Genomic DNA, 109,435 nt, shown 5'->3' with positions numbered 1-109,435 from the left:
AATCGCAATGATTTTAATGATTAGGCCAATGGGATTGGCCATCATGGCTAATCCAACCGCTTTTATCGCTGGAATAAATGCTATTAATGCAGACCCAGCTGCCAATACGGCACCGACTAATTTCACACCAACTAATGCACCCACAACAGCCACAATATTTTTCCAACCAATGGCTTCCTCAATAAAATGGCTTACTTTACTAGCCACAGTAACGACGGTTTTGCCCAGATTCCACATAAACCGACCCACACTCACTAATGAATCAGCTACCTGGATTAACACTTGATTAAAGCGAGCGCCGTATTTTTCATGGAAAGTTTTAAACTTAATCATGAGCTTGGTCACCAAGGGCATAAACTTGGCACCCACTGATTTACTGACACTGCCAATGATTTGTTTAAAGTCTAAAAAGGCGTCCTGAAAATCCTCTGCATTTTTGGCATCTTCTTTTGAAATTATATTACCGGTGGCCCTGGCGTCTTTTCTTAACGCCTCAAGGCCGGCTTTTCCGCCATTCAGCATATTGACCAGCCCAACGCCTTCCGTATCGAATAGCTTCATCGCCAGTCGCACACGATCGGCTTTATTGGGGATATGCTTCATCGCTTCCGAGATATGCTCAAACTGCTGTTCAGGTTTCAGCGAGTTTAGCCACTTAGCATCCAACCCTAATTCTTTGAGTGCTTTACCCGTTTTACCAATCCCAGCAGCCGCTTCCGATACCCGTCGTACCATCCGTTGGGAAGCCGTATTAAATTGCGCGGTAGATACTCCGGAGCGCTCAGCCGCATACTGATATTCTTGGAGCCCTTCAACACTAAACCCCAGTTTAGCCGCATGCTTGGCAATGGGGTCTCCTCGATCAGCCGTGGATTTCACCATCGCCAACAAACCACCCGCTGCCCCGGCTAACCCACCTGCAGCCCATTTACCGGCGGTTTTTAACTGTCCAAGTCGTTGCATGCCCGCTTGCTGAAGTCCTTGAAAACGAGCTGTACGCTGCAACCGTCGTTGTGCTTGAGCGGTGTTATTAATATCTACTCCATAGCGTCTGGCAGCACGGGAGGCGCGAGTCAGATTTGCTTCTGCCCGTCGAATAGATTCGGCTAACCGTTCGCTGCTGCCACCCGCTTGTTGTTGCTGTCTGCGTAGTCTGGCTAGTCGTTGGCGATACTGATCCACCTGTCGTACAGCAGCCAGTTTTTTATTAGTCTCTCGGTAAGCTTTGCCTAATTTACTGGCAACAGATTCAGTTTTTTTAAAGCTTTTCGCCAGTGACTTATCAATATAAGCGCCAATGGCAATATTGAGTTTATTAGCCATGATTATTGTTGCTTAGGAAGGGATTTGTACCAATCAAGGAGGTCTTCGAGGTCCATGTCTAACAGCTCTGACAGTGGGGTGCCTCGCAGGTAGTAGGATAAGGTTAAGCAAATTTGCTTTACTGATCGCCAGTCAAGCCTAAAAAACCTTCCACCTTTTTACTGATTAACTGAAAGTCTTCTCCATCTAATTCTTCTACAGTAGCAATATCCAAGCTGGTTAAATCAGCCACCATATGAATACTTTGGGTAATTTCCCCACCACCCCGTTTTTCCATATTTTTTAAATCTTTGGCTTTAGGGCGACGTAAAGTGACTTCGTTAATGACTTCACCATTACGTTCTATAGGATAGTTTAAGGTAATTAATTCGCTCATGATGTACCTATTGTGTTGTATGTTGGTTTAGAGTTTATAAGCCTAAAAATTCACGGACGCTTTGCATGTGATCAGTGCCTTCTATTTTGCGCACATGGTTAACCACATCGATCTCGTAAATGAGTTTGTTATTGATGGTGAGTTTGTAGTAATCCAGTTTGACCGTGGTCGTTAAGCTGGATAGCTCGGCTTGTTTCCATTCACCAAAATCTATTTCACTGACTAGACCACGGCAAACCGCATCAATTCCTTGATCGCCCTGACCAGGGTTGCGCAATACGCCTTTGATATTAAACGGCACTTGCTTACCTTGCTGGAAACCAAACTCTTTCAGTACATTGATATTACAGTCATCAATGGTAAAGCTCAGCTCCATGGCTTCCATCCCCATATCCAGGTGGGTCACGCCATCCATGCCACCACCTCTAAACTCTTCGGTTTTAACCGTGAGTTTGGGTAGTGTAATAGACTGCACTCGTCCTGCCTGGCTTACCCCATCAATAAACAGGGTGGCATAAGTGACATTATTGGCGTGCACTGAGTACCTCCTTAAAATAATCGTCGGTTAACGTGGCATTAAAGGTGATATGTTCAGCTGGGGTGGGCGGGGTAAAATCAAAGTTAAAATACACCTTGCCATCCGCTAAGGCGTCTGGGGTATTTAAGTCTGGATCAGCCCAGCAAGTGCCGCCTAAAATAGCACCGATATTTTTTAATCGGCGCAGATAATTATTCACACCTTCTGTTACATCAGCGATGTAGTTTTTAGTGATATTTCTGTCAACGGCCCACATGTGAGCGCGCTGCAGTGAGTCATAAATAATTGCGGCTGTACGTACCACGTTAATAAATGTCCATTTAGGATCACTACTACAGGTACGGTTGCCCCAGAGCCTATAACCATTTTCTTGAATAATGGTAGTGACATCATGGCTATTTAAGTAATTGGCTCGGCAGTTTTTATCACCCAGTTTAAAATCAATCGGTCTTGCGGTACCTAGCACGCCGTTCATTAATTTATTCGAGGGTGAATGCCAAAACCCGTTGTCGTTATCAATTTTAGCCATGAGTCCCGCGACTCTGGATGAAGGTGGTTCAATGACAATGCCGCCTTTACCTTCATTTGCATCGCTATTCCAGACTTTAACCCAAGGATCGACTAGGTAGGCATAACGTTTACCAAATGTTTTACGGTAGTTAACGGCCTCTTCACCGGTTGTATTTGGACCATCAATGATAGCCACTCCACCTAATCGCTCAGCGCCTATGATCAAGGCATCAGCTGCGGCTTTGATATGTGAAAACTCTGGTGCAATTAAAATACGTGGTTCAACATGTACGGTACTTTTCGCATCAAGCAGTGCATAAATACCGGTATTAGGCTCGCCTTCCTGACCAATAATGGCACTCAGTGCAGTATTTTCATTATCTGTTGTTTCAGGAGCTGCAGGCGGTTTATCGTTAACCCGAATGACAACGACCATTGCCCCAATCTGGTTAAAAATACCTTGTAATGCAGCTGGCAGTGTGCCTTGCTTACCCAGCTTTTCCGCTTTTTTTAAACTGCCGGCCATTAACACCGGCGTATCATAGGGAAACACTTTCTCGTCAGCTTCGGGTGCTGTCCCCACTAAACCAATGACACTGCTTTTGACGGTACGGATCGGGCGTGGGCCACTGTCAATTTCAACGACCTCGACGCCATGGAGAAATTCTTCAGGCATAAGGGTTCCTTTTTGAATTAATTTATAGGGGAGTAAAGTGCTAACTATGATCGTTCGATTGAGCGCCGGCTCTCACGATCAAGGTCAGGCAAAGGGTCTGTATCAAAAGGATTTTCGCCGTGCATTGAAGGATAATAGCCCCATAGCGGCTTATCCCTATCAATGGGCACATAACCCGTCACAATCGCAGGCCAGAAAAATAACACTTCACCTGCCGGAGAATACACATAAGGGTGAGCATGAAAATATGAGCCAGGCTGGCTTTCATAGTTTGCACCGCATACCCCCCATTCATGATTAACACCGTTAAGCCAGGTATAACGAATATCACCAGAGATTAATTTTGCATAGCAGCCTACAGTGAGTGGTACTGAACGGTTGGCAGGAACTGTGGGGTAAATAGAGTAGGCATTATGTGTATCTCGATCATAACCGCTCCACTTCAGTCTCAGTACACGAATGGTCGGCTGTAAATACTTATGCCCTTTAAGCCCCATACACGTCAGAATTTCTTTTTCTTCGCTATCTCGCTGCTCCCAATCTATACCAGTTTTAATTTCTCGATATAATGAGACTTCAATAGAAAATGCTTCGCTTTTATCAAATCCATCTAACATCTTATCCACTAAATTTCCAAACTGATTTTTGGATTGTCGGTAAAAGGGGCTTTCCTTATGGGCCTCTAACATAAAAGCATTAAAACGATCTTCAGCGGCTTTCAGTTGCTGATTAATATCATTGATTTTATTTTGTACTACTTCTGTTAATTGATTACTGGCCTGTACCGCATCTGCTAACCGTTGTTCGATAGTCATCATTTCCTCGCTGTTTTTTCGTATTGATTAAATGAAAATAACAATTCCAGGTGGCGACGCATTTGGTCAATTTGCGCCTGACTTAACATAGCGAACTGCTCTAAAAATAAGGCAATGGCAATATCCGCCCCTTGGTCATTGACGGTAATGGCGTCGGCAGGCATGCCACTGAGTATGAAGTCAGTCGAGAAAAAACAAGGCGCGCTTGCAGCCTTATACTGCAAGGCTTTCTCTAATGATGACCAAACCGCTAATAAAGTGCCATCCTCTAAAAATATGCCAAACTCTCTAATCCAAAACTCTGACTCACCATCGGCTATGGCGCTTAAAATGATATGTGTTTTACCGGCACGTTCACTTTTTGAAATAGGCAACCTGAGTTGCTCACTTTTTAATTGAGTCTGTTTCGCGTTAGGCAGGTAACGACCATCACCCAGCGCAATTTCAGCAATGGTGGCTTGTAAACCATCATTACTGGCATTAAATACCGCCTGCAATCCTGCATCGGTAATAATAGGATTAATTTGCATGGTTATTCCTATACACGAATAATTGTCAGTGGACGGACTACAGCCGTCGCACAAATACCCAGCGTGTTTTGCTGCTCAATGCGACCAACACTGGTGACTCTGATGCTATTGATATTTCGAGTAACACAACTTGCTGTAATGCCTGTATTAAATTTGGCACCCAGCTGAAAACTAAAATGGCTGCGTACATTTTTAGTACGTTGAATAGTTTCTTGGATTTGCTCAATTAATTCTTTATTTAAAATATCACCTGATGTATTTAAATTATCATTGGCATAGGCAGTAACCTGAAAAGTAAAGGGCTTGCCATTGTATTCAAACCACTCTTTAATTTCGGTTTGCACATGTAATGCGTCTAGTGCTTTTTTAAGCGCACCTCTTGTGCCTTTAATCCGATGCACCGCCACACTATTCGCAATGGTTTGTCGTTTAACATACTCAGGCCAATCTGGATTCCATACATCCACCGATAAGGCCCAAGCCAACCAGGGCAAACAATTCGCTGGGCAAGTATCAGGATTCCAGACGTGATTAGGATAAGCGGGTATGTCACTCATACGACCAGTGCTATCAGCCAATCCTTCCTCTAAAGGGCTTGCATTGTTGGGTAATAAACTCATGAGAAAAAATGGATTATTTAAGCGAGGTTTATAGCAATTGATTTGGCTTTAGGTGCTTGAAAGACTTTGGCTTGAATATCTGCTGTCGGTGACAGCAATTCCACACGGGTAACGCCCCCCATATGGAGCGCATCATAAATACCCGAAAGCGCCACAGTTTTACCCAGTTTATAACACTGCTCGACATACTCATTCAGTGCTGTTGTAGCTGTATCGATAATGGCTTTAGAAGACGGCCCTTGTTGTACATGCAGTTTGGCATCAATGGAATAGTCGATAATTGCAGCGGCTTGCACGGTAATATGATCGGTTAACGGCCTGACATCTTCATCATTTAACGCGGTTAACAACGCCTGTTTTATTTCATCATCCGGTGCCATATCGGCTTCATTAGCTAAAGGTCGCCGCAAAAAAGTAATCATCACCTCGCCAGGCTCATCAGAATACACAGAGACATCCGCAATTTGATCATGGGCATTATGCGCATGAGCTAAATAGGCACCCACTGGGCCAGCGGTTGAATAACCTTCAGGCCCTAATTGAATACGACGCCTAAAGTCTTCGTCAGTCTCCATAATCGGTGGTTCTGGTGGTATTTGGCTATCATCACCTGAATCAATCACTTTACGCTTAACGCCGTAATTAGCGCCTAAATGATCTAAATCATTACCCACTGCATATGCTAGCATGACGGCTTTAGCCCGTTCATTAAACTGCTGTCGAATCAGCATTTCACGATAAGCACAGACCTCTAAAATCTTCATCGCAGGATCAGATTCGACCAGCGCCGTAAAACTGCTATCGCGCTTTTTTAGGTCATCCAGCATTGATGCTAGGACCATTTCATAATCGATTTGCTCAATAACATCTGGTGCAGGTAACTGTGATAAATCAATGGCGGTAAATTCGCTCATATAATGATGCCATCCAACGTAATGGGTTTGCCTTCGGGTAAATAAATCCCTTCTAACGCAATCAATAACTCGCCTGGCTCGCCGCGATAAGCCTTAACCTTGTTGACTTTTATGCGTGGTTCCCAACGGATTAAGGCTTCAGCAGTCGCCGCGTAGATTTCCACTAACCACTGACCATTCATGGGGCGGTCCACTAATTCAGGCAAACGGCTGCCATAATCACGCCGCATCAGTCGGGTTCCAATGCGGGTGGTTAATATGTCAGTGATGGATTGGCGGAGGTGATCGAGGTTAGAAAGGGGTTTACCAGTTTGTCGGTGAGTGCCTTTCATACTTTTAATATTTGCTAATTATTTTTATATAAAACAATACTTTTATCTGTTTTGCCAAGATAATAATTATAAATTTGCTTTCTAATAAACTTACCAACTCCATAATCCAATTCTTCATCTTCAGGGTCAATTTCAGGGAATTCAGTAATCTCGAACCAATTGCGTCTATCAAGCTCAATAAGAATTTTTCCGCTCTCAACAAGTTTGCCATTCTTAACCGTGTGCACATCATAATGTGTTTGAGTATGGTCTTCTTCGTATTCTATTGATAATTCATTTTCAACTTGGATATAGCTATCTTCTTCTACATAGGGAGCGATATCATTCAATACTTCAAAAATAGTATCTGATCTAGAACCAAATTTAACTTCATTAACAAAGCCATATAGTTCACCATCATCAGATATATCAATGCCTATCCTATCCAATAAATCACGCAATGTTCTTGGAAAAGAATAGCCCTTAAATTCATATGACTCTTTCTTTAGCTTTTTTATAAGCAAGTCATATATCTCACTATGTTTTTCTTTTGGAATATTAAACCTACATGCGTCCACCCAACAAGCAATTCCCATAAATACTCCTATATGGTTAACTGTTATCCAATTCTTTAATACAAAATTATACGATAACTACTGTTTAATTAACCAGTATTGTATTTATTTTCTGATTTAAGAGTTATTGCTTGTTACCCGTAGGTATCGCTGTACCATGCCCTGGCACATCATGACCATGGCCGTTATAAATATCCCGGTCGCCTTGCATACTACGCGTGTGGTCTGTTATTTCTTGGGTGGCTTTAATATTTCCATCCACAAACAAGTCACCCACAAAATGAATACCTTTAGGGCTAATTAACTTAGTATTGCCTTCACCGGTTAGCTCAATAATTAATTCATCATTACCTCGGTGATAGCTAAACCGAGCATGATTTTTAAATTGCCACACCGATTCATCAGGATCATAGCTAGGAGCTGGATGCTTGTTTTGATAGACAGCCGGTAACACAAACCCATTGGCTAGCTCACCACTGGGTGATAACACAATCACTTGTTCACCCACTTCCGGTGCCCACCAACTTTGGTCATGACCGGCTCTTGTCGTTAACCAAGGTAACCAGCCAGAGGTTAATTGATCGATTTGCACTCTTACCCGTGTGCGTTGGTGGTCCACTTGGTGAATCGTGCCAGGGCGAATTAAATTAACCAGTAGCCGGTAAAGCTCATTTACTCGAAACAACTCGGTAGTCATCTTCGTGAGGGATTCCTATCTCTGGGGCATCACTGCATAAAACAGTGGTTGGCGGGGTTCCGCTGTCTTGCCAGATTGACGCTTCAGTTCTTATAACTTGCTGCCATTTGATTTGCCAACGTTCATAAGGCTCGCCACCTAATGTCATGACTTGCTGATCGGCACTAATATCCGTTGGATAGTCCAGTGCCTCACCCAAATCCCATTGATTAGCATTGATCTTAAGCGATACCTGAGCCGCCAAGTCTTCAGCGTAACCCACTTGGTGGTAACAATGGGCTGCCATAAAACACTTAACGGCCCCTGGCCCATTCCAATCATCAGCAGGTTTAATCTGTTGGAGTTTAACGACAATGGTAGGTAATACCGGCTGAATCAGCTGGTAATCGCTGAGGCTTGTTTCTGAAATACCTGACAACTGTTGCCTTACGCTGTGCAAAAACTGTTTTATTGGGCTTTTAGTCGGTGTGCTTTGGCGATCAGCCGTTAACGCTAAATCGCCCCAGCACTCAAACTCCATAATCACTGAGTGCAGCATTTTTTCTGGTTCAAAGCCATCAGCACTGGAGTTTAGTTGCAGTCCTAATCCTGCAAATTCAGTAATACACTTCTTTTGTAGCAAATGAGCCTGGCCGTAGTTTTTACTCCAGATTACCACCTGAAATACGCTGTTTTGCCCAGTAATATCCGTGGTATTAATACGACCACTGCCTTGGGCTGCATTCACCCGATGGTAAGTAATGGCAGGATATTTGGCCTGTTCCGGTAATATTGTGGGATAAGCCCGATCATCGACTAATGCAGATAATGTTTGTTGGATTTTAATTTCAATCATTTAGCAATTCATCAAGCCTTTTTTCAATCAGCTCGATAACCTCCTGCTTAGCATTGGAAAAATTGGATTGATCAACAGCGGGTTGAATAAAGGGCTTTTTAGCTTTTTGCCGTTCATTGCCATATTCCATGGCTAATGCTTTTTGTACGACGGATGGCTGGTGTTTTTTTTGTGAAATTCCCGAATAAACCACCGCAAAATGGTCTTTAGCAAAGGATTTATGATTAATCGCTTTTTTAAGCTCACCGGTATCAACTGGCGCGTTTTGCTTCATCTGCTTTTTAACCGGCTTAATGATTTCTAATAAGCCTTGCCGTACCGCCCGATTAATCAGTTTTTCTTCTACATCTCGAAGTTGTTCAGTTAACTCTTCAACATCCCGTAAATTAATATCAAGTTTCATATTCTTCACACATGAGTAGCAGCTCGCGGTTGGCTTCTCTTGGGTTAAGTGGCGCATGAATTTCAAAAGTACGGTCTTTATACTTAACCCGAAACTGCGACTTAATCCCAGGCCGATAACGAATCGTTACTTTGTAATTAATCGAATTATTAATTTGCTGGGCGGCAAAAAACTCTTTACCTGATATGGGATCAATCGCCGCTCTTGCGCTGCATACGGTTACCCAGGTTTTTATAGTGGGCTGGCCGAAATCATCTTTAATCAACTCAGGTTTTTCAATGGTGATTCGGTGTTTTAAGCGGCCGGCTCTCATAGGGATTTAAAACGGTATTTATTCCAAATGGTTTGGGTCGATAAGGGTAATTCACTAACAACGCCACCAATCACCACTGATTCCCGGTTGTTATACCAATGACCAATCAGCATGAGTAAGCCAATTTCAATTTCACGGGTGATAACCACTGCTATATCAGTGGGGTTATCTTGCACTAGCGGACGTTGTGTCGTGCTTTCAAAGTTAGCGATAGCCGCCTCAATCAATACCTGCACATAGGCGTCATCTTCGGTTATTTCTTCATCAATATTCAGGTGCTTTTTAACAAGATTGAGTTCTAGCATAGTGGTTACCTAATATATAACCGCGCAACAATAAACAAAAAAAACCTTTCTGCACATAATTTGCAACTTTAGTGCACACCAATTACGTCAATAACCAGTAGTATATTGAGATGGATAATTTAAACGTCTGGTGAGGCTCTTTGTACTGTGAGTAAAAACATCAAAAAGAAGTTGTTAATTATTATTGCCGTTTTGGCTGGCATGGCTATTCTCTTTTGGCTGACCGCGACAGGTATTATTTATGCGCTCCATGATTTTGATCCCAACGCATTACAAATTGATGCCTGTTTAGATGCTGGTGGTGCATGGGATTATGAGGGAAGTACATGCAAATACTAACCGTATGCACTGGGCAATTAAAAAGGCGGGAATTCCCGCCTCTAATTACCCTCCTTTAATTTGTAATACCTTAACAGCATTACTATCCAACAACATATTACCCACCCGCTTGGTGGTATAAAATGACACAAAGGGCTTATTGGTGTAAGGATCGCGCAACACTCGGGTACCAATCCGATCTAAGATCAAATAAGCCCGCTTAAAGTTACCAAAGGATATCGGCGCTTTTTTCGCGGCAATGTCATCGACTTGCTCATTTTCCGTCAACGAATAGCCTAACAGCCGCGAAGGCTCACCGGCTTGTAAGCCAGGGCTCCATAAATAATTACCGTCGTTATCCTTCATCAGCCGTACTTGCCCAACACTGGTGCTGTTCATCATCCAGCGGGCACCTGTGCGGTATTTACGTTTTAAAGCGTACAATAGCTTTAACAGGTCATCTGCTTCGAGCTTAGCGGTGGCGGTATCCAAATACTGTAATTTGCCGAACTCCCTCACATCATCGCTTTGTGTAGTACGAGGATAAGCAAACAAGCCCACAGGCTTTAGGTTTCCATCACCATTAGTAAAAGCAGCTTCTTCCTGTTCGCTAAATTCCTCACCAATATCATTAAGCAAAAACTGTTGTACATTAAAAAACGCATCATCCAGCATGGTTTGAGTAGCCTCTGGATTGGCGTAAATCTCGCCCCAGTGCGTGGTAATTGGCTTCAGCTGTGAAGTATCAGTGTTCGGCCTTGGCGATGTTTCACCCACCCAGCCCGATGTAGCTCGCCCGTCTTTCCGTAGTTTTTTAAGGTCCGGTGTGGATAAGGTTTGACTGGAGCAAACCGAACGCATGACCACTTGATCACGGCCAAAGTCGATAATTTGCCGGTCTAATTGTTCTGGTACCGCATAACCGCCATCCTCATCATTGCTGGTTTGCATGGTTTTGGTTTTTAAATCATCGATCTGGTCGGTTTTGCCTTTTCTGACAAATTGATCAAAGGCTTTTTCATATTCGGCGTTTTGTTGTTTACCACCAAACGTGCTGCCAGGGCGATTTGCCTTGGTTTCCAGCTCTTCAAACTGGCCTTTTAGCTTTTCCAGCTCCGAGAGTTTGTCATTGATCGCCTTCAATTTACCTTCAACCAATCCATCCAGCGCGTCACCTTTTTCCAAGGTAGTTAAGCGATCATCATTGGTTTTTTTAAACTCATTAAAGGCACCACCTAATTCCTCAATTGTCTTATTAATATCTTCAGCGTAAGCCATTGATTTATCCTTTTAAGGTGTGAATAAGGGATTGCAATTGATTCACGGTACTTGATAACTCAGCGTCTCGCTGATTCAAGGCGTGATAACCATCAGCCATTAAGCCTTTGGCTTGGGCTCGCGATAAACCGGCCTCGCGCAGGAATCGCTCAAACGTTTTTGGGCCACCATCAATGGCCGATTTAACGCCATCAACCGTGGCCGATTCATTGGCAGGAAATGTCACCAAGGACACTTCCCATAATTTCACTTGCTTCAGACGATAGGTGTCGGTGTCTTCATCCCATTCACCACCACCCTTGGGAAGAGTAAAGCCAATTGATAACCCAGTGACGGAACCGGCTTTTAAATGGGCATAAGCCCGCTTTGCCAAGGGATCATCGTCAATTAATAATTTCCCCTCCACATACAGGCCGTGGTTATCTTCCACCATTTTGGTATAGACGCCGATAGGCTCGTCATAACGATGCTGCCACAATAAAGCCGGTAATTTATTTTTCTGTTGCCACTGATTCAGTGATTGTAAAAAAGCCCCTTTTTCAACCACGTCACCATAACTGTCTTCTACTTCAAACACTGAGCCATAGCCTGCAAATACCCCTGACTCGTCTACCGATTTAATTTCAAACGGTTTCGCAATCTTAGTTAATTTCATTTTTCTCTGGCTCTTTACCATTAATCAGCATATTCATCGGCGTTAAATAAATATCGCCGCCCTCCCTTGGGTCTAAATCTTCCAGCGCCCGAATTTCATTGGGCGATAGTGAGCCGGTTTGTTGCAGCTTGGTGTAAAACTCAGCTCGGGATTTCATGTCCCCACGCAACAGGCTATTTACATTAAACTTGGCAAAGTGGCTGGCACGCTTGGCTTCAGGAATTAAACTCACCTGAATGCGCTGCTCAATCCGGGTTAAATACGGCACCAGTGCATTAACCACAAATTCTTGTGCTTGATGCTCAATATTGGAAAACGTGGCTTTTTCTAAATCACCCACCATATGGGGAGGCACGCGAAATAATCCACAGATTTCCGAACGTTGGTATTTGCGGGTTTCCAAAAACTGGGCATCATCGGATGTCATGCCCACGCTCACCCATTGTAAGCCAGCCTCTAAAATCGCCACTTTATGGGCATTATCTAAGCCTTGATATTGATCGTCCCAGCTTTGTTTGACCCGCTTAACCACATCATCATTTAAGGTTTGGTCCGTGCTTAAAATGCCCCCTGGACGAGCCCCATTACTGAACAATTTAGCGCCGTGTTTTTCAGTGGCTAACCCCAAGCCAATGGCATTGCGGGCATAACTAATGGGTGACACGCCTTTGATGCCATCAACGGAAAAACCCTTTACATGGAAGACTTGATCAGCAGTAAGAATATCACGGCTACCATTGGCAAAGGTGACATCATAAACCAGGGTGTAATCATCCAATAATTTGGGTTCTACATTATCCGGGTTTAAGGGTAATAATTCCCGTAGCTCACCCTTTACCGTATTTTTATAGGCGTAAAAGTTACCCCGCAAACATAAATGAGTAATGCACAACTCCCATAACTCTTGAGAAGTCATGTAACTGTTCGGCGACAGTTTAAGTAGGTGATAAAGACGGCTCCCAGTGGCTTTTACTCGCTTTTCACCTTGCTGCACAAAATAATTCAGTGGCAATTGCCCAACCGATTCAGCCAATACCCGGATACAGGAAAACACCGTACAGCAACGCATGGCGCTCTCAGGCGTAACAGTGATATTAGTATCGGTTTCATAGCCAACTCCCAGTGCTTGCAATAGTGCATGGGAATCAAACGGGGCTGCCTGACTCTTGGTAAACAATTTTTTAAAAAAACTCATAGAAAACGAATGCCGTGGTTTTCGTAGGCTTTATTTAATGAGGGGCTGTCGTCGTCGAGCATGGAACGGCCAATTCCCATAATTAATGCAACAGCACCATCAATTTTGTTATGGGGCTTTTCTTTGCGCGGAAAGATGTTCTCATTAGCGTCTTCTTTTACCGTTACGTTTGACATCATCCAAGTTAATATCGGATTACCATCATGGTGAAAGCGTTGGGCTTTTATGGCTGCCTCTAACTCTTTCATCGCGGGTGAAAAGTTGGACGTGGTTTGGGGAAATTTAACCGGACTTAAATTGTACTGATCCAGTTCTTGTGCCAGTTGTACCGCTCCCCAAGGGTCATGGGGAATTTCTCTTACTTGATGTTGCTCGGAAAGCTCTAATATCTCTTGCCTGACTTGGCTGTAATCAATTTCAGCCCCATCAGTTTTCGTTAAATACCCTTCATTTAACCACTGCTGATACGCGGAGTGGTTTTTATTATTCTCGTCATAGATTGTGTCTTCCGGTAAATAGTGACGAGAAAAGGCATAATAATGCTGTTTATCCGCGACTTGACGGGTAAATACCTGCACAAAAGAACAAATATCAATGTGTGATGAAAGGTCAATCGCAAATACAGCCTCATCGCCTTTAAAATCGTCAAGGGATAACCCTTTGTCACAACAGCGATGCCAATCGACTAAATTAATCCAGGCTTCACGGGCATTAACCCAAACATTCAGGTGCTTAGTTTTAAATGGATTTTGGCGGCTAGCATTGGCAACGGCACTGGCTTGCTGGGATAATAAAAAGTCCTCCAATACCGACACATTGTAATTAGGATTCGCTTTAATTAACGCTTCCGGTTGTGTCCAGTCGTCGTCTTCATCAATGGTATAAATGAGTCCCCACAGTTCATCATTCGGCACTGAACCGTTAAGGATATTAATCACCTCTTGTCGTTTGTCATAACAAGGCCCAGCAATGTTAAAGCCTGCCGTGGTAATCACAAATAATAACGGTTGTTCTCTGGCGCCCATGCCTGAACGCATGGTGTCATATAAGTCACTGGTTTGATGCTCGTGATACTCATCAATTAACGCGCAGCTAGGAGAAGAACCATCACCCGGGTTACCAATCAACGGCTCAAAGCGGGCATGATCTAATACAATATGCATGTTTTTGGCATTGACTTGAATGCCTGCATGTTTCTGTAACTTTGGCCTTTTCTCCACCATGATCTTGGCCGGTCGAAACACCTCCCAAGCTTGTTTTTCAGTGGTTGCCCCCGAGTAAACTTCTGCACCGAATTCATCATCCATAGCAAAGCAATATAAACCAACACCTGCTGCTAAAATGGACTTGCCGTTTTTACGAGGGACTTCGTAATACACCTCACGATAACGGCGGGTGTGGTCTTTTTTTCTGCACCAACCAAATGGCACACCAAACGCAAAACACTGCCAGGGCTCTAACTGAATATTTTGCTTTTTAGAGGCCCACTTGCCTTTGGTATGCGGCAGTAGCTGAACAAATTTACAAATGCGCTCGGCTTTTTCCTCATCAAAATAATAAGGAAAATCAGGTTCATCAACTTGGGTTAAATCGGTTAAATGGCGCTGACACGCTTGAATAACATATTGGCAAGCCGGTATGTCACCAGCGACCACCGCTTTCGCGTAATGTTCAGCGCGCTCGTAATTCGTCATAGATTAAATTCGTTGGTTTCTTCCGCTGGCTGGCCACCAACAGCTAATCGAGCACGACTGGCAGGATCAAGGCCCAACTTCGCACCGTAGCTATCCACTTGCTTAATGGATTCGTTCGCCACCGTACACGCTGGGTTTTTCTTTAAGTTACCGTTGTTATCCGTAACCATAATGCCGTGTTGCTCTATCGCTTCTTCAGCGGCCCGCCAACGCGCGTAAGCCGTACAAAAGATTTCCAGGTTATGAAAGTCAACTTCAGTTAACACACCACTCTTGATTAACTTGGGGGCTAAGTAGCTCCACAATTCTGTAGCAGTGGCGTCCAACCAGGCGGGTGGATCAACATTGGTAAGTGCACCATAACTCGGTTCATCATGATTTAAAGCCCGCTTGCCGGGATTCCCCGCGAGTAACTTCTGCTGGGTGGGCTTTGGTTTTCGACCTCTAGCCATCGCATGTTGTAATTTTTAATTTCGCGGGAATAAAAAAATTCTTGAAGCGCTCGATACCTAGCTACAAGCCCCAGAGATTAACCCCGCCCCCCTATGGCATTATTATTAATACCTTGCCATTAATTGTGGGCGGCATTGCTTAGAAAGGCTCTCAGGCAGTCTCAACGCCGATGATTTTTTTCTTGATCGGTTTTTTTCTGGTGACAAGGACGGCAAATGGTTTGTAAATTGTCAAGCGCATCATCACCGCCTTGGCTCTTGGGTTTAATGTGATCAACAATATTGGCTGGCGTTAATTTATTAATTATTAAGCACACTTGGCATAGATAAGTATCACGCTCTAATACCAATTTACGTAACCGCTCCCACTGCTTACCGTAGCCACGTTGATGGCGGTTACCTTTGTTCTTTTGCCATTGGGTCCAGCCTGAAGCCTGTTGTTTATGCTGCTCACAATAGCCGTGTCTTTCACGAGTTAATCCACTACAGCCTAATGAACGACAGGGGCGTGGTGTGCGTTTAGGCATGATGCTCTTGAGTGCTGGAGTCTACGTCAGTAGTAGCCAGTGAATAATTAAATATTGAATAAACTAAGACAACTAATAATATCAATCGCATAATGATTTCTCACAAATAAAAAAGCCCACCGAAGTAGGCAAGGGTTATGAATATCAGGTGTGAAATTATTTAAGCAACTTCAAACGGGTTAAGTCGCTCAGCTAATAAAGCCAAACCTTTAGGGGTCACCCTCACTTGTTCAGTGGTTTTCTCTGCCCCATCTGAACGACTAACGACAGTGACTTTATGTTCTAAAACACCTTGCTGTATTTTATTTTGATAGGCCGTCCAGCTGGCATGACCGGCCCTACGATATATCCACTTATTCTCGGATAACCAACTAAATAAATCCTTTGGCCTAACCTGCAAATCTTTAGCTGCATTGGTAATACACATACCACCATCAGATTTAGCGATACGCTCAAGGGCTTCAACTTTAGGCTTCATAGCGCCTATTTGTTGGCTTTGTTCTTGGATTTTTTCCATTGACTGCGCCAATATCCCAGCCACTTGCTGTGTATTAGTCCAATCAATTTGAGTTGTACCATAGCTGCCAGTTTTTCGAATAGTTGGAAGCACTTCATTGGTAACCCATTTTTTAAAGATTCTGGCTTCGGGCCGGCGGCTTTTGAGGATAGCTGAATAAAGACCTGACTCATTGATGATACTGAATTCACGGGGTCCAGCATTCGTCCCCACAATGTGGGGGGCAATCTCATCATCATCTAGATTGCGTGTCATCTTATAAGCCTCGGCATACCCAAGCACTTCTGCTATATCTTTAGCAATAAACCAAGGTTCACCATCTTTATTGATAACACGTACTGCAGAGTTATTAAATTCAAACGGAATAATATTCATAACTTACCTATCTTCTTTATTGTTTTAAAAAAAAGCCCACAGGGCGTGGGCAAAGGTTGGGATTAACTATTTACTCTTTTTCAGGAGGTTTACCGCCATACATTTCTCGATAAAATAATTCTGTCTCGCGCTTATCTTGTTTGTGCTTATACACCCAGTTAACCACAACGGTAATCGTGGTAAGAATAATACCGATAATGACACCCCAGTCTTTGAGAGTTAGACCAGCAATCACAGTGACTACACTGGCGACATAAGGGGCGTTTGATATGATTTTTTCAGTTACCATCAGGCTAACCGTGTTGTCAGTTATTTACCAAATTTATTCGTTAAATACTGAACTAACACACTACGCAGTATTCGTCTAAATCCAAAGGTATCAATAAAAACGAGGGCTAAGGCGTATAAATACCATTCAGGTACGCTGGCTTTTAATGCGCCAAAGCCGTCCTGAATATAAATACTCATGCCAGGTATAAAGCAAACAACTAGAGGTAAAACAGTAATAATCAGCAAAAAGTCATCTTTCCAGCCTCGCGACTGAATACTAATTGAATCCAGTTCTGAGGCACTGATATTGCCTTGCTGAATTTCGTCTAGTTGCTTTTTGTGGATGGCTTGCTTGAGTTCGGCTTTGTGTTGTTTGTTGGTTAAATAGGATTGAAATAAACTACTAACGGCTGTGACGATAGTGGCTATCATGTTTAGTTAAACTTCGTGAGTTCCTTCAACACCGCGCTTTTCACGGTCCGCAGTGCGTAAGTTTAATACAGCAATAGCTGACTCTAAGTGCTTTATTGCTTCAGCATTATAGTCACAACAAAACTTTGATTCTTGATAAAACTCTAAGCGATCTTTGGCAGCATTTATAATATCTTCTACAAAAGCACCATTTGGCGGCAACCTTTCACCATTAGCATCCAAAGGACCATTTTGCCAACTAATAGCAAAGCCTCTACCAGAAGTAGTTCCACCAGCAGGGTTGCCATTGCTATCAATAAAGTGTGTTTTATTCATGTGATTCCTTATTAGTGTTTCTGTTTTCTTTTTAAGTAATCCTGAAAGTACTTTTGACGCTGGTTTTGAGCGTAAATTAATAGCCCGAGAGCAGGCAGTACAATGGTAATAAAAGCAGCTGAAAGAATAATGAAAAAGTTAGTTACTATATCCATTCTGACTGTAGCTCCTTATGTCTTTAACTATGCTCCACCAGTCTTGCACATCAAAGTTAGGGCAGGTTTTACCAGGGTCTAAATCACAATGACCAACTATTTCAGCTTCAGGGTATTTTAATAGCCAGTCGTCAATGACTTTTTCCAGGCTAACTAACTGACCGGAAGTAATGCAATCACGGCCAATTAAGCAAACGCCCAGGCTACAATGATTATGGCCTTTAACATGTGCACCCGGCCAGAACTCAGGGCGTCCATTTTCAACTGTACCATCACGCTTAATGACTTTGTGATAACCGATGCCATCCCACCCCCGTTCTTTATGCCAGCGATGGATATCCTCAGCTGATATATCCCTATCGTCGGGTGTATCAGAACAATGCACAACGAGTTTAGTGATTTTCATGGTTAAAAAGAATTAACTTGCTCTAAAGCAGATTTTGGGAATACAGCTTTATGTGGAGTAGCACCATCAAACCAACGGCATTCGACAGTTAAAGCGTTTACATTAATAACGGTCATCACCGGTCCGCCCGACTTTAATCTGACAAGCGAGCCAGTAAACAGGTTAGTAGTGTCCATAGTAATTTCTATTAGGGGAGTGGTTTTCTGCAGGCATAAAAAAAGCCCCATCAGATGATGAGGCTTTTTCCCAAAACTTTCTATACTTGAATGTATTTTAGTTTAGGCACAGAAATACATTCTGAATTTAATATATAACTATGTTTCTACCATGTCAATAAAGATAAGCAAAAAATTATGCTGCTTGTGATTTTATATTTTCGCTTTCTATACTAACTTTTCCATTTTCGTAACTAAAGTCAAAGCGCCAACCAAGCTTAAAGAGAAGGAACATTAGTTTTTCGACAGTGTAAACAGATATTTTTCCGTTAATAATATCACTTACTCGTGGTTGAGTAATTCCTAAAACTTCTGCAGCATCAGTTTGTGTCAATCCTTGCTCAACAATTAATTTACGTAAAACGACAAGTAACTGTGCCCTCATGTGCTTATCAACTGCTTCTTCTTCTGTCTTAGAAGATGAGAGGTAAGGGTTTCGAACTGTTACAAATTCCATATGATGATCCTCATCGATATTACTAGCATCCAGCTAGTTAAACAATCAAACTACAAACTAGTAGTTAATCTGCTTACTATTAAGCATACATAATATGCAGAATTATGCATAGCCTTGTTTTATATTAGAATGGCTAGGCTTAATAGCTATTCACTATAGAGACTTACGGTGCTGCTCAAGGTTTTTGTAACGTTGATGGGCGGTGTTGTATTCTTTCGGACTCACCCCCTCAGTTTTCTTTTTGAAGAAATGTAAAACATAAATCGCTTCCTTGTGCACAGAGACATAAATAATTCTGTATGAATCCTGACTCTTTATCGTAAACTGCCTTGCATGTTTACCAATTGTCTCCTTCATATTCTTATGTACTACAGGAGGGTATTTGCTATCATCTTCTGGGTCATTATAAGTGTGGTACTCAAAAGAAGAAGGCTGCCCTTCTTGTAGTGCCACTAGCTCAAAGTTTATTCTGTCTCTTACATCTTCAGGGCTTTGATCAATTTCTTTTTGAATTTTTCTTCCTAAGTATATTATGGGCTTACTCATCACCAATTCCCTTTGGTTATGAAGTTGTAATATTTTTCTTAGCTCCTCAATTTAGGTAAGTGAAGTTGATGTATTTTTCCTTGTAAAGAACTTAGCTAAATATGGTTAATAAGATGAAAAATTACACTAGCATGCCATACATGAATTTGTTTAAGGCAGTGGCTGTATCTCTCATACCACCTTTCATTCCATGCTTGATGGTTGATATTACAGAACTTTGCTTGTTTAAGTTTAGATAAAGCTTTTTTACCGTTAGTACAATTACATTTTCGAATCAGTTTTGAATGACTGAAAATGCCAGTTCCGTTACAGGATTTACAAATGTTTTCGTCAACGATTTCGTTAATCATTAACCGGGCGAATTGCTTAAAGAACATTAAGGAACGCTTTTTCTCCTTTGGCCATGGTTCGCGCCAACCTTCCTTCACCCCCACACCTATTACATATTCCTGCACCAACCTATCCAACTCATGCAGTACAGTTTTATCTTCAGCATACTTTAACAGCCCTAATAAGTACGCCTCTCGTGGTAAGCTGCCCATACCTAAAGCACCAGCCACATCTTCAGCGGTTAATTGGGGAGTACCACCAGGTACACCTTCGTAATTGATACTGCCATGGGCTAATAATGCCATTACGTTTGCATTTACCATACTTCACTCCTTCAAGGGTTTATTCGTTCTTACTAATACGGTCTTAGCCTCTCTAGCACGATAAGTAGGAGGCTTTTATTGTTGTATTTGGTTACCAATCTAGCTTTTTGGCTTTTTCTAATAATGCTTTAAATGCTTCTTGATACTTCGGGTCTTCAAGTAGTGAACCATTCTTATTAATTGGCTCTGATGGAATAAAGCTATTGTCTTCTTGCTGTTGTCTGGGTTGTAGTTTTCTGGGGTTATTGAAAGGGATTATTTTTGCCATGCCATCCTCGTGAGTTATTACCAGCCCAGTTTTTTTGCGTCTTCTAATATGCTTTTTACTGCCTCCTTATATTTCGGGTTGGTGAAGGGTGAGCCGTCTTTAGTGATGTATATGTTGCTATCACGGCTCTGACATTTTTGTCTTGGTTGCTGCTTGGGTTTGTTAAAGGGAATTATCTTTACCATGCTGTCTCCTTTAAATCTGGTCTCACCCCCTCTAGCACGCCTACTAGCGGCAAATGAGTATATTGAGCTTGTCGTATTTCTTGTCTTTAAATTCAGTCTTAGCTGCTCTAACTCAAGTATTAGCGGCCTTTTTCTGTGTCCTGTCGTGTCCTCTATTTGTCGTGTGTATGTCCTCCTAATCGGTCTCAGGCTGTCTAGCACGCCTAGTAGCAACTAGCAGACAACAGCTTTTGTATCAGTTCTACCGCTCGGCCACTGTGGATTAGCTCACTGTTGCAACGGTATATGTTCCAGCCCAGGTCCATTGCTTCGTGGTATTTCTCCATGTCGTTGGCAAAGCCCTGGCCTCGGTTGTGCCTTCCGTTTACCCATCCTCCGCCTTCTACCTCTACTGCTAACTTTTTATCAGGCCAGGCGAAGTCAAAGCGCCATCTTCTTTTGGGATGGAATTTATATTCAGTCTTTGGTGCTGGTAGCTTTAGGGCTTTGATATGTAGTTCTAAAGTAGCTTCGAGCTTGCTCATTTTCTTGGTTGTAGTGATGCTTTTTCTCCGGGATCATTGGCAACAACTGCAGGATCAACAGTACACCTGCTGTCGGATTCGCTAGGTCTATTCGCGTTCTCACCCCCAATATCTTTACTGTCAGGTAGTTGCCAGTTATCCAGATTAAAATAGGTTGTGCAAAGGGCATCAGATTTTGGGTTTGAATTGACGTACCGCTTGAACTCATCCAATAGCAAAAAGGCGAATTCAACTGAGCAGTTTTCAGGTATTATTTCTCGGTATTGATCTATTTCCAGCCCTAAATCACAAGCGCCACAATCAAGTAGGTCACATACACCATCTGCAAATAGACCAAGTAATTGATTGGCTTTATGTAGCTGTACTACTGTTTTAGCAATAGTTTCTTCTAAGGCTGCTTCTACGTTAGTTGTTGTCATTGGTTTACCTTTCCGTTGAATATTTCATTTAATAGGGATACTGCCTCATTAATCGCTTTTCTTTTTTGGGGAAGTTCAGCACTAATTTTTTCCACAATATTGAAATGAATGTCTTCTGCTTGCTCTTGTAGTCCTTCTAGGGAATCGTTGAGTACGCTAAAGTCAATAAGCTTTTTATCAATGCCTTGTTCGGTTATGTGGTTTTCGACTTTTGGGGTGTTGTTTCTGACTACTTCTATGATTACACCCCCACGGTTTTTAATGTATTCAGCTTCGCGGTTTAGTCTTACGTCGGTGATTATGGTGTTTTGCGTTTGGTTTAATGGCTTTAACCAGAAGTCTTGGTCGAAGTGGCGACAGACTTCAGTGCCGAATAACTGGTAGGCTTTTCTTGGAGAAACTTGGTAAATTACAGAGTCGTAATGCAATCCCTCTTTGATGCTTCTCCTTTCTTGTTCATCTACTTCGTAGGCACCGAATGCATTGATGAAGTGTAAAACCATATCCCTAAGCTTCATATCTATATTGAGTGCTTTAAGAATTGGTTCTAAAAAATCTTCTAGCACCAGAAAATGAATAGGCAGGCTTAGTATTTCCAGCTCTTTTAATGGCTCGGTATTTAACCCTTTCCAGAATAAATCATTAATAAACTGTTTTATTGGATCAGCTATAGCGTATTTGTTGTACTCGGGCAGTTGTTCTTGCAGGTAGTTAGCAAAGGTGTCTTTGCCTGCTCGGGCTTTGCCGGTTATTCCTATTAGCATCTCTACACCTCATATCCGTGTAATTGGCTTAGTCTTAAATACACTTGGTACATCACGTCATCGCGGTATTCATAGTTGAATGGGCTGTCATTAGCGTGCCATTCGACTATGCCATCTAGGCTGTACGTATTACCTTGTCCGTCTTCCCATACCCATTGGCCAGGCTTTACGTTTATTGCAGTTTGGCTGACGGTGGGTCTGGCTAACTGTTTGAACATTGAGCCGGGGAATACTTGCTTGATGAGTTGTTTGTTGATTTCTATCATTTTGTTTCCCTTATCCAAGTTTTAAGTTCTTCTGGTAAGCGATAGTTATGTCTAGCAAGTAGGTGTAAGCATTCGATGTACAGCTGGTGTTGGGTGCCGTAGCGTTTTTCAAATCGTGCCTTGTATGGGTGGATTGCCCAGCCTTTTAATTGCTTGTTTCCAGTTCCATCCTGGTGGTGGCCAGCGCATAGGGGTAATACGTACCAATGGGCATGGCTTTTTGTTCTGCCGTCTATGTGGTGGATTGATACCCAGTTGTTGTGGCTGCCTGCTTTTCTACAAGCAATGCAGCCGACGTGTTCCGCCAGGGCATCATGAAATTGTTTTTGTGGTTTGGTTACGCTACGGCCTAGCATTTAAAATACCTGCCTGTTATTTACGTCAGCGTGGTGTCTTAGGCGGCCTTCGTGTTGAATAATGGCGTTTAATGCTTCGTGACCACCTTTTACTCTTTTATGGTTTTTCTCGCTTAGCTTGGCTAAAAAACTAAGTGATTTTTTTAGTTCATAGACAGCTTTTGAAAAACTGGTATCAGCTAATTTATTCCAGCTTGATATTTGTTCTTTTAACAAGGTAATTTCGTCACATACTTCTGAGGTTTCTAACAGTTGACCTACTACCTTGGTACCGCATGCATAGGTAATTGCCATAACGCCTGTATGAACACTGGCAATTTCATTGTGTATTTTTCTCATACCGCAGTTAATGCATTTGTCTTCTTTTGGTGATTCTATTGTGTTGTTATTCATGCAATTCACCTACCTTGGTAAAAAAGTGTGTGGTTTTAGCTGCCATATCGCACTTTGGGTCACCATAAAAATAAACTGTGGTTTTCTTTTTATTTGAGTTGACTAAGGTGCAAGGCGCCATATTGTCTTCTTTAAAGCGATGACCAATCTTATATAAAACCTGATCTCCCGCTTTAGCATTTGAAATAGGTTTATATTGCAGTTTCATACAGTTCTCAGCTTTTGTTGTATGTCGTTAGAGGTGAACTTCATTAAACTCAACTAATGGCTGATCAGCTTTTACATATAACGGGTGACGTGGTGCTCCTGTTTTGGTAGCACCTAAACACCAGAGCCTGATATCTGCGTTGGTCATCATTTTTATAAATTGATTAACACGCTCCGGTTTAGCATTTGCACCCCAGGCACAAACTACTTCAGTGTGTTCAACAGCTAATTTTTTAAGCCAATAATCATTGTCACTGCCCACAGGGTCAGTGTGTTGCCACAAGTGCTTAGGGCTTGTGGAGCGAAGCGCATATAGGTTTGCAACGGTTAAGCCTTTAAAATTCCATTTCTTTGCAAAACCTTTACATCTTCTTATTGTTGGGTCGTCAACCTCAGCATCTGCAGTGGATGGGTTAAGCATGACAAATAAAACAGATGACTTTTCTGGATGAACTGTGTCGCATGTTCTTGTTAGCCAGTATCGATATTGCTGACAATCACTGATTAATGCTCCCATTAGCTTATCTCCCTGTACGCTTAATGATTTATTTGTAAAGACGTCGTTAGCGGTGAACTTCTTTAATTGGCTAGGGTCATACTGATTGCACGGTAGCCCCCGTGTGCATTGCTTCGTTTTACTCACTACCCCTAAACAGCGTTGACGAAGCAGTGCTTTTTTTAATAAAACTTCCTGGTTACATGACGAATTCTGTCGTAGACCTCAAAAGCAAATAATCTTTCTGGGCCTACATCACAAGCAACTGCGTAAGCATGAGCAGCTTTTTCAGTTTCATTACGAAGACGGTGAAATATACTTTTGAGCTTTTGTACTTCTGATTTGGCTGTCTCTCTGGCTTCAATTAGCGACCATACAATTTCGTATTCAGGCCAGTCGCTTTCAACAACTACACACTCTAAGTCTTGCTTGCCATGTTGCTGGCGGAATTGATCGGCTTTTACTCCAATACTTAGAAGCTTTGCGTGATCATCTCTACTTAAATGCTGAATGTCAGATAATTTCAGTACGTAGTATCGTTTTTCGCGTTTAAAGTCAGCCATTATTGAACTCCTCTGTTTAACATTCCTTTGATAGCAGCCATCGCATCAGTTTTATTACTTAAATGGCTTAAGCCTGCTTGTTGTATTTGCTGTTGTTGCTGTTCATCGTGGTAAGCTTTGTTACGTTCAGCAAGGGTTTGTTGTACTTGGCCAGGTAGGGCTTTGGGTATATCGCTGATGGGCTCACCCTTCAGTATTTTTTTAGTGATAATGTCGTAGTTTCTGGTGAATACCGGCAGTATGTGTTTTTCTGCCATTGACTTTAATTCAAAGAAACCGGTTTGCTTTGCTGCTTCGTATACGGCTTGGTGAGACCATTTGGCTTTGCTTGGGGTTAATTCATGGGCGTGTTTGCAAGCTTCGTGATACGCGGTTGCAGGCTCAGGCAGTCCCAAGTCTTCAAGTTGAGGTGTACACCACTTGATGAATGTGCCAGGGTCAGGAAAATATTTATCATCAATTGATCTGGCTTTATCAAAACCCAGGCGTAGCTGTTCAAAACTTAAAATACCGTTTTTGATGAATGCCTTGGTCCACTCTTTTTTGGCCATGGCCTCTGCTCGCCCGTCTGGTAACGATAGTTTCCAAGCAGGTCTGATCGCTTGCAGTTGTTCAAACACTCGGTTAATAATTTTCTCAGTTTGTTGTTGGTTGAGTGCTTGATTTTGGTTATTGTGAATATCTTGCTGACCTGGATTAAAACTTAATTTTGATACGATTTGAGTTGCTTGTTCCATGCTAAAAATCCCCTAAATCACCTGACCAGCCTTCGCTTGGCTGCATGTTTTCGCACTGCTTCTGGATTTGTTTTACTTGCTGCTCGGTTTTTTGATCCAAAGCCTGATTTAACTCTTGTCGCCTACGCTGTTTGGTTTGATAAATGGGCCACTGTGATTTAACACTCTGAAAAAACTTGGCTTGCCAGGATGGATGATGTTCACCAGAGTCAATCCAGTACAGCCTGAATTCATCAAGGCTTTGCTTTGCAAACTCTGGTGGAATCCCTGCTCGAATGAGCATGCCGGTTATTATTTTCCAGTCCGGTTCCCAATCGGGTGTCATTGGAGTGCCAGAATTTTTTCTTGTTGCCGGTGGTTTTTGATTAAACACTGGATGATCGGATGATGAATTCATTTTGCACGACCCCGAGCTACTACTCGTAGTAGTTATATTGTTTTTTGTATTAGTGTCTTTTGTGGTGACCGTTTTCGGTTTGTTTTGAAACCGTTTTCGGTCACTAGACAAACCGTTTTCGGTTTCTTTTGTGACCGTTTTTGGTTTGTTTTCCTCTTCTGGTAGTGACCGTTTTCGGTTTGTTTTGGAACCGTTTTCGGTCACTTTTGGTTTTCTTGATACCCATTCATGAAGAGATAAATTAGGGCCAATTTGTTTGCCTTGTTGGACAATTATTTTGCGCTCTTTTAGCTCACGGATATCGCTGTGAATATGAGTAATACTGCCTTTGTAATGTATGGCTTCTTTAATTTGCTCAGCAGCAACCCAGTCTAGCTCTTTGTGAAAGCCTATCGTTTTACGAATAATCACAAGCAAAACTCTATTCTGGCGTCGTGTAATGTCCGCTGTATAAAGCTGCTCGTACAACGAGTTGTCTATTGAAATAAATCCTTTTACTTTTTTTGGTGGCTCTGACTGTTGAGACTCTAATTTTTCAGTGTCTTTTGTGCCTGGAAAGGTAATAATTTTGCTTTCTTCGGCATTTACATGCATAATATCTACATCCTTTGGTTGTTAAAAAAACTGCTTCGCTTTGACCGGTAAAGCAGTTTTTTTATGCCCGAAATAAACCTTTGCTAAACTACTGCTAGAAAATTCAGCACGTAAAAATACCCTGCCAGCAAAAACCAATTAATTGCTAGCTACTAAATTAGGATTTAATAAATTTTATTGAGCCTAAGCCCAGTTAATTAATTACGGCTAAATTACCCAGATTGAGATTTTGGATAGATACACTGTGGATTCATTTTCACTACTTCCATATCAGCTCTCCTTTTGTATTAGATACTGTACACTCGTACAGCAACACAAAGTCTAATGACAAAACTGCATGGTTTAGGTATATTTTCCCCATACAACAAGGCGTTAGGATTGAGTGCTTTTACTCCTTTTGCCCTCATTCCAGGCTGCATGTCATAAGGCATCACCCCCCTAGTGCTTTGTTGATTCGGGTTTATTAGTTGGCCGGGACTCCTTTGGAGTTCCGGTCTTTTATTGTCGTATTTTTATGCATTCATGACATAATGTCATATATTTAAAATACGTTAGTCAGGTTAGCAGCCTAATAATTACAAAGCAAGACTTTAATGTAAGATATGAGTGAACTCTGGGAAAGAATACGAGCGGCAAGAGCCAGTGCCAGCTTGACTCAAGAAGAGATGGCAGAAAAGCTAGGCGTTGCTCGACCTACTATAGGCGTATGGGAAACACCAGACCCAAGTAAGCGTTCAAAACCTAGAGAAAAAATGTTAAGAAGAATAGCTGAAGTCACTGGTGCACCCTATAAGTGGCTAGTTTCAGACAACTCAGAAATTGACCCAGAGTTTATTCTTCAAAACCCTGACCTGCAAAGTAAAAATTTAGAACATCGACTTAAAACTCAAAGACAAAGCAATAGAAAGGACCTAGAAAGAGCCTTACTTGAACTCCACACTATGGTGATTGAAGATACTATCAGTTACGATGATGCTGAAGTCATTATTGCATTAGTTAGTGCAATTAAGGGTAGAGTGCACAAGCAGTAACCTACTTTGAATTAGTCTCGACCTAATCTGACATTTACTTCTTGCATAAGAGAGAGTTACCCGCTTTTCTTAAAGGCATCATCATCTTTAAATCAAAGCACAAAGGTAACTCTCAATGATCCATACTAGCAACCCCATCATTAAACACAAAGTTGGTTTATTAAATCTTGCAGAAGAGCTTGGTAACGTTTCTAGAGCCTGTAAAATTATGGGTGTATCGCGTGATACGTTTTATCGTTATCAAGAGCTTGCTGAGGAAGGAGGGGTAGAAGCGCTTGCTAACCAAAGCAGAAGAACACCGAACCTCAAGAACCGTGTTGATGATTCCACTGAGAATGCAGTTGTTGCACATGCTGTTGAGTACCCTGCTCATGGGCAAGCAAGAACAAGTAATGAGCTTAGAAAACAAGGTGTATTCGTTTCAGGAAGTGGTGTTCGATCTATTTGGCTAAGGCATAATCTAGAAAATTTTAAAAAGCGATTAAAAGCCTTGGAAGAGAAGGTGGCGCGTGAAGGTATCATTCTTTCGGAGTCGCAAGTCATTGCTCTTGAAAGAAAAAAACAGGATGACGAAGCCTGTGGTGAAATAGAAACCATGCATCCTGGTTACCTTGGCTCTCAAGATACGTATTATGTCGGCAATTTAAAAGGCGTAGGACGTATTTATCAGCAAACGTTTATTGATACTTACAGTAAAGTGGCTTTTGCTAAGCTCTATACCACTAAGACAGCGATCACTGCTGCTGATATGTTAAATGACAGAGTATTACCCTTCTTTGAGGAGCAGCAATTACCGATGTTACGAATATTAACCGATAGGGGGACAGAGTACTGTGGGCGTGTTGAAGACCATGATTATCAGCTCTATCTGGCAGTAAGCGATATTGATCACACTAAGACAAAAGCGAGGTCACCACAAACCAATGGTATTTGTGAGCGATTCCATAAAACGATTTTAACTGAGTTTTATCAAGTTGTTTTTAGGAAAAAGCTCTACACGACTCTTGATGAACTGCAAAAAGATTTAGACGATTGGACAAATTACTATAATATTAAACGAACCCATCAAGGTAAAAAATGCTGTGGACGAACTCCAATGCAAACATTACTGGATGGTAAGTCGGTTTGGGCGGAAAAGAATTTGGCTCAAATCTAAACTGACAGATGCCTGTAGAAAAGTGGGTAACTGTACGATCAGGTCTGAGCCACTACACCTACTTGTTACCCAGGACTCTTGCTAAAACGACAATTGCACTTATTTCATCAGAATTGAGTTCATCATTCACAACCATTGCATATAGATCTTGCACTGCCTTTTTAGCCTTTTCTTTCTGCTCTTGACGCAAGCTTAATACTTCCTTTTCTAACTCACTCTCTATATCCAAGTAGCGATTATCATGTACTTGTTCAGATCTTGACTTTAACCAATTTAAAGAAACGCCTGTTGCTTGACTGATTTTGTGTAAGTTTGCTTTTCTTGGCTTTAACCTCTTGGTTGGATCTTTCGATTCCCACTGGCATACAGTAGCCCTATTAACACCACACATTTCAGCCAGCTCTTCTTGAGTTAGCTCAGCCCTAACTCTAGCCTCTTTGATCTTTTCAAATAAGTTAATCATTACTCGCTTGCCCAAGGTATTAGGAAAAATATTCTAACATCACCTCAAATCCTATTGTAACAGCAACTTATAGCTCCCCACACTAAAACCTTTCATATTTCCATATTATAATCTTGCAATTTTCCATATTTATATATATCTTGATAGTTAGCTTCTTGAGGACATTGCTATGGACGGCAACACTATCACAGACGGAACTTGGAATGCTCACTTAGAAAATCCGTATCTAGCTCCACGCGAAACATTGTACTGCTTAGGGCTTCTATCCGGTAAGACTGATAAGACAATTGCTCGTGATCATGATATTGAACCTCAGTCAGTGAGCAGCAGAATAAAAAACGTACATTACAAGCTTAAAACTGCTAATCGAGCGCACCTGGTAGCCGAGTTAATACGGCTAAAAATCGTCACACTTAATGTTTCACCGATGGTGATGATGTTATTGGCTGTATTTGTTGTGAATAGCGTGCCTTTGCTAGTGAATGATAACCCTGATAAACCCCGGCAAGTCCGCATAGTACAACGGACTGGAAGACGGCCAGAGTATTTGCCGTTAGATAATAATATAAAAGGAGACGAGCTATGTATGAAGACGCAACTGTATATCAGTTAAAAACCAATGCTGATTATGTCGTAGAAATGTTATTAGGTGGGTTTGGAGAAGCTGCGTTTAAACCCTGTGGTAAATATGAAGAATTAAGCTACGGATTTGTACCAGTTAAAAAAGGCGATTATTTAATTACTCGTAAGAAGCAAGCATTGTTCAGAGTTAAATTAGAGAAAAAAATATTATCACCTGCTGTTTTAAGGAAGCATGTGGTTGAAGCAGTTGAAGATCATAAAGACCTGACTGGCGAACGGCTGTCAAAGCAGCAAGTTGAAGACTTGAAGCAGGAAATTAGAACCGGGCTACTTCCTCGGACACCAACGATAACTACAGTGGTTGAAGCGTACATTGATACTGAACGAGGCTGTTTAGTAGTTAACAATCATGATAAAGATGCCAATAAGATTTTGATACAGTTATTTATGCAAGCGCTGGGTAGTAGTTCAAGAGCTATTACGTTAGATACGGTGGCGGCATGACTATGGCTACCCGATTACCTCAGAACGAAATAATTAATAATCAGCAACTAAGGAGAAGAAAAACAGAAGCCGATTTGATGTGGGATAAAATAACAGAGGAGTATCAAACTAAATTAGCAGTCCATAATAGTTTACGTTGTCGTATGAGATACTTACTTGATAAAACTCTACATAAGTTATTTGTAGAACCAGCAACTTTTTAAGCTAATTAATAAATATTTTCTAATGCTCAATTTTGAGTCACGGCATCTTATTGCCTGGAGAAAGGAGATAATTAATGAATACCCAAACCATCATCAATCAACTTAAAGAGAAGGCTAGAGGTAGCTGGGAAGGAGAAGTCGGAGAAGACAGAGCAGTTAAACTTGAGTCCTTTTTGAATAAAATGCTTACCGAGTACTCAGAAAAACTTGGCTACTCCAAGTACGAAATTATCTCTGCTACCGAAAAGACCAGAAATTATTCAGCCATTAACTATTATCAAGAGGCAAACTTTCCCAGTCTAGAGGGTGTTGATGTATATGAAACACTAGAGGACTTGAAAGCTGCAATAAAAACAGTCGCTTTCAAGTGTCCCGCATGCAATGGTATTTCAACTAATCCTTATGAGTGTAATTCTGGTGTGAAGTCAAAAGAAGGGGAAGTATGTGATTGGAAGTCTTATGGTTTGTTTAGAACATTAGGGGAAGGCTACCGATTTACTATCAAAGAAAGCTTTTTAGAAAAACCAAGAATTGACGAAATATTTATGCCAATTGACCTCATTAAGTAGCTAATACTATCTATCATGGAGAAATTGACATGGAAATCAACCAAATGGAGCTAACCAAAAAGAATCTGAAATTATACGAAAAAGCAAAGCAATATATTGAGTATTACACTCTAGCCAAAAATAAAAAACCGACGCAGCTGCATATTACTAAAGAACAGTTAGAAGCCTTTAAAACAAACTTAATTAAATATAATTGCAAGCCGCCGTATACTATTAATGGTGTGCGGCTTATACCCTTAAACCAAGGAAGAAGCCAATAACAACCATGATCAATAACGAACTAGACCTACAACCATGGAAACCGCGAACCAGGGTATTTAACTATCGTCGTATTGGTGCTGATAAGAAGGAAAAAAGAGTCACTGAGTTTATTCTTGATCAATCGGCAGGCATTGCTAACCAAGCAATCATTAAAATGGCTACTTCAAATAAATTTGATGTTGAAAAATTGAGTGATGAAAATCGAAAGCTAGTTAATAAAATTTACCAATATATTGAAGTTTTTGAGGCGAATAAAGGTCGTAAGCCTCACTTTATTTGGCTTACGTACGATCAAATAAGAAGAATTAAAAGTGATTGCAAAAAAGCAGGAATGCCACCCCCTAAAAATTTTCGCGGAGTAATGTACACGCACTACTTAGGAGCTGTTTAACTATGTTGACTGTAACACGACGAGTCGGTGAGTCGATAAAGATCGGTGACTATCGACTTATATTGAGAGCGAGGACAGTAGGTGGTGTTACGCTCACCACTATTCACCGTGGGCATATTAGTATCAAAGAGGTTGAGTTTGGACACCCCCTTAAACTTGATCATGAAATCACTGTTTACCCTTACCCTCCTAACAAGGAGGGAATATCGAAACTTTTTCGCCAAGCAAAAATAAGCGTGAGTGCACCAGAGCATATAAAGATAGTCCGTGATGAGACAGAAACTGGCTTTTGTAGGAGGAATAGTAATATTTCAAGACAGTCGTTCATCGGGGTAATGAGTTAAGGAGGGTACCGTGCTTAAGTGGATAAGAGCTACCAAATATCGGCAATTATTCAACATAAGCGTTAATGAGTTTAATCAACGTAGAAGCAAAGGAGAATGGTTAGCAGAACGGGAATATCGGAAAGCTGCAGATGGTAATTTTTGGGTAAACCTTGCCTACCTTTATGAGTTTACTGACCACAAAATACAGGGGCTAGATCAAGATATGTTACAGTGGGTTAAGCTAAACAAATATTATGACTTATCTGGTGATACTGCTAATGCCTTCTATCACAAAAAGAGTAAAGGCATTTGGAAAGAAGGTTGCGAATATCGCAAAGCTGCTGATGGCGTTATTTGGATAAACCTTAAAGAAGTCAATAATTTTGCAGCTAAAAGTATTTACAAATATAGATAATTTACTATGAATGACATCGAAGAAATCATCAAAAATATCGAAGTTCCATCAGGACTGGAGCTTCGAGTTCTTAAATCTACCGTCAGTTGCAGGATTTATTTTTCATACAAAGGAGTCAAATGCCGCGAAACTATTTCCTGTAGAAAAATTCCTAAGATTGAAACACCAACTCATAAGAAACATTTTGCCAGCGATATCAAGAAAGATATTGCCTATGCTGACAGTAAGCGAGGGTCAATAATATACGAAATTCAGCGTCGAACATTTAAATACTCCAACCACTTTCCTGACTCAAAGCGATGCACCCTATTCGGTGAAACATACCATGACAGTGTTACTGTAGGAGACTTGCTGGAAGAGTACTTGCAAAAAGTTGATAAGCTTAAGGAGAGAAGTACAGCTCGAAATTACAAGAAAGCTATTACAGGTCAACTTATGCCCTACTTCCGTGATACGCCAGTTCAGGAGCTAAAGCCAAAACACATAAGGGAATGGATGTATAACAAAAGCTTGTCATGTAAACGCAAAACAATTGTTAACAACCTAATCCCCCTTAAGCAAATACTTAAGCAGGCAGTAGCAGATAAAGTCATTCTCCGAAGTCCCCTAGATGACATCGATATTGACCAGGAGATAGTCAAGGAGGCCAGAGAGAGTGAGTATGAATGCGACCCATTCAATATTCAGGAAATTGAGCAAATCTTATCCCATATGGATGGCCAGGTTAGAAATATTTTTACAACAGCCTTCTTTACTGGCATGCGTACGAGCGAACTGATTGGGCTTACTTGGGAAAAAGTACACTTTAGAGAAGGCTATATTCTGGTAGACCAGGCTAAAGTTGATGGTGTTATGAAAGGCACCAAAACTGGCAAGAAAGGCATCCGCAAGGTGATCATGTTAGAACCTGTGGTCAAAGCTCTGGAGGACCAGGCTAACTACACTCTTAACCAAGATGCCTTTGTATTCCACCACCCTACCCAAAATAAGCCATGGGCAAATGATAAGCAGTTAAGGATGACAGGCTGGATGCCAGCTATTAAAAGGTCAGGTGTGCGATATAGAAACCCTTACCAAACCAGGCATAGCTATGCTTGTCTTATGATTGCTCAAAATGAAAACCTATTCTGGCTTGCTGGACAGCTTGGTCACCGGGGTATAGAAATGCTCAACAGGCACTATGGCGCATTTATTGAGCAAAGTGGAGAAAGGTATCGGCCAAAGCAGGGGTTCGCAGGTGTTACAGCAAAATTATTTTAACACTTTAGATATTAATAAATAAAAACCCAGCCATAATTAGCTGGGTTTAGAAAAGTTTGCTTTAAGACTACTGGCTATCATCGATTACTTGGTTAATTTTATATTGCAGATAAATAGAGGTGAAAAAGAAGGTTAATATTCCACCTATCCAGTATTTACTACCTTTAGCTATATTTCCAACTTCATGCAATCTATTCCTTATTGCATATATCCACACTAACCCCAATATGGTTGCAGCAACAGTCATTACGAGAGACACCAGGTCCACAGCAGGATCAACTGTCTCTCCAACAGCACCCACATAAAAACTAAGCAAGGTATTTACTATAAATAAGGAAATTACTGTATTTGACAACCATGGCGCTATTTTTCTGTCGCAAATTCTATTTATAACTACTGTACGTTTATACATCCAAATATAATAGTAAATACCAAATGTAATAACGGATAACAAAAACACCCACCAAGCACTAAACCTTGGTAACTGAGAGAAGTCACCAATTTTGGTAGAACTGGTTTCTAAATCTGCATTTGGAACTGCGTATGGGGTTTGATCAACACTCATAAAAGAACTCCAGGTTATAACTAGCCAGATTGAAAGAACTATCGTGCTAAGTAAGATGGAGCGAAATACTAACAACTGTTTAAAATTTAATCAACGCGTAACACAAAATTTAACCGACCTTTTTGCCCTATAGTTGTTATTATAATGGGTAGGGATTGATATAAACTTTAATGAATTCAATAGGTCAGTACAGGTCTGAATGCTATAAGAAGGAGAAATTGCCTGCCCCAGATTTCACCCAAATGTTACAGTCATGCTCTAAATAACTTTATAGAATAACAACTTGCATTTTTATTGCATCAGGTTCAATTCCCGCCGCCTCCACCACTTTTACACTTCTCAAAATCTCATAAAGTCTTTAAATATCAAGCACTTACCATCTCACCCAAAAGTCTTACCGGGTGAGATTTTGTGTGTGCTTGGGGACCAAATTCACACGAAATTCACACGAGAAATACACTCAACCAATAACTAGCTAGAGTAAAAGCTTGGATTTATATGCAAGAAAAGAATAGAGCTATCTCCGAAAGCAAAAAGCTTAAAGCTTTTCACTCCCAGGGGATTACGTTAAAAGGTATTAATACCTTCTACGTTGAGGACGACTATTAGTTTTAGGCTGCGCTTGATTAACTTTGATATTACGACCTTGCAAAGAACTTCCGTTCATTCCTTTGATGGCTGCATCCGCTTCAGAGTTATTCTCCATTTCAACAAAACCAAACCCTTTAGACTGACCTGAGTCACGATCAGTAATAAGGTCCACAGTCGCTACAGTACCATAAGCTGAAAAAGCTTCTTTCAAATCATCGGCTGTTACACTATAAGACAGGTTGCCAACGTACATTTTCATAGATGTCTCTCTTTTTAACGTGTGTTGATAGAAAGTACTCTACCAGCAACCAACCACACAAATTGCTTGATAGAGAATATCTATTGTAGACTGGTTCATGGAACAACAAAGTATTGCAGCTGAATGACTTTGGATAAGAGAAGCTAGCGGTATGTTCGCTAGTTCGTATCAAGACAGGAGTCGCAAATGAACATAGTCAAAGGCCAAGAGTAACAGGTTTTAGCCAGAATAGCTTTCTTCTAATTTTTTCGTCATCTCCCTCCTCTAACAAACTGACCAAACACTAGACTAAGTTTATGTACACACAAAAAAAAGATCAAATAAAAGCCAACCTTACAAAAACTTGTTGATAGTATGAAGTTCAGTTATTTTTACAATATACAGTCAATGTAGTGCAACTCAGTGCTAAGATATGTACAAAGTACCGATGTTAGATGCTTCCAGTACACATCGGTATAAATTTTGATTACAAAAGCAAGGATGCCTATTCCTTCAGGCGGTAAGTGAGGGCTATGAAATGATTATTGACTTCGTTAAATACAAAAATAAAAAAGTCGCAAAGGAAGTTGAAAGTCAAAAACAAAATTCTGATACCTTTATCCCTTCAGAACCCATAACTAAAAATGGGTCACTCCTAGAAGACCCAAACTATGCTGAGTCTTTTCAAACGTTACTGAATAAAGCAAACAAGTTAGACTGGTAAAAACTTATTTAGCCATAAGCCATGGATGGTTTATAAATGGAACAAGCTAAAATAAGCTCAGAAATCGTAACAGAGAAAAAGTCAAAAACACCATACGAACAAATAGGTGAACGATTTTCTAAGGAAATTATTATTGCACTCTGTGGTGCAATAGGCTCAGGAGTTAAAGAGGCTGATGAGACTTTAGAGCGTACTTTACAAAAAAATCATGAGTATGAAACCCAAAGGATAAAGCTGAGCGATCTTATTCGCCAGTACGCCCCAAGTAAAGCTAACCTTGAAAAATTAGATGGTTTTGAGTATTACGATAAACTACAAGATGCTGGTGACCAACTTCGAAAAACTAAAGGAAATCACTTTTTAGCAGAGCTAGCAATCGGTAATATTGCAATAATCAGGCAAGATAACAATAAAAATCCAAATGAACATAGGGTTGCTTACATTATCAACCAAATTAAAAATCCTGATGAAATTGATCTCTTAAGACTTGTATACCCTAACAATTTTTATTTGATCGGTATCATAAGAACAGAGGCTGATAGAAAAAGAGCTTTAGAAGATTCTGGAATTAAAGACTCAAATGATATTAACAAATTAATCAACAAAGACAAACTACAAAAGGAATCATATAGCCAACGAATTGTTGACTGTATTTATAAGTCCGACTTTATAATTGATAATACAAACAATAATACTGTCGTAGAAAATCTTATTCACCGTTTTTTAGCCTTAGTTCATGGAAAAAATAATATAACTCCTACTTTAGATGAAGTTGGAATGCATGAAGCCTACAGCGCATCATTAAACTCATCATGCTTATCTAGGCAAGTTGGAGCAGCAATTATGGATAGTGATGGTAATATAGTATCACATGGGTTTAACGATGTTCCAAAATTCAATGGAGGATTATATTCATCATATTTTCATGACCAACAAGAAGACAATCGATGCTTTAACTACCGAAACAAAATTTGTCACAATGACCAACACAAACAAAATATAAAAAAAGATATCAGCAAAATAATTAAGAAAGAATTTGAGTTAGATGATGACAGATCGAATTCAATTGCAGAAAAAATATATAAAGAATCAAAACTGAAAGATTTAACTGAGTTTTCAAGAGCAGTACATGCTGAAATGGCTGCAATAGTCCATATTTCTCGAAGCTTAAATAAAACAGCACAAAACTCATCTCTATACTGCACAACTTATCCTTGTCATTCTTGTGCAAGACATATTGTATGTGCAGGTATTAAAGAGGTAATTTATCTGGAGCCTTATGAAAAAAGCTTAGCCTCCAAACTTCATGCAGACTCTATAATTTGCTCTTCTGAGAGCCATAGTAATAAAGTTATTTTTCGGTCTTTTAGTGGTGTATCCCCAAGAAGATATTTTGCTTTTTTTTCTATGAAAGGAAATAGGAAAGATGAAGTAACTGGAAAATTTAAAGAAATTGACCTACGAAATGCTTCTCAAGTTGAAAAGCAATTCTTAGATGGTTATACAGACTATGAGAATAAAGTTTTGAAACACCTGGAAGACGTACACAATATAAAGCCTAAAATCAAAAATTAGCAAAACTCTCTCCAATCATGATTAGGCTCATAAGAACTTTGCGCTCCAGCTTCCTCAATAAACTTGCCATAATGTCTATTGATCATCTCAATACCCTGATGCCCCATTTGGCTAGCAATCCAGAATAGATTTTCATTCCTGGCAATCATCAAGCAAGCAAAGGTGTGTCTAGTCTGATAGGGATTGCGATACCGTAGCCTTGTACTTTTAATTGCAGGCATCCACGCCCGCTTTCTTATTTGCTGATCATCATCCCATGATTGATTAGTCCTTGGGTTATGGAAAACGTATTCACCCTCCCCTGTATACGTCAGTTGATCTGTAAGAGCTTGCAATGCTGGAGGAAATAAAACTATCTCCCTCTCCCCTTTTTCACCTGTTTTGGTGCCCTTCATCTGCCTTTCTACTTTAGCTTGATCAATCAGCACTTTTCCTCTAGGCAAATCCACCTTATTCCAAGTTAAACCAATTAGCTCGCTAGTACGAACACCTGTAAAAAAGGCAAATTTATATGCATTGTGTACCTGCCCTTCCATGGCCTTTAACAGTATTTCAATTTCAGTCGGTGTAAATGGATCAATTTTATAGTCACTTCTCCTAGCCTCTTTATGAACCACATCATCAAGCGAGATAGAATCCATAGGTGACTTAGCGATAATCCCATCTACAACAGCCAGCCGAAGCACTTTAACCAAAGGAATAAGATGGTTAGCAATTGTCTTGCGTTTACAGTCCTTTGACTTAATCCACTGACGAATACGCTTAGGCGTTAGCTCAGTAGCTAATATATCACCAAACTCCGGCAGTAGTTGCCCTTCTATCGAGCGACGGTAACGAAGCTCAGTTGAGGGTTCAACTGTACGGGATAAATCAGCCGTATACTCATTAAGCAATTCAGCTACAGTGATATTTTCACGAGTGTGTTCACCAAATAATTTACATTTAGGTGACTCTGGAAAATATTCACTGTACTTAAATAAACCTCTATTTATTTTGCTAACGATTTCTGACCTCAGCGATTCAGCATACTTAATATTGGCCTTATTTGGCTTAAGCCTAAGCGTCTCACGACACTGAACACCACGATAAGAAAAGGCAACTTGAATAGACTCTGTTCGGTTATTTTGCCGAATACTGATACCCACAGGCAATTTACTACTCACTAGTGCCTCCTAGGTTCACTTTTTTGAGCCCACTTTTCTACTGCCTCAAGGTTTACCCAAACTCGCCCATCACTACAGGTTCGATACTCACGATCACGTAAAAAAACACCTTTCTTTTGTTTATTGGCGAATGCATCCCGTGTATCACCAGATAATTCTAAATATCTATTTAGCTTAACCCACTTAAGTTGCATTTCATTCTCCTTAAGCAACATTTAATGAATTTTTAGGCTTAACTTTTTTCTTCCTTGCTTCCAGCTCACTTCGTAATATTTTAATCTCTCTCGGTGCATCAAAATAGAAACGCACCTGACCACCAATAAGACGAATAAAAAACGTAATGTCATCATCTAATTTTTGATAAAGCTCGTAAGGTACCTCTTTGATAGCTAATTGTTTATACATTACGACACCGATCCGAGCCGATTTTCGATTAAACCCACCCAGTGAAATTCTGATATCGTTACCAATATTTATGGATTGTCCGTATTTTCGCGTGAGTGCTAGCATAGTGATTCCTTAATGGTTAACCGGTACAACAGGTATATTGTTGAGGGTGTAGGGTGGTTTACATTTGCCGTTAGTCTTGGTTAGTAAATTTTTCCTCAGCTTTTCATATTGTTTAACGTCTAATTGTATTCTCTCAGGCTTTCGTCCATCTGCCTTGGCTAGCTTGTAATAGTTAATATACTTCCTCATTCTCTCAACAACCTTTCTATTTTCTCTGGATAAATGCATCTGGTTAATTTCCATAAGCCATCTCCTTTATTGTCTCGGGTAGAAACTCATAATTAATTATTTTTTTATATTTGCCTTCCGGTTTAACCTGAATAGCCGAAGGGGTTTTGACTTTATTATTATTTAAATACTCTAAGGCACTATCACAATTATTCGGGCAGGGTGGTTGATACCCGACCCGTTGTACCCACCAGGTTAATGCCCGATGTTTCGGAAAACCGGTATGCTCAAAGCAAACCCATTCATCAAAAAACTCTGTACCACATTGATAAGTGACTTTGACCGAATTATTTGAAAACGCCTTGCTATGCAGTTGATAAAACACGGCTTCCACTGGATACCATTCGGCCTGCTGCATGGCAGATAAGACGGCTTTATTGCTGGCTGTCGCTTTGTGAGGGGCTTGAGGTGGAAAAATATACCCACAATCAGGGCACTCTGATGCAAAACATGGAATAAATAACTGACATTTAGGGCATTCCTTAACAGGCATTTCGCCCGGCTCTTTTTTCTTGCCTGCATTCCTAACTTTGATTTGATCAATTGGCCCATGGCGTTCAACATTGCCACCATAATCCAATACCAGGCAGTTAGCCTTGCCGGTTTCGGGGGATATTCTCAGACCTCGACCCAGTACCTGGACATAAAGCCCAGCGGACTTAGTGGAGCGCAATAACGCAATTAGGTCGGTTCTGGGTGCATCAAAGCCGGTGGTAAGCACACCCTGACTAATTAAGCAGCGTATACTGCCTTCTTGAAAACACCTGATCAAACTAGAACGATGCTTAATCGGGGTTTTACCGTGTACTAGACCCACGGTAATTCCTCGTTTTTTTAACTTGTCTTCTATTTCCAAGCAGTGATTAACCGATACCCCAAAGATCAACCAGCTTTTTCGGTCTGCGCCTAACTCAATAATTTCAGCCAAGGCTTTATCAGTTAAGTCATCTTTATTAACCGCCTTTTCCATATCCTTAGTGGCATAGTCGCCATTCTGGGTCCGTACGCCTGTAAGGTCTATCTTCTGTCGTCCGCCTTTGGTAACCAAGGGAGATAAATAGCCATCATCAATTAATTGCTGAATATCAGTTTCATAGACAATCTCATCGAATAAGGCATTGTCACCTTGAGTCAGCAAGCCAGATTTCATTCGATACGGTGTCGCTGAGAACCCAATGACTTTAATATTGGGATTCATCTTTGTTGCATCGGCAAAAAACTGGCTGTACATGGTGGTGTCTTTGGCGGCATTAATTAAGTGGCATTCATCGACAATAATTAAATTGAATGGTCCTAAATCAAATGCTTTGGAATACACCGATTGAATACCAGCAAATAACACACTGGTATCAGTATCTTTACGTTTTAAACTGGCTGAGTAGACTCCCATATCAACTTCAGGGGCCAGGGTTTTTAGTTTGCTGTAATTCTGCTCCAGGATTTCTTTTACATGACTAAGAATTAAAATTCGCTGGTTAGGAAATTGGTTTAACACCAACTGACACCAAGCCGCTATCACCACCGACTTACCACCACCAGTGGAGATACAAATTAATGGGTTCCCAGTGGCACGATGAAAGTATTCAATTAATGCCTGAATCGCTTCCTGCTGATAAGGTCGAAGTTTCATGCCACCACCTTGGCATCAAAGTATTCTCGAATAGCCTCAACGTTTTTATCTTTTAATAGTGATAAGTCAGAAACGGCTCTTAATTCACTACTCTTGTAGTGTTGAGGTGCTTCACCCGTGGTAATAATTTCGCCAGTGGCTTTGATGACAAACTGATACCAGTAATCGCCACTGTCCAACACCTCTGCCCAGGGATACAACAGGTGAGGGTTAAACATATGACTCTGGCAGCCCCAGCGTTGTTGGTCATCAGTGGGGTTAAGTTGGTAACGTTCACATAGCCATTGACCATTTTCCACTGGGGTAGAATGCATACAGGTACGGCAGTTAACAGGCGGTAATTTCCCTTGATGGCAAACGGCTTGGTGATCACAAAACTTGCACTTAAAAAAGCTTGGGTCTTCGGTAAGCTTGTTTGGTGGTGCCGTTGAAAAAATTACATGACAGGCTTTATCAATAGCTTCTCTGGCATGGGGTTTATCATACTCAACCCGTTCACCATAAAGCTCGTCAGTGTTTTTATTGACGGCAATATAAAAGGCTCGCTCAAACCCGCCAAGATGCATATACACTTGCATTTGGGTGTAATGCTGGGGTTTGGATTCTTTTACTTTTTTCTTTTCTAACTCCTTAAAAGACTTCTCGCTATGGGTTTTCATCTCTACGACATGCGGTGTCTTTGGTGCTTCTGGAAAACCTTGACCAATCCCATCCATACTGCCACCAAAGTGGCCATCGCAAGCAACCACTCTAAATTGGTGGCCGGTCTTTGGGTCGACGGTATGAATTTGTACGCCAATAGCTCTAAGATTTTCAGCAAAGCGTGCTTCGGCTAATTGACCAGTTTCAAATAACCGGAGTACTTGGCCTGAATGATTACTAGGGGTACACCAATGGAAGTCATACCACAGCGCCCGTTGGCATTCTTTACCAATGATGGAAGCGCCTAAGTGCGCCCGAAAACCACTATCGGCATTTTGTTCATAATGTTTGTAAATGGCATTAACTGTTGTATTGCTGGCGTCAGGAATATGCATGTATTCACTCCCGGTAACCGAGTGTTGAAAGTGTCGTTTTTAATAAAATTAGTTATGGCAGTTGCAGTAAACTTTTTTCGTCCATAGCAGTCTTAGTAAATGGGTGTATAGTTACCCCTGCGTACCTTGGCATTGCTTCGTTGTTGTACTTTATGACCCAAGCCCGCGTTTACGAAGCAATGCTTTTTTAGTGCCTATTGTTCTGCTTGTTTAATTTCTTTCTCTGTTTTATCAATGGCATCTAGATAGGTTTGAATGTCTTCTGTGATAAGAACAACAGCTATCTCAGGGTTTCCATCACCATCCATTAACTTCAATTCTATTTTTCTTGTTTTTTGAGTCATCATATGTTGCAAAATGTCTTGTAGTTGGGTCTCCATATAAGTATCAATATTTGCTGTTAATAATGATTCCATTTTTGCTTCCTTATTATTGATTAAGTAATTTCCCACCCGCAGGTGGAACTTAATTAAACGGCTATTTTTGCTGCTTGCTCAGACGATGGCGTATTAAATACCGGCTGACCATTTGGACCACCAATATTCATGGGTTGTTGTTGAGGCTGAGCCGCTGGTTGTTGTATTGGCGCTTGGTTTATTTGTGGTTGTGCAGGTGGCTGCTGTTGCATCCCTTGTGGCGGCATAGTAGGCACAGCCGTTTGTTGGTAACTGCCCGGTGATGCCGGTTGTTGCATACCAAACTGATAAGCGGCAAAATGCTTAATAATATTTTTATCGCCATACTCCTTATCTTTTTTTATCCCTAAAGTTAACACACAGGGTTTCTGCAATAACTGATCTGTATCCTGCGCGTCAGGAATACCAATCGCATGGGCAATAGCCGACAGTCGTTGACGGCCTAGCTTTTCTGCCATGGTATTTTGATGGGTAATATTCACTGCATCAAAAATATTACGATTAGCAAACTCGCCTTCAGTAATCAGCCATTTACAGTTAATAAATTGGCCTGTATTTTTGGAGTTGGTTTTAATATCAGCTTCTACCAGCATTGCGATATAATCACCTGCAGGTAATACCTCAAATCCGGCATTAGGATCGTATTCACCTGTGTTAAATCCAAAACTTGCCATGGTTACTCTCCTTATACAGAGGGTTGTGGGTTAAGTGCATTGGTAAATGCCTCCCATGAAAGGGGCATTTTTTCGGGTAAATTAAAACGGTTTTTAGCGATATAAGCGGGTTTTTCGACGGTATGAATCAGCCGTTGCCCAGTAGAAATGCCTCGGGCTTTTTCTTTACCAAAGCCGACATCCGCTTTATTAATGTTGACTTGGTAATTACAGAACAAGACACAGTCCACCGATTCTTGAACCAAGCCACTGGCCTTGTCATTTAACTTAATTTGGTAGCGGTCATAGGAATCAGTTTCAGGGCTATCAAAGCGTTTAATATGGGTATGAGCGGTTAAAATATAAATCATGCCTTTTTGATTACGTAAGGCATCCAGCCAACCTAATATTTCACGCCAATAACGTAAGGCTTCCATATAGCCTTTTCCATAGCCAAAGTCTTCGATACTGTCTTTATTACATTGCTGAGCCGTATGCGACCAAATTAAGGGTTCTAAATGATCCAGTGAATCAAGCACCACGGTCTGAAAATTATGTTCCTCATTGTATAAAGCTGCTAACGCCTGTATTACATCAAAATAGCTTGTGAGCAATGGAAAGGAATTTAGCTCTAATTGACCGGCTCCATCTTCGGTAAATAAAAAGATAGGATTAGGCGCACCAGCAGCAAAGGTAGTTTTACCAATACCATGAGTCCCATAAATCAATATCCGTGGGGCCTTAATCCCGTTGGTTTTTGATATGCTGGCTAATGAAATGGCCATGGTTATTGCTCCACGCGTTCGACGCTGACGCTGGTTCTGGCAGGGGTGGAAATCACTGCATGAGCCGCTACATTGTAGGTTTTACTATCGGTTTTCATTAACTCCTTGAAAGCGGTAGTATTCACCTCATATTTCACCCGAAACAGGTTATTAAATAAGGTGGGGTTTATGGATTGCGCGACATCAGCTAATTTATTGACATCCACTTTGCGATTAACTTTAGCGTTAGTTTTTAGCTTGAAGTAATGAGTGGATTTACTGCAAGTACCTTCAGGTTTACGGCCAACTAATTCAATCAGTTTATCTTCAATAGCACGACGACTTTTTATCGCTTCTGTTTCTTGTTGTTTAGCAAACTCCCATTGATTAGCTAATTCATCGATCATATTAACGGGTTGTGGTTGTTGGATTGCATGCATGGTTTAACTCCTTGGGTTGCTCGGGTAATTAATGATTTATTCTTCTGCTATCCATTGATCAAAGCGGGCCTGATCGATAATGACGATTTTCGTTCTATCTTTTGCGTAATAAATTATCTTTTGCTGTTGGTTCCACTCAGTCACGAACTTGATGAGTTCTTCTCGACCAATAACCTTGGAACCCGGTTTGAGTCGTATAAAATCAATTTCACAGTCAAGTATTTCCGCTATGGGCAAGCCTTCCCATCGTTTTTCAAGTGCGGGATAGGCATACCACGGTGGTTCCTTACCTTCTGACTTATATTTTTCGATTAGCTGTTTTGCATTACCATCAAAGAACTTGGCTAACATGCTGAATCTTGCTAGCACTGGCACAAATAACTTAGTCAGGCAATCCTCAGCTTTTACTTGTTCTAGCTTTTTTAACCTCTCTTTAAGCTATTTTTCGTTTTGCTTTTTCAAGCATTTCACACAGTGAGTAGACTTTTTGGTTTTAATTTCCTCACCGCATGCACAATAGCGTTGAATATTATTAGTGATCAGTTGATGCATTAATGTCATGTCCTTCTCCTTTTTTCAGGCAATAAGGTGCCGTGGCTCTACAATTGAGCGTTTTTAAATTCAGCTATTTATTCGGTTTAGAACCCGGCAGGTTCTCTTAGTAATCTATGTTTCGTTTTATCGAGTTGATAACGTAATCGTATTCTTAGGCTGTTGTTAATCTTTAATAATTCGTGGTACTCCCTGGAGATTTTCTCCCACATAATTTCGGCTTCAGTTTTTTTCCTTCTTAATGCTTGGTTTGCTTTTAGCTCTCGTTCGGGTAATCGGGTAGCCATGGGTTTCATGCCGCTTTCTCTTCAGGTGCTTTTTCCTCAACCAATCCACCAAACGCCTTAATTAAGGTGTTAATAATTTCACTGATGGTTTGTTGAGTGACAAAAGCATTAACCCGGAGGTAATGAAGTTTGTCTTCTTCCTCGTCTGAATTTATATGAGATTCGGTGTAAGCATCATCAATTTTGAGTCGTTTAATTTGCATGTGTTCAGTGATATCAAAAGTGTAATGCATGCTTTCAAGCGTTAATTGCTTGACTTGACGTGATTGACAAAGCTCGATTATTTCTTCGTTTTGTAAGTCTTCTTTACGACAGTTAATAGCACCACCATCATGGTTGGTTATTTTGGCACTGTCACCTAACCAAAATGCAGAAAAATCTAAAGCCTCTTGAAATATCCAAGCCGTCATCTTGGCGCTAGGTTCATCTCTTGTCACCATTAGCTCACTAGAAAAACCACTCACTACTTGCCTAATAGCGCTCAACACATAATCAAGCACTGTATTATTACAGCTACCCACCACTAACCAACCGTTTTGTGTATCAATATAAGCATCAATGGTTTTATAAAGGCTAAAAGCACGCGGGAGTAATTCAATACGGACAGCCTCTTTTATTTGATCTTTTTCTTGCTTAGATAAGGGCTTACCGTTTTTTTCTTCGGCTTCTACAATACGTTTTTGGGCATGATGTTCAATCACGGTTTTAGGCAATATTTTTTCTTCGATTTTGTAACGGAATAAAACCAAGTGATCACCCATTAAAACAAAGTCATTGTCAGCAACTGGCGTAAAGCCATGGCTTAATTCCTGAGTTTTACCACAAGGCTGAAACGCATATTGTTGTAACCCACCCATTATTTTTTCCACTACCATATCTGAGTGGACTTTAAGTCTATAAATTGTTGCTTCCTTTATTGATGCCATTGTGTGGCTCCTTATACATATAATGTTGTTAAGTCATCATTCCGTCGAACAGGTCGTTGAGTAATGCGTACCTGGCGCGGTTGATTCGGGTCGTCGTCTTGGGCCAGGAGTGGTACTTCCGGTAGAGTAATCGCAGCTAATACCATCATTAGTGGGGTAACCACTTTTAGCCTAATTAACTCAGCTACTAAATGTGCCCGGTTGTGGGTCTGTAGCTTGTAATGTACAGTTTTTATTCGTTGCGTCACTGTGCCCGGTGAGACTTCACAATCGCGGGCGATCTGCTTGTCAGACTTACCCGCTAGGAGACCGAAGCAGTACAACGTTTCCCGTGGGGCAAGATGCGGATTGTTCAGGTTCGCTTGCCAGTGTCCTTCTGAGATTACGTTACCGTCCATTTTGTAACTCTCGCTAATGCTGTGTACTTAGTATTCTTAAGTAATCATTGATTACTTTCAAGTATAAAAAATTTACCATCAAGGGAGAGCTGATTAAAAATATCTATAAGGATAGGAGGGGAATGAGTTAAGGAGGGTTACTTACTTGGATGTATTATTAATTTCTTCACGCTCTTCAATAATATCAATAATTGATTTGAGCAGTTTCATATCGGACTGAGTGAGCTTATCCTCAAGTCCAAGCCGAGTAATATTAGTTGCAACATAACTTACATCTTCCATGATTCTATTACGGTCATAGTTCTCATTATCTACTTTGTCTGGGTGCTCTACTTTTATTCGTTCAGCCCATTGACCAGTAATTTCACTTTCATCTGATGATAGCCATTCTAAAGAGCAATTTAGGAGCTTACTAAGCTCTTTTAGCATTAATGGAGCTGGAGAGTTTCTACCAGTTTCCCATGCGGCAACAGCTGACTTTGTAACACCAAGCTTCTGCCCTAACTCTTCTTGTGTGAAAAGCCGGAACTTTCTAACCGATTTAATTCTATCTTTCAGCTCGCTTTTTTTCTCGCTCATATAGTAAGCGTACCATCTCTTTCAAAAGAAGTAGAAAGTAATCAAAAGAAAACTTTATCGTAACTATTGACTTACTTAGTAATCTTTGTGTATCTTGTAACTCATAGTAATAAAAAGCCGGAACCTCCCAAGAGAAGCCCGGCTAAACCCGAAACAACAAAGGAGATGGGGAGAGCTATCAAGCTAGCTCGGCTATTTAGCTCATCACATCCCTTGGTTGAGCAATAACTATATCTGAGTGGGGTTGGGATGTCACTACTCCCCAGTCAGAGATACGGAGTCAGTAGTACCGAATTGGAGTGTTGTAGGACAGGAATTGTACTTATTTAGATACCTAAACTTAAAAGGAAACTGACTGATGGTACCAGAAAAAAATTTTAGTGGCATGACTCCAAAAGAATTGGATGCTGAATTGAGTGCTGAAATCTGGCGGTTAAAATATATCAGGCAAAAAAGTAAAGTTTTACAAGAAATTAAAGAATATAAAGGCCCTTACTTTCACCCAGATACGGGGTATAAATTAGATGAATTTTCGCCTAAAGAACGTAAAGAGTGGTATCAATCTAAAATCGAGCAATTTAAGTACATGAAGTCCATGGATAAACTATCGAGAGTAAGAATGGCTGAAATGGATAATAGTGAGCATATGGATATATATCTAGAATGCAAAAAAAGAACGGCTAATCAGCCAAACAGTTGATAACCCCGTTAAGAGATAGATGCTTTATCACTAAGTCTTGATTAATTTCTAAATTCTTTTTTACATCGAAGTAATAAGTAAATGATGATATTAGGAGGTAGGGTAATGCAATTTACCTTATTGCCCGCCTCACATGAGGCTAAGGGCTGCCTGTGCTCGGAAAACTCCTGGCCAGACTTTTATAAGCACTATTTATCGAATCACCAAGTCAGACCGTTAAAAGAAGGTCCGTTATTTTGTCCGACTATTTTTAAAGACAATCACCGTTGTTTGGCGAATGCCATTAGCGCGCAGTTTATTGTTTTTGACTACGACAATAAAATAGGTAAAGAAAGGTCTAATTCACCAGCATTACCTGATGATGTCGCTTTTGAATTAGAGGGTTATGCCTGGGCGTGTTATTCCACTTATAGTCATCAAGACGACTGGCCGAAGTGGCGTTTAGTGATTCCATTAGACCGCCCGATTAAGCCTTTTGAATGGGAAGCCGTTTGGACTGGTGCTTTTTACACATTAGGTGGTGATTCAAATAATATCGATACCAGCTGTAAAGACATGAGCCGTGCGTTTTGGTTACCGGCTTGCCATCCTGAACGTAAAGACCAAGTCTTCACCGAATTTTATGAGGGGACTTTTATTAGTGTTGAAAAACTAATAGAAGCCTCTGGTCTTATTCCTAAAGCACCCGAGCCAGAAGCGCCAACCATTCCTAAAAATAGAGCATCGACTTTACCACTGGCAACGCTTCGGGATGTGTGCGATGCCTTGCAATACATTGACCCCACCCCTTATGAAGATTGGGTCAAAGTGGGCATGGCACTTTATAACTTAAATAATGATGAAACCGGTTTCAGTCTATGGCAGCAGTGGTCTAGTCAAGCCAGTAATTATGACGCTAAGGCTATAAAGGAGATGCCGGCTAAATGGAAAAGCTTTGGCAACCGACCCAATGAAATTCAGTTAGAAACACTTTTTTATAGAGCCAAAGAAAGTGGCTGGCCTGGTAATCAACAACCGGTCAAAAGTAACTTGGTGGATAACTTACTTAAAAAGCAACAGGAGCAATTAACCATTCCTGATGAGAAGATTTTTAAGCAAGAACACCATCAGCCCCAATTTCCTAGTCATTTATTAACTGTGGGGGGAATGTTGGGCTTGGTATCCGATTTAATCAATCGCACGGCTACCAAAGTACAACCGGTCTTTTCGTTATGTGCAGCCATTATGTTGGTGGGTTTACTGACTAATCGAAAGTTTTGCACACCCACAGGCTTACGACTGAATGAGTATATTGTGTGTCTGGGGCCAACGGGTTCAGGTAAAGATCATCCCCGTAAAGCCCTTAAAAAAATTCTGCATGATTTACAGCTAACCGATTACTTAGGTGGTGAACGGGTGGCGAGTGGTCAAGGCTTATTATCGCGCGTTAAAAACAATCCGAACGTATTATTTCCTATTGATGAAATGGGGCTGCTCCTTCAGTCGGTCATGCATACGAATGCTTCCAACCATGAAGCACAGATCATTACCAACTTAATGCAGTTGTATACCAGTGCAGCTTCTATCTTTATAGGTACAGAATACGCGGATCAAAAAAATAAGCCACGCCAGGATATTGAGTATCCCCATGTGTTTTTATATGGTTCTTCCGCCACTGAAGAATTCTGGCGAGCCTTAGAATCCAAAAATGTGTTGTCTGGATTTGTGAGTCGGATGTTAATCACCCAAACCAGCGATGAATATCCAGCCGATAATGAATTCCAACAAATCGACATTAAAGCACCAGAAGAATTAAAAGAATGGTGGAAAGAGGTCAGTAACTTATCTGGTGACGATGGTAATTTAGTGGGACTGTCACCAGACAAACCGATTCGCTTGTTATTTGATAAGCCCGCGAAAGAATTAGTGGACCACTATAACCGTGATATCATTCACTCAGCATTAAAACAAGGCAATGAAGTTGACCGTGCACTTTTTTCGCGTGCTTTTGAACATGTGAGTAAACTAGCTTCCATCAGAGCGCTCAGTAATAACCCTAAATCTAGATATATCCAATTAGATGATGTAAAGTGGGCAATGGACTTTGTGTCGTATAGTATTAATGTTACTCGATTTGCTGCCCAAAACCGAATGGCGGATAGTGAATATCAAAAGAACTACAACGAAATATTAGAAGCTTTTCGATGCGCAGGTAATAAAGGCATTACTGAACGCGAATTTAATCGCGGTGTCTTCTCTAAGTGGTCTAAAAAAGTCAGGATGGAAATCAGGGATACACTCATTGCGGCTGAGTTAATTAAGTATGGCCGTGTAGAAGGTATTGCTGGTCGCCCTCGTCATGCATTTGTTGCCATGCAAGCTGAATAATAACAATAAAGACAATTATGCCAATTAACGTGTCAAAACAAGTGGCTGAAAAATAAAGGGAAAATGGAGTTATGACAATTATGACAATTACGCAGCAGGGCCTTAAAAACAATCTAATAAATAGGGTTTAAGTACCCCCTTGTCATTATTGTCATTATTGTCATTATTATATTTATTATTATTTTTTATATTATATATCAATAGTTTATAGATTCTTAGTTTTGACAAAGTAAAAGCAGATTAAAGACAAGGTTGTCAAAAGTACGTAAAACCCGAAATAACGAATGGAGAATAACAACAATGAAAAGCAAAAAACGAACGACCAACTTGATTGCCATGGCAAAACGCTTTGAGAGGCTCGCAGAGCAGCTAGAAGACAGTTTAGAACATGGCAGTAGAGAAATAGCCCTGGCAGTGAGAAAAACGGCTGAGGGGCTGAAGAGAGGCAAGTGTGGTATGTGTGGAGAGTGAGAATGGAAACAAATAACACAGAAGCATTAGAAAAGGCTATAGCAAAGTTAATAGTTCAACTTGATGCAGCTAACCATGTAGCAGGATACCTGGCCGATGCCTTATATAGTCTGCTTGATTGCGATGCAACTGAGCGAGCCCTTGATATAAATGAATATCGAGAACAACTAGCAAAAGGCTGTGATTGTGATTTTGGTATGCAGGCTTTGGATGCTTATAAAAAATACCTTGATCACGCCCCTCGCGCAAAGCCAGCTGTTTACATTTTTGATGCAAGTAAATGGAGGCTTGGTGATGCGTGATATCGAAGGAAAAGAACAAGCCGATTTATTTCGTTGGTTACATGGCAACTACCCTGATGTTTATCGTCATGCCTTTCATGTGCCTAATGGTGGCCATCGACATGTGGCAGTGGCAAACAAATTAAAACAGCAAGGGGTTAAGGCTGGGGTACCTGATATTTTTATCATGATGCCCCGTGGTGGTTACCATGGTTTGGTCATTGAGTTTAAAGCCAGTCCACCCGCTAAGACACAAGTGTCAGCCAATCAAAAAGAATGGTTAAACCGATTAGCTGATCAAGGTTACCTAGCCGTCTTGTGTCGTGGAATAGAAGCCGCTAAGCAACAGATTCAAGATTACTTAATGCTAACTGAAAATAAAAAAATAGCATAAGTGTTTAATGACCCGAAGCAACAAAAAGAGAAAAGAGGTAACCATCAATGAAATGGTATAGTGCAAAAGTCGCCTGGCATGATGCTTTTCTTGATATCGAAAGTCGAGTAGGTAAAACGCCCTCTGGTTTTAGAACGAACTTAGGTCGTATCGCAAAGAATGTGGAAGCAGGTAAGGTACAAGATATCGTGGCAAAGCTACCTCAGCCAATAAAAGAATGGGGAATGTTTTGTTATGCCCCTGATCACTTACGAACTGAAAAATTAAAATCAAGGATCGCTGACCGGCTTTATAAAGTGGTTATACAAAAGCATGGCGATAAGATCATTAACAGTCGTATAAAGTGTGCTCGGTTAATCTCTTTATGTAATGTGGCGATTGAAGATCGAAAAGAACAGCAATGGAAAGGTGAGTTTATACCTGCGGCTAAAAAGGCTGAGTTGCTTGATGTGAAAAAGCAAAACTTTACGCGTGACTGGGGTGACGTTTATTCCACAATGCAAAGTTTTTTAGATGATTACTGTGGTAAAGCATTAAGTCCGGTGTCCGTCTTGTGCGAAAAAGAACGTCATGCACTTGAGCAAGAAGCGGCATAAACTTTTTTTGAATTTTTTTAAATTTAGGTGTTGACAATTGATTACCCAGAAAGTACCCTTTAGGTAAGCTGTTATTTTTATGTCAACAGCACTCAATTCAAGAAGCCCTGTCAGATGACGGGGCTTTTTTCGTTTATGACTTTACTTCTGGTGATCCTTAATAGACTCAGAAAGTAGTGTTGATAATTTCTTAGATTCATAGCAACCAAGTTCAATGTCTGCAATTTCAAATAAGTCATCATTGCTACTTATAAAAAGTTTATCAGCACACCTATCATTGCCTTCTATTGCATCAAAACTAACAGTTACTTTATAGATGCCATTTACTTCCTTAATATCTTGAATAGTGCGTTTTGTAGGTTGATCATGCGGTACACTTGTAAAAAGCAGCGTATCAACCAGTCTTGGTTTTAAATCTGGATGTTTTGTAGCAAAAGTATCTTGTACTTCTCTAGCCTTTGAAAATAGTACCCTTAGATCATCACTCACATAAGCTTTGACGGCGTCATCTTCAAGGATTCCAAACGTAGTAACCAAGTTTGAATCATAAAAGTCATTGATAAATGCATTTAAGCTTGGCGCAGAAGCAGTACAACCGAACAACAGAGTCATCAAAGCTATTGATATTGCCTGTTTCTTCATAATAAACCTTATTCCAGTCAAAATGTTATAACAGGCTACACGATTACCTCTTTGTAAAACATAGCCATTAACCATTAAGTATTTTCCGAACAATGAACATCACCAAACTCGTCGTCCACTGCTCAGACTCTCCTAACAACCTAGATATCTCCGCCAAAGATATTCACCTATGGCACCTTGAAAGAGGCTGGTCAGGTATTGGGTATCATAAAGTAATTAAACGAGATGGTACTATCGAAAATGGTCGGCCTGAATATTGGGTCGGGGCGCATGTTAAAGGTCACAATAGTCATAGCTTGGGTGTTTGTTTGGTAGGTAGAGATCAGTTTACTGATGCTCAGCTTGATAGTTTAGATAAAGTGATTATCGACTGGCACATTAAATACCCTGATGCTGAAGTGGTTGGGCATTGTGATTTAGATTCGGGTAAGAACTGTCCTAATTTCAATATTAAAAGGTGGATGAGGATAATTCAGTAAAGTGTGCTAACAACTAATTGCTTATACTGATCTAGTTTTGGATATAGCACCAAAAAATTACCACAAAAAATGGTTTTTCATAGGTGTTGATAAACAGCTTTTAGATACAGTTTGTTACAAAAATTCACTATACTTTGATTTCTCTTTAAAGTGATACTTAATTGTAACATAAGGTGTAAATAAAGTACGGGTGAACCAATATGAAAAAAATATGTATCATTGTAATATTGTATTCAATTTCAGCTGTTTCTCATGCATATAACCACAGTACATCAAGTATTAAAACAACAATAAGCAAGGTAGACTATAAAAATGAAAGCACCTTGGAAAGCAGTGGTAGTGAAAATAATGAGCCAATACAAATCAACTATGCAGTGTTAACAGAAGAACAAAGAGAAGCGCTAAGAAAGTTTATATTAATTAACCTTCATTGGTTATAATACTTCTACATTACTTGTTTTAACAGTAATACGATTCAACGCAGTATGGACGAACTAAAATGAAAAAACTAATTGCATTAGCTTTTTTAGTTTCAGTTGCATCTATTTCAAATGCTTATGCAACTTGTAATACCAAAAACTGTGTCGTACGATTTAGCGATATAAGACTAAAGGAAAATCCTGTACGAATAGATAACTCTTTAGAAAAGGTATCCAAATTAAAAGGTGTATCTTTTGTGTGGAAGAAAGATAATAAAAAAGACATAGGCGTGATTGCCCAAGATGTAGAAAAAGTATTTCCTGAGCTGGTTCATGATACCAAAGTCACAGATAAGAATGGTACTGAAGTAACACTTAAACAGGTTAACTATGCTGGACTTGTTGGCGTTTTAATCGAAGCAGTGAAAGAGTTGAAACAAGAGAATAAAGAACTACGCGAGCAGCTAGGCCTTTAAAACTGATTACAATCTGATTCCACTCCAAATTAAGCCAAGGCTAACCAGTCTTGGTTTTTTTATTCCCATGAAATTGATCTCAATTGATAATATAGCTAACACTATTGTGTCTGGCTTGGATAGCTTATTCACTTCAGACGAAGAACGCTTAGCTGCTAAGCAAAAGCTTCAAGAAACACTCAACCAACCGCATTTACTTCAAGCATTTACCAATTTAGAAGAAGCTAAGCATCCATCATTATGGGTTTCAGGTTGGCGGCCTGGATTGGGTTGGTTATGTGTTGGGTTGTTGGCTTATGCTTGGATACTGCGTGATTTTATCGTGATTGGTTTATCCCTAGCCAATCGCCCTGATGTGGTAGCCATGCTACCAACAATTGAAACCAGTGAATTAATGACACTTGTCTTTACCCTCTTGGGTCTTGGTGCTCAACGAACTGCCGAAAAATTAAAAGGTGTTGCTCGACAACGATAATGGTTAGCCCGATGGTAACTGAAAAAATCATATCAAACGCCCCATATGTCGCCAGTGCAGGGACTGTTATTGCAGGTCTAACACTTAAAGACTGGGGTGTGATTATCGGTATTATTTTGACCACGATTACCGTTGTTGTTAATTGGGTGTACAAGCATCGGCGGGATAAGCGGGAGACTGAATTATTTTATCGTGAAATGTACGGTGGCACGCCTTCTGTAGATAAAGAACAGTAAGCTACTAATTCTATCCAGCCTTTTAAGTTTGGTTTATATACTTATTGTAATCTACAATGATGTTGTGAATAGTATTTTAATACATATGAAGTAATCTAATGTTGTGTCTCGAAATCAATAAACTCTATAAGGTAACTAAGTGGCAGGCATATTAGTAATTATAATATTCATATTCGAAGCCTACGGGGTATGGTTTTTTAAGAAACTGTTTTTTGGAACGACAGCAAAAAAAATCATTAGAACTGATCTTGTGAAGTATGTAGTGTTTGCAGTAGTCGTGGCTCTTATATTGGGCTTTTCTTCAGGGATTTATTCAATCTCAAGATATGAAAACAAACAAGTTTATGGGCTTTCTTTTTTGTTTGTATCTATAATATTAAAAGACTTACAATTAATAGTGCCTGCACTTGTTTTTCACCTTCTATCCTGGTTAAAACCAAATCTTTGGTTGTGCTTTATTCGAGACTGCTTTTATCTTTCATTAACTTCAGGATTGATATTTACTCTTACATGTTCAAATTTAGTTGCCGAATATTTTAATGTAACTCTTCGGTCTTGATCGTTTATTTTAAAATATTTGTTTGTTGTCTTGTAATAAATAAAAAAAGAAGATAGGTAAGCTATGGATATTATCCCTTTTGAATTTAGTGGTGCCTCAGTTCGTGTTATCGATAAAGACGGCGAGCCGTGGTTTGTAGCTAAAGATATTGCTGATGCTTTGAAGTTTTCAGAAGCCAGTGCAATGACTCGTCATTTAGATGATGATGAAAAGGGTCTGTCAATTGTGCAGACCCTTGGTGGAGACCAGGAGTTACAGGTTATTAACGAGTCAGGACTCTACTCAGCCATTCTAAAAAGCCGTCGCCCAGAAGCAAAAGTTTTCAAGAAATGGGTAACAAATGAAGTACTGCCCAGTATCCGTAAAACAGGCAGTTATGGTGTCGCTAAAATTGATTGGTCTAATACTGGGCAAATAGCAGGTTTATTAGTTCAGTCACTTGAAAAGGTGCAAGAGCAAACTAAACAAATTGAAGTGCTAACCCCTAAAGCTGAGTTTCATGATCAAGTCATTCAATCGGATGATGCCATTACTGTAGCAGAAGCTGCTAAGATTATGGGCACTGGGCGTAATCGGCTATTTAAGTTCTTACGTGATATTAAATGGGTAACCTATTTTAATGAGCCTTATCAACGATTGATTGAAAAGGGCTATCTTGACGTTAAATTAAGTGAGTTTGATCATCCTAGCCAAGGGCTAAAACAATCGGTCACTGCATTAATTACGGGTAAAGGGCTTAGGGAATTAAACGAGTTATGGAGTCAGCGGTTAGTAGCCTAAATTTGAATGGAATGTTGCCCACTTCGGTGGGCTTTTTTTAAAGGGTTTTAATATGCAATGCGTGTTATTGGCTGTGTTTATTTATTCCTTATTTAATTATTCAGCGACTGGTCTTAATGACTCAAATGAACATCAACATTAATTTAATATTACACAACAGTTGTTGTAATGTTAGTGATGGGTCCTTCTGTAGCCCTTTAAATTCGGGCCGCGCCGCTACAGCGCGGTTCTTGCGTAAAAATCGGGCTCTCTACGCCGCAGCATCAGCTATTATTCAGGCCCTCTAAATCAGGCCTTTCAAGCCTTCTTATCTAGGAATCAATCTCAGTGTGGGACCTCAGAACTGGTCAATCAGCGAAATGGCCGCGTATTTTGGTATGTGCCGTAAAACGGTATCAAAACGTTTGGAAATGGCCAACGTGCAACCCGTGGGTAAACGTCGCGGCTATGATGTGTATGCCTCTGATGTCGTGGGTCCTGTGTTATTCAATGCAGCCAGCAATAGTAATAGCCTAAAGCCCATTGAACAGATGACACCCCGAGAGCGCAACGAATGGTATCGCTCCGAAAATGAAAAACTGACCTTACTTGAACGTGAAAAAAAGCTAGTACCTGTGGAAGATGTCCGCCGCGAATTACATCAAGTGGTGTCTACCGTTAATCAACAACTTGAAACCTTACCGGATCAACTAGAACGTAATTGCCAATTATCTTCTGAGGCATTGAGTCAGGTACAGGTGGTAACTGATGGTATACGACAATCCCTGTACGACCGAATCAAATAACTTTGCTTCTGCCGAACAAATTCGCAAAGAAGTGGCGTGTTTATTTAAACCACCACGACGATTAACGGTGACTCAAGCCATTGAAGAAAGCTTATGGATACCGGGGGCCGCCGGTAGCAGTCAGCCATGGACAACCGATGCTATTCCCTATTTAGTGGAGGTATTAAATTGCCTCAATCAACGGGATTATGAATCGGTGGTATTTGTTGGGCCTGCACGTTGTGGTAAAACCAATGCCCTGATTGAGGGTTGGATGGCCTATGTCATTACGATTGAGCCAGCTGACATGTTGATTGTGCAGCTTTCCAAAGAAAAAGCGCAAGAGTATTCGAAAAAAAGGATACGCCGGACTATTTATGCGAGCCCGAATTTACGTGATCAATGCTCAAGCCGGCGACATGACAATAATGTCCACGATATTATTTTTAAACCGGGAAATTATTTAAAAATTGGTTGGCCCACCATTAATGTATTATCCAGCTCGGATTACCGTTATGTGGCCTTAACGGATTATGATCGCTTGCCCGCGAATGTGGATGAAGAAGGTGATCCTTATACCCTAGCGAAAAAACGGACCCAAACCTTTATGAGTGCGGGTAAAACCCTGGTGGAATCCTCGCCCGGCTGGGAAGTGCTTGACCCTAAATGGCAGCCAACAACGACCCATGAATCCCCACCGACCCAAGGTATTTTAAGCCTGTATAACATGGGCGACCGGCGTCGTTATTATTGGCAATGCCCAAACTCGGTTTGCTTAGAATGGTTTCAACCGATTTTTGATCACCTGCATTGGGTGGAACAAGCAGACTTAGTCAAAGCCTCAGAATCCGTAGTCATGCGTTGTCCCCACTGCCAAGGGGTGATCCTCCCTGAGCAAAAATTCAAACTGAACCAAACCGGGCGTTGGCTGAAAGAAGGGGAATGGCTGGATAAAAAAGGCCATAAACACGGTGAAAGCCGTTCTTCTAAAATGGCCACCTTTTGGTTAGAAGGTCCGGCAGCAGGCTTTCAGACCTGGCAACAACTGGTGTATCAAGGGCTGTTAGCTGAACAGGATTATGAGCATACCGGCAGCCAAGAAAAATTAAAAAGCTGGACCAATCTAGATTTAGGTAAACCCTATCGTTATCGACACAATACCGAATTTCGAACGGCTGAAGCCTTGATGGATCGCCAGGAAAACTTAGGTGAGCAAGTCGTTCCTGAAGGCGTCCGCTTTTTAACCGCTGCGATTGATGTGCAGGGTGGTAAACAAAAGCGTTTTGTTGTGCAGGTTATTGGCTGGGGAAAAGAATTTGAAGGTTGGGTCATTGATCGATTCACGATAGATAAATCCCAGCGGCTAGACCATAAAGGTAAACCCTACCCATTAAATCCCGCCGCTTTTAAAGAAGACTGGCATTGCCTGGTTGATCAGGTCATCCATAAAACCTATCCCTTAGCGGACAACTCAGGTCGTTTAATGCAAATTAAATTAGTCGCCTGTGACAGTGGTGGTGAAGATGGGGTGACCGATAAGGCCTATGAATTTTATCGGTATTTAAAAAGCCAGCAATTAACCCATCGCTTGATTTTAATTAAAGGCACCGGCCGTGAAGGGGCACCACGCATTCAAGAAACCTTTCCTGATAATCGCAACCGGCAACAACGTAAAGCCTTTATTCAAGGGGATATCCCACTCTATTTACTCAATACCAATTTAATTAAAGATACGGTGAGTAATGCATTAGAACGGGATGAACCCGGCGCGGATTATATTCACTTCCCCGACTGGCTCACGAAAGATTTTTTTGAAGAGCTCACCAATGAAGCCCGCGATGCTAAAGGCCGTTGGTGTAAGGTGGTGGATAAGGCACCCAATGAAGCCTGGGATTTATTGGTGTACAACATGGGCTGTTTATTAAAACTCAATGCCCACAAGCTTAATTGGCAACAGCCACCGGGTTGGGCTGCTCACTGGGATGATAATAGTTTAGTCACCCACTCAAACCAACCCAACCAATCAACGACACCTGCCTTACAACTATCAGACTTAGCGGATTTATTAGGATGAACCACCAGCAACGTTTAGAAGAAGCCAAAGCCGCTTTACATAAGCTACAAACGGGTTCACTCCGAGCCACTGTCCGCGACAGCGAAGGCAATAGCGTTACCTTTCATGCCCCTCAACAGTTGGAGCATTATATTAAATCCTTGGAAGCGGAATTAAATGGCTGCTCACCCCGCCACGCTTTTCGGGTCACCTTTTGATGCCAAAACTCATTGATCAATGGGGAAACCCCATTCAAGCGCACACCTATAGTCGACAGTTGCAGGAAACGTTGCAAGACTGGCAGCCGCCTACCTTGTCAGTGGACATGGAGCACTTGCCCGAACGGCAGCTGCGTAACAGCCGTGCTCGGGATATTAAGCGCAGCCATGGTTATGCCGCCGGAGCTGAACAAACCTATGTGGATAATATCGTTGGTCACCAGTTTCGGTTATCGGCTAAGCCTAACTATAAAGTGTTGGGCATTGATCATAAGGTGGCTAACGAATGGGCTAAAGACGTAGAGGCGCGCTTTACCGATTGGGCGGAAGACCCTGACGCTTGGATTGATGCGGAAGAAAAGCGCACCTTAACCATGCTCGCCAGAGAAAGCGTTCGTCACCATGCTCATCAAGGCGAAGTATTGGCCAGTGTGGAATGGCGGAAATTGGCCAGAAATAACGCCCAAACCGCAATTAAACTTATTGATAGTGAACGGCTGTGTAATCCCTATGAATTACCCGACAGTTACCGGCTTCGGGCTGGGGTGGAATTAGGCCCACGGGGCCAAGCCTTGGCTTACCATATTCGTTCTGCCCATCAATCAGAAGCCGGTTTGACCCATCACGCTTACCAGTGGAAAAAAATCGCTAAGCGTAAGCGCTGGGGCCGATTGCAAATTCTACATATTTTTGAGCCAGAACAAGCCGACCAAACCCGTGGGGTGAATGTGTTTGTGTCCAGTTTAAAAAGCTTAAAAATGCTGGAACAATTTCAGGATGCCACCTTACAAAATGCCATTGTTAATGCCATGTATGCGGCTGTTATTGAATCCGAAATGGATAGTCAGACGGTGTTAGCCGCACTGGGTGGTGTAGATGATGGCCACAATAATGCCTTTACCAATTACTTAGCTCAAGTCGCCGGTTATCATCAAAAGGCTAAAAATATTCGATTTAATGGGGTGAAAATCCCTCATTTATTACCCAATGAAAAATTAGAGCTGAAAACGGCTAGCACTAATGCCGCCTTTAGTCAGTTTGAGGATACCTTGCTACGGCATTTAGCGGCCAGCATGAACTTAAGCTTTGAGCAGTTAAGTAAAGATTACAGTAAAACCAATTATTCCAGTGCCCGAGCCAGTATGTTGGAGAGTTGGAAATACTTTTTAGGGATAAGAGAGATTATTCCCGCCCGGTTTTGCAGTCAACTCTATGCGCTTTGGCTAGAAGAAATGGTCAATAAAGGCATCATTCAATTACCGAATGGCTCCCCCAATTTTTATCAAGCCAAATCCGCTTGGTGTCGTTGCCTGTGGATCGCGCAAGGCCAAACCCATATTGATGGCTTAAAAGAAGTAAAGCGGATAGAGTTACTGATGAATCTAGGCTTACTAACCTATGAAAAAGCGGCGATGATGTTGGGCGAGGATTATCAGGAGTTGTTTGAGCAGCGGTTGCGGGAAAAACAAGAAATGGGAAGTTTCCAAAATAATCGTAACAAAAAAGCCCAATAGAAAAATGGGCTCATTAATTGTCTACAACATCACTTTTGTTAGCAATTTCTTTGTTGGTTGTTTCAAATTCTTCACATACATGGCAGCCGAAAAAATCAAAGTAATGACGATTAATAATACTCTGGCATTCTGAACAAGTGGCGGCAATGATGTCATATTGGTGCTTCATATTCTCTGTACTCATACGGCTACTACACTATATTAAAGTTGAATTGTATTATTTTACTCCATAGGTTCAAGTTCCCAATTAGGTACCTCTTTGTTAAATTCACTTTTGTTTTTACATAAAGGACAACCAATAATATCAAAATCAATTTTAAGTACACGAGTCGAACATTGCGGACAAATTACTTCAGGCTCAAACTCTTTTGATAGTTTATTATGAGTCATATGTAATACCTCTAAAATCCATTAACTAATTTACTGTTGTATTTACAGTCCCAAGAGGCTGGCGTTTGAAATAAATTTAACTGCGACAAAAACCGCTAAACAAAACAAACCTACTTTCACATAACCATTATCAAGAAATTGGAACATACAACTTACCTCTCTATTTATTCGCTTCAGTCCGTTGAAGTGGTGAGACATATTGTTGTCTCGTGTTATAGGTAATGTTACATGTAATGTCATTTTATGTCAAGATTGTGTTACATGTAATGAGTAGGTGGGATAAGTCAGTTATCGAGTCAGGCACATTAAACCTCTCTAAATCAATACTTTTGGCCACGTTATGATGAGCAAGCAATTCCCACGACTGCTTTCTATGGTCGTGAATCAACCCCTATTGATTGAACCCAACTACGCCCAAGTCATGCTCGGCGCTCTATCTGACCGCTTAGTGATTGAGTCATTGGTTAGTGGTGAAAATCAGCTATCAGCCATTGAATTAAAGCAAGCTGCCACTGAATTTGAGCCTCGGGAACACAAGCTTTATCAAGTCAATCAAGGGATAGCCATTATTCCGGTAGTCGGTACCTTAACTCACAAGTACGGCCACCTGGACCCTTACAGCGGGATGACAGGCTATGATGGAATTCAGAGAAAATTAGCAGAAGCCATTAATGACTCGGATATTCAAGGTATTTTATTGGATATTAATAGCCCCGGCGGCAGTGTTTCGGGCTGCTTTGATTTAGCCGATTTGATTTATCAAGCGAGACAGCATAAACCGATTTGGGCATTAGTGGATGAACAAGCCTGTAGTGCGGCGTATGCCTTAGCCTCCGCGGCTAATGAAATTATTCTGCCCCGTACCGGGATGGTTGGCAGTATTGGGGTATTACTCGCCCATACCGATCAAAGTGAACTGCTGGCTAAAGAGGGAATTAATGTCACCTTAATTCATGCCGGTGCCCATAAAGCCGATGGTAATCCGTTTGAGCCGTTACCTAATAATGTCAAAGCCGACTTGCAATCTGAAATAAACGACATTTATGGTTTATTTATCGAAACGGTTTCTCGTCATCGTCAATTAAATACAGAAACCATTAAAAATACTGAAGCCAAAGTATTTACCGGTCAAGCGGCTATCGATGTTGGCTTAGCTGATCGGGTTTTACCCGCCCATCAAGTATTACCCACTTTTATTCAAACCCTTAATTCATCCACCACCCTAAGGACTGTTATGACAGCAACCCATGAATCCGCCCCTAAAGCGGAGCAAAACCCCATTAATTTAGACGCAGAAAAACAAGCCGCTGTAGCTGAAGAACGCCAGCGAATTCAAACCATTTTAGACTGCGATGAAGCTAAAGGCCGCGAAGCGACAGCACAACAACTGGCGTTAAACACAGTGATGTCAGCGGATGAAGCCATTACATTATTAAAAACGATTCCACAGGCTACCGAAGCTAAAACTGATTTTACCCAAGTAATGAATAGCGATACACACCCCAATATCGATAGCGAACCGGCCCCTGAAGCCGAAGCGCCTAAAACAGCCATTGGCCAAATGCTCGCGGATTTTAATCATGTGTATGGAGACAAAGCCTAATGATTGCGGATAGCCAACATCATTCGATTGCCGCCCAACCAATTATTATTACGGGCAATCAGCCGATTACTACGGTTACGGTGACCATTGCTAAAGGTCAAAAGTTAAAACCCTATTCGGTATTAGGGCGTGATAATAAAGGCCAATATCGTTTATCGGATAAAAATGCTAACGATGGTAGTGAAGTGCCCGACTGTGTATTGCCTTATGCGATGGATACCACCAGCAAAGAAACCACTGCTGGTGTGTATACCTCGATTTGTTTAAATCCAGCGATTTTACAATTAGGGCCTGGCCATACAACAGACACCGTTTTTCAGCCCTTAAGAGAGCGTGGCATTTTATTACAAGCTCCTAGTATTTTTTAAATGATAGTTTTACTTAGCCTGCTTACAACACTTCTGCTTTTTATCTTATTCATTCTTTTAATTAGTCTTTTTACATAACAGGTACCCCATGGAACGTTATACCGATACGATGCAATTGGTCCAAACCATTGAGACCAAGAAAAAGCCATTACCTTTTTATTTAAGCCGTTATTATTCCACTACTCATGAGTTTGAAACTGAAACTATTGAGTTTGAGCTATTATTTCGTGATCGTCATTTAGCCCCCTTTGTTTCACCCATGGTGGAAGGCCAAGTCATGGAAGAACAAGGCAGCGAAATGAAGTCGTTTAAACCGGCTTATATTAAACCCAAGCAACCGATTATTCCCCAAGCCATGTTAAAGCGTCGGCCTGGTGAGCCTTACCATGGCCAATTATCACCACAGCAACGACGTAACCTCCGTAAAATGGAAATCTTGCTGGAGCATGCCGAGTCTATCGACAACCGGCTAGAGTGGATGGCGGTAGAAGCGAGTTTACATGGCCGGGTGATTGTCGAAGGGGAGAAATACCCTAAACGCGTCGTGGATTATCAGCGCGATCCTAGTTTAACTAAAACCGTCTCTGTTAAATGGAATGACCCCAAAGCCACGCCGATCGATGACCTAGAAGACATGAGCGTTGCCATGTCGATGACTAAAGGTGGTGCACCGGCTGAAGGTGTGGTGATGAGTCCATCCGTCTGGAAAGCACTCCGGAAAAATAAACAATTATTGGAGCAATTAGATACGCAAGTAGCTGGCACTAATGCCACTATCGATCGTGGACCACTAAATAACAGTGATGAAGTGATTAAGGTCGGTAGTTTAGGTGGTGGTCGATTTATTTTATACGTCGATAGCCGTCAATACATGGAAAAAGGCATTAGCAAACCCTTTATTCCAGAAAGTGGGGTTAATTTAATGAGTCGTTCAGTGCAAGGTACCCAATGCTTTGGGGCGATTATGGATTTAGATGCCTTGATTGCTATGAAGTTATTTCCCAAAATCTGGAAGCAGGATGACCCGAGTGTAGAAATGGTGATGACGCAATCAGCGCCATTAATTGTGCCAGTCAGACCCAATGCCACTGCACTGTTAACTGTGTTATGAGCTTTAGTGAATATCAACAGGCATTAAACCAGGAGAAATTAGCATTATGGGGTGAGCCAGTGACCTTGCCAGATGGAAATACTGTCACTGGTATTTTTCGCTGGCAAGTGGCGAATACAGAAGTCGGTCATATTGATTCTGACCAGAAACAGCCCACCTTGGAAGTATTCACAACAGTCACTCAAAGTTGGCCTGATCAACTCATCCTACTTATCCGTAACCAGCCGTATACCTTGGTGAAGTGCCTACCTAAAAATAATGGCATGACATTATGCGTGCTAACAGAAACTCCTGATACCCAACCCAATCGAGTCTGGCAATGAATGTGTATTTAGAGGTGGATGAGCCATTGGATGAATTGCTAGCAGGCTTGGATGAAAACAGTAAAGCCGTGCAAAAAGCGATTCGTCGTGCAGTGCGTAAACTCACTCAGTTTCTGAGACGACAGTTGCTACAAGCCCTCAGTCAAGCCACGGGATTAAAGCAGAAAGCTTTTAAAAATAATCAGCGGTTATTTATCGAGGTAGCGAAGGATGGCAAATCAGGACGGGTGTGGTTAGGCCTGAATCCCATTGGATTACACCATTTTGGTAAACCTAAGCAAGTCACCACTGGAGTTAAGGTCAGAGGGAAACCGCTACGCCAAGGGGCTTTTACTATCCAAAGTAGTCACGGCAATACGGTTGTATTTAAACGTAAAGGTAAAGCTCGATTCCCTATTGAATATCAAACCGAGGAGATTGACCAACTAGCCACACCTGTCGTTGAACGAATTATTAAACAAGCAGAAGAGCGGTTTTTTACCTTACTAGAACAAGAGCTGAACTATGTTTTGCATCACGAATAAAAGAATGAGTGATATATGAAATAGTGTTACTCTTGAAATTTAAACTATTTATTAGGAGTTAACTTTGCCTTCAAATCAGAATTTGGAAAAAGTACAAACTATTTCTTCCATAGTCCAAAACATCCTGATTATTGTTTCTATAATAGCAGCAGGTATTTGGGCTTTAATTTTTAATCTTGGTATAATGCGTTATGATGAAAAAACCAGTCATGAATTAACTAAACTTAAAAAAGGAAATAGTCACAATGCTGCCCTTTCTTCATCAATGTCTTTAGATGTAATTGAACTCCAAGATCAAAAATATTTAAAAGCAGTCGTTACTATCAAAAATACAGAACACGATGGTGTGAGAATATTTTTAGGAGATAGTGTTTTAGGTGTAGCAAAAGTTGATTATAATAATGAAAAATTAGAACTTAATAAAATAAAAAGAATTGGGTATACAAGATTAGCAACAAACCTTAAACTTACAAAAACCGTTATTCCTTATTATGATATTGATGGTACAACATCTATTAACATGCCATTTATTGTTAAAATAGAGGAGCCAGGAATTTACTTTGTTACCTTCTCCGCGAAGCAGGCGAGTCCAGAAATTACTGAACATAAGAAAAAAACAGATACTCCATTTTTTATAAGCTATGAAATAGGGATAGACGACTATATTGTTGTAAATTAACTGAAAAATGAATAATTTAAGTATACTTCATTCTCAAATGCTGGCTACTTTAGGCCAGCACTTTGATAAAAAAATTGATCGTATCCAAGTCTATTCACCCAGCCAAAGCATAGAAAGTCCGGCTATTTATTTAGGTAGCCATGAACTAACCATTGAAAAACAGCAATGGGATGGTCGCCATTTATTGCATAGTGAGTGGTTTGCCTTGTGTGTGCTCTCCATTCAAACTCCTAACGTGGATATTGAAATACGGCAATTTGCTACAGAAATTATGTTGGTTTTAAATAACCACGATAAAAATAGATGGAGCCTAGCCGGCCAGGTATCTGAGCCGAAAACGATTCAAAGCCGGCCTGCGATATTTAATCCCGATGCCGATGGTTATGAAGCTTGGGAAGTGTCATGGCAGCAGAGTTTGTATATTGGTGATTCTATTTGGCTAGATGAAGGTACCCCACCAACAACGGTGTTATGCAGTGATGCCCCAGAGATAGGAATACCGCATAAAGATGACTACCGAGTTGTTTCGCGTTAATGAGCTTTACCGGCTTTTAGTTAATTTAATTCGGCCAGGTACTATCCATCAAGTCGATCACCAACGCACACGTGTTAGAGTGCAAATCGATCAATTAACCTCTGGCTGGTTACCTTGGTTAACGACAAGAGCAGGCAATGACCAAAGTTGGTGGGCTCCTGAAGTGGGTGAACAAGTGATTGTGTTATCACCCAGTGGTGAGCTAGCCAATGGCTTTGTGTTACCTGCTGTCTATCAAAACAAACACCCAACCCCTAGCTATGATCCTGACGAGTCGGTATGGCTATTTAAAAATCATGCGCGGTTTAGTTATCACCGGGGCAATGATGAATTAATTATTGAGCTAACCGGCGAGGGTAATACCAAACTAGTGAGCCCTCAAGGTGTGCATATTGTGGGTGATGTGTTTGTGGATGGAAATATTGAAGCCACTGGCGATATAACCGACCACACGCGAAGTATGCAAGACGATCGGGATATTTATAACGGTCATGGCCATGATGTGCCAGGGCATGGTACAGCAGTGCCCACGGGGAATAAACAATAACTGGTAGTGCCTCGAAAGTGTGTTTGATCGTAAACCGATCTACCGAGCACTTATTGTTTTCAGCAATAAGTACAGTTAATTAAGGTAAACACATTAGTGAGGCACTATACCAAAAGATATAAAAGCTGTTTAGGGCAACATTACATAAATTTGATCTATAGAATAGGCAGTTTCTTCATCTGCAATCCGAGGATCATGGTCAATGTAAACACTACTTGGGTTACCAAAGCGTTCATTAAATTGAACATTTATTTTGTGAGCACTTTTATTAGCTTTAATTAAATCAGCAAAAAGTCCATCAATGGTATCAAATGTGTTCATATAGGATTCTGGTACTTTTTCATTAGTATCAGTGTAGGTAACTTTTTTGACTTCGTTATCCCTTACGTCAACCGTAAATGATTTTCCTGATTCAGGACAAAAACAGAATTTTCTATAAATATAAGAATAATTGCTGTAATTATCTTCATACCATTTAGCTAGATATGTAGCAACTTCAGGCTTAAAGTCTTTAGTAAAATCTTCACTCCAAGAGTCAGCTGAGACAGCTGTAGATAATGTTGTTACCAAAGCGATAGGAAGAATTTTTTTTAAGATCATAATTGAACATCCTATATTCATTTTATTACTGGGTACTTTAGTGTTGTTTAAATATATACCAACAAATTTAAGTCTAATTAGTTAGATATTTGTCGCAACACATTTATAATGTATCTTGAATTAGTTTACAACTTTAGTTTTCTGATATTTCAAATTATTGAAATCAAATGTCGTATATTTGATGCAAAGCAATAAGCATTAAACATGTGCTTGCTTATTAGTGTTTTTAAGTAAGCAATAACCAACTTGATAGTACCTAATTAATTAACCGTTATGGGAATTCTCATATCAGTATTTTTATGCAAGGAACCAACAGAAAAACCGGTAAACCCCTTTCTAACCTCGATCACCTCCGCCAATCCATCACTGATATATTAACCACCCGCATCGGTACCCGACTGATGCGGCGTGATTATGGTAGCCGTTTGCCTGAGTTAGTGGACCGCCCTATGAATGGTCAGTGGTTAGTGGAAATCTACGCGGCAACCGCAGAAGCCTTAATCCGTTGGGAACCACGCATAAAAGTCAACAAGGTTAAGGCTTATCGCGGCGAGCCAGGCGAGTTATTGATTGCGTTAGAAGGGATTTATTTACTGGAAGGCAAACCCATTACATTGGATGGCATCATTGTATGAGCGAATTTACCGCTATTGATTTATCACAGTTACCTGCACCTGATGTAATCGAGCCTATCGATTACGAGGCGATTCTTGCTGCCATGCTGGCCGATTTACAAAAGCGCGATAGCAGTTTTACGGCACTGGTCGAATCTGATCCTGCGATGAAGATTTTAGAGGTCTGTGCTTATCGTGAAATGCTGATTCGACAGCAGTTTAATGAACGGGCTAAAGCCGTCATGCTGGCATATGCAGTGGGTAATGATTTAGATCATTTAGGCGCTAATTACGGCGTTAAGCGTAAAGTGATTGATTCAGGTGATGATAGCCAAATACCACCAGAACCACCGATTATGGAGACTGACGAAGACTTTAGGCGTCGTATTCAATTAGGGCCTGAAGGTTATTCAACCGCTGGCCCAGTGGGTGCCTATTTAGCTCATGCGCATAATGCCCATGATCAAATTGCGGATGTCTCTGTGTATTCTGATGAGCCTGGCGAGGTGATGATTACTTTTTTGCGGCGACCTTTAGCTAATGAAGCCGATATGGCACCGGATGATGAAATAAAACAGGCGTTGTTAACCGCGTTAAATGATGAAGATGTCAGGCCGTTAACCGATCATATTACCGTGCAAGCCGCTGCAATTATCGACTATTCCATTGATGCCAAACTGCATGTACAACAAGGGCCGTCTTCTAAAGCCATTATCGATACAGCTACAACAGCACTGAATGAGTATGTCGAGCAGTGTTATAAACTGGGTAAAACTGTGGCGCTTTCGGGTATTTATGATGCGCTCCATATGGGGGGCGTTACCCGTGTGGAATTGCTGTCACCGACAGCAGATATTCAAGCCAAAGTCTTTCAAGCACCTAAAGCCAAATCAATTGCTATAAACCTCGCTTAAATAATCCATTTTTTCTCATGAGTTTATTACCCAACAATGCAAGCCCTTTAGAGGAAGGATTGGCTGATAGCACTGGTCGTATGAGTGACATACCCGCTTATCCTAATCACGTCTGGAATCCTGATACTTGCCCAGCGAATTGTTTGCCCTGGTTGGCTTGGGCCTTATCGGTGGATGTATGGAATCCAGATTGGCCTGAGTATGTTAAACGACAAACCATTGCGAATAGTGTGGCGGTGCATCGGATTAAAGGCACAAGAGGTGCGCTTAAAAAAGCACTAGACGCATTACATGTGCAAACCGAAATTAAAGAGTGGTTTGAATACAATGGCAAGCCCTTTACTTTTCAGGTTACTGCCTATGCCAATGATAATTTAAATACATCAGGTGATATTTTAAATAAAGAATTAATTGAGCAAATCCAAGAAACTATTCAACGTACTAAAAATGTACGCAGCCATTTTAGTTTTCAGCTGGGTGCCAAATTTAATACAGGCATTACAGCAAGTTGTGTTACTCGAAATATCAATAGCATCAGAGTCACCAGTGTTGGTCGCATTGAGCAGCAAAACACGCTGGGTATTTGTGCGACGGCTGTAGTCCGTCCACTGACAATTATTCGTGTATAGGAATAACCATGCAAATTAATCCTATTATTACCGATGCAGGATTGCAGGCGGTATTTAATGCCAGTAATGATGGTTTACAAGCCACCATTGCTGAAATTGCGCTGGGTGATGGTCGTTACCTGCCTAACGCGAAACAGACTCAATTAAAAAGTGAGCAACTCAGGTTGCCTATTTCAAAAAGTGAACGTGCCGGTAAAACACATATCATTTTAAGCGCCATAGCCGATGGTGAGTCAGAGTTTTGGATTAGAGAGTTTGGCATATTTTTAGAGGATGGCACTTTATTAGCGGTTTGGTCATCATTAGAGAAAGCCTTGCAGTATAAGGCTGCAAGCGCGCCTTGTTTTTTCTCGACTGACTTCATACTCAGTGGCATGCCTGCCGACGCCATTACCGTCAATGACCAAGGGGCGGATATTGCCATTGCCTTATTTTTAGAGCAGTTCGCTATGTTAAGTCAGGCGCAAATTGACCAAATGCGTCGCCACCTGGAATTGTTATTTTCATTTAATCAATACGAAAAAACAGCGAGGAAATGATGACTATCGAACAACGGTTAGCAGATGCGGTACAGGCCAGTAATCAATTAACAGAAGTAGTACAAAATAAAATCAATGATATTAATCAGCAACTGAAAGCCGCTGAAGATCGTTTTAATGCTTTTATGTTAGAGGCCCATAAGGAAAGCCCCTTTTACCGACAATCCAAAAATCAGTTTGGAAATTTAGTGGATAAGATGTTAGATGGATTTGATAAAAGCGAAGCATTTTCTATTGAAGTCTCATTATATCGAGAAATTAAAACTGGTATAGATTGGGAGCAGCGAGATAGCGAAGAAAAAGAAATTCTGACGTGTATGGGGCTTAAAGGGCATAAGTATTTACAGCCGACCATTCGTGTACTGAGACTGAAGTGGAGCGGTTATGATCGAGATACACATAATGCCTACTCTATTTACCCCACAGTTCCTGCCAACCGTTCAGTACCACTCACTGTAGGCTGCTATGCAAAATTAATCTCTGGTGATATTCGTTATACCTGGCTTAACGGTGTTAATCATGAATGGGGGGTATGCGGTGCAAACTATGAAAGCCAGCCTGGCTCATATTTTCATGCTCACCCTTATGTGTATTCTCCGGCAGGTGAAGTGTTATTTTTCTGGCCTGCGATTGTGACGGGTTATGTGCCCATTGATAGGGATAAGCCGCTATGGGGCTATTATCCTTCAATGCACGGCGAAAATCCTTTTGATACAGACCCTTTGCCTGACCTTGATCGTGAGAGCCGGCGCTCAATCGAACGATCATAGTTAGCACTATACTCCCCTATAAATTAATTCAAAAAGGAACCCTTATGCCTGAAGAATTTCTCCATGGCGTCGAGGTCGTTGAAATCGACAGCGGTCCACGCCCAATACGTACCGTCAAAAGCAGTGTGATTGGTTTAGTGGGTACAGCGCCCGAGGCTAAAGACGACGTTTTCCCCTATGACACCCCAGTGTTATTAGCCGGTAGTTTAAAAAAAGCTAAAGAATTAGGTGAAACAGGTACTTTGCCTGCCGCCTTACAAGGTATCTTTGACCAGATTGGGGCGATGGTTGTCGTTATTCGGGTAAACGATAAACCACCAGTAGCCCCAGAAACGACGGATAATGAAAATACGGCACTGAGTGCCATTATTGGTAAGGCAGGCGAACCTAATACCGGTATTTATGCACTGCTTGATGCTAAAAGTACCGTACATGTCGAGCCACGTATTTTAATTGCACCAGAATTTTCACATATCAAAGCCGCTGCTGATACCTTGATCATAGCCGCTGAACGATTAGGTGGAGTGGCAATCATTGATGGCCCTAATACGACAGGTGAAGAGGCCGTTAACTACCGTAAAGCATTTGGTAAACGTTATGCCTACCTAGTCGATCCTTGGGTTAAAGTCTGGAATAGCGATGCAAATGAAGGTAAAGGCGGCATTGTCATTGAACCACCCTCAGCCCGAGTCGCGGGACTCATGGCTAAAATTGATAACGACAACGGGTTTTGGCATTCACCCTCGAATAAATTAATGAACGGCGTGCTAGGTACCGCAAGACCGATTGATTTTAAACTGGGTGATAAAAACTGCCGAGCCAATTACTTAAATAGCCATGATGTCACCACCATTATTCAGGAAGATGGCTACCGCCTGTGGGGTAACCGTACCTGTAGTGGTGATCCTAAATGGGCCTTTATTAATGTAGTGCGCACAGCCGAAATTATTTATGACTCACTGCAGCGGGCGCATATGTGGGCGGTTGATAGAAATATCAGCAAAAACTATGTGGCTGATGTAACGGAAGGTGTCAACAATTATCTACGTCGGCTAAAAAATATCGGGGCTATTTTAGGCGGCACTTGCTGGGCTGATCCAGACTTAAATACCCCAGACGCCTTAGCGGATGGCAAGGTGTATTTTAACTTTGATTTTACCCCGCCCACCCCAGCTGAACATATCACCTTTAATGCGACGTTAACCGACGATTATTTTAAGGAGGTGCTCAGTGCACGCCAATAATGTCACTTATGCCACCCTGTTTATTGATGGGGTAAGCCAGGCAGGACGAGTGCAGTCTATTACACTCCCAAAGCTCACAGTTAAAACCGAAGAGTTTAGAGGTGGTGGCATGGATGGCGTTACCCACCTGGATATGGGGATGGAAGCCATGGAGCTGAGCTTTACCATTGATGACTGTAATATCAACGTACTGAAAGAGTTTGGTTTCCAGCAAGGTAAGCAAGTGCCGTTCAATATCAAAGGTGTATTGCGCAACCCTGGTCAGGGTGATCAAGGAATTGATGCGGTTTGCCGTGGCCTGGTGAGTGAAATAGATTTTGGTGAATGGAAACAAGCCGAGCTATCCAGCTTAACGACCACGGTCAAACTGGATTACTACAAACTCACCATCAATAACAAACTCATTTACGAGATCGATGTGGTTAACCATGTGCGCAAAATAGAAGGCACTGATCACATGCAAAGCGTCCGTGAATTTTTAGGCTTATAAACTCTAAACCAACATACAACACAATAGGTGCATCATGAGCGAATTAATTACTTTAAATTACCCTATCGAACGCAATGGCGAAGTGATTAACGAAGTCACTTTACGCCGCCCCAAAACCAAAGACATGAAAAACATTGAAAAACGCGGTGGCGGTGAAATTAGCCAAAGTATCCATATGATTGCGGATTTATCGGGCTTGGATATTAAAACGATAGAAGAGCTAGATGCCGCTGATTTTCAACGCCTTAATGATGTGGTGGCTGGTTTTTTAGACTCGACTGGCGATCGGTCCAGCAAATCTGCCTAAACCTGTCTTATTATCTGCGAGGCACCCCATTGTCAGAGTTGTTAGACATGGACCTTGAAGACCTCCTTGATTGGCATAAATCCCTTCCTAAGCAATAATCATGGCTAATAGACTCAATATCGCTATCGGCGCTTATATTGATAAGTCGCTGGCGAAGTCATTTAAAAAAACCGAATCTGCTGCCAGTCGGTTAGGTAAAGCTTACCGGGAAACCAATAAAAAACTAGCCGCTGTAAGACAGGTGGATCAGTATCGCCAGCGTCTTGCTCGATTACGCCAACAGCAACAACAAGCGGGTGGTAGTAATCAGCAGTTAGCCAATGCGATTCGGCGTACTGAGCAATCCTTGTCGCGGGCTTCACGTTCTGCACAACGCTATGGAGTCAATTTAAATAACTTGGCACGTACCCAACGACAGATGCAGCGTACCGCCCGTTTCCAAGGACTTCAGCAATCAGGGATGCAACGGCTTGGCCAGTTAAAAACCGCCGGTAAATGGGCCGCTGGTGGCTTAGCGGGGGCTGCAGGTGGTTTATTGGCCATGGTGAAATCCACGGCTGATCGAGGAGACCCCATTGCCAAGCATGCGGCTAAACTGGGCTTTAGTGTCGAAGGGCTCCAAGAATATCAATATGCGGCTGAGCGTTCTGGGGTGTCTACCGCGCAATTTAATACTGCCTCCCAACGGATGGTACGACGGGTGTCGGAAGCTGCCGCAGGCATTGGTAAAACCGGTAAAGCGCTCAAAGAATTAGGGCTGGACGCTAAGTGGTTAAACTCGCTGAAACCTGAAGAACAGTTTGAGCATATCTCGGAAGCAATTAAGCATATTGGTGATGATCGACAAGGAGATAGAGTCCGGTTGGCGATGAAGCTATTTGATACCGAAGGTGTTGGGCTAGTCAATATGCTGAAGGATGGGAAAAAAGGACTCGATGCACTAAGAAAAGACGCCAGAGCCACTGGCAATATTATCTCAAAAGAAGATGCCAAAAATGCCGAGGATTTCCAGGACGCGTTTTTAAACTTTAAACTAATCATTGGCAGTGTCAGTAAATCAGTGGGTGCCAAGTTTATGCCCTTGGTGACCAAGCTCATGATTAAGTTTAAAACTTTCCATGAAAAATACGGCGCTCGCTTTAATCAAGTGTTAATCCAGGTAGCTGATTCATTAGTGAGTGTGGGTCGGTTTATGTGGAACCTGGGCAAAACCGTCGTTACTGTGGCTAGTAAAGTCAGTCATTTTATTGAGGAAACCATTGGTTGGAAAAATATTGTGGCTGTTGTAGCCGCTTTAGTTGGAGTGAAATTAGTGGGGGCGGTATTAGCCGCAGGCACGGCAATAGTGGCATTAATTCCGGCAATTAAAGCGGTGGGCTTAGCCATGATGGCCAATCCGGTTGGCCTAATTATTAAAGCCATTGCGATTGGTGCCACATTAATTATTACCCACTGGAGTACTGTATCTACCTTTTTAGGTGATACATTTGATACTGTTGCTAATGCTTGTAGTTCAGCATTTGAAACCATTAAACACTACTTTTTCAATTTTACGCCGCTAGGCTTGCTGATATCTAATTGGGAACCAATCACAGACTACTTTGGTAACTTATGGGAGAGAGTCAAAGCAATATTCGGTGTAGCCTGGGAGGCTATTAAAAACTACTTCTTTACGAGTACACCTCTAGGTTTATTAATCGCTAACTGGGACCAGATCAAAGACTATTTTAGTAATCTCTGGGATTCTGTGCTTAATGCATTTAGCTCAGGGGTAAATAACATTAAAAACAGGCTTTCTAGTTTTTCAGCTAAAAAGCTATTCATGAAAGTCTGGCAACCAGCGATTGATTGGCTTCGCAGCAAGTTCCAGTGGATTAATAAAGCCATTGAGAAGCTAAAAGGTATTAAACGTTGGTTTACTGGTGATGATGAGGAAGAAAAGAAAACAGTTGCCGGAAAAATTAACCAGCGAACGCAGCAACGCAGAGCCCAGATACAAGAGACACAAGCTGTTAATGCTAAGCAAATAGAAAAGCGGCTACAGCAAATCAACCAGCAAAAGAATATGAATGTCACTACCCACCTAAACGCACCGATTACCATCAATGCAGCCCCTGGTATGTCTGCAGAAGAAGTTACACAGCAAGTGAAGGATGCTTTAGAAGAACGTGAGCAGGAAGCCGAAGCCAGGCAGCGAGGCGCGCTTTATGATATGGATATGGCGGCTGCTCTATGAGTTATACACTACTCAAGCTGGGTGATTTTATATTTTCCATCAAGACAGCCAGCTATCAAAAACTTCGTCAACAATGGCAATTTAAATGGGCCAGCCAGCCTATTATAGGGGGTTATCCTCAGCAGCAGTATACCGGGGAAACCGTTCGAACGATGGCTTTAAGTGGCACCATGTACCCTGGCCAATATGGCAGTCGTGATAGTCTGCTTCATATGGTAGAGCTAGCCGGTACAGGTGCACCCTTCATTTTGGTAGCGGGTACTGGCGAAATACTCGGCTATTGGTGTATCACCCAAGTGAGTGAAAGTGGCACCTACCCGGATAAGGAAGGCGTTTGCCGTAAGATTGAATTCAGCGTGAGCATAACCTACTATGGCGACAGTATACCGAACAAAGGACGGTGATACCCTGGACTGGATTTGTAAGCAGTATTATGGTGAAGAAAGTTTTGTGCTGCAGGTGTTAGATGCCAATCCGAGGTTAGTGGAGCAAGGGCCTGTATTCACAGCTGGTATTGAGGTCTTTTTACCTGAAGTTAGCAGAATACCTAAGATAAATGAGGCATTATTCCAGTAATACATTGACTTAATCAGTTAATACTCATAGTATGCGCTCCACGTTGATGCGGGGTGGAGCAGTCTGGTAGCTCGTCGGGCTCATAACCCGAAGGTCGTTGGTTCGAATCCAGCCTCCGCTACCAACCGGTTAAAACTCACTTCACTTTATCCTTCTAAGCAAAATCCTTTTTAAATATTATCTATACCATTTATTCCTGTTAATTTTTTCTAACATTCTTTTCTCAATAAAATAATACTGCTACCAACAGTGATTAATTATCAAGTTAAAATTAATTCTCAGTTAATAGACTTCAGTCGTCACCTTATTAGTCTCGAACTCACCGATGAAGCAGGGATCAAGTCAGATAGTGTAACCCTTAAACTATCTGACCCTGAAGGTAACTTACCGATACCCGCCAAAGGCACCAAACTATCGGTGGCCATCCAGAATATACATATGGGCGATTTTATTATTGATGAAGTGTCGCTCTCTGGTCCTCCTAATCAGATGACCATTCAGGCGAAAGGAGCTAACTTAAGGGATCAGCTCCGTAGCCCTAAATCCCGTTCATGGCATCAAAAAAAGCTGGTGGATATTGTCACCACAGTGGCCAATGACAATGGCTTGAAACCTAAAATTGCAGAAGTATTTACGCCTATTGTCATTGATCATATAGACCAGACAGAAGAATCCGATATTAATTTTTTAAGTCGCATTGCTTTAGATCATGGTGCGATTGTTAAGCCAATGATGGAGCACTTAGTGTTTGTAGAGCGTGGAAAAACTAAAACAGCCACTGGTAAACAATTGTCACCAATAACAATTTCTAAAATTAATAAATGGAATTTAAAAGCCCCTGACAGGCAATATTATAAAAGTGTGATGGCTAAATATCACAGTGCTGAAGGTGGTAAGACAGAGCATATAAAGGTGGGTAAAGGCGAGCCGATCTATACTACTAAAATGGTATATCCAACCAAGGAAGCAGCCCAAGCCAGCGCTAAAGCCAAATTAAGTGGGTTAAATGATACAGAAGCCAGTTTAAGCATAACGGTAGTAGGTAATCCTGAATTAATAGCTGAACGGCCAGTGATTATTCAAGGAGTAAGGACTGGTGTTGATGGTCGGTGGGTGGTGAAGCAGGCAAAGCACTCGGTAAGTGCTTCGGGGTATACGACGGGTGTTAGTTTGATCAAATGAGGCTGTTACGATAGTTTAGCTTTTGGCAGAGGTTTAAACCTGGAACAAACTAATCAAACAGAGTAGAATGTTTTACTGTGTTGTATATCTTAATTACAGCTGGCACACTGTATTAGAAAAAAAGGAATCTCAAAATGAGTATTGATATTGATTCTCTATCTTATGAAGAGTTAATAAAACTGAATCAACAAATTGTAGAACGCCTTAAGTTTTTAGATACAGTGCATACTCAAAAGGAAATGATGCAGTTTTTTACTGGTGATCAAGTGAGTTTTCAATCATCTGGCCGTGGCCGGCAAGTTGGTATAGTCGTAAAATGCAATAAGAAAACCATCACTGTTTTAGCTGAGTCTGGTGAAAAGTGGAATATATCACCTCAATTACTTAGCAAAATAAAAAACGTTAAGTCACGTAGCAAAAAACTAGATAATATTTTTGATCTTCCCCGTAAAAAGTAGCTTATTAATGACTGCTCATAAAAGAGAGCAAAAATCACAGTTATTATAACTAACTGGCGCTTATTGATATTATTGATTAATAGGAGTTCAAATTACCAACAAACAGTATGACCAATAATTTGGTGAAAAGTATGGTGGTAATTTGGTTCGCTACAAGAACACACTAAACTATTCTTTGATTTTTTTTAAGGTATTGTATATCAGTAGACACTGGGTCGATGTAAGCTTTCTGCGTAAATCCAGATGCACCAAAAGATATACTATGATTCTTATCATTTAGAATAATAGTCCATTTATAATAGTTTTTCATTCGTAATTTTGTTTCTACAGATTTTCTTTGAATGTCTATAATAAAGATACCTGAAGCCGCGTTCATAAAACCACTTTCGCCCCAGTCGATATTAATATATAAGTCAGTAATATCATGAAAAGTAAGGAAAGAAGGAGAAATTTTAAACTCTGACTCATCATCACATGACCATTCTACAATGTAATCAATATCAATAATTAAGTCAGAACGGAACTCTTCAGCATTTACATCAAATGAAAAGCCATGAATCATGTTATCGTGCCAGGATATTCTTTCAAAATCATTATTGGTTATATCTAAGTTTTTCATACAAATATTACTACTTAAAAAATAGCTTATACTCTGCTTTTTCAAGCAGAATATAAGAAATATAAGAAATATAAGACTATGGAGGAGCTACACCGCAACCACCAAACTGATGCTTCGCTTCAAAACACTGACAAGTTTTTGTATTTTGCCTCATCGTATCATAATGCCAGTGAACTGGGCTTCCTGTATGCTCTTCACATCCATGTGAGCCCTTGGTTATATCTCCACTCTTTGAGTGCGATTTATAATGTGTTACTTTGTTATACAGCTCTCCTGCAGGCGGATTACAAGGAGGACAACCTTCATCTTCTTCACATACTTTTTCTTTGGCTGCAGCCCTTGCCGCAGCTCTTGCCGCATTAGCAGTTGCTGCTTCATTTCCTCCAGCAGCGCTACAGTGAGCCCAGTTATAAGGGTAGGTGCATTTTTGAACTGTGCTATATAAACCCATTGGATCTATCAACTTTAGAGGATTTCCTAGTACATACGCATAAGTATTAAGCCCGCCTTCCAACCCAATCGGATCACTCTGAATATAGCGCCCTAAGTTCGGGGCATAATCCCTAAAGTAGTTGTAGTGTAGTCCTGACTCTGGGTCATAAACCTGCCCAGGAAAACGCAGTGCAACCACTGTCTTCTGGCCATCACCATCCACATCTTCATTAGCTAAGCCAACCCCAAAGGCATCAGACTGCCATTGCCAAACGGCTTGGCCTGCTGCATTAGTAGCCACTCGTGGAGTGTTGAGATGGTCACTGTGGATATATGCAACTTGCTGCTTAGTGCTTTGGCCTTTGTCGTTTAGCCATTGCTCTAACATGGCTATGGGTTGAGTACCTAGCCAAGCATAGTTACGGGTGTAGAACAGCTGGTTGCTAGCGTTGTAATAAGCTTCTTCTAGCAGCTGCCCATTTTGGTCGTAGCTGTAAATAACGGTTTGGCTGCCAAGCTCTTTAACGATTCGCTCACCGATAGCGTTATAGCGGTATTCCGCTTGGGTAGCTCCACCTTTAACAACGGCTTTTAAACGCCCTTGGCCATTATATTGGAGCTGTAAGCCATTACCGTTATTTTGGGTATTACCCATGCCGTCATAACTGACATTGCTTTCTTCATGCTTAATTAAGCGGTTGCTATTTTCGGCATAGGTTAGTTTTTGCGTTTCAGTTTTACCGGCTTTTTCGGTTGTACGCTTGGTGCGGTTACCGACCGGGTCATATTCATAGGTTTTACGGCCGTAGTTGGCTTGCTCTTCGATTAAGCGGTCTAACGGATCATAACCATATGAGCTGTTGTTTTGCTCAGCCAGTAAATTATCAATGCCGGTAATGTTTCCGTTTGGATCATACTGGTAATTTAGCTCTTGAATCCCTTGTACGGTTTGCTGAATTAACTGTAAATCCTGATCATATTGGCGGTTTAAGGTTTTACCATTCCCCCACGTCAATTGTTGTACAGGGCCAAAGGGTACATAGCCAATATTGTTGGCTAAATTAATGACCTGATCACTTCCTTTAAATTGACCTGTGACTTGGTTAACCTGACCGTTACCATTGCGTTGGTAGCTGATGGTTAAACCAGAGGGGTATTGAATACGGGTCAGTTGGTTAGCCAGGTTGTAGCCATAGGCCACACCAAAGAATTGATCCTTACCATTCAGGCTAACCGAGCGCATGGTTTTGGTGGCATTACCCCGGTCATCATATTGGTAAGCAATTAAGCCTGACTGGTCCTGAATACCGGTTAAGCGGCCAATGCCTTTACTTCCATCGTTGGTGTCATCATAAAGGTAAGTAACATTCAGCTCTGGGCTAGCAGGATAAGATCGGCTGGTTTGACGATTTAAAGCATCATAGCTGTATTTGGTCACAACACCGCGGCCATCTACTTTTTGAGTCACATTACCGGTGGCATCGTGGCTATAAACCGTTTCACCACTGCTGGGGCTAATGTCTTTGACCAAACGGCCTAAACCATCATATTGAAAAGTAGTAGTGACACCGCGCGGGTCAGTGACTTGGGTTAAGTTATCTTGCGAATCGTATTTAAATTGCGTGCTTTGGTTTAATGCATCAGTGTTTTGTACCAACCGATTTAACGCATCATATGCATTGCCACTTTTATAATTACGGGGATTAGTCGCACCTGTCGTATTGCTGTTTTTGTCGTATACAAAGTGGCTGGTTTGACCATTAGCGCCCACGGTTTTTAATAACCGACTCATTTCATCATAAGCCTGGCTAAATTGGTTGACTACTGCACCGGTTGAAGATTTAACAACCTGCTTGGTAATATTCCCTGCATTATCGTGTTGATATTCGATGCGTTCGCCTAAGCCATTTTGAATAGCCGTTAAGCGTTTTGCTCCATCATATTCATAATGTAATTCGCTACTATTGGGTAAATAAACCGCCGTTACTTGACCAACTGCATCGTATTCCAAACGAGTGGTGATATCACCCACTGTGCTTTTAATGGTAGCTTGTATTAGCCTACCTATTTCGTCATAAGATAGTTCAGTCACCGTACTATTAGCATTGGTGATTTGTTGAGGATTACCAAAACTATTGTGATTGGATAATTGAATGGAATGCCCCAGGGCATTAACAACTTCAGTTAACTGCCCTTTGTCGTTATAACTAAATTGGGTAATGTCTTGAACATCCGTACGTGGGCCATCAATTTGCGTAACATTGCCTTGATCGTCGTATTGGTAACTGGTGGTACTGCTTGCACCTGACAGTGCTAACGGGGAAATAAATAACGATAACGCCCCGGCTAATAAAGTCTGTTTAAACTGCATTTTAAAATTACTCTAAAAATTTAAACAAAAAAATCTGTGATTAGGCAGCGAAAGCTGCCTAAAAATATGAAAATATGTTGCAAAGTTACTTAAGAATCATTAATTGTCATTGTTGAAGGCAATGCATCTATAGAAATATAAATATGGCCGTAGTCTCCATGATTACTCCGCTTTCCATCACTACCTTCTGGGCTAATAGCAAAATCTAAAATATCACCTTTTTTCAAATTAATTCGGTGAGTTTTATTTGTGCCTTGATGATCATTTGCCTGGATCTGCTGTTGAGCATAGTGTTTGCCGTTAATAAATAATTTTCCAGTAAAGCCATTACCATTATTAGATACTACCTTATGAACTAACCAGTTGATCTCTACTGTACCAGTATAAGGACTAATCCAGCGCTTAATTGGCCAGTGCTCATTAGTTCTAAAGCCTGGATATGGTCCACTAGGTATAAACTGTTCTTGTCCAACTTCTAAAAACGGCGAACCATTCTGATTTAAATCCCACTTAGTACCAGTCCAATAATTAGAGGTAAGTGTAATAAACTCTACAGTTTGATAATGCTTATCTTCATCATTTTTATAGTCGAAGTAACCATAATACCAGTTTTTATATCCTTGCTTTCCTTCTGTAGTCCAGTCTTGTTTAGAGTTGGCCAATAAAACCTTTGTTGCTTCTTCTTTTTCATTTGGATTTCTCCCCAATACTAATTCCTGAGCATTGGTAAAACCATCATTATCTGAGTCGATTGTAGAGTTATTTGTTGAGGTTCTGTCGCAAAAATTTCATTAATTCAAAAACTACTTTCCCTTGGGCGCACTTATCCTGCTAATGCACAGAATTGTTCAAACATTGTCTTATGTTGAGCGGCTGGGTCAGTAGACTGACCTTTCCTAAGCATATGCACCAACTCAATACCAGCCAGTGTTGATCGAGCACTATTAAATGATTTAAAGCCCAACATTGGTCGGGTAATCCGCTTTATAAATCGATGGTCCTGCTCAATAATGTTATTGAGGTACTTTACTTGCCTTATAATAATTGGCTTCTCCATCTCTTTATTTATTTCCTCAATAGCCGCATTATTCGCTGCACTGCCATCAATTGTTATCTTTTCTGGTACGCCATTAGCGCGAATGGCTTTCTTGAAAAATCGCTTGGCAGCCTTAGTGTCCCGGTGCTTGGTAAATAAGAAGTCAATGGTCTGCCCGTCTTTATCAACGGCCCTGTAAAGGTAATACCACTTGCCTTTTACCTTAATATAGGTCTCATCCATTCGCCAACTGCTGCCAACAGGTGACTTCTTTTTTCGAAACTGCTTTTCTAATTTTGGCCCGTATTTAGTCACCCAGCGCTGAATAGTCGCATGATCTACATCCACATTGCGATCTTGCATGAGTTCTTCTATATCGCGGTAGCTCAAGGCAAATCGAAGGTAATAGTAGACAACTTGTAGTACGACACATTTAGGGAAATGACAACCTTTGAAGCGCTCATCAGAACTCATATCGACTACAAAATAATCAGAAATTTAGAGGAAGCTGGAAAGGCTATCATGATGGGTAAAAGTTTGCGACAGAGCCCAACGTACAGCCTGATACACTCAAAGCTTTACTAAAGCAAATCCGACTCAGCGTTAGTTTCAGTATAGTTTTCTATTTCATCGGACTGCTCTGCAGTTTCTATTAATCACCCACTATTAGTAGAACTTATGATCTAAAATAATTATCTTTGACCCTTCTACTACCACTAGAGTAATAAAGGTTGTACCAAACACGAAGCCTTCTAGCGGGTCTTCAACACGAATTCAGTTAATAGTTAGGCGATATTTTTCTATTTGACTAAGATATAAAATTAGAGCTTTTACCAGGTTATAAAGCTACCAATGACAGATAGTGATGTTGATAACGACAAGCTTGAGGAATTTCCTCCTCCCATAAACCGAAAACTCGTGTATATTGCGATTCTATGGTTACCACTTATATTATCTGCACTGTTGTTTCCGGCGATGCTTTACACAAGTGTTTTGGTAGTATTTGGGGTATTATTAATCGCTTGGTATAGCCTAATCTCAAAGCTTATACGTAGGCCTGAGCTTGGCCAGTATAAAGTTGTATTTATAATCGAATTGGTGGCAGTTAGCTGTTTTTTATGCATTGCAGTGCTTGCCTATTTTTTATTCCAAATGTCAAAGTTCTAACACTTTGACCTCTTTCACTTGCCTACCAATATCCATATTTTTTAGGCAATTAAAGAACAACCTCAGTATTTTCATCTGCAATATCAACTCTGACATGGGAGTTTTTTCTAAATCAAATCAAAAAACATCTATTCAGCTATTTTATGTAAGAATTCATCCCGAATAACTTTAATTCTATTTTCATTCTCCATTTTTTTAAGTGCTTTTGTTATTTGCAGAATCAATTTAGAATTACGTTTATGTAGATAATGATAAAGTTTTATTTTTTGAAGAGGCGGCTCTAGAATTTTAATATTACTATATTCATCTGCTTTCAAGAAAGGAAGTAAAGTTATCCTATCGTTAATACCAAGATCTAAATGCTGAGAATTAACGCTTTGCAGCAACTGCTCCATATTAGAGAGAACTTCTATACCAGAAAATCCTTTGGTACCATTCGCTATAAATCTAATACCTCCAATATAACCAATTGTATTATATTGAATACTGTGCCAGCCAGAAATAACAAAACTTTTTAATTCCTCTTTCCCAGTAAAAGCAACTCCTTCTATATGAGCAACTGGCACTGGTACCATCACCAAATTTGGATAGTCTCTATTAGTACCATATATACGAAATAACTCTCCATCTGTATTACCTTTATTTGCTTCAATTAAAGTTCTCTTCCATCCAGGATAATATCTGACTTCAAGCTCACCACCTATATTATGATAAGCTTCTTTCATCACTATAATAACCAGTTGAACAAGCAGATCTGCTCCTTCACCTGTGGATATCACCCATTTTTTTGCAGAAAAACATGAGGATGTCCAAACAAGACTTATAAGGCAAAAGAAATTAAAAAACTTTATCATTAAGCAATAAACTATATTAAAAAATAAACAGTATTTTATAACCTTTTTAACGAAAACATCTCATTATAATCCTTTACTCTACTATGTTCCTATATGTTTATAGTTTAGCTAAAAATAATAAGCATCTATTAATATGCTTCTCCTAATTAATGCCATCAACCATATTTTGGAGTACTGCCATAATTTGCCATAATTCATCATCAAACTGCCTGTTTTAGTCTCTTAACTGGCCTAGTTACTTGGTTTAATCCCTAATAAGGTGATTCAAAGTATATGTGCTCTGGGAACTGATAACCCAAAACATCACTGTAGAGAAGATACATAAGTATATACAAATAATAAGGAACACCAAGAAATGACCACTAGTAAGCTGAAACCAAGTAAAAATAATGTCTATATCAACTATCGGCTTCGCTATGTTGTGTACAGCTTTCTTATGTTTACAATAACAATGACATTATTGGCCAGCCTTCAATCGGGTGCAGAACAAACGTACCTCCATCCTCTATTATCCCTAGCACAGTCTAATGAAGGCAAGCCCATTACCAATTCTAGTTTGTTGATTCATCAGCAGCCTAAACTACCCCTCACCGCCAAAGAGCAGCTTTTTATCATTGATAACTCACAACTCATGTCTAAGCTTCACTTGAACATAGTGAAAAAGCTGCTAGTTAAAGCCCTTCTACAGTTAACACCAAACGATCGCTTTAACATTATTGCTGTTAACAACAAGCTCCAACAGCTATTTCCCAACTCACAGCGCGCGAACTTACTAAGTGTCGCCAATGCTATTGCTTTTGTTGACGTACTATCCATTAGTGGCAAAGGCGAGCTTTTACCTGCGCTTCAGATATCAGCTGCATCCCCAATCCCAAAAGATATAAGTAACAGCCAAATCATTTTACTATCAAATGGCCAGCTTGGTTATCAGCAGTTATTAGAGTTTATTCAGAATCATATTGGCAAAAAACAATTGTTTTCATTCGTAATTGATAGTCAGGCTCGTCTTTCCTTATTAAAGAATATAACCCATGGTAAAAACCAAGCACTGCAGCTTATTTCACTAGGCTCAAACGAAGCTGAAAATACTCATAAATCTTTACAGCTGTTAGCACTTCCTTTGGTACCAAACCACTCAATTACTTCAACCAGTTTAACCAAAGCCACAAAAGCGACTACTTCCTTACTTTCTCACTCGCTATAAGCTACAGGCGAAAAATAGTGATTTATTACTCAAACTCAAAACAAACCAACTTACTACCGTGAAGCTAGCCACTAAAACTTATATGTAGGAGGTATATGTTAATAAAAAGCACTAAACTTATAACCATCACTACATTCCAATACAGTTAACAGCTACATAGTCCAGACAACTTAAGTGTTTAGTCAAGTAAAATGAGTGTGAGAATTAGCAACAAGTTTAAACATAATTTCATTTTGGCAATAAAAAAATATTAACAGCCGCACAGCACTTTAATACGTATTCCCTATACTACTTACTACAAGCTAATGGAAGAGAACCTTGTTCCAGACAGGCACACAATGAAAACAACAGCGCTTTTTCGGCCAATTGGGCCTGATCAATTTGAAGCACTAAAAAAACTTGAATTTAGTCAAATACCATCTCATGTCTTTGGCCAAAAGTTTTTTTACCCACAATTACATGAATCATTTGCAAAACAAATAGCAAAAGAGTGGTACTTGCCTAAGCATGGCCACGCCTATGTTATTAGGCTTGAGATTGCCTGTAGCTACCTTGAGCAATTTGAAGTAAAGCGTATTGGTGGTCCAGAGCATACTGAATACCGTATTCCTATTGAGGAAAAAGCTAATTTCAGCAGAGAACTGGTAGGCAAAATAGAGGTCATTGCTGAGTATCAGCAAGATACCATCAAGCAACCCTTTTTATTTTGTCGAATAGGTGAAACCACAGAGGCAATACTAAGCCCTGCAGCTGGGTTTCAGTCGCACTTTCAGTGCCTAGCTTAAGTCCACTCACTTAGCACTCTGCCAACAAGAGCTATATCAGCAGGGACGCTGTTTGCTATACACTACTTGCCCAATATCTCACCAGGCCACATGACGCTTCAAGGTGGCTCAGTGAATTCAAAGGCTTCAGCATTTTCATACTTATTACGATTTATACCCTAGCCTGCTTACTTAACCTCTAGCAAACGAACAACTGCTTCCAACTGGCCAACTGAAAGCACAAAAGATCTCTAGCCATAATTCAATCCTTACCCTCATTATCCTTGCTCTCTACTTGTACTCATTCAATGCCAATTATTTCGAGCTTCTGCTAACCTTCATTTAACAAGCCAAGTGCTGTTAAAAAGTTGGCGATTTTTCATAAAAGACGTATTATTTTCAACAAAATAGGATCAGATAAGTGACTTAAGCATGCAGGTGAGTTTTGATCAAGATATTCAATAAGATATTCAAACCCAAACACCACACAACAACAGCCTCTCCCTCCTTACCAGAAAGTCAGGAGCTTTCTGATAAACCCACTAAAGCCGTTAATCAAAAGCTCTCCTCTTCTCCCAACAACACAAGCTGGGAGATCAGCCAATTCGCTGTACCTGAGGCTGAGGGGAAAACTCGCTTTCATGACTTTGAGCTGCCAGACAAACTCATGCAAGCAATACACAGCTTAGGCTTCAGCTACTGTACACCAATTCAAGCTGAAGTGCTGACGGCCACTTTAGCTGGGCGCGATGCAATTGGACGCGCTCAAACTGGCACAGGAAAAACTGCCGCTTTTCTCGTTAGTACTATAAAGCAACTATTAGAGACACCCAGCCCCACTCCTCGTTATGCCGGAGAGCCTAGAGCACTAATTTTGGCGCCCACTCGCGAGCTGGCAATGCAAATTGCTAACGATGCCAAAGAGCTGTGTAAATTTAGCTCAATTAATGTCACCACTATTATGGGTGGAATGGAATACGACAAGCAGCGCCGACACTTGCACAATGAATTTTTAGATATTGTCGTTGCAACACCAGGCCGCTTAATTGATTACTATGAAAAGCAAGATATTCACCTAGATCTACTTGAGATGTTGGTTATAGATGAAGCAGACCGTATGTTAGATATGGGCTTCATACCTCAAGTTAGACGAATTGTCAGGGCCACCCCTAAGCAAGGAGACAGACAAACCCTGTTATTTAGTGCCACATTTAATGATGAAGTGACTCGTTTAATAGATCAGTGGACTTACCAGCCAGTTAAAGTAGAAATTGAGCCTGAACAAGTAACAACCGATACGGTTGTTCAGCATTTTTATATGGTAGAAGAAAATAGCAAAGCAAAACTGTTGGTCAATCTCATCTTACAAGAAGATCTTCACCGTATTATTGTCTTTGCAAATCGGCGTGATCAAACCCGCAAGTTACAAGAGCTACTCTATCAGGTAGGTATTAGTTGTGATTTATTATCTGGCGAAGTAGCCCAAAAAAAGCGGCTCCGTACTTTAGAAGATTTTAGAGAAGGTAGAATCCGTGTTCTAGTTGCAACTGATGTGGCTGGGCGGGGTATTCACGTTGATGGCATTAGTCATGTGATTAACTACAACCTTCCCGATGACCTTGAAGACTATGTGCACCGCATTGGCCGAACGGGGCGCGCTGGAGCAACCGGCGTAGCCATAAGCTTAACAGGTGAGTCAGACGCATTTTTACTGCCAGAACTAGAGCAACTGTTAGGCATGTCTTTAACGATTGAGCAACCACCCGAGAACTACTTAACTAAGCCTTTACCTGTTAAAAGCAAAACGTCGCCTACCAAAAGCCATCGCCACAAGCCACACAAGCAATATAAAAAAACAGGCCACCATAAAAAGCCTCAAAGAAGAAGGTAGCAACTGCTGCCTTTTACTCTCTTCAACCATGCACTACCTAAAGTAATCGCTTGCAAACTATGATTAATTGTTCATCTTCATGATTAGACAAAAGGCTAATCAACACAGAGTAAGAAATACTTTTACATATCATCAAAATACTGTATATTTATACAGTTAGTTTTGCTTGATGGTGTTCAGCTCCATTCAATTTATGCAAACCCAATAGTACTTCTGGCAACAGAAGAGCAGCATATATTGAGCGATAGCTAGCCAGTTAACACATATACTCAAGCATTGACTATCTACTCTCGCTATCAGTTATTTAAGGGTATGCTGTCAGATAGACTGTTATCAGATGCCTTAAATAACTTTACTACTGTTGCCGGCTATATGCCGGCTTTTTTTGTTATTTCTTTAATTTGCTACACCTTGCACTATGAACATTCGGTTATTTTTTAAACCTAAAAAGACGTCATGACTTGTATGAATGTCCTAGCTACCAACAGTTACAAAAATTTAACGTCCAGCCTAAACCTGCTTAATAGAAATGTTTCTACATCTTTTGATGTTTTTTCAAACAACATTAAGCCTTGAGGGTTAGCTGATTTGGGTTAATATCTAAAACAAGGAGGTTAATTTTAGTCACGCTACTGCCATCTTGTTGTAGTTACATAGGAAACAGGAGCAAGTTTCTTTTCGAATACATGTTCTTTAGATAGTGGTCTTTTGCACTGAAAGGTACCCACCTATGGTAGATGCCATCCAGCTTGAATTAATCAAGAGCCAGAAACGTACTTTTGTTCTAGATACCAATGTTCTCATCCACGACCCCAATGCCGTAATGAATTTTGATGAGCACAAAGTTATTATTCCCATTACAGTATTAGAGGAGCTTGATAAACTTAAAACAGGAAAGCACACCATGGCTGCGGACTGTCGGCAGGCAATACGCGTCATTGATCAAATTCTTGGCTCAGCCCCTCCTGCAGAAGTAGAGCAGGGCGTGCCCATTCGACGCTATGATGAATCTCCTCCCTTAGGCACACTGGCCATTATGATGCCTCTCAATGATCCAGCAATCTCCTTTCTTTCGCCAGCAAATGACAACATCATTATTAACCACATTTGTTCTCTACAGCACATTTGCCAAGATGAAAAAATCATCCTGGTCAGTAAAGACATCAATATGCGTCTAAAAGCTAGGGGTTGTGGTATAGAATCTCAGGACTATCACAACGACCAATTAGTATCTGATGTGGAGCTACTCAGTAAGGGTTATCAGGAAATTTTTGGTTCATTTTGGGAGCAAATACATCATGTGTCTACCCGACAAGAGCAAGGACAAACATTACACATTATTCCCAAAGACAACTTAACTTTTGAGGTATACCCCAATAAGTTTATTTTGGATGAACAAGGGTTTATTGGGCAAATTAAAGCGATTAGCGATACTGAAGTAACTATGCTCGACCTTACTCATGATTTCCTAATGCAGCAGGAAGCCTGGGGGTTACAACCCAGGGATATATACCAGGCAATGGCGCTTCAGTTGCTGCTGGACCCAGATATTCATCTAGTCAACCTTACGGGGGCAGCAGGTTCAGGTAAAACAATTTTAGCTTTGGCAGCAGCCATAGAAATGACTGTTGCTAGCAAGCGGTATCGTCGTATTATTGCCACTCGTAGTGTACAAGGGTTGGATGAAGATATCGGCTTTTTACCTGGCACTGAAGAAGAAAAAATGGAGCCTTGGCTCGGCGCCATTACCGACAACCTGGAAGCCCTTCATTGTGAAGATGAGTGTACACATAGCAGTATTGATTACATTCTGAAAAAAGTGCCACTGCACTTTAAATCACTCAACTACATTCGAGGCAGAAGTTTCCAACATAGCTTAATTATTATTGATGAGTGCCAAAACCTAACGCCTCACCAGATGAAAACAATCATTACGCGAGCAGGCAGTGGGAGCAAAGTCATTTGTCTGGGTAATTTGGCCCAAATCGATACCCCCTACCTTAGCGCAACCAGCTCAGGGCTCACCTATCTAACAGAGCGCTTTAAAAACTTTGCTTATGGCGGAAATATTCAATTAAGAGGAGTCCCACGATCATTGTTAGCTGAATTTGCTGAGCAAAACCTATAACAACATTGTTAGTGGAGCATAACAGCACTCAATCAAACCTAAAACGAAAGATATAAACGGTCATAGAGGCGATATACATCCCCTATCGCCTTTATAGATAGCCACCTCTTGTACAAGAGCAAAGAGCTCGTTAGACTTGATTGACTGTTAGAACAATACGATAGAGCCACTATGTTAGCTGTTATTTCCCCTGCCAAAACACTGGATTTTGAAACACCCCCTACCACCCCTACATATACTCAACCTGAGCTATTAAAACATTCTGAAGTATTAATCAAAATACTTCGCCAATATAGTCCCGATCAGCTAGCCCAGTTAATGAAGCTCAGCGATAAACTTGCCGGTTTAAATGCAGCCCGCTTTAATAACTGGCATTTACCATTTACTCCAAATAATGCTAAACAAGCAGTATTAGCTTTTAAAGGTGATGTATATACTGGGCTAGAAGCAGAAAGCTTTACAGAAAAACAATTTGAGTTTGCTCAGCAGCATTTAAGAATATTATCAGGCCTTTACGGCTTATTAAAGCCATTAGACCTTATCCAGCCATACCGACTAGAAATGGGAACTAAGTTAGAAAATACTAATGGCAAAGACTTATACCAGTTTTGGGGAGAGCAAATTACCCAACAATTAAGCTCACAGCTAGCAGATGTGAAAGGCCCTTTGATTAACTTAGCCTCTAATGAATACTTTAAATCCATCAAACCCAAGCTACTTGACACTGATATCATTACACCCGTTTTTAAAGACTGGAAAAATGGCCAATATAAAGTGATTAGCTTCTTAGCTAAAAAAGCTCGAGGGATGATGGTTAATTATCTAGTAAAAAACAAAATCAAAAACCCAGAAAAATTAAAGCAATTCGATCTTGCCGGGTATCAATATCAACCAGATTTGTCATCTGCCAAGGAGTGGGTATTCACCAGAAAGCAATAAGGGAACCCTTTAATAAGATAATTTTATATGTGAATCAGTTACATATATTTTCTCAAAATATCATTATATTTATCTGATTCACGTATAAGTTGGATGGTAGACCAAATATCTTCTGCTAGCTTTGGATTTTTTTGAACAAATTGATGAGACAACATCAAAAAGTATGCTTTGGTTCTAAGAGGTGTTTTTATTTTAATCACTTGACTATATTTTTCAGGGTACTTCTTTAAAATAAAATCACCCATGGTTTCCAAATCTGCAATACCAGCGATACGGCCTGCTACCAGTTTTTCCATATTTTGTAGGGTATTTTCGACCTCCTCAACATCTACACTCAGTTTCACTAGTTGATCAACTATTGCATACCCTCTTGTAGCACCTATTGCACCATTCAGCTCAGTAAACTGTTTACCATCCCAGTTCAAAGGAGAACTATTAAGCTTATACAAGACATATGACCAATTCAACATTCTTTTATCAATATCAGGTTTGCCATTTTGGATTGGATAAACCCCTATTGCTAAACGCTCTGGTTTAAAACTACTATGAAAAAGACCATCAACCTTATTGGCAGCAATAGCTTTTAATCCCCGCTGCCAAGGCAAACGCAACAAAGTCAATTTAATATTTAGCTGCTCCTCTACTAACTTAAGCATCTCTATGGAAACACCAGGCCTTTCATCAAGCAACTTTGTTCCGCCCCCTATGATAAATGGAGGATTTGCAGAGTCACCACAGGCCAATATGACAGTTTGAGCATAACACGAGTTGATAAGTAGTATAGTAACAGCTATTAGCCTAACCATTATTTTTCTTAACTATAAACTTCACTTACAATCGCATATCAATGACATTTTTCAGCTCACCCTCAAAGTCATTCGCTGGCAAGTTATAATCTAAAATTCGCTGTAGTGCTTCATATACTATCAACCAAGACCATAAGCTATACTCCATTTTTTTCTCCGGCAATTTAGCAAAACTATCATTAAGTAATTGGGAATATCGCTCTTTAATTAAAATAATCTGATCTGGCAAACTTTGATTATCTGAGAACTTACTAGCTAGCTTATTATCTCTTGTTAGGTACATATCTTACACCTCAAGTCAAAAAGATCTTGAAATTAGTGGTAGATAAAAATAAATACACCCTAACTAAAGCAAGTAATTTGCCAAACCACTTAAGCGCTTTAAACTACCCCTTATTTGGTGAGTAGAATACAATTTTTATGAAGCCAAGTCCCATTACTGTTTAATTCAAAGACACTTTTAGTATAATGCTTATAGTCCATTCATAAAGGATACAAACCAACCACAATCCATAATTAAATGTTAACAAAATAGCAAGAATACTCTCAGCGAAGGTTATATACTCTTCGCGAATGATTTTTACACCTAAAAATCATTCATGATGGGTATATAGTCAATGCAAGTGGTTTATAGGGAGTTATGCCATGTAATATCTCTATAATTTCGTTGGCAGCCAAACCGTAAAATCACTAATAACAAAAGCGTAACAATTCTCAGACGGGTGAATTAATATGACATATTAGTCATATCACCGTATATTTGCAATGTTAATACTCCTTTTACTTCACCTACTATTACTGCTGAGCTAAACAGGATATATAAGCTTAACTCATTTTAATGTTCACGTTGTTCGCTTAGAGCATTAACCTCTAGTTTCAACATACGTGACTGTCTATATAGATAACGTACCATATCATACTCAAAAGGTGAGTCTAGTGAACCATAACGAAATGGAATTTGATGACGGCGATCAATAGCATTTAACGCGAAAACAGCCGGATGGCTAACAGTAGTACGAGGTATTGTTAACCAATTAACCTGGTTAAGTAAAAAACTATCCACAATGAGCCCAGCCATATCCCTAAGATTGGTTGGCCCTAATATGGGTAATACAATATAAGCGCCATCATTGACTCCATAAAATGCTAGCGTATGACCAAAATCAGCATTGTGTCGCTGCATTCCAATATAACTGGCTACATCAAATGCCCCCAATATACCAGCGGTAGTATTTATCAATAAACGTCCAGAGCTGTATAAAGTCCCTTTCAAATTGAATTGCAACCCATTATTGACAATGTTCGCCACCTCAGAAACATTATCAAGCACTTTACTCACTCTATCTTGAATGAACTCAGGAATTAAATACTCATAAGTAGATACAACGGGTAAATACACATTTTCATCAAACTGCCTGTTAAACTTATATAAAATTCGATTAGCCGGTTCTAATGGGTCATATGCATCTATAAAATTGATATCCTTTATTGTAGCCTCTCTGGCTTCATTTCCCCAAAAATCAAGGCTTTCAATAGGATTTTCTCGTTCAGCGGCTAAACAGTGTATACTTACAAATAACCAAACACCCATCAAGATTCTTTTTTTAATTTTAAGCATTTTTATATACATTTATAGTATCGGTAGTTGTACCTGTTACTTATATTTTAACAACTGTAATAAATCATCAACGTTCTGTTGATAGTTAAGGTTTCCGCAATGGCCACCATAAGGGTATAAAGTTAGTCTTTCACCAAAGGTTTTAGTTAAAAACTGTATATCTTGATTTGATAAAATAAAATCATCTTTATTAGTAATAACATAAATATTATTTGACTGAGACAAGTATTGCTTCAACGCTTTCAAACTATTTTTCTTAATAATTTCACCCAAAGGCATCCCTACATAAGGTGCTACAAACTTATTTAAATAGCAGTGAAAGTTACATAGTAGTGCTTGCTTAAAAAAGTGAGTCATAGATGCACTAATATTCAGTTCTGCTTTTGGATCAATATAAACGCCAAGTTTGTTGATTTGATCCACCACAAAACTCATCTCAGCCACACTAAACCGAAAGCTGGCAGCAATCAGCAATGCCATTTCCTCTCTAGTTAATGCTTGCCCAGAACCTTGAATATCAAAAAATAGGCCTTGCTCAATTGCTATGTAACCTTGGCTGGCAAAAAAGGCGGCTAACTTAGTAAACATTAAGTTAAAAAAGCCTTCTGCACTATTGACATTATAAGCCTTTGCTAAAGCCAATTTATCAAGTGCTTGTAATGATGTATACAGATCCACAGGTGGATTGATTAAAACCACTTTCGAAAATTTAAAGGTTTTTATGGTCGAATCTAAATAGCTAACAAATGCAGCCTGTAAAGCACCTAGACTATAGCCAACTAAAAAATTGCCCGTTATTTTTATTTTATGGTTAACGTTAAGTTGAGCCACTGTTTTTTGCATCACTTGGTATAAGTCACTTGCGTCAGTTTTACTTAAACCTGGTCTCGCTTGTGGGGCAGCCGCTGCAATAAAGTCATAGTTAGTAGGAGAAGATAATAAAGCAACATGAAAACCTGCTTGATAAAATATCTTTTTCAAAAATTGCATTTTCTGGCTTTTATAGCTGGCACCAGTACCTGCTATAACAAAAATTAACGGTGCAGCCTCTGACTGATAAGCAACAGGCACAGTAAAGTCTTTCACATCCCATAGGTTATTTGGTAAGTTATCTCTAATACCCCTAACAATAACAGTCTTTTGTTGAATTTCGCTGTCATTCAATAACTTTGGTCGGTATTCTGGTGGCGAAGTGGCTATTGTTGCAAAAAAAGGGTTTTTAATTGGAAATCCATATTCAGAGGCTACTGCTGTAACACAAGTGAATGAAATTAAAAGAAATAACAATAAATACCTTTGTTTTTGCTTTATCACAAGCATAATCAGTACAATCCGTTGCTTTTAGAAGTCATCCATCATATGTATAAACAGGCGCACTGTGCACGAATATTATTCGTGCACTTTATCAACTTAGCTATATTTCAAACTACATTGATAACCAATGCTTACCTTCACTTCTTTGTTTTATTAAATTCCGCTAACTGTTCTGCACTCGCTTCTTTCTGATACTTCTGTTTCCACTCTGGGTAAGGCATACCATACACCATTTCTCTGGCTTGCTCATACTCTATTTCAGTACCTTGCTCTTTTGCTGCTTGTACATACCACTTACTCAGACAGTTACGACAAAAGCCAGCCAGGTTCATCAGGTCAATATTTTGTACATCTTTGCGGCTATCTAAATGCGCTACCAGTCGTCTAAATACAGCAGCTTCTACCGCAGTTTGTTTATCTGTTTGTTCCATGCTCATTCACTAATTTAGTTAGATTTAAGCTCTTATCATAACCTCTGAATCAAACTTAACAAATCCTGCTTTATCAACTTCTGGTTTTCCCATAGGATAAAATGGCCTTCTCCAGCTACAGCATTTAAGCTGACTGCTTTGCCCATTAACTGTTGTACAGCGTACTCAGCATTACCAAAATAGGCTAATTTATCCTCTTTACCATGAACAATATGAACCTTAGCCTTAAGCTTTGACCAGTCATCCGCCATTTTTTCCAGCTCATTAGCCAAACTAAATATTTCTTGGTTAGCTTTTAATAGCTTTTCTGGTACAAACCAGCGGATCACAGGCCACTCAATCACTTGGTTATACCAGCGAGGAGATTCAAGACTTGGATCTAGAGAAGCAGCCACTAGCATAATACTCGCTACTTGGACAGGATAATCGATAGCCATTTTGGTTGCTAGGGAGCCTCCTAATGAGTGTCCCACCAAAATGATTTGTTTGTCAGTTTCTAACAAAGGTTTTAGCAGTTTTGCCTGAGTAGCCAATGAAGGGCTGACTGTAGCTGATGACAGGCCAAAACCAATACGGTCCACAGCCACTAGCTCTGCTTGTGTCATCAATTGCTCATCAGCTAAATAATAGGAATAGTTTTGCCACTGCCCAGGCGTACCATGGATAAAAATCACCCTAACAGCAGCATCCGAGTTTCCAGTTTTAACATAGTGTAACCTTTGCGGCTCAGCACCTATAAAATAAGAATTAGCATTCACATCCACTGATGCCTGAACTAATTGAACCCACTGATATCCCGATACAACTAATAAGCTAAACGAAAGGATGGTCGTGATACACAATCGCCACCATAGCGTAAACATACTCTAAACCTCCACTATAACCACCTAACGTTGCATAAGCTCTCAGTCCAGAATTGCTTCACCCTATACATAGAAGCAATTAGAGTAAAGCAATGTTTATATGACCCAGCTTAACAAACAAATGTTTCAGCTGGAGGAAAATTCCAGTCATCAACCCTACACTTATAAGCAACGTAAGCTCCAGGCAGTAGAACACAATGGCTAGTAACTTCAGTTTTTTTTATCAAGTATGTTGCTGGGTGTTACTCATCGGAATAAGCCATGCAAAGGAACCTAACCATTTAATCATTGGTGTAGAAAAGCTCAATTACTTTCCTCACTATAGCCATGAATATGGAAAACTAGTTGGCTACACACGAGAGGTTTTCGATGCTTTTGCCAAAACCCATCATTACACTATTGAATATCGCCTTTTAGCTGTGAGCGAACTTTATACAGAGCTACTGCAAACACAATCAATAGACTTTAAATACCCTGATAACCCACAGTGGAATTCAAAAGGAAAAGAAAATATAAAGGTACATTACAGTCAATCGGTCAGCCAATATATTGATGGTATTATAGTTATGCCAGCAATAAAATCTAAAGGCCTACCTTTTTTAAAAAACCTGGGAACTATAAAAAATTTTACCCCATGGGGATATACTGAACTAATTGAGTCTGGACAGATTCAACTACATGAAAGCGAAACAATGATAGAATTACTATCTCAAGTAATGTTTGGTAAAATCGATGGGGCTTATGTTAATATTGCAGTTGCAAGGTACCATTTAAATTATACAATTCACTCACCTAAGGCATTAGTGTTTAATAACAAACTACCTTATATAAAAAGCTCATATTATCTTTCTACTGTTAAACACCCAAAAACTATCAAAATATTTAATCAGTTTTTAACTGTCGAAGCACAATTGATAGACAAACTAAGAAAAAAATATAATGTAAGTGTCGAATTTTAAACCTTTTATAACAATAAGCATACATCTAAAATTCGCTAAACATATATATTCCTTGTATTATGTCGTGTATATAATATAAAAATACAATCACTATTGGTATTAACCTACGCTATGGACTGCATTGAACAATTTGGGCCAGTTACCGCTCTACACATGGGAAGACCCATGTTCAAATTTATGCCTCCAGTAATGACCGTCAGATGTTATGCTGTTGATGGAATCATGATAGACACAGGCATTTATAGCAAGCATCGCCGAGTACTCAAGTTTGCTGATGAACAATCGATTCGCAAAGCGATTATTACCCATCACCACGAAGATCATACTGGCAGTGCCAGCGCTTTAGTTGATGCAGGGTTTACCGTACTTGCTTCACCAGCTAGCGCGACTAAAATGGCCAGAGGCTTTAAATATAAACTTTATCACCAACTGGTATGGGGGAAAGCCCCCACCGTTCAAGTTGACTGTTTAGACGACATTATTGAGACTGATCATTATCAATTTAAAGTTATCCCTGCTCCTGGCCACTGTGATGACCAAGTTGTTTTTTTTGAAGCTAATGAAGGTTGGCTATTTTCTGGCGATGCATTTTTAGCAGATAAAATCAAACTTTTTAGGGGTGACGAAGATTTCGCTAAAACGGTAGAAAGCCTGAAAAGATTGGTGACTTTAGAGTTTGAGCATTTGTTTTGTGCTCACCGCCCAGTCATGGAACAAGGCAAGCAAGCGCTACAAAATAAACTTAATTACTTAATAGAGCTAGAAGGGCAAACCCGCTATCTTCATCAAAAAGGTTACTCAATAAAAGCCATAAGCCAACAACTGTTAGGCAATGAGGACAGCCTACGTACTTTACTTACACGGGGTGACATGTCAAAGCAAAATGTCATTCGCTCAATATTGTTTGGCTCTATCCCCAGGGAAGAAGGGAAGCTTTGATAGACAGCGGCTCTTCACTAAGGTTATTAGTCATTGATTGCTAACCATTATAGACATCCCTCAAAAAACACCATATAACCAAACCCTAGGAATGACTATGATTATTTGATCTAACAAGTTTTATAGACGACCGGTCTAATCAGGTGCTAGTATTTGAACATGACACGTAGTGAACATCAAGATACCCGAGAAACCATCCTGAATGCTGGTGAGCAGTTAATTCTCAGCAAAGGCTTTTCTGCAGTAGGGTTGGCACAAATCCTAACACAAGCCAATGTCCCCAAAGGCTCGTTTTATCATTATTTTCGCTCTAAAGAGCAGTTTGGTGTAGAACTACTCAAGCGTTATTTTGACGATTACAACAAACTGTTGAAAGATCTATTTGCTCAGCCTGAAAAAACAGGCAAGCAACTATTAATGGAATATTGGCAGCGTTGGTTTGAAAATCAGGCAGCCATTTGTTGCGATAGACAATGTATGGCAGTAAAGCTTTCTGCTGAAGTATCTGACTTATCCGACGATATGCGTTTAATATTAAAGTCAGGCATTGATTCAGTCATTCAGAAAATAGCTGCCTGCATCGAACGAGGTGTTAATGATGGTTCACTATCTGAACACTTAGATCCACACTATACAGCATTTACTCTTTATCAGCAGTGGATGGGAGCCAGCCTAATCACAAAAGTACGACGAGATAAGTCAGCTATTACCAACGCTATGGCTTTAACTGAGTGTATATTGACCAAATAAAATTTGATATTTATTACGCATTAATAACAAACCCAAAATACCGTACTGAGGCCTGGCAAAAATACAGTCCCGCCTCATTTTTTTCTACCTAACAACTAGACGACTGGTCTACTAAGGAAATATTATGCCATCCAATCAACTATTGTCTCCATTCCAGGTGGGTGATTTAGCACTACCAAACCGAGTCATCATGGCTCCTTTAACTCGTTCCAGGGCAAGTGCAGGAGATGTACCTAACCAGCTAATGGCACAATACTACACCCAGCGAGCCTCAGCAGGATTAATCATCTCTGAGGCCAGCCAAATTTCTCCACAGGGCCAGGGCTATGCCTGTACTCCAGGTATTTATAGCCAGTCTCAAATAGCTGGTTGGCAGCAAATTACTCAAGCTGTTCATCAAGCAGGTGGACGCATGGCTATTCAGCTATGGCATGTTGGGCGTATCTCTAATCGACTATTTCAACCTAACAACGAAGCACCCGTGGCCCCTTCAGCAATCAAGGCTGAAGGGGCCAGAAGTTATAAATTACAAGAAGGCAAATTAACCCGTATTAGCACTGATACACCTAAAGCCCTAACAGTTTCTGAAATTCAAGCAATTATCGCCGACTATCGGCAAGCAGCCCTTAACGCAATGGAAGCTGGATTTGACTTGGTTGAGCTCCACGCAGCTAACGGGTACTTACCAGACCAATTCTTGTCTACCAACAGCAATCATCGGACCGATCAATATGGTAGCTCTATCACCAACCGAGCGCGCTTCACTTTAGAAATTATTGATACTTTAATCGATGCGATAGGCGCTAATAAAGTGGGTGTTCGGCTATCACCCAAGGGGGCATTTAATGATATTGATGATACTGAATCAGAGACAATGGCAATTTATTTAGCTGAACAATTCAATAAACGGCAAATAGCCTACATTCATATCAATGAGCCCACTTGGGATAATGGCCAACCATATGAAATTGAATTTCGCCAGCAATTACGCCAAGTATTTCAAGGGCCTATTATTGTTTGCGGGGCTTATACACAGGCCAGTGCCGAACAAGTCATTAACAGTGGGCATGCAGACCTGGTAGCTTTTGGTCGGCCTTATATTGCTAATGCTGATTTAGTAGAGCGGTTCCAGAATAACGCCGAACTTAATCTACCTCAGCAAGAATCATTCTATGGAGGTGATGAAAAAGGTTATACTGATTATCCGTTATTAGAGCATGAAGCAGAGCCAGTTTAAGGGTACTGTTATAAATACGACAAATGAAGGCCCCCTACTCCTCCTTTGTTTGTCGCTTTTAATTTGATGTTTATTAGTTAATTCGGTGACGCTTTCTCAATACATTCAATATATCTTTTATAAAGCATTACTTCTTCTGTTTGAATCCGGTGCCCCAAAACCCCAATAATATTACCTAAGGCTTTGGCAAACTCCATAATTTGATTATCATATTCACCATTTTCAAACTTATCAAAAAAAGTTAATGCATCTTTAGAAATACTTAGCATATCTTGAGCATAGCCTTCCGCAAGCTCACTAAAGTGATGCTCCATTAAAACAGGATATAATAGCTCATCCTCTTTTTTTAAGTGAGATAAAATTAATTGCTTTGCCTTATATAACTTTGTTTTACAGCGAGCAGAGCCAATCCCTTCATACATCGCCTCGTCCAATAAGCGCTGAATGGCTCTATGCTCAACAACAAAACTATCAATAAGTGCTTGGCCTTGCTTGTCCATTACTGACATCGTCTTTCTTACTGATAAGGATATACAAACAGTATACACCCTCTGCATCAAAACCACTAAGGAGTAACAAAACTGGTAGCCATCGCCTTCCCACATATAGCTCATACCTACACTGCTATGCAGTCATCAGTAATGCTTGTTAGTTACGAACAGCTCTTTTAAAGGCTTGCTCTATAGTTCAAACTCAAACCACCTTTTCAAAAACAAGGCTCGCTGCTTAATAAATGGGGTCATTACAGCATCCAGATCACCAGCTTTCAACAACCGATACATAGTGCCTTGTTAAGGATATTTATCGCCCAAAAATTCAGCCATAAATTCAACCGTAGCATCTCTGGTTTTCAGCCACTCTTTTTGTGACTTTTTAAGCAACTTTTTTTCTTTCTTGTTCAACTTAGTATTGAGCTTCTTATAGTAAATATTAAGCTCCCTATCCCACAAATCAACTCCAATATAACATGGCACTCCTCCTGTACCACCACCAGTATTGGCTAAGTAGTCATCAATATACTTTGCTATTTCACTTTCAAATTTATCAACAGAGCTAAATTCACTAAGCACTTTAAAGTCATTAATTTTTTTGTAGTCAAAGTTGAATGAATAGACTTGTGAACAGTTAAAAAACAAGAGAACAAAACAAGGTCTTAATACCTTTAACATGTTATATACCTATAATAAAGTGTTTTGAATTATAATACTTTAATTATACCTTCTACATTCACTAAACTATAGCCATGAAACAATATATTTTAGTCATAATAGCAAACAAGCTATCCATGACAATCAACTTAAAATAAAGCACTATATTACCTCTCTACATGCTAGAGTAAAATTCAACCAATTAAAGAATAAGGCTGAAGACCTTAAGAAGCTTCTATCATCCGTACTTTCTTTATACTCAGCCTACCTTCATGACTTTAAAATTTTCATAAAAAAACATAACATTTGTAATAACATGCTTATTAGTGAAATAAAGAAAAAAGCTCCTATTAGTAAAATCAAACCAAAGAATATTCTAATACGCCAAGTGACTATTGAATTAGCAAAGTTTAATGCGGAAGGTTTATCTCAAGATATCATTGATCACTTAAATAATGAGCCTGCTTTTCAATACTGTTTCTCATTAAGGGCAACATGGAATGAATTTTCTTCGCTAGATGACGTAGAAGTACTTACAATAGATAATATGTTGAAGCATTTAGAATAAAGGTATTTGTTTAAACAAGACTATTTTTCAGCCAGATAGAAGCCTGAAGGACTCTTAAAGATAAAGCCTAAAAGTTGAACGTTAGCTGCTGATTATCAGTGATCATTTCAACCACGGACTCTTTTTTATTTTCTGCTAACGAATAAAACGCATTCTGCCCAGCACTAACCTTTATTGATACTCGCTTACCCTTACCGATGTAATCACCATTAACAAAGTGCTCCGCATCATCACGATTGCTTAAAATTACTACCTCAAAAGCATTAATCCCTAATGCCTGATTAATCTGTTCATTAATATCAGCACTAAAGGTACCTGTAAATCGTACATTAACAGCAAACTGGGCATTACCATTCAAATCGAGTGAAAAACTTAAATAACTATGCTCAAGAATGGCTACCTTTGCAACAGGCAAACTTTTCTTCGCTTTAACCAACACCATTTTTTCAAGGGGCACTAACCCCATACAATCATGGATGCTCACTCGTGTACCACAGCGGAATGAACCTTTATAATCCATCGTTTTAACTGTCGAGACTTCTTTTGTATAACGCTCTAAAATAAGTTCACGCAAGGCTAGTAACTGGCTATCTTTTTGACTGCGAGTGCGCTTGAAACTACGCTTTAAACCGTCCAGTTTGGCCGTCAGGTGAGTCAACTGCTCATGAGTCGATGTACCATTTAACTCAAGTCGACTAATATTAGTTGCTAGGTCTTCAAGGTCTTGAAACAACACTTGAGGGCTACTCTCACTAGGTGAAAGTACTTCATTTGTTATTTCAGCGCGCTTACTCCTAAGTAATGCAGCTTCAAGCACTTGAATTTTTTGCTTATACTGCTCTTTGTATTCAGCTAAGCGTTTGGTTTTCTCTTTCTTTTCAAGCTGTAAGTTACGACGCCTATTTTGTATCTCATTGATTTCTATCAAAATAGACGCTGTGTCGTACTTTTCATAGATTGCTGCTTTACTTCTTTCCTCTTCGACAGTCAGTAATGCACTCTGGGTGTGGAATGTTACCAGCAACAATAACATTCCTAACCATCTATTCATTATTTACCCCGTGTAATACTCTAACTTAATATAGTTATAGAATAGACTAGCTCTGAGCCTATAGTTGGTCAATAAAACATCAGATATCGTAGAATTAGTGACACAAAGATGTCGCTTCTATGAGAGCGATATAAAGCTAGTCATCTTCTTTAAAGAATGCCATCAATCCTTCTAACTCTTTTGATGCATTATACAACTCTCGTGATGCTTTTTGATTTTCAACCACATTCGAATCAATTACAATTATTTCTTTATTAACATTTTTGATATTCATATTGACACGAGATGCTTCTTCAGATGATTTCTTAATTAATTCAACAATAGAAACTATATGTTTTTCGCATTCACTAGCATTTTCGCTCATGGTTTTAGTGGCTAATAAATTATTCTCTATTGATTTAGAAATTTTCTTAAAGTTCGAGGTAACTCTATCTGTGATAGTATCTGCATTTGAGCAAGAACTTGAAATAGACTCTATATTAGTTGAAACATCTTTAACTGTAGTATCTTGTTGCATTAATAGCTTTGCAATTTGAAGATTATTTTCATTTACCTCTTTCGTCCGTTCAAATGAGTTTTCACAGTTTTCCATTACTGATTGTAAACGGGTCTGAGCTACTTTCACCAAACTGGCGAGCCTAGCATTTGCATTCTGTGTTTGAATGGCTAGTTTTTTCATTTCTTCAGCAACAACTCTAAATCCACCAGACCCCTCTTCTATTTGACAAGCCTCAATTGCTGCATTTAAACTAAGCACATTTGATTGAGTAGATATTTCAGATATTTTATCAATAAAGCTAAATATCTCCTCAGTAACATCTTCCAACTCATTTAAAACATCTAAGGTTAACTGCACACTTGATTGAGATCTTGTTGCTGCTTGGCTTGAATGTTCCGATAAGGCATTAATTTTATTAATATCACTTGAATATTGATTCATTTGCTGTGTAACTTTGTGAATACTACTAAAAATATTCTTTAAAATTTGAGCCAGCTCATCAACCTCTGAATCACTAAATTTTGACAGATCATCCAAATCTTTTAAAAGATCTACTATTTTATCTATTGAAATATTTACTTCTCCTATATTATTAGACGTAGACACCATTGCTTCAGCTACTGAGGAAACATTAGTAGCCATAACATTTGAGCTGTTTGATATTTCACTAGACTGTGATTTCAAATATTCAGAGCTTGAAGCAATAACTTTAAATGACTTTGCAAATCCATCTGCTTGATTTTTTTGCCTAACAGCCAACTGTTTAGCATTACGAATTACAGATGAAATTTTATCTTGAAATAAATCTTGAATTGATTTTGCCATTACACCAATTTCATCTTTTGCCTGATAACGACATTTATAACGAAAATTCCCTTTAATCAATTCAGCCATTGTTACTTTGAATTCAATTAACGGCCTGCTAATAGAATAAAAAATAATCACCCCAACAATAAATGCAAACAAAAAACTAATAACACCTAATAGTACTTGTACATTTTTCCAAAAAACTGTGCTTTTATTACTTTCCAGCAATGCCGATTGCACTTCTTTCTCCAAGTTTATGGCTGTATTTGTAATATTTTCATCTAACAGTTCTATTAAGTCATATAAATTACTGCTTTCATTACTTGTTGATGCAACAAACATTTTGTTTATATTATCAGCTGAAGTCAGTTCTCTATTTTTTAACTTAATCAGAATAGGTAGTTTCACTCTCAAAGACGACAGTATTGAAATAATATGGTTACTGGCATCACTTTCAGGCAATGATGAAAGACCAACTAAAGCTTGGTCGATGTATTCAGTAATATCTACCAATGCATACTTAGTTTGTTTTATTTTTTTACTTAAAAGAACTTCTTTTACTAATTTCTCTATTTCTAAAACCACAGACTTTACTTGCAATACTACACTAACAGTTTCTAATGACTTTTCTGTTGTATGAGTTAGTTCTTCAAGGCCAATTTTTATTGCGTTTTGGGCCGAAGTAACTTGAGCACCAATATTTTCTTCAACTTCATTAACATTGACTTCAACTTCAAAATTAATCGTATCAAAAATGGCGCTAGAATACTCTTCAAGCTGTTCAAACTCGCTGTTAATTTTTTCATATATATTAGTTAATTTTATTTCATCCAAAACTTCTTCATCTGCTTTTAAAGCTTTTTCTTTTTCATAAACAAGAGTATTTACAATAGCGTTCACTCGATTTAGCCTAGCCAAAAATTCAGCAGCATCATCCTCCTTAAAAAAACCTGCCAGATTACCTCTCAACCTATCGAAAGTATCGTTAATATCTATCTCAATATATTTTAGCTCATTAAGCTTTCTCACTAAAAGCAAGTCTTTACTCTGCAAACCTAGTAGCATTATAGATTTTTGAATTACATTTTCCTTTTGCAATACAGACAATGTATTTTTCGCACTAGAGGCAAGCAAACTCACTTGATTATTAATAATATCTCTATTTTTATCTAACAGTTGCTTACTGGAACTAAATGACGAGGCTGTATTAACTTTCACTTCAAATGTCAAGGAGTCAACAAGCGATATGACATTTTCACTAATCACAGAAAAATCATCCCTTAACTCAACAGCTAAACGAGAAAGTTTTTCTTGATACGCTAAAAAATTACTTTTTTCTATCGCAAGTTTATTTTTAACAGAGCTAATTAATGTTAAAACCTGTTCATTATTGGTGCTAGTAATATTAGATAGCTTTTCAATATGGTTTTTTATAGATTCTTCACTATTTGCAAAGTGGATATCATTAGTTACAGTTCTAATCAAACTTAGCTGCTGACTTAGAATTTTTTGTTGTTTATTTGCTACTGAAATAACTTTGGTAGTGTCAATTAAACTCTTACCAAGTTCATTCTGTGCATAGTACCCACCTCCTGCAATCAACAGTGTCAGCATGCATAAAAAAGCAAATCCCCCTATTAATCTCCATCTAATTGAAATATCTTTTAAATAGAACCTGCTCTGCTTATCCTCTTCGTTTTTAGTTAATTTAGGTTCATTATTATTATTCATTAATGATTCTTTAATTAGTTATTTGATAATGATCACTTATAACTCTTTTGGCTCTAAGTAAGTAGGCATATTAGCTTCGCGCCTGACTCGCTCCCACTCTTCTCTGGTTCGAAAAGCTTTATCACCACTCATCTGATCTATTATCTCGAAATAATCTAGCTTATATGGGTCTGCATTTACCTCTGCAATTGTTTTACCGCGAACAGCATAAACTGTTTGGATAGATTGGTGATCAAAATCTCTCCAATATTGTTCATCTTTAAGCAGTTTATATTTTCGTCCTTCTAATGCTAATATCACTTTTGCAGGATCAAATGAACCCGATTTTTCTACTGCTGCTTTGTATTCATACATGATTGTGTATGCCGAAGCACCAGATGTCGAAGGGTAACGATTATATTTTTCTGTAAACTTTTTAACGAAAGCTTTTCCTTTTTCAGAACCTGTTAACTCAGGTATTCGCCAACTCCAAGGTAATGCTCCCAAAACTCCCTCCATAGCTTCAGCACCAGCGCTTTCTGCCATACCAAGCGTTAAATTAGGAACAACAATCTGTGTATTTTCTTTTAGTCCTTGAGATGTAGCCTCTTTAAGTGCCATAGCCATATCCTTACCAAATAACACTAGCACTAGTACATCAGGTGACTTTGCTTTAGCATATTTAATCGCTAGCTTAAAATTACTCTTTGTTGCAGTTGGAAACGGCGTTTTAATAGAGGCATGTACATTTTTGTCTTGAGTGTTAGTAAAGATTCTAAATGATGCTTCTGTGGTATGCCCCCAAGTATAATCAGCAGTAATATAAAAATATTTCTTACCAGAAAAATTCTTATTCATATAGGCAGCAAGTACTTTTGCTCCTGGCCAAGCATTATAGCATTCCCTAAACATATATCGATGTCCAGACTCTCCTGTTGTTGCAGTTGAGTAAGTCAATGTTCCAAAACAAGGTATTTTACTAACTTTACAGACTTTTCCGGCAGCAATTGCAACACCACTTGAGGAACCACCAAATATCATCTGCACTCCCTCATCATCAATCAGTTCACGCACATTTTTTGTAGCTTGCTTCGCTTTAGATTTTGAGTCTCTCCAGATAATTTCAACTTGCTTGCCTAAGATGCCTCCCATTTGGTTAATTTCATCTTTTGCCATCTCTGCCGCACGCCACTGATCCAGCCCCTGAACTGAATAAGGCCCAGTTTTGGGGTAGTTCAAACCTAGTTTTACTGTATCAGAGTAAGCTAAACCTGCTTTTATTACTCCTAAAACTAATAAGAAAGGAATAGCAAAGTTTACTCGCTTAATCGTATGCATCGAAATGACCTGATAACGTTACATTGTTTATTGCTACTTAAACCAGACGTTTATGAATCATAAGCAGATACTACGCTTCGTTTATTAGTAAACACTAGAACAGATTAACCTTAATTCAAGCTATAGTAGTTTCTAGCAAGGAAGCGTCAAATCTTGTTATCTTACAAAATCATTCAAACCAATAGAACATAATCACCGCAACTGATTTTTCACATAAAATGTATTAAGACTTCAGTCACAAATCATTTTTAGGTGTGTTGAGCAGCATATACTCATAGGTGATGGGAGTGGCAGTTAGCTGCTATATGAGGCCATTTAATTATCACCATCCTTGGTGATTAGGATTGAAAACAAGCGTAGAAAATATTTAGGGAATTTCTAAAGTATTTTTTTACTTAACAATACCTCCTTTGTAATTGCTTTCCTTACAGACGCTTGCTTAATATCATTCATCTCGATATTCATAGCAAAAAACCAAGGCCCTGTTTTCGTTTCAACAAACCCCACAAACCAGCCTACCTGTTGTATAGCATTATTCGCCCAACCAGTTTTTCCGTAAAGTGTATAATTGGGGGACTTCTCTACAACCATTATTCTCTTAAGTGTCTTTATATCTTTTTTAGGGTATGGAAGCTTTTCATCATAAATCTTTTTCAATAAATCAATTTGCTGCCAAGCTGTTACACGTAAGTTTCCATCTAGCCAAAATCGTTGTACGTTTGGACCTGTTTTTTTATTACCATAATTTACCTTATCAAAGTGGTACAAATACTTGCTATTACCTACTTTTTGAGCAATTTGCTGATAACACCAAACACAAGAGTATGCTAATGCTGATTGCAAAGTTTGATCCTTGTTCCACATATTCCAGCCTCTGTCTTTTCCATCCCATGTAAAGACAGTATTTTCAGAAATAACACCTTCTTTCAGGCCAATTAGTGTATTCAATAACTTAAAAGTAGAGGCAGGCAAAAACTCTTGTTCACTACGTTTTTTATTATAAACATACTGCTGAGACCCATCATGTGAAGAAACAATCATAGTGCCTTTAACAGCATATTTTTTGAAAGTTTGTTTAATCAATACATCATCTTCAGCATATACAGCCAACGAAGATAATAGCAATGTAGCAGACATCAGTATTGGGATATTTTTCATATACGACCTAATATTATGATAAATAATAGCTTTATTTTTCCACTCAGAATTCGAGTAATATGAAACAAAACTATGCTACGGTTCAACACACCATAAGTAAATGAAACAAAAGTGATCAATTATGATGAATTATGTCTTTACATTTCTATGCGTAGTACACCAATGATAAAGCTATTATGGTCAACAAACTGTCAACGCTCCATAAGCATACTGCTTGGAATCGACCAGACCATATTGATTGTTTTTTATACTCACACAGCCCTCTTTATGACCGAAGCATATGCATTAGTAGCTCTGAGCATGGCCTTTACCAGTAATGTCAGTTATGTGGTCGCCTTTCGGCAAGCGTCAATGCACAGGTAACCTGGCTTCAGAATAAATACAGCTTTGGAGTAAAATTCAAGAAGCTATTTACTCGATTCCGAAGTTTTTTTAGGTTGACATAACTGCTAATTTATTTATGCAGCCGCTCTGTATTTTAATGAGTCAGTGGGCTCTTGTTTGCCCAAATCTAAACCCGCTAAATGCTTTTTCGAGCGGCGCTCAGGAAGCACACTGATTATTGCAGCGGTAAAGGCTTTCAGTTGCTGTTTTGGTTCATCAGCCGTGACAACTGCTTCTACAGTTTTTATTAGGGCTTCTGTTTTGATTCGCTCAGTCAAACAGCCAACAGGAAGCCCGGGCTGCTTATTTTCAAGGCGGACGGATTGCTCTGGATGTAGCAGTAACATATGGTCGTACAGCAGGCTCATGATCACGCCTCGCGTTGATCCTTCTTCGCCTTGTTGTTTGGCCAATCGGTTCCAGCCAGCATGTTGCTTCCAGTCCTCAATGAAAACCTCAACTAACCATCTCAATGTATAAACCCTAGCAATATCACCATGCCGCCAGGACATGTCGGATGCCACTAGATATCGATAATTTTTTTCTCCCTCATATTTCAAAGCAACCACAAACCGCTTTTTACCATGGGCTTTCACATAAACCCGAGCCGCCAGCATGGTGATTGACTGTGTTTTTTGGCCTCGGATAATTAACTTGGTATCGACGCCTGTTTGGCGTGCAAAGTAATGTGTAAGTCGTACTTTTTTTCCTTGGGAAAGGATTAGTTGATTGGAGCGTAATTGACTCACCACTTGAGCACCACCCGTCGCAATGGAAGCCTTATCCATGAATTCTGCTGTGCTATACAGTGCATCAGCAATGACCGCATTAATCTTTATATCAGAAAATGACAATGAAAATGCTTCAACCATCTCAAGTGCTAAAGCTTGTTTGGTCGGATAATCTGGGTTGGGCTTAGGTTTTTTGGGTCTTTCTTTTCCAGGAATACCCAGCCTCTTTAGGGCTTTATTTTTCTGACGCCAAGCACTTAACGCTGGATCAGGTGTATAAAAGCGAAAAGCAATCGGTAAGGTAGCTACAGGTGTCACCAGTAGCATAAACACTAGCTCTTGCCCTTGAACATAGCCGCCGGATTTTTTATGTTTTATTTTATGCACACCTTTAATACGTCGTGTTCTCTTGGAGCGGACTTTATCACTATCGTCAAAAATGAGTACTCCTCTCGTAATATGATAGTGATTGAGTACTTGTCGGACACTGGCTTGCAACAACAATGACCAGGCAATTTTACTATGGTAAAACATCCAACGTAATTGGTCCTGCTTGAATGCTCCTAAGCTACACCGCTCAAAAACAGCCCAGCAAAATACACCAGTGACACCAATTCCCATCAGCATAATAGTTAACCAGCGACACTGGATACGACTTAATCCAGGAGATTGAAAAGAAACAGTCAAGGTGTCGTTTAGAGTTTGAACAAACTTTATCACATGGGGAATAGGGGTAATCAACACAAGTCGTCATCAAGTCGCTATTGAAATACAAGCGCGATATACTACACCATCACTGGTCTGCAGGTGTCGTGTTGATCGTTCTTTGCTAGGCGAAGAAATGGAGCA

At 40.1% G+C, this 109,435-nt stretch carries 146 protein-coding genes and 1 tRNA gene (1 of these 147 cut by a window edge); 63 read left to right on the top strand and 84 right to left on the bottom strand.

Features of this window, described 5'->3' with window-relative positions:
- The 15 genes from OQE68_RS17190 to OQE68_RS17120 all read right to left on the bottom strand — a co-directional run.
- Positions 1 to 1,323 carry the 5' portion of a phage tail tape measure protein gene (locus OQE68_RS17190; protein ID WP_266195758.1) on the bottom strand. Its footprint begins 807 nt before the window's first position, so 1,323 of the gene's 2,130 nt are visible here — the first part of the coding sequence; the start codon lies at positions 1,321 to 1,323; the stop codon falls past the left edge of the window.
- Between the two features lie 118 nt (positions 1,324 to 1,441).
- Positions 1,442 to 1,699, bottom strand: a complete 258-nt coding sequence (locus OQE68_RS17185; RefSeq protein WP_266195757.1) for a phage tail assembly protein — start codon at positions 1,697 to 1,699, stop codon at positions 1,442 to 1,444.
- 34 nt (positions 1,700 to 1,733) lie between these two features.
- Positions 1,734 to 2,237, bottom strand: coding sequence for a phage major tail tube protein (locus OQE68_RS17180; protein ID WP_266195451.1), 504 nt, complete (start codon positions 2,235 to 2,237; stop codon positions 1,734 to 1,736).
- Entirely contained in the window at positions 2,224 to 3,423 is a 1,200-nt protein-coding gene (locus OQE68_RS17175; RefSeq protein WP_266195756.1) for a phage tail sheath C-terminal domain-containing protein, read from the bottom strand. Before OQE68_RS17175 ends, OQE68_RS17180 begins: the two co-directional genes overlap by 14 nt.
- A gap of 44 nt (positions 3,424 to 3,467) precedes the next feature.
- Positions 3,468 to 4,241, bottom strand: a complete 774-nt coding sequence (locus tag OQE68_RS17170) for a hypothetical protein (RefSeq protein ID WP_180572154.1) — start codon at positions 4,239 to 4,241, stop codon at positions 3,468 to 3,470.
- Positions 4,238 to 4,768: a phage tail-collar fiber domain-containing protein gene (locus tag OQE68_RS17165; RefSeq protein WP_266195449.1), complete on the bottom strand. Its 531-nt coding sequence runs from the start codon at positions 4,766 to 4,768 to the stop codon at positions 4,238 to 4,240. Before OQE68_RS17165 ends, OQE68_RS17170 begins: the two co-directional genes overlap by 4 nt.
- Positions 4,769 to 4,776: 8 nt before the next feature.
- Complete coding sequence (locus tag OQE68_RS17160) at positions 4,777 to 5,388, bottom strand: phage tail protein I (RefSeq protein ID WP_266195448.1); 612 nt, start codon at positions 5,386 to 5,388, stop codon at positions 4,777 to 4,779.
- Positions 5,389 to 5,405: 17 nt separating this feature from the next.
- The gene (locus OQE68_RS17155; RefSeq protein ID WP_266195755.1) at positions 5,406 to 6,302 is read right to left on the bottom strand and encodes a baseplate assembly protein; all 897 of its coding nucleotides are present in this window, start codon (positions 6,300 to 6,302) and stop codon (positions 5,406 to 5,408) included.
- Positions 6,299 to 6,634: a GPW/gp25 family protein gene (locus OQE68_RS17150; protein WP_266195754.1), complete on the bottom strand. Its 336-nt coding sequence runs from the start codon at positions 6,632 to 6,634 to the stop codon at positions 6,299 to 6,301. Before OQE68_RS17150 ends, OQE68_RS17155 begins: the two co-directional genes overlap by 4 nt.
- A 14-nt stretch (positions 6,635 to 6,648) precedes the next feature.
- The gene (locus OQE68_RS17145; RefSeq protein WP_266195753.1) at positions 6,649 to 7,209 is read right to left on the bottom strand and encodes a hypothetical protein; all 561 of its coding nucleotides are present in this window, start codon (positions 7,207 to 7,209) and stop codon (positions 6,649 to 6,651) included.
- Positions 7,210 to 7,312: 103 nt separating this feature from the next.
- Complete coding sequence (locus tag OQE68_RS17140; RefSeq protein WP_266195752.1) at positions 7,313 to 7,885, bottom strand: phage baseplate assembly protein V; 573 nt, start codon at positions 7,883 to 7,885, stop codon at positions 7,313 to 7,315.
- On the bottom strand, positions 7,857 to 8,720 hold the full coding sequence (locus OQE68_RS17135) for a hypothetical protein (protein ID WP_266195751.1): 864 nt from the start codon (positions 8,718 to 8,720) through the stop codon (positions 7,857 to 7,859). The genes OQE68_RS17140 and OQE68_RS17135 overlap by 29 nt, the downstream gene beginning before the upstream one ends.
- Entirely contained in the window at positions 8,713 to 9,123 is a 411-nt protein-coding gene (locus OQE68_RS17130; RefSeq protein ID WP_266195750.1) for an HK97-gp10 family putative phage morphogenesis protein, read from the bottom strand. The genes OQE68_RS17135 and OQE68_RS17130 overlap by 8 nt, the downstream gene beginning before the upstream one ends.
- Complete coding sequence (locus OQE68_RS17125; protein ID WP_266195749.1) at positions 9,113 to 9,436, bottom strand: phage head closure protein; 324 nt, start codon at positions 9,434 to 9,436, stop codon at positions 9,113 to 9,115. The genes OQE68_RS17130 and OQE68_RS17125 overlap by 11 nt, the downstream gene beginning before the upstream one ends.
- The gene (locus OQE68_RS17120) at positions 9,433 to 9,741 is read right to left on the bottom strand and encodes a head-tail connector protein (RefSeq protein ID WP_180571510.1); all 309 of its coding nucleotides are present in this window, start codon (positions 9,739 to 9,741) and stop codon (positions 9,433 to 9,435) included. Before OQE68_RS17120 ends, OQE68_RS17125 begins: the two co-directional genes overlap by 4 nt.
- Before the next feature lie 147 nt (positions 9,742 to 9,888).
- On the opposite strand from OQE68_RS17120, the gene OQE68_RS17115 reads away from it, so the two are divergent.
- Entirely contained in the window at positions 9,889 to 10,080 is a 192-nt protein-coding gene (locus OQE68_RS17115; RefSeq protein WP_180571511.1) for a hypothetical protein, read from the top strand.
- Positions 10,081 to 10,125: 45 nt separating this feature from the next.
- Here OQE68_RS17115 and OQE68_RS17110 read toward each other — a convergent pair whose 3' ends face one another.
- From OQE68_RS17110 to OQE68_RS16975, 28 genes are all read right to left on the bottom strand, one after another.
- Entirely contained in the window at positions 10,126 to 11,337 is a 1,212-nt protein-coding gene (locus OQE68_RS17110) for a phage major capsid protein (RefSeq protein ID WP_266195748.1), read from the bottom strand.
- A gap of 4 nt (positions 11,338 to 11,341) precedes the next feature.
- A complete protein-coding gene (locus tag OQE68_RS17105) occupies positions 11,342 to 11,992 on the bottom strand; it encodes an HK97 family phage prohead protease (protein ID WP_266195747.1) in 651 nt (216 codons plus the stop codon).
- Entirely contained in the window at positions 11,979 to 13,187 is a 1,209-nt protein-coding gene (locus tag OQE68_RS17100; protein WP_266195746.1) for a phage portal protein, read from the bottom strand. Before OQE68_RS17100 ends, OQE68_RS17105 begins: the two co-directional genes overlap by 14 nt.
- Positions 13,184 to 14,881 carry a terminase large subunit gene (locus OQE68_RS17095; RefSeq protein ID WP_266195745.1) on the bottom strand — a complete coding sequence of 566 codons (1,698 nt, stop codon included), beginning with the start codon at positions 14,879 to 14,881 and terminating at the stop codon, positions 13,184 to 13,186. The genes OQE68_RS17100 and OQE68_RS17095 overlap by 4 nt, the downstream gene beginning before the upstream one ends.
- Positions 14,878 to 15,333 carry a phage terminase small subunit P27 family gene (locus tag OQE68_RS17090; protein WP_266195744.1) on the bottom strand — a complete coding sequence of 152 codons (456 nt, stop codon included), beginning with the start codon at positions 15,331 to 15,333 and terminating at the stop codon, positions 14,878 to 14,880. The genes OQE68_RS17095 and OQE68_RS17090 overlap by 4 nt, the downstream gene beginning before the upstream one ends.
- A 161-nt stretch (positions 15,334 to 15,494) precedes the next feature.
- Complete coding sequence (locus OQE68_RS17085) at positions 15,495 to 15,860, bottom strand: HNH endonuclease (protein ID WP_266195743.1); 366 nt, start codon at positions 15,858 to 15,860, stop codon at positions 15,495 to 15,497.
- A 160-nt stretch (positions 15,861 to 16,020) separates the two neighbouring features.
- Complete coding sequence (locus OQE68_RS17080; protein WP_180571957.1) at positions 16,021 to 16,752, bottom strand: phage antirepressor; 732 nt, start codon at positions 16,750 to 16,752, stop codon at positions 16,021 to 16,023.
- A 70-nt stretch (positions 16,753 to 16,822) separates the two neighbouring features.
- Entirely contained in the window at positions 16,823 to 17,041 is a 219-nt protein-coding gene (locus OQE68_RS17075) for an HP1 family phage holin (protein WP_180571956.1), read from the bottom strand.
- Between the two features lie 20 nt (positions 17,042 to 17,061).
- Positions 17,062 to 17,454, bottom strand: a complete 393-nt coding sequence (locus tag OQE68_RS17070; RefSeq protein ID WP_266195742.1) for a hypothetical protein — start codon at positions 17,452 to 17,454, stop codon at positions 17,062 to 17,064.
- Between the two features lie 6 nt (positions 17,455 to 17,460).
- Positions 17,461 to 17,769: an Acb2/Tad1 domain-containing protein gene (locus tag OQE68_RS17065; RefSeq protein ID WP_266195741.1), complete on the bottom strand. Its 309-nt coding sequence runs from the start codon at positions 17,767 to 17,769 to the stop codon at positions 17,461 to 17,463.
- A 138-nt stretch (positions 17,770 to 17,907) separates the two neighbouring features.
- Positions 17,908 to 18,330 carry an N-acetylmuramoyl-L-alanine amidase gene (locus OQE68_RS17060; RefSeq protein ID WP_180572058.1) on the bottom strand — a complete coding sequence of 141 codons (423 nt, stop codon included), beginning with the start codon at positions 18,328 to 18,330 and terminating at the stop codon, positions 17,908 to 17,910.
- A gap of 2 nt (positions 18,331 to 18,332) precedes the next feature.
- Complete coding sequence (locus OQE68_RS17055) at positions 18,333 to 18,506, bottom strand: YodC family protein (protein WP_266195740.1); 174 nt, start codon at positions 18,504 to 18,506, stop codon at positions 18,333 to 18,335.
- 175 nt (positions 18,507 to 18,681) lie between these two features.
- Complete coding sequence (locus tag OQE68_RS17050) at positions 18,682 to 19,002, bottom strand: helix-turn-helix domain-containing protein (protein WP_180571916.1); 321 nt, start codon at positions 19,000 to 19,002, stop codon at positions 18,682 to 18,684.
- Positions 19,003 to 19,155: 153 nt separating this feature from the next.
- Positions 19,156 to 19,548, bottom strand: coding sequence for a type II toxin-antitoxin system RelE/ParE family toxin (locus OQE68_RS17045; RefSeq protein WP_180571917.1), 393 nt, complete (start codon positions 19,546 to 19,548; stop codon positions 19,156 to 19,158).
- A 95-nt stretch (positions 19,549 to 19,643) separates the two neighbouring features.
- Entirely contained in the window at positions 19,644 to 20,201 is a 558-nt protein-coding gene (locus OQE68_RS17040) for a hypothetical protein (RefSeq protein ID WP_180571918.1), read from the bottom strand.
- Positions 20,202 to 20,292: 91 nt separating this feature from the next.
- Positions 20,293 to 20,469, bottom strand: a complete 177-nt coding sequence (locus OQE68_RS17035; protein WP_180572123.1) for a hypothetical protein — start codon at positions 20,467 to 20,469, stop codon at positions 20,293 to 20,295.
- 17 nt (positions 20,470 to 20,486) lie between these two features.
- Positions 20,487 to 20,654, bottom strand: a complete 168-nt coding sequence (locus OQE68_RS17030; protein ID WP_180572122.1) for a hypothetical protein — start codon at positions 20,652 to 20,654, stop codon at positions 20,487 to 20,489.
- Positions 20,655 to 20,857: 203 nt separating this feature from the next.
- Positions 20,858 to 21,178 (bottom strand): putative endonuclease domain-containing protein, encoded by a 321-nt coding sequence (locus OQE68_RS17025; RefSeq protein WP_266195739.1) that lies wholly within the window; start codon positions 21,176 to 21,178, stop codon positions 20,858 to 20,860.
- Complete coding sequence (locus OQE68_RS17020; RefSeq protein ID WP_180572091.1) at positions 21,175 to 21,597, bottom strand: hypothetical protein; 423 nt, start codon at positions 21,595 to 21,597, stop codon at positions 21,175 to 21,177. The genes OQE68_RS17025 and OQE68_RS17020 overlap by 4 nt, the downstream gene beginning before the upstream one ends.
- Positions 21,594 to 22,361: a deoxynucleotide monophosphate kinase family protein gene (locus tag OQE68_RS17015; protein ID WP_266195738.1), complete on the bottom strand. Its 768-nt coding sequence runs from the start codon at positions 22,359 to 22,361 to the stop codon at positions 21,594 to 21,596. The genes OQE68_RS17020 and OQE68_RS17015 overlap by 4 nt, the downstream gene beginning before the upstream one ends.
- Positions 22,362 to 22,363: 2 nt before the next feature.
- On the bottom strand, positions 22,364 to 22,627 hold the full coding sequence (locus tag OQE68_RS17010) for a hypothetical protein (protein WP_266195659.1): 264 nt from the start codon (positions 22,625 to 22,627) through the stop codon (positions 22,364 to 22,366).
- Positions 22,624 to 22,983, bottom strand: coding sequence for a Ref family recombination enhancement nuclease (locus OQE68_RS17005; protein WP_180571817.1), 360 nt, complete (start codon positions 22,981 to 22,983; stop codon positions 22,624 to 22,626). Before OQE68_RS17005 ends, OQE68_RS17010 begins: the two co-directional genes overlap by 4 nt.
- Entirely contained in the window at positions 22,984 to 23,376 is a 393-nt protein-coding gene (locus tag OQE68_RS17000; RefSeq protein ID WP_180571818.1) for a hypothetical protein, read from the bottom strand.
- The gene (locus tag OQE68_RS16995) at positions 23,369 to 23,584 is read right to left on the bottom strand and encodes a hypothetical protein (RefSeq protein ID WP_180571819.1); all 216 of its coding nucleotides are present in this window, start codon (positions 23,582 to 23,584) and stop codon (positions 23,369 to 23,371) included. Before OQE68_RS16995 ends, OQE68_RS17000 begins: the two co-directional genes overlap by 8 nt.
- A 27-nt stretch (positions 23,585 to 23,611) precedes the next feature.
- Positions 23,612 to 24,226, bottom strand: a complete 615-nt coding sequence (locus tag OQE68_RS16990; RefSeq protein ID WP_266195737.1) for a DUF1643 domain-containing protein — start codon at positions 24,224 to 24,226, stop codon at positions 23,612 to 23,614.
- Between the two features lie 35 nt (positions 24,227 to 24,261).
- Positions 24,262 to 24,642 (bottom strand): hypothetical protein, encoded by a 381-nt coding sequence (locus tag OQE68_RS16985; RefSeq protein ID WP_180571822.1) that lies wholly within the window; start codon positions 24,640 to 24,642, stop codon positions 24,262 to 24,264.
- Positions 24,642 to 25,379 (bottom strand): replication protein P, encoded by a 738-nt coding sequence (locus tag OQE68_RS16980; RefSeq protein WP_266195736.1) that lies wholly within the window; start codon positions 25,377 to 25,379, stop codon positions 24,642 to 24,644. Before OQE68_RS16980 ends, OQE68_RS16985 begins: the two co-directional genes overlap by 1 nt.
- A gap of 1 nt (position 25,380) precedes the next feature.
- Positions 25,381 to 26,370, bottom strand: coding sequence for a replication protein (locus OQE68_RS16975; protein WP_266195735.1), 990 nt, complete (start codon positions 26,368 to 26,370; stop codon positions 25,381 to 25,383).
- A gap of 602 nt (positions 26,371 to 26,972) precedes the next feature.
- Here OQE68_RS16975 and OQE68_RS16970 point away from each other — a divergent pair.
- Positions 26,973 to 27,401 (top strand): helix-turn-helix domain-containing protein, encoded by a 429-nt coding sequence (locus OQE68_RS16970; RefSeq protein ID WP_180572112.1) that lies wholly within the window; start codon positions 26,973 to 26,975, stop codon positions 27,399 to 27,401.
- Between the two features lie 115 nt (positions 27,402 to 27,516).
- Positions 27,517 to 28,557 carry an IS481 family transposase gene (locus OQE68_RS16965; protein WP_180572032.1) on the top strand — a complete coding sequence of 347 codons (1,041 nt, stop codon included), beginning with the start codon at positions 27,517 to 27,519 and terminating at the stop codon, positions 28,555 to 28,557.
- A gap of 58 nt (positions 28,558 to 28,615) precedes the next feature.
- Here the strand turns inward: OQE68_RS16965 and OQE68_RS16960 are convergent, their stop codons facing one another.
- Positions 28,616 to 29,020, bottom strand: a complete 405-nt coding sequence (locus OQE68_RS16960; protein ID WP_180571890.1) for a helix-turn-helix domain-containing protein — start codon at positions 29,018 to 29,020, stop codon at positions 28,616 to 28,618.
- Positions 29,021 to 29,189: 169 nt separating this feature from the next.
- On the opposite strand from OQE68_RS16960, the gene OQE68_RS16955 reads away from it, so the two are divergent.
- From OQE68_RS16955 to OQE68_RS16915, 9 genes are all read left to right on the top strand, one after another.
- Positions 29,190 to 29,633: a helix-turn-helix transcriptional regulator gene (locus OQE68_RS16955; RefSeq protein ID WP_266195734.1), complete on the top strand. Its 444-nt coding sequence runs from the start codon at positions 29,190 to 29,192 to the stop codon at positions 29,631 to 29,633.
- Positions 29,603 to 30,106, top strand: a complete 504-nt coding sequence (gene rdgC / locus OQE68_RS16950) for a recombination-associated protein RdgC (RefSeq protein WP_180571431.1) — start codon at positions 29,603 to 29,605, stop codon at positions 30,104 to 30,106. The genes OQE68_RS16955 and rdgC overlap by 31 nt, the downstream gene beginning before the upstream one ends.
- Before the next feature lie 2 nt (positions 30,107 to 30,108).
- On the top strand, positions 30,109 to 30,309 hold the full coding sequence (locus tag OQE68_RS16945) for a hypothetical protein (protein ID WP_266195733.1): 201 nt from the start codon (positions 30,109 to 30,111) through the stop codon (positions 30,307 to 30,309).
- Positions 30,310 to 30,383: 74 nt separating this feature from the next.
- Positions 30,384 to 30,878 (top strand): hypothetical protein, encoded by a 495-nt coding sequence (locus tag OQE68_RS16940; protein ID WP_180571433.1) that lies wholly within the window; start codon positions 30,384 to 30,386, stop codon positions 30,876 to 30,878.
- A gap of 29 nt (positions 30,879 to 30,907) precedes the next feature.
- Positions 30,908 to 31,138 (top strand): hypothetical protein, encoded by a 231-nt coding sequence (locus OQE68_RS16935; protein ID WP_180571434.1) that lies wholly within the window; start codon positions 30,908 to 30,910, stop codon positions 31,136 to 31,138.
- A gap of 5 nt (positions 31,139 to 31,143) precedes the next feature.
- Positions 31,144 to 31,530, top strand: a complete 387-nt coding sequence (locus OQE68_RS16930; protein WP_180571435.1) for a hypothetical protein — start codon at positions 31,144 to 31,146, stop codon at positions 31,528 to 31,530.
- A 2-nt stretch (positions 31,531 to 31,532) separates the two neighbouring features.
- Positions 31,533 to 31,874: a hypothetical protein gene (locus tag OQE68_RS16925; protein WP_180571436.1), complete on the top strand. Its 342-nt coding sequence runs from the start codon at positions 31,533 to 31,535 to the stop codon at positions 31,872 to 31,874.
- Between the two features lie 10 nt (positions 31,875 to 31,884).
- A complete protein-coding gene (gene xisR, locus OQE68_RS16920) occupies positions 31,885 to 32,271 on the top strand; it encodes an excisionase family protein (RefSeq protein ID WP_219340233.1) in 387 nt (128 codons plus the stop codon).
- Positions 32,272 to 32,277: 6 nt separating this feature from the next.
- Positions 32,278 to 33,531 carry a tyrosine-type recombinase/integrase gene (locus OQE68_RS16915; protein ID WP_180571437.1) on the top strand — a complete coding sequence of 418 codons (1,254 nt, stop codon included), beginning with the start codon at positions 32,278 to 32,280 and terminating at the stop codon, positions 33,529 to 33,531.
- Between the two features lie 67 nt (positions 33,532 to 33,598).
- Here OQE68_RS16915 and OQE68_RS16910 read toward each other — a convergent pair whose 3' ends face one another.
- Both OQE68_RS16910 and rbp read right to left on the bottom strand, forming a co-directional pair.
- On the bottom strand, positions 33,599 to 34,096 hold the full coding sequence (locus OQE68_RS16910; RefSeq protein WP_180571438.1) for a DUF4234 domain-containing protein: 498 nt from the start codon (positions 34,094 to 34,096) through the stop codon (positions 33,599 to 33,601).
- Between the two features lie 577 nt (positions 34,097 to 34,673).
- Entirely contained in the window at positions 34,674 to 34,946 is a 273-nt protein-coding gene (rbp, locus tag OQE68_RS16905) for an RNA-binding regulator (RefSeq protein WP_180570253.1), read from the bottom strand.
- A gap of 517 nt (positions 34,947 to 35,463) precedes the next feature.
- Here rbp and OQE68_RS16900 point away from each other — a divergent pair.
- Positions 35,464 to 35,649 (top strand): hypothetical protein, encoded by a 186-nt coding sequence (locus OQE68_RS16900; protein ID WP_180571439.1) that lies wholly within the window; start codon positions 35,464 to 35,466, stop codon positions 35,647 to 35,649.
- A gap of 36 nt (positions 35,650 to 35,685) precedes the next feature.
- Positions 35,686 to 37,224, top strand: a complete 1,539-nt coding sequence (locus OQE68_RS16895) for an anti-phage dCTP deaminase (RefSeq protein WP_180571440.1) — start codon at positions 35,686 to 35,688, stop codon at positions 37,222 to 37,224.
- Here OQE68_RS16895 and OQE68_RS16890 read toward each other — a convergent pair.
- The 16 genes from OQE68_RS16890 to OQE68_RS16815 form a co-directional block, all read right to left on the bottom strand.
- Positions 37,221 to 38,387, bottom strand: a complete 1,167-nt coding sequence (locus OQE68_RS16890; RefSeq protein ID WP_180571441.1) for an Arm DNA-binding domain-containing protein — start codon at positions 38,385 to 38,387, stop codon at positions 37,221 to 37,223. The two genes, OQE68_RS16895 and OQE68_RS16890, sit on opposite strands and share 4 nt — an antisense overlap.
- Positions 38,387 to 38,581 (bottom strand): excisionase family protein, encoded by a 195-nt coding sequence (gene xisR, locus OQE68_RS16885; RefSeq protein ID WP_163832212.1) that lies wholly within the window; start codon positions 38,579 to 38,581, stop codon positions 38,387 to 38,389. Before xisR (OQE68_RS16885) ends, OQE68_RS16890 begins: the two co-directional genes overlap by 1 nt.
- A gap of 10 nt (positions 38,582 to 38,591) precedes the next feature.
- Positions 38,592 to 38,897, bottom strand: coding sequence for a carbon storage regulator (locus tag OQE68_RS16880; protein WP_266195732.1), 306 nt, complete (start codon positions 38,895 to 38,897; stop codon positions 38,592 to 38,594).
- Positions 38,898 to 38,906: 9 nt separating this feature from the next.
- Positions 38,907 to 39,140: a hypothetical protein gene (locus OQE68_RS16875; RefSeq protein ID WP_180572262.1), complete on the bottom strand. Its 234-nt coding sequence runs from the start codon at positions 39,138 to 39,140 to the stop codon at positions 38,907 to 38,909.
- Positions 39,130 to 40,755 carry a DEAD/DEAH box helicase gene (locus OQE68_RS16870; RefSeq protein ID WP_266195731.1) on the bottom strand — a complete coding sequence of 542 codons (1,626 nt, stop codon included), beginning with the start codon at positions 40,753 to 40,755 and terminating at the stop codon, positions 39,130 to 39,132. The genes OQE68_RS16875 and OQE68_RS16870 overlap by 11 nt, the downstream gene beginning before the upstream one ends.
- Positions 40,752 to 41,792: a hypothetical protein gene (locus tag OQE68_RS16865; protein WP_266195730.1), complete on the bottom strand. Its 1,041-nt coding sequence runs from the start codon at positions 41,790 to 41,792 to the stop codon at positions 40,752 to 40,754. The genes OQE68_RS16870 and OQE68_RS16865 overlap by 4 nt, the downstream gene beginning before the upstream one ends.
- Positions 41,793 to 41,986: 194 nt before the next feature.
- Positions 41,987 to 42,208 carry a hypothetical protein gene (locus tag OQE68_RS16860; protein WP_180571960.1) on the bottom strand — a complete coding sequence of 74 codons (222 nt, stop codon included), beginning with the start codon at positions 42,206 to 42,208 and terminating at the stop codon, positions 41,987 to 41,989.
- A gap of 53 nt (positions 42,209 to 42,261) precedes the next feature.
- Complete coding sequence (locus tag OQE68_RS16855) at positions 42,262 to 42,882, bottom strand: DUF669 domain-containing protein (RefSeq protein WP_180571959.1); 621 nt, start codon at positions 42,880 to 42,882, stop codon at positions 42,262 to 42,264.
- 11 nt (positions 42,883 to 42,893) lie between these two features.
- Positions 42,894 to 43,646: an ATP-binding protein gene (locus tag OQE68_RS16850; protein WP_266195729.1), complete on the bottom strand. Its 753-nt coding sequence runs from the start codon at positions 43,644 to 43,646 to the stop codon at positions 42,894 to 42,896.
- A 2-nt stretch (positions 43,647 to 43,648) separates the two neighbouring features.
- Positions 43,649 to 44,065: a DUF7173 family protein gene (locus OQE68_RS16845; RefSeq protein ID WP_180572310.1), complete on the bottom strand. Its 417-nt coding sequence runs from the start codon at positions 44,063 to 44,065 to the stop codon at positions 43,649 to 43,651.
- A gap of 36 nt (positions 44,066 to 44,101) precedes the next feature.
- Positions 44,102 to 44,416, bottom strand: a complete 315-nt coding sequence (locus tag OQE68_RS16840) for a hypothetical protein (RefSeq protein ID WP_266195728.1) — start codon at positions 44,414 to 44,416, stop codon at positions 44,102 to 44,104.
- An 87-nt stretch (positions 44,417 to 44,503) separates the two neighbouring features.
- Positions 44,504 to 44,626 (bottom strand): hypothetical protein, encoded by a 123-nt coding sequence (locus OQE68_RS16835; protein ID WP_255491111.1) that lies wholly within the window; start codon positions 44,624 to 44,626, stop codon positions 44,504 to 44,506.
- A gap of 77 nt (positions 44,627 to 44,703) precedes the next feature.
- Entirely contained in the window at positions 44,704 to 44,913 is a 210-nt protein-coding gene (locus tag OQE68_RS16830; RefSeq protein ID WP_266195727.1) for a hypothetical protein, read from the bottom strand.
- A complete protein-coding gene (locus OQE68_RS16825) occupies positions 44,910 to 45,830 on the bottom strand; it encodes a recombination-associated protein RdgC (RefSeq protein WP_266195726.1) in 921 nt (306 codons plus the stop codon). Before OQE68_RS16825 ends, OQE68_RS16830 begins: the two co-directional genes overlap by 4 nt.
- Positions 45,831 to 45,841: 11 nt before the next feature.
- Positions 45,842 to 46,228 (bottom strand): helix-turn-helix transcriptional regulator, encoded by a 387-nt coding sequence (locus OQE68_RS16820; protein ID WP_266195725.1) that lies wholly within the window; start codon positions 46,226 to 46,228, stop codon positions 45,842 to 45,844.
- A gap of 141 nt (positions 46,229 to 46,369) precedes the next feature.
- Positions 46,370 to 46,807: a helix-turn-helix domain-containing protein gene (locus OQE68_RS16815; RefSeq protein ID WP_180572111.1), complete on the bottom strand. Its 438-nt coding sequence runs from the start codon at positions 46,805 to 46,807 to the stop codon at positions 46,370 to 46,372.
- A gap of 358 nt (positions 46,808 to 47,165) precedes the next feature.
- Between OQE68_RS16815 and OQE68_RS16810 the strand changes: the two genes are divergently transcribed.
- The 6 genes from OQE68_RS16810 (at position 47,166) to OQE68_RS16785 (ending at position 51,616) form a co-directional block, all read left to right on the top strand.
- The gene (locus OQE68_RS16810) at positions 47,166 to 47,507 is read left to right on the top strand and encodes a hypothetical protein (protein WP_180571752.1); all 342 of its coding nucleotides are present in this window, start codon (positions 47,166 to 47,168) and stop codon (positions 47,505 to 47,507) included.
- Positions 47,508 to 47,612: 105 nt separating this feature from the next.
- Complete coding sequence (locus OQE68_RS16805; RefSeq protein ID WP_180571753.1) at positions 47,613 to 49,874, top strand: PriCT-2 domain-containing protein; 2,262 nt, start codon at positions 47,613 to 47,615, stop codon at positions 49,872 to 49,874.
- A gap of 300 nt (positions 49,875 to 50,174) precedes the next feature.
- Positions 50,175 to 50,345, top strand: coding sequence for a hypothetical protein (locus OQE68_RS16800; RefSeq protein ID WP_266195724.1), 171 nt, complete (start codon positions 50,175 to 50,177; stop codon positions 50,343 to 50,345).
- A gap of 2 nt (positions 50,346 to 50,347) precedes the next feature.
- A complete protein-coding gene (locus OQE68_RS16795; RefSeq protein ID WP_180572208.1) occupies positions 50,348 to 50,647 on the top strand; it encodes a hypothetical protein in 300 nt (99 codons plus the stop codon).
- The gene (locus OQE68_RS16790; protein WP_180572264.1) at positions 50,640 to 51,020 is read left to right on the top strand and encodes a VRR-NUC domain-containing protein; all 381 of its coding nucleotides are present in this window, start codon (positions 50,640 to 50,642) and stop codon (positions 51,018 to 51,020) included. The genes OQE68_RS16795 and OQE68_RS16790 overlap by 8 nt, the downstream gene beginning before the upstream one ends.
- A gap of 47 nt (positions 51,021 to 51,067) precedes the next feature.
- A complete protein-coding gene (locus OQE68_RS16785) occupies positions 51,068 to 51,616 on the top strand; it encodes a bacteriophage antitermination protein Q (RefSeq protein ID WP_266195723.1) in 549 nt (182 codons plus the stop codon).
- A gap of 141 nt (positions 51,617 to 51,757) precedes the next feature.
- Here the strand turns inward: OQE68_RS16785 and OQE68_RS16780 are convergent, their stop codons facing one another.
- Positions 51,758 to 52,258: a hypothetical protein gene (locus OQE68_RS16780; RefSeq protein ID WP_180572164.1), complete on the bottom strand. Its 501-nt coding sequence runs from the start codon at positions 52,256 to 52,258 to the stop codon at positions 51,758 to 51,760.
- Positions 52,259 to 52,350: 92 nt separating this feature from the next.
- On the opposite strand from OQE68_RS16780, the gene OQE68_RS16775 reads away from it, so the two are divergent.
- The 11 genes from OQE68_RS16775 (at position 52,351) to OQE68_RS16725 (ending at position 60,231) form a co-directional block, all read left to right on the top strand.
- Entirely contained in the window at positions 52,351 to 52,737 is a 387-nt protein-coding gene (locus tag OQE68_RS16775; RefSeq protein ID WP_266195722.1) for an N-acetylmuramoyl-L-alanine amidase, read from the top strand.
- A gap of 200 nt (positions 52,738 to 52,937) precedes the next feature.
- Complete coding sequence (locus OQE68_RS16770) at positions 52,938 to 53,177, top strand: hypothetical protein (protein ID WP_180572069.1); 240 nt, start codon at positions 52,938 to 52,940, stop codon at positions 53,175 to 53,177.
- Between the two features lie 59 nt (positions 53,178 to 53,236).
- Positions 53,237 to 53,632 carry a tail fiber domain-containing protein gene (locus OQE68_RS16765; RefSeq protein WP_266195721.1) on the top strand — a complete coding sequence of 132 codons (396 nt, stop codon included), beginning with the start codon at positions 53,237 to 53,239 and terminating at the stop codon, positions 53,630 to 53,632.
- A gap of 67 nt (positions 53,633 to 53,699) precedes the next feature.
- Positions 53,700 to 54,107 carry a 3TM-type holin gene (locus OQE68_RS16760; RefSeq protein ID WP_266195500.1) on the top strand — a complete coding sequence of 136 codons (408 nt, stop codon included), beginning with the start codon at positions 53,700 to 53,702 and terminating at the stop codon, positions 54,105 to 54,107.
- Positions 54,108 to 54,118: 11 nt separating this feature from the next.
- Positions 54,119 to 54,343 (top strand): HP1 family phage holin, encoded by a 225-nt coding sequence (locus OQE68_RS16755; RefSeq protein WP_266195720.1) that lies wholly within the window; start codon positions 54,119 to 54,121, stop codon positions 54,341 to 54,343.
- Between the two features lie 139 nt (positions 54,344 to 54,482).
- Positions 54,483 to 54,902, top strand: a complete 420-nt coding sequence (locus tag OQE68_RS16750; RefSeq protein ID WP_180572031.1) for a hypothetical protein — start codon at positions 54,483 to 54,485, stop codon at positions 54,900 to 54,902.
- A gap of 63 nt (positions 54,903 to 54,965) precedes the next feature.
- A complete protein-coding gene (locus tag OQE68_RS16745) occupies positions 54,966 to 55,682 on the top strand; it encodes a phage antirepressor (RefSeq protein WP_266195719.1) in 717 nt (238 codons plus the stop codon).
- Positions 55,683 to 56,011: 329 nt separating this feature from the next.
- On the top strand, positions 56,012 to 56,467 hold the full coding sequence (locus OQE68_RS16740; RefSeq protein WP_266195718.1) for a DUF1441 family protein: 456 nt from the start codon (positions 56,012 to 56,014) through the stop codon (positions 56,465 to 56,467).
- Positions 56,430 to 58,520, top strand: coding sequence for a phage terminase large subunit family protein (locus OQE68_RS16735; protein WP_266195717.1), 2,091 nt, complete (start codon positions 56,430 to 56,432; stop codon positions 58,518 to 58,520). Before OQE68_RS16740 ends, OQE68_RS16735 begins: the two co-directional genes overlap by 38 nt.
- Entirely contained in the window at positions 58,517 to 58,717 is a 201-nt protein-coding gene (gpW, locus tag OQE68_RS16730; protein WP_266195716.1) for a gpW family head-tail joining protein, read from the top strand. Before OQE68_RS16735 ends, gpW begins: the two co-directional genes overlap by 4 nt.
- Positions 58,717 to 60,231 (top strand): phage portal protein, encoded by a 1,515-nt coding sequence (locus OQE68_RS16725; protein ID WP_266195715.1) that lies wholly within the window; start codon positions 58,717 to 58,719, stop codon positions 60,229 to 60,231. The genes gpW and OQE68_RS16725 overlap by 1 nt, the downstream gene beginning before the upstream one ends.
- Before the next feature lie 13 nt (positions 60,232 to 60,244).
- Here the strand turns inward: OQE68_RS16725 and OQE68_RS16720 are convergent, their stop codons facing one another.
- On the bottom strand, positions 60,245 to 60,415 hold the full coding sequence (locus OQE68_RS16720) for a hypothetical protein (RefSeq protein WP_180571921.1): 171 nt from the start codon (positions 60,413 to 60,415) through the stop codon (positions 60,245 to 60,247).
- 38 nt (positions 60,416 to 60,453) lie between these two features.
- Positions 60,454 to 60,621 carry a hypothetical protein gene (locus OQE68_RS16715; RefSeq protein WP_180571922.1) on the bottom strand — a complete coding sequence of 56 codons (168 nt, stop codon included), beginning with the start codon at positions 60,619 to 60,621 and terminating at the stop codon, positions 60,454 to 60,456.
- Positions 60,622 to 60,961: 340 nt separating this feature from the next.
- On the opposite strand from OQE68_RS16715, the gene OQE68_RS16710 reads away from it, so the two are divergent.
- The 8 genes from OQE68_RS16710 to OQE68_RS16675 all read left to right on the top strand — a co-directional run bounded on the left by OQE68_RS16710 (position 60,962) and on the right by OQE68_RS16675 (position 66,311).
- Positions 60,962 to 62,224, top strand: coding sequence for a S49 family peptidase (locus OQE68_RS16710; RefSeq protein ID WP_266195714.1), 1,263 nt, complete (start codon positions 60,962 to 60,964; stop codon positions 62,222 to 62,224).
- Positions 62,224 to 62,592, top strand: coding sequence for a head decoration protein (locus OQE68_RS16705; RefSeq protein WP_180572074.1), 369 nt, complete (start codon positions 62,224 to 62,226; stop codon positions 62,590 to 62,592). Before OQE68_RS16710 ends, OQE68_RS16705 begins: the two co-directional genes overlap by 1 nt.
- An 88-nt stretch (positions 62,593 to 62,680) precedes the next feature.
- The gene (locus OQE68_RS16700; RefSeq protein ID WP_266195713.1) at positions 62,681 to 63,703 is read left to right on the top strand and encodes a major capsid protein; all 1,023 of its coding nucleotides are present in this window, start codon (positions 62,681 to 62,683) and stop codon (positions 63,701 to 63,703) included.
- Positions 63,700 to 64,026 carry a hypothetical protein gene (locus OQE68_RS16695; protein WP_180571870.1) on the top strand — a complete coding sequence of 109 codons (327 nt, stop codon included), beginning with the start codon at positions 63,700 to 63,702 and terminating at the stop codon, positions 64,024 to 64,026. The genes OQE68_RS16700 and OQE68_RS16695 overlap by 4 nt, the downstream gene beginning before the upstream one ends.
- On the top strand, positions 64,023 to 64,550 hold the full coding sequence (locus OQE68_RS16690; RefSeq protein ID WP_180571871.1) for a phage tail protein: 528 nt from the start codon (positions 64,023 to 64,025) through the stop codon (positions 64,548 to 64,550). The genes OQE68_RS16695 and OQE68_RS16690 overlap by 4 nt, the downstream gene beginning before the upstream one ends.
- Before the next feature lie 64 nt (positions 64,551 to 64,614).
- On the top strand, positions 64,615 to 65,229 hold the full coding sequence (locus OQE68_RS16685; protein ID WP_180571872.1) for a hypothetical protein: 615 nt from the start codon (positions 64,615 to 64,617) through the stop codon (positions 65,227 to 65,229).
- 7 nt (positions 65,230 to 65,236) lie between these two features.
- Complete coding sequence (locus OQE68_RS16680) at positions 65,237 to 65,764, top strand: hypothetical protein (protein WP_266195712.1); 528 nt, start codon at positions 65,237 to 65,239, stop codon at positions 65,762 to 65,764.
- Complete coding sequence (locus tag OQE68_RS16675; protein ID WP_180571875.1) at positions 65,739 to 66,311, top strand: phage baseplate assembly protein V; 573 nt, start codon at positions 65,739 to 65,741, stop codon at positions 66,309 to 66,311. The genes OQE68_RS16680 and OQE68_RS16675 overlap by 26 nt, the downstream gene beginning before the upstream one ends.
- A 129-nt stretch (positions 66,312 to 66,440) precedes the next feature.
- Here OQE68_RS16675 and OQE68_RS16670 read toward each other — a convergent pair whose 3' ends face one another.
- Positions 66,441 to 66,911 carry a DUF6174 domain-containing protein gene (locus tag OQE68_RS16670; RefSeq protein WP_180571874.1) on the bottom strand — a complete coding sequence of 157 codons (471 nt, stop codon included), beginning with the start codon at positions 66,909 to 66,911 and terminating at the stop codon, positions 66,441 to 66,443.
- 299 nt (positions 66,912 to 67,210) lie between these two features.
- Between OQE68_RS16670 and OQE68_RS16665 the strand changes: the two genes are divergently transcribed.
- The 14 genes from OQE68_RS16665 (at position 67,211) to OQE68_RS16600 (ending at position 76,870) form a co-directional block, all read left to right on the top strand.
- Positions 67,211 to 67,546, top strand: a complete 336-nt coding sequence (locus tag OQE68_RS16665) for a GPW/gp25 family protein (RefSeq protein ID WP_266195711.1) — start codon at positions 67,211 to 67,213, stop codon at positions 67,544 to 67,546.
- On the top strand, positions 67,543 to 68,439 hold the full coding sequence (locus OQE68_RS16660) for a baseplate assembly protein (protein WP_266195710.1): 897 nt from the start codon (positions 67,543 to 67,545) through the stop codon (positions 68,437 to 68,439). The genes OQE68_RS16665 and OQE68_RS16660 overlap by 4 nt, the downstream gene beginning before the upstream one ends.
- A gap of 17 nt (positions 68,440 to 68,456) precedes the next feature.
- On the top strand, positions 68,457 to 69,068 hold the full coding sequence (locus tag OQE68_RS16655; protein WP_266195448.1) for a phage tail protein I: 612 nt from the start codon (positions 68,457 to 68,459) through the stop codon (positions 69,066 to 69,068).
- Between the two features lie 8 nt (positions 69,069 to 69,076).
- Positions 69,077 to 69,607, top strand: a complete 531-nt coding sequence (locus OQE68_RS16650; RefSeq protein WP_266195449.1) for a phage tail-collar fiber domain-containing protein — start codon at positions 69,077 to 69,079, stop codon at positions 69,605 to 69,607.
- Positions 69,604 to 70,377 carry a hypothetical protein gene (locus OQE68_RS16645; protein ID WP_180572154.1) on the top strand — a complete coding sequence of 258 codons (774 nt, stop codon included), beginning with the start codon at positions 69,604 to 69,606 and terminating at the stop codon, positions 70,375 to 70,377. The genes OQE68_RS16650 and OQE68_RS16645 overlap by 4 nt, the downstream gene beginning before the upstream one ends.
- A gap of 44 nt (positions 70,378 to 70,421) precedes the next feature.
- Entirely contained in the window at positions 70,422 to 71,621 is a 1,200-nt protein-coding gene (locus OQE68_RS16640; protein ID WP_266195450.1) for a phage tail sheath C-terminal domain-containing protein, read from the top strand.
- A complete protein-coding gene (locus OQE68_RS16635) occupies positions 71,608 to 72,111 on the top strand; it encodes a phage major tail tube protein (protein ID WP_266195451.1) in 504 nt (167 codons plus the stop codon). Before OQE68_RS16640 ends, OQE68_RS16635 begins: the two co-directional genes overlap by 14 nt.
- 34 nt (positions 72,112 to 72,145) lie before the next feature.
- The gene (locus tag OQE68_RS16630) at positions 72,146 to 72,418 is read left to right on the top strand and encodes a phage tail assembly protein (protein ID WP_180572272.1); all 273 of its coding nucleotides are present in this window, start codon (positions 72,146 to 72,148) and stop codon (positions 72,416 to 72,418) included.
- 100 nt (positions 72,419 to 72,518) lie between these two features.
- Positions 72,519 to 74,654, top strand: a complete 2,136-nt coding sequence (locus tag OQE68_RS16625; protein ID WP_266195709.1) for a phage tail tape measure protein — start codon at positions 72,519 to 72,521, stop codon at positions 74,652 to 74,654.
- Positions 74,651 to 75,058: a phage tail protein gene (locus tag OQE68_RS16620; protein ID WP_266195708.1), complete on the top strand. Its 408-nt coding sequence runs from the start codon at positions 74,651 to 74,653 to the stop codon at positions 75,056 to 75,058. Before OQE68_RS16625 ends, OQE68_RS16620 begins: the two co-directional genes overlap by 4 nt.
- A complete protein-coding gene (locus OQE68_RS16615; RefSeq protein WP_266195707.1) occupies positions 75,027 to 75,230 on the top strand; it encodes a tail protein X in 204 nt (67 codons plus the stop codon). The genes OQE68_RS16620 and OQE68_RS16615 overlap by 32 nt, the downstream gene beginning before the upstream one ends.
- Before the next feature lie 47 nt (positions 75,231 to 75,277).
- Positions 75,278 to 75,354: transfer RNA gene (locus tag OQE68_RS16610), tRNA-Met, on the top strand.
- A 125-nt stretch (positions 75,355 to 75,479) separates the two neighbouring features.
- Positions 75,480 to 76,412 (top strand): contractile injection system protein, VgrG/Pvc8 family, encoded by a 933-nt coding sequence (locus OQE68_RS16605; RefSeq protein WP_266195706.1) that lies wholly within the window; start codon positions 75,480 to 75,482, stop codon positions 76,410 to 76,412.
- 134 nt (positions 76,413 to 76,546) lie between these two features.
- Positions 76,547 to 76,870, top strand: a complete 324-nt coding sequence (locus OQE68_RS16600) for a hypothetical protein (RefSeq protein ID WP_180571785.1) — start codon at positions 76,547 to 76,549, stop codon at positions 76,868 to 76,870.
- Between the two features lie 163 nt (positions 76,871 to 77,033).
- Here OQE68_RS16600 and OQE68_RS16595 read toward each other — a convergent pair whose 3' ends face one another.
- The 5 genes from OQE68_RS16595 to OQE68_RS16575 all read right to left on the bottom strand — a co-directional run bounded on the left by OQE68_RS16595 (position 77,034) and on the right by OQE68_RS16575 (position 83,220).
- Positions 77,034 to 77,489, bottom strand: coding sequence for a hypothetical protein (locus OQE68_RS16595; RefSeq protein ID WP_180571923.1), 456 nt, complete (start codon positions 77,487 to 77,489; stop codon positions 77,034 to 77,036).
- A 76-nt stretch (positions 77,490 to 77,565) separates the two neighbouring features.
- Complete coding sequence (locus tag OQE68_RS16590) at positions 77,566 to 80,292, bottom strand: RHS repeat-associated core domain-containing protein (RefSeq protein ID WP_266195705.1); 2,727 nt, start codon at positions 80,290 to 80,292, stop codon at positions 77,566 to 77,568.
- Positions 80,293 to 80,381: 89 nt separating this feature from the next.
- Positions 80,382 to 80,999 (bottom strand): hypothetical protein, encoded by a 618-nt coding sequence (locus OQE68_RS16585; protein WP_266195704.1) that lies wholly within the window; start codon positions 80,997 to 80,999, stop codon positions 80,382 to 80,384.
- 116 nt (positions 81,000 to 81,115) lie between these two features.
- Positions 81,116 to 81,802 (bottom strand): IS6 family transposase, encoded by a 687-nt coding sequence (locus OQE68_RS16580; RefSeq protein ID WP_266195703.1) that lies wholly within the window; start codon positions 81,800 to 81,802, stop codon positions 81,116 to 81,118.
- A gap of 821 nt (positions 81,803 to 82,623) precedes the next feature.
- Entirely contained in the window at positions 82,624 to 83,220 is a 597-nt protein-coding gene (locus OQE68_RS16575; protein ID WP_180571035.1) for a type 2 periplasmic-binding domain-containing protein, read from the bottom strand.
- Between the two features lie 484 nt (positions 83,221 to 83,704).
- Between OQE68_RS16575 and OQE68_RS16570 the strand changes: the two genes are divergently transcribed.
- The 5 genes from OQE68_RS16570 to yaaA all read left to right on the top strand — a co-directional run bounded on the left by OQE68_RS16570 (position 83,705) and on the right by yaaA (position 90,275).
- The gene (locus OQE68_RS16570; protein ID WP_180571036.1) at positions 83,705 to 84,553 is read left to right on the top strand and encodes a vWA domain-containing protein; all 849 of its coding nucleotides are present in this window, start codon (positions 83,705 to 83,707) and stop codon (positions 84,551 to 84,553) included.
- Between the two features lie 338 nt (positions 84,554 to 84,891).
- Positions 84,892 to 85,338: a hypothetical protein gene (locus OQE68_RS16565; protein WP_180571037.1), complete on the top strand. Its 447-nt coding sequence runs from the start codon at positions 84,892 to 84,894 to the stop codon at positions 85,336 to 85,338.
- Between the two features lie 433 nt (positions 85,339 to 85,771).
- Positions 85,772 to 87,208: an ATP-dependent RNA helicase RhlB gene (gene rhlB / locus OQE68_RS16560; protein ID WP_434801435.1), complete on the top strand. Its 1,437-nt coding sequence runs from the start codon at positions 85,772 to 85,774 to the stop codon at positions 87,206 to 87,208.
- Positions 87,209 to 87,938: 730 nt separating this feature from the next.
- A complete protein-coding gene (locus tag OQE68_RS16555; protein WP_180571039.1) occupies positions 87,939 to 89,336 on the top strand; it encodes a PhoH family protein in 1,398 nt (465 codons plus the stop codon).
- A 171-nt stretch (positions 89,337 to 89,507) separates the two neighbouring features.
- The gene (yaaA, locus tag OQE68_RS16550; protein WP_180571040.1) at positions 89,508 to 90,275 is read left to right on the top strand and encodes a peroxide stress protein YaaA; all 768 of its coding nucleotides are present in this window, start codon (positions 89,508 to 89,510) and stop codon (positions 90,273 to 90,275) included.
- 38 nt (positions 90,276 to 90,313) lie between these two features.
- On the opposite strand, the gene OQE68_RS16545 is transcribed toward yaaA, so the two are convergent.
- From OQE68_RS16545 to OQE68_RS16520, 6 genes are all read right to left on the bottom strand, one after another.
- Positions 90,314 to 91,081 carry a substrate-binding periplasmic protein gene (locus OQE68_RS16545; protein WP_180571041.1) on the bottom strand — a complete coding sequence of 256 codons (768 nt, stop codon included), beginning with the start codon at positions 91,079 to 91,081 and terminating at the stop codon, positions 90,314 to 90,316.
- 25 nt (positions 91,082 to 91,106) lie between these two features.
- A complete protein-coding gene (locus OQE68_RS16540; protein ID WP_180571042.1) occupies positions 91,107 to 91,364 on the bottom strand; it encodes a hypothetical protein in 258 nt (85 codons plus the stop codon).
- 552 nt (positions 91,365 to 91,916) lie between these two features.
- Positions 91,917 to 92,672: an MlaA family lipoprotein gene (locus OQE68_RS16535; RefSeq protein WP_180571043.1), complete on the bottom strand. Its 756-nt coding sequence runs from the start codon at positions 92,670 to 92,672 to the stop codon at positions 91,917 to 91,919.
- 63 nt (positions 92,673 to 92,735) lie between these two features.
- The gene (locus OQE68_RS16530) at positions 92,736 to 94,019 is read right to left on the bottom strand and encodes an alpha/beta fold hydrolase family protein (RefSeq protein ID WP_219340199.1); all 1,284 of its coding nucleotides are present in this window, start codon (positions 94,017 to 94,019) and stop codon (positions 92,736 to 92,738) included.
- Positions 94,020 to 94,150: 131 nt separating this feature from the next.
- Positions 94,151 to 94,444: a DUF1244 domain-containing protein gene (locus OQE68_RS16525; RefSeq protein ID WP_180571044.1), complete on the bottom strand. Its 294-nt coding sequence runs from the start codon at positions 94,442 to 94,444 to the stop codon at positions 94,151 to 94,153.
- Positions 94,445 to 94,479: 35 nt separating this feature from the next.
- A complete protein-coding gene (locus OQE68_RS16520; protein ID WP_180571045.1) occupies positions 94,480 to 95,307 on the bottom strand; it encodes an alpha/beta fold hydrolase in 828 nt (275 codons plus the stop codon).
- Positions 95,308 to 95,546: 239 nt separating this feature from the next.
- Between OQE68_RS16520 and OQE68_RS16515 the strand changes: the two genes are divergently transcribed.
- The 4 genes from OQE68_RS16515 (at position 95,547) to OQE68_RS16500 (ending at position 99,192) form a co-directional block, all read left to right on the top strand.
- Entirely contained in the window at positions 95,547 to 96,266 is a 720-nt protein-coding gene (locus tag OQE68_RS16515) for a type 2 periplasmic-binding domain-containing protein (protein WP_266195702.1), read from the top strand.
- Positions 96,267 to 96,431: 165 nt separating this feature from the next.
- The gene (locus OQE68_RS16510) at positions 96,432 to 97,205 is read left to right on the top strand and encodes an MBL fold metallo-hydrolase (protein WP_180571047.1); all 774 of its coding nucleotides are present in this window, start codon (positions 96,432 to 96,434) and stop codon (positions 97,203 to 97,205) included.
- 159 nt (positions 97,206 to 97,364) lie between these two features.
- Entirely contained in the window at positions 97,365 to 97,955 is a 591-nt protein-coding gene (locus OQE68_RS16505; RefSeq protein WP_180571048.1) for a TetR/AcrR family transcriptional regulator, read from the top strand.
- A 124-nt stretch (positions 97,956 to 98,079) separates the two neighbouring features.
- The gene (locus OQE68_RS16500; protein ID WP_180571049.1) at positions 98,080 to 99,192 is read left to right on the top strand and encodes an alkene reductase; all 1,113 of its coding nucleotides are present in this window, start codon (positions 98,080 to 98,082) and stop codon (positions 99,190 to 99,192) included.
- Positions 99,193 to 99,269: 77 nt separating this feature from the next.
- Here OQE68_RS16500 and OQE68_RS16495 read toward each other — a convergent pair whose 3' ends face one another.
- Positions 99,270 to 99,806, bottom strand: coding sequence for a hemerythrin domain-containing protein (locus OQE68_RS16495; protein WP_180571050.1), 537 nt, complete (start codon positions 99,804 to 99,806; stop codon positions 99,270 to 99,272).
- 177 nt (positions 99,807 to 99,983) lie between these two features.
- Positions 99,984 to 100,361: a lysozyme inhibitor LprI family protein gene (locus OQE68_RS16490; RefSeq protein ID WP_180571051.1), complete on the bottom strand. Its 378-nt coding sequence runs from the start codon at positions 100,359 to 100,361 to the stop codon at positions 99,984 to 99,986.
- 295 nt (positions 100,362 to 100,656) lie between these two features.
- Between OQE68_RS16490 and OQE68_RS16485 the strand changes: the two genes are divergently transcribed.
- Positions 100,657 to 100,908: a hypothetical protein gene (locus OQE68_RS16485; protein ID WP_180571052.1), complete on the top strand. Its 252-nt coding sequence runs from the start codon at positions 100,657 to 100,659 to the stop codon at positions 100,906 to 100,908.
- Positions 100,909 to 100,975: 67 nt separating this feature from the next.
- On the opposite strand, the gene OQE68_RS16480 is transcribed toward OQE68_RS16485, so the two are convergent.
- From OQE68_RS16480 to OQE68_RS16460, 5 genes are all read right to left on the bottom strand, one after another.
- Positions 100,976 to 101,959 carry a hypothetical protein gene (locus tag OQE68_RS16480; RefSeq protein ID WP_180571053.1) on the bottom strand — a complete coding sequence of 328 codons (984 nt, stop codon included), beginning with the start codon at positions 101,957 to 101,959 and terminating at the stop codon, positions 100,976 to 100,978.
- A 136-nt stretch (positions 101,960 to 102,095) separates the two neighbouring features.
- A complete protein-coding gene (locus OQE68_RS16475) occupies positions 102,096 to 104,996 on the bottom strand; it encodes a methyl-accepting chemotaxis protein (RefSeq protein WP_180571054.1) in 2,901 nt (966 codons plus the stop codon).
- Positions 104,997 to 105,032: 36 nt separating this feature from the next.
- Positions 105,033 to 106,313: a substrate-binding protein gene (locus OQE68_RS16470; RefSeq protein ID WP_180571055.1), complete on the bottom strand. Its 1,281-nt coding sequence runs from the start codon at positions 106,311 to 106,313 to the stop codon at positions 105,033 to 105,035.
- Positions 106,314 to 106,691: 378 nt separating this feature from the next.
- Entirely contained in the window at positions 106,692 to 107,471 is a 780-nt protein-coding gene (gene blaOXA, locus OQE68_RS16465; protein ID WP_180571056.1) for a class D beta-lactamase, read from the bottom strand.
- Between the two features lie 458 nt (positions 107,472 to 107,929).
- Positions 107,930 to 109,330: a transposase gene (locus tag OQE68_RS16460; RefSeq protein WP_266195417.1), complete on the bottom strand. Its 1,401-nt coding sequence runs from the start codon at positions 109,328 to 109,330 to the stop codon at positions 107,930 to 107,932.
- Positions 109,331 to 109,435: the final 105 nt, after the last annotated feature.

The sequence above is a fragment of the Spartinivicinus marinus genome (assembly GCF_026309355.1).
Lineage (GTDB): Bacteria > Pseudomonadota > Gammaproteobacteria > Pseudomonadales > Zooshikellaceae > Spartinivicinus > Spartinivicinus marinus.
The sequence above is the reverse complement of the archived record's forward strand: the minus strand, read 5'-3'. Positions and strand labels throughout refer to the sequence as shown.

Coding starts and splice junctions, on each gene's coding strand:
- OQE68_RS17185 (WP_266195757.1), bottom strand. CDS start 1,699: ATGAGCGAATTAATTACCTTAAACTATCCTATAGAACGTAATGGTGAA.
- OQE68_RS17175 (WP_266195756.1), bottom strand. CDS start 3,423: ATGCCTGAAGAATTTCTCCATGGCGTCGAGGTCGTTGAAATTGACAGT.
- OQE68_RS17170 (WP_180572154.1), bottom strand. CDS start 4,241: ATGATGACTATCGAACAACGGTTAGCAGATGCGGTACAGGCCAGTAAT.
- OQE68_RS17165 (WP_266195449.1), bottom strand. CDS start 4,768: ATGCAAATTAATCCTATTATTACCGATGCAGGATTGCAGGCGGTATTT.
- OQE68_RS17160 (WP_266195448.1), bottom strand. CDS start 5,388: ATGAGTTTATTACCCAACAATGCAAGCCCTTTAGAGGAAGGATTGGCT.
- OQE68_RS17155 (WP_266195755.1), bottom strand. CDS start 6,302: ATGAGCGAATTTACCGCCATTGATTTATCACAGTTACCTGCACCAGAT.
- OQE68_RS17150 (WP_266195754.1), bottom strand. CDS start 6,634: ATGAAAGGCACTCACCGACAAACTGGTAAACCCCTTTCTAACCTCGAT.
- OQE68_RS17145 (WP_266195753.1), bottom strand. CDS start 7,209: ATGGGAATTGCTTGTTGGGTGGACGCATGTAGGTTTAATATTCCAAAA.
- OQE68_RS17140 (WP_266195752.1), bottom strand. CDS start 7,885: ATGACTACCGAGTTGTTTCGAGTAAATGAGCTTTACCGGCTACTGGTT.
- OQE68_RS17135 (WP_266195751.1), bottom strand. CDS start 8,720: ATGATTGAAATTAAAATCCAACAAACATTATCTGCATTAGTCGATGAT.
- OQE68_RS17130 (WP_266195750.1), bottom strand. CDS start 9,123: ATGAAACTTGATATTAATTTACGGGATGTTGAAGAGTTAACTGAACAA.
- OQE68_RS17125 (WP_266195749.1), bottom strand. CDS start 9,436: ATGAGAGCCGGCCGCTTAAAACACCGAATCACCATTGAAAAACCTGAG.
- OQE68_RS17120 (WP_180571510.1), bottom strand. CDS start 9,741: ATGCTAGAACTCAATCTTGTTAAAAAGCACCTGAATATTGATGAAGAA.
- OQE68_RS17110 (WP_266195748.1), bottom strand. CDS start 11,337: ATGGCTTACGCTGAAGATATTAATAAGACAATTGAGGAATTAGGTGGT.
- OQE68_RS17105 (WP_266195747.1), bottom strand. CDS start 11,992: ATGAAATTAACTAAGATTGCGAAACCGTTTGAAATTAAATCGGTAGAC.
- OQE68_RS17100 (WP_266195746.1), bottom strand. CDS start 13,187: ATGAGTTTTTTTAAAAAATTGTTTACCAAGAGTCAGGCAGCCCCGTTT.
- OQE68_RS17095 (WP_266195745.1), bottom strand. CDS start 14,881: ATGACGAATTACGAGCGCGCTGAACATTACGCGAAAGCGGTGGTCGCT.
- OQE68_RS17090 (WP_266195744.1), bottom strand. CDS start 15,333: ATGGCTAGAGGTCGAAAACCAAAGCCCACCCAGCAGAAGTTACTCGCG.
- OQE68_RS17085 (WP_266195743.1), bottom strand. CDS start 15,860: ATGCCTAAACGCACACCACGCCCCTGTCGTTCATTAGGCTGTAGTGGA.
- OQE68_RS17080 (WP_180571957.1), bottom strand. CDS start 16,752: ATGAATATTATTCCGTTTGAATTTAATAACTCTGCAGTACGTGTTATC.
- OQE68_RS17075 (WP_180571956.1), bottom strand. CDS start 17,041: ATGGTAACTGAAAAAATCATATCAAACGCCCCTTATGTCGCCAGTGTA.
- OQE68_RS17070 (WP_266195742.1), bottom strand. CDS start 17,454: ATGATAGCCACTATCGTCACAGCCGTTAGTAGTTTATTTCAATCCTAT.
- OQE68_RS17065 (WP_266195741.1), bottom strand. CDS start 17,769: ATGAATAAAACACACTTTATTGATAGCAATGGCAACCCTGCTGGTGGA.
- OQE68_RS17060 (WP_180572058.1), bottom strand. CDS start 18,330: ATGAAAATCACTAAACTCGTTGTGCATTGTTCTGATACACCCGACGAT.
- OQE68_RS17055 (WP_266195740.1), bottom strand. CDS start 18,506: ATGGACACTACTAACCTGTTTACTGGCTCGCTTGTCAGATTAAAGTCG.
- OQE68_RS17050 (WP_180571916.1), bottom strand. CDS start 19,002: ATGGAATTTGTAACAGTTCGAAACCCTTACCTCTCATCTTCTAAGACA.
- OQE68_RS17045 (WP_180571917.1), bottom strand. CDS start 19,548: ATGAGTAAGCCCATAATATACTTAGGAAGAAAAATTCAAAAAGAAATT.
- OQE68_RS17040 (WP_180571918.1), bottom strand. CDS start 20,201: ATGGTAAATGCAAACGTAATGGCATTATTAGCCCATGGCAGTATCAAT.
- OQE68_RS17035 (WP_180572123.1), bottom strand. CDS start 20,469: ATGGCAAAAATAATCCCTTTCAATAACCCCAGAAAACTACAACCCAGA.
- OQE68_RS17030 (WP_180572122.1), bottom strand. CDS start 20,654: ATGGTAAAGATAATTCCCTTTAACAAACCCAAGCAGCAACCAAGACAA.
- OQE68_RS17025 (WP_266195739.1), bottom strand. CDS start 21,178: ATGAGCAAGCTCGAAGCTACTTTAGAACTACATATCAAAGCCCTAAAG.
- OQE68_RS17020 (WP_180572091.1), bottom strand. CDS start 21,597: ATGACAACAACTAACGTAGAAGCAGCCTTAGAAGAAACTATTGCTAAA.
- OQE68_RS17015 (WP_266195738.1), bottom strand. CDS start 22,361: ATGCTAATAGGAATAACCGGCAAAGCCCGAGCAGGCAAAGACACCTTT.
- OQE68_RS17010 (WP_266195659.1), bottom strand. CDS start 22,627: ATGATAGAAATCAACAAACAACTCATCAAGCAAGTATTCCCCGGCTCA.
- OQE68_RS17005 (WP_180571817.1), bottom strand. CDS start 22,983: ATGCTAGGCCGTAGCGTAACCAAACCACAAAAACAATTTCATGATGCC.
- OQE68_RS17000 (WP_180571818.1), bottom strand. CDS start 23,376: ATGAATAACAACACAATAGAATCACCAAAAGAAGACAAATGCATTAAC.
- OQE68_RS16995 (WP_180571819.1), bottom strand. CDS start 23,584: ATGAAACTGCAATATAAACCTATTTCAAATGCTAAAGCGGGAGATCAG.
- OQE68_RS16985 (WP_180571822.1), bottom strand. CDS start 24,642: ATGGCTGACTTTAAACGCGAAAAACGATACTACGTACTGAAATTATCT.
- OQE68_RS16980 (WP_266195736.1), bottom strand. CDS start 25,379: ATGGAACAAGCAACTCAAATCGTATCAAAATTAAGTTTTAATCCAGGT.
- OQE68_RS16975 (WP_266195735.1), bottom strand. CDS start 26,370: ATGCATGTAAATGCCGAAGAAAGCAAAATTATTACCTTTCCAGGCACA.
- OQE68_RS16970 (WP_180572112.1), top strand. CDS start 26,973: ATGAGTGAACTCTGGGAAAGAATACGAGCGGCAAGAGCCAGTGCCAGC.
- OQE68_RS16965 (WP_180572032.1), top strand. CDS start 27,517: ATGATCCATACTAGCAACCCCATCATTAAACACAAAGTTGGTTTATTA.
- OQE68_RS16960 (WP_180571890.1), bottom strand. CDS start 29,020: ATGATTAACTTATTTGAAAAGATCAAAGAGGCTAGAGTTAGGGCTGAG.
- OQE68_RS16955 (WP_266195734.1), top strand. CDS start 29,190: ATGGACGGCAACACTATCACAGACGGAACTTGGAATGCTCACTTAGAA.
- rdgC (WP_180571431.1), top strand. CDS start 29,603: ATGTATGAAGACGCAACTGTATATCAGTTAAAAACCAATGCTGATTAT.
- OQE68_RS16945 (WP_266195733.1), top strand. CDS start 30,109: ATGGCTACCCGATTACCTCAGAACGAAATAATTAATAATCAGCAACTA.
- OQE68_RS16940 (WP_180571433.1), top strand. CDS start 30,384: ATGAATACCCAAACCATCATCAATCAACTTAAAGAGAAGGCTAGAGGT.
- OQE68_RS16935 (WP_180571434.1), top strand. CDS start 30,908: ATGGAAATCAACCAAATGGAGCTAACCAAAAAGAATCTGAAATTATAC.
- OQE68_RS16930 (WP_180571435.1), top strand. CDS start 31,144: ATGATCAATAACGAACTAGACCTACAACCATGGAAACCGCGAACCAGG.
- OQE68_RS16925 (WP_180571436.1), top strand. CDS start 31,533: ATGTTGACTGTAACACGACGAGTCGGTGAGTCGATAAAGATCGGTGAC.
- OQE68_RS16915 (WP_180571437.1), top strand. CDS start 32,278: ATGAATGACATCGAAGAAATCATCAAAAATATCGAAGTTCCATCAGGA.
- OQE68_RS16910 (WP_180571438.1), bottom strand. CDS start 34,096: ATGAGTGTTGATCAAACCCCATACGCAGTTCCAAATGCAGATTTAGAA.
- rbp (WP_180570253.1), bottom strand. CDS start 34,946: ATGAAAATGTACGTTGGCAACCTGTCTTATAGTGTAACAGCCGATGAT.
- OQE68_RS16900 (WP_180571439.1), top strand. CDS start 35,464: ATGATTATTGACTTCGTTAAATACAAAAATAAAAAAGTCGCAAAGGAA.
- OQE68_RS16895 (WP_180571440.1), top strand. CDS start 35,686: ATGGAACAAGCTAAAATAAGCTCAGAAATCGTAACAGAGAAAAAGTCA.
- xisR (WP_163832212.1), bottom strand. CDS start 38,581: ATGCAACTTAAGTGGGTTAAGCTAAATAGATATTTAGAATTATCTGGT.
- OQE68_RS16880 (WP_266195732.1), bottom strand. CDS start 38,897: ATGCTAGCACTCACGCGAAAATACGGACAATCCATAAATATTGGTAAC.
- OQE68_RS16875 (WP_180572262.1), bottom strand. CDS start 39,140: ATGGAAATTAACCAGATGCATTTATCCAGAGAAAATAGAAAGGTTGTT.
- OQE68_RS16870 (WP_266195731.1), bottom strand. CDS start 40,755: ATGAAACTTCGACCTTATCAGCAGGAAGCGATTCAGGCATTAATTGAA.
- OQE68_RS16865 (WP_266195730.1), bottom strand. CDS start 41,792: ATGCATATTCCTGACGCCAGCAATACAACAGTTAATGCCATTTACAAA.
- OQE68_RS16860 (WP_180571960.1), bottom strand. CDS start 42,208: ATGGAATCATTATTAACAGCAAATATTGATACTTATATGGAGACCCAA.
- OQE68_RS16855 (WP_180571959.1), bottom strand. CDS start 42,882: ATGGCAAGTTTTGGATTTAACACAGGTGAATACGATCCTAATGCCGGA.
- OQE68_RS16850 (WP_266195729.1), bottom strand. CDS start 43,646: ATGGCCATTTCATTAGCCAGCATATCAAAAACCAACGGGATTAAGGCC.
- OQE68_RS16845 (WP_180572310.1), bottom strand. CDS start 44,065: ATGCATGCAATCCAACAACCACAACCCGTTAATATGATCGATGAATTA.
- OQE68_RS16840 (WP_266195728.1), bottom strand. CDS start 44,416: ATGTTAGCCAAGTTCTTTGATGGTAATGCAAAACAGCTAATCGAAAAA.
- OQE68_RS16835 (WP_255491111.1), bottom strand. CDS start 44,626: ATGACATTAATGCATCAACTGATCACTAATAATATTCAACGCTATTGT.
- OQE68_RS16830 (WP_266195727.1), bottom strand. CDS start 44,913: ATGAAACCCATGGCTACCCGATTACCCGAACGAGAGCTAAAAGCAAAC.
- OQE68_RS16825 (WP_266195726.1), bottom strand. CDS start 45,830: ATGGCATCAATAAAGGAAGCAACAATTTATAGACTTAAAGTCCACTCA.
- OQE68_RS16820 (WP_266195725.1), bottom strand. CDS start 46,228: ATGGACGGTAACGTAATCTCAGAAGGACACTGGCAAGCGAACCTGAAC.
- OQE68_RS16815 (WP_180572111.1), bottom strand. CDS start 46,807: ATGAGCGAGAAAAAAAGCGAGCTGAAAGATAGAATTAAATCGGTTAGA.
- OQE68_RS16810 (WP_180571752.1), top strand. CDS start 47,166: ATGGTACCAGAAAAAAATTTTAGTGGCATGACTCCAAAAGAATTGGAT.
- OQE68_RS16805 (WP_180571753.1), top strand. CDS start 47,613: ATGCAATTTACCTTATTGCCCGCCTCACATGAGGCTAAGGGCTGCCTG.
- OQE68_RS16800 (WP_266195724.1), top strand. CDS start 50,175: ATGAAAAGCAAAAAACGAACGACCAACTTGATTGCCATGGCAAAACGC.
- OQE68_RS16795 (WP_180572208.1), top strand. CDS start 50,348: ATGGAAACAAATAACACAGAAGCATTAGAAAAGGCTATAGCAAAGTTA.
- OQE68_RS16790 (WP_180572264.1), top strand. CDS start 50,640: ATGCGTGATATCGAAGGAAAAGAACAAGCCGATTTATTTCGTTGGTTA.
- OQE68_RS16785 (WP_266195723.1), top strand. CDS start 51,068: ATGAAATGGTATAGTGCAAAAGTCGCCTGGCATGATGCTTTTCTTGAT.
- OQE68_RS16780 (WP_180572164.1), bottom strand. CDS start 52,258: ATGAAGAAACAGGCAATATCAATAGCTTTGATGACTCTGTTGTTCGGT.
- OQE68_RS16775 (WP_266195722.1), top strand. CDS start 52,351: ATGAACATCACCAAACTCGTCGTCCACTGCTCAGACTCTCCTAACAAC.
- OQE68_RS16770 (WP_180572069.1), top strand. CDS start 52,938: ATGAAAAAAATATGTATCATTGTAATATTGTATTCAATTTCAGCTGTT.
- OQE68_RS16765 (WP_266195721.1), top strand. CDS start 53,237: ATGAAAAAACTAATTGCATTAGCTTTTTTAGTTTCAGTTGCATCTATT.
- OQE68_RS16760 (WP_266195500.1), top strand. CDS start 53,700: ATGAAATTGATCTCAATTGATAATATAGCTAACACTATTGTGTCTGGC.
- OQE68_RS16755 (WP_266195720.1), top strand. CDS start 54,119: ATGGTAACTGAAAAAATCATATCAAACGCCCCATATGTCGCCAGTGCA.
- OQE68_RS16745 (WP_266195719.1), top strand. CDS start 54,966: ATGGATATTATCCCTTTTGAATTTAGTGGTGCCTCAGTTCGTGTTATC.
- OQE68_RS16735 (WP_266195717.1), top strand. CDS start 56,430: ATGGTATACGACAATCCCTGTACGACCGAATCAAATAACTTTGCTTCT.
- gpW (WP_266195716.1), top strand. CDS start 58,517: ATGAACCACCAGCAACGTTTAGAAGAAGCCAAAGCCGCTTTACATAAG.
- OQE68_RS16725 (WP_266195715.1), top strand. CDS start 58,717: ATGCCAAAACTCATTGATCAATGGGGAAACCCCATTCAAGCGCACACC.
- OQE68_RS16720 (WP_180571921.1), bottom strand. CDS start 60,415: ATGAGTACAGAGAATATGAAGCACCAATATGACATCATTGCCGCCACT.
- OQE68_RS16715 (WP_180571922.1), bottom strand. CDS start 60,621: ATGACTCATAATAAACTATCAAAAGAGTTTGAGCCTGAAGTAATTTGT.
- OQE68_RS16710 (WP_266195714.1), top strand. CDS start 60,962: ATGATGAGCAAGCAATTCCCACGACTGCTTTCTATGGTCGTGAATCAA.
- OQE68_RS16705 (WP_180572074.1), top strand. CDS start 62,224: ATGATTGCGGATAGCCAACATCATTCGATTGCCGCCCAACCAATTATT.
- OQE68_RS16700 (WP_266195713.1), top strand. CDS start 62,681: ATGGAACGTTATACCGATACGATGCAATTGGTCCAAACCATTGAGACC.
- OQE68_RS16695 (WP_180571870.1), top strand. CDS start 63,700: ATGAGCTTTAGTGAATATCAACAGGCATTAAACCAGGAGAAATTAGCA.
- OQE68_RS16690 (WP_180571871.1), top strand. CDS start 64,023: ATGAATGTGTATTTAGAGGTGGATGAGCCATTGGATGAATTGCTAGCA.
- OQE68_RS16680 (WP_266195712.1), top strand. CDS start 65,237: ATGAATAATTTAAGTATACTTCATTCTCAAATGCTGGCTACTTTAGGC.
- OQE68_RS16675 (WP_180571875.1), top strand. CDS start 65,739: ATGACTACCGAGTTGTTTCGCGTTAATGAGCTTTACCGGCTTTTAGTT.
- OQE68_RS16670 (WP_180571874.1), bottom strand. CDS start 66,911: ATGATCTTAAAAAAAATTCTTCCTATCGCTTTGGTAACAACATTATCT.
- OQE68_RS16665 (WP_266195711.1), top strand. CDS start 67,211: ATGCAAGGAACCAACAGAAAAACCGGTAAACCCCTTTCTAACCTCGAT.
- OQE68_RS16660 (WP_266195710.1), top strand. CDS start 67,543: ATGAGCGAATTTACCGCTATTGATTTATCACAGTTACCTGCACCTGAT.
- OQE68_RS16655 (WP_266195448.1), top strand. CDS start 68,457: ATGAGTTTATTACCCAACAATGCAAGCCCTTTAGAGGAAGGATTGGCT.
- OQE68_RS16650 (WP_266195449.1), top strand. CDS start 69,077: ATGCAAATTAATCCTATTATTACCGATGCAGGATTGCAGGCGGTATTT.
- OQE68_RS16645 (WP_180572154.1), top strand. CDS start 69,604: ATGATGACTATCGAACAACGGTTAGCAGATGCGGTACAGGCCAGTAAT.
- OQE68_RS16640 (WP_266195450.1), top strand. CDS start 70,422: ATGCCTGAAGAATTTCTCCATGGCGTCGAGGTCGTTGAAATCGACAGC.
- OQE68_RS16630 (WP_180572272.1), top strand. CDS start 72,146: ATGAGCGAATTAATTACTTTAAATTACCCTATCGAACGCAATGGCGAA.
- OQE68_RS16625 (WP_266195709.1), top strand. CDS start 72,519: ATGGCTAATAGACTCAATATCGCTATCGGCGCTTATATTGATAAGTCG.
- OQE68_RS16620 (WP_266195708.1), top strand. CDS start 74,651: ATGAGTTATACACTACTCAAGCTGGGTGATTTTATATTTTCCATCAAG.
- OQE68_RS16615 (WP_266195707.1), top strand. CDS start 75,027: ATGGCGACAGTATACCGAACAAAGGACGGTGATACCCTGGACTGGATT.
- OQE68_RS16600 (WP_180571785.1), top strand. CDS start 76,547: ATGAGTATTGATATTGATTCTCTATCTTATGAAGAGTTAATAAAACTG.
- OQE68_RS16595 (WP_180571923.1), bottom strand. CDS start 77,489: ATGAAAAACTTAGATATAACCAATAATGATTTTGAAAGAATATCCTGG.
- OQE68_RS16590 (WP_266195705.1), bottom strand. CDS start 80,292: ATGCAGTTTAAACAGACTTTATTAGCCGGGGCGTTATCGTTATTTATT.
- OQE68_RS16580 (WP_266195703.1), bottom strand. CDS start 81,802: ATGAGTTCTGATGAGCGCTTCAAAGGTTGTCATTTCCCTAAATGTGTC.
- OQE68_RS16575 (WP_180571035.1), bottom strand. CDS start 83,220: ATGAAAGAAGCTTATCATAATATAGGTGGTGAGCTTGAAGTCAGATAT.
- OQE68_RS16570 (WP_180571036.1), top strand. CDS start 83,705: ATGACCACTAGTAAGCTGAAACCAAGTAAAAATAATGTCTATATCAAC.
- OQE68_RS16565 (WP_180571037.1), top strand. CDS start 84,892: ATGAAAACAACAGCGCTTTTTCGGCCAATTGGGCCTGATCAATTTGAA.
- OQE68_RS16555 (WP_180571039.1), top strand. CDS start 87,939: ATGGTAGATGCCATCCAGCTTGAATTAATCAAGAGCCAGAAACGTACT.
- yaaA (WP_180571040.1), top strand. CDS start 89,508: ATGTTAGCTGTTATTTCCCCTGCCAAAACACTGGATTTTGAAACACCC.
- OQE68_RS16545 (WP_180571041.1), bottom strand. CDS start 91,081: ATGGTTAGGCTAATAGCTGTTACTATACTACTTATCAACTCGTGTTAT.
- OQE68_RS16540 (WP_180571042.1), bottom strand. CDS start 91,364: ATGTACCTAACAAGAGATAATAAGCTAGCTAGTAAGTTCTCAGATAAT.
- OQE68_RS16535 (WP_180571043.1), bottom strand. CDS start 92,672: ATGGGTGTTTGGTTATTTGTAAGTATACACTGTTTAGCCGCTGAACGA.
- OQE68_RS16530 (WP_219340199.1), bottom strand. CDS start 94,019: ATGCTTGTGATAAAGCAAAAACAAAGGTATTTATTGTTATTTCTTTTA.
- OQE68_RS16525 (WP_180571044.1), bottom strand. CDS start 94,444: ATGGAACAAACAGATAAACAAACTGCGGTAGAAGCTGCTGTATTTAGA.
- OQE68_RS16520 (WP_180571045.1), bottom strand. CDS start 95,307: ATGTTTACGCTATGGTGGCGATTGTGTATCACGACCATCCTTTCGTTT.
- OQE68_RS16510 (WP_180571047.1), top strand. CDS start 96,432: ATGTTCAAATTTATGCCTCCAGTAATGACCGTCAGATGTTATGCTGTT.
- OQE68_RS16505 (WP_180571048.1), top strand. CDS start 97,365: ATGACACGTAGTGAACATCAAGATACCCGAGAAACCATCCTGAATGCT.
- OQE68_RS16500 (WP_180571049.1), top strand. CDS start 98,080: ATGCCATCCAATCAACTATTGTCTCCATTCCAGGTGGGTGATTTAGCA.
- OQE68_RS16495 (WP_180571050.1), bottom strand. CDS start 99,806: ATGAGCTATATGTGGGAAGGCGATGGCTACCAGTTTTGTTACTCCTTA.
- OQE68_RS16490 (WP_180571051.1), bottom strand. CDS start 100,361: ATGTTAAAGGTATTAAGACCTTGTTTTGTTCTCTTGTTTTTTAACTGT.
- OQE68_RS16485 (WP_180571052.1), top strand. CDS start 100,657: ATGCTTATTAGTGAAATAAAGAAAAAAGCTCCTATTAGTAAAATCAAA.
- OQE68_RS16480 (WP_180571053.1), bottom strand. CDS start 101,959: ATGAATAGATGGTTAGGAATGTTATTGTTGCTGGTAACATTCCACACC.
- OQE68_RS16475 (WP_180571054.1), bottom strand. CDS start 104,996: ATGAATAATAATAATGAACCTAAATTAACTAAAAACGAAGAGGATAAG.
- OQE68_RS16470 (WP_180571055.1), bottom strand. CDS start 106,313: ATGCATACGATTAAGCGAGTAAACTTTGCTATTCCTTTCTTATTAGTT.
- blaOXA (WP_180571056.1), bottom strand. CDS start 107,471: ATGAAAAATATCCCAATACTGATGTCTGCTACATTGCTATTATCTTCG.